An 80922-nucleotide genomic window follows, 5' to 3' on the forward strand; every position below is an offset into this window, starting at 1 on the left:
GCCGTGAAGTCGTGCCCGTCGCGGTGCGGCGCCACGGCCTCACCGTTGACGAATATCTGGAGCAATGCGGCGTCGGTGGTCCCGGACACCTCGATCGTGGTGACGTCACCCGAGATACGTGCGTCCGCGTGCACCGACAGGGCCGGCGTCGGGCCGCCGGTCGATGGGGCGGGCCGACGGAGCCCCGGAAGTTCTGGCGTCGACGACGGTGGCATGCGTCGGCGCGACAGCTGTTCATAGGCCCAGCCGTATGCCAACAGGGCGTTGTCGCTGTACGCCCGACCCGCGAAGGTCAGGTTGACCGGCATGTCGATGTCGGCCATCGTCCCCATCGTGACGTTCACGGTCGGGACGCCGTAGTGCCGAATCATGGTGTTGCCGGTGGATACCCACACGCCGTTGGCCATCGCCCGCGCGTGCGAGTCCGCATTGGTGTCGGCGTCGGCCGCGCCCACATCGAGCGCCGACGGAAACACCAGCGCGTCGAGACCGAGGTCATCGAGCCACTCCTCGAGGTCGATGCGACGCAACTCTTCCAGACCGCGCACACCCTCGGCGAGATCGGGGATCTCCTCGAGTGGGGTGATGCCACGGGCCGCGCGGGCCGGGTACTCGCCGATGTCGAGGTTGTAGCGGGCGTAATAGCCGACGAGTTCGTCGGGGATGGCGCCATCGGGGAGCGGGAAGATCATGTCGCCGTCCACGTCGGCCAGCCGATCGAGGGAATTGTCGCCGGTGGCCTGCAGAAAGTCGTTCCACGACCAGGTGGTCAGATCCCACATCTCCGCGTCGAAGAAGCCGCCCGGCAGAATGCCGCGGGCGTATCCGTCGCGGGCGCTCGGCCGGTCGAGTTCGTAGTTGGTCAGAGCCGGGAAGTCGACCTCGACCACGGTCGCACCGGCTTCCTCCAGATCGGCCCGCGCCCGCTCCCACAGTGCGATGACCGATGGGCGAGGCGTGATCGGCCAACCCGCCTCATCGTCGTCGCCCAGCAGGATACGTGGAACACCGAACCGCCTGCCCCGCAGCGATTCTGGATCGCGGAGGTCGGTATAGGAGGGTGGCCGCACCTCGGACGCGGACGGCAATGCCACCCATGGTTGGGTGCGCCAGAAGTCGCCGCGGGTCTGCGGATCGTCGACCACCAGCACGTCGAGGAGCACCAGGAGGTCGTCCATGGTGCGGGTCTGGGGGACGACGACGTCCATCGTGGGGGTGAGCGGCCAGTTGCCGCGCACCGAGATGACGCCACGTGACGGGGTATAGGCGGCGAGCGCATTGTTCGACGCCGGTGAGCGCCCACTCGACCAGGTTTCCTCACCCAATCCGAATGCCGCCATGCTCGCCGCCGTCGACACCCCGGAACCGTTGGACGAACCGGACAGATACGCGGCCGCGAGAAACCTTGGGTTGTAGGGGCTTTCAGCGCGTCCGTAAACACCCCGTTGCATGCCGCCGTTGGCCATCGGGGGCATGTTGGTCAATCCGATGCAGATCGCGCCGGCACGTCGGAGTTGCTCGACGGCAAAGGCATCCGATCCGGCGAGAAGATGCTCGAATGCGGGAGAGCCGGATGCGACAGGTAGCCCGGCCACCCGGTAGCTGTCCTTGGCGGTGTAGGGAATCCCGTCGAGGGGGCCGCGGGACTCGCCGCGCGCCCGGCGCTCATCGCTCGCGCGTGCCTCGGTGAACATCTCGGGGTTGAGGACGGGTACGGCGTTCAGGGCCGGTCCGTGCCGGTCATACCGTGCGATTCGATTGAGGTACCCGGCGACGAGTTCGACACTGGTCACGGTACCGTCGGCCAGGGCCGCACCCAGTTCGGCGACTGTCGCCTCGACCAGCGGTGGTGTCGAGATGTCGCCGGCGGTCGGGATGGCCGTGCTCATCGGGTGGACCCGGCGGCCGGTTGCTGCTGGGTGATGCAGTGGATGCCACCGCCTCGGGCGAGGATCTCCCGCGCGTCGATGGTGACGACGCGGCGCCCGGGATACGCCGAGGCGAGGATCTCCGCGGCGTGCGCGTCGGCGGCCGGTTCGCCGTAGCCGCAGGCGATCACGCCGTCGTTGACCACGAGGTGATTGATGTAGCTGTAGTCGACGAAGCCATCCGCGTCGCGAATGGTCTCCGGTGCCGGCAGGTCGACGATGGTCCACGGGCGTCCGGCGGCGTCGGTCGTGCCCGCCAGGAACTCACGCAGATCGAGCATCACCTGATGGTCGGGATGCTCGGGGTTGTTCTGCTGGTGCAGAAGCAGCGTGCCGGGGGAGGCGATGGTGGCGACCATGTCGATGTGCCCGCGGGTACCGAACCGTTCGTAGTCGCGGGTCAGTCCCCGCGGCAGCCAGATGACCTTTTGCGCCCCGATGGTGCGTTCGAGTTCGGCCGCGATCGTTTCTTTTGTGGCATAAGGGTTTCGGTGCGGATCGAGCTGTACGGTCTCGGTGACGAGTACGGTGCCCTCACCGTCGACGTGAATGGCGCCGCCCTCCTGGACGAGCATCGAACTGATCACCGGTACGCCTGCTCTTGCGGCCACGAACCGACCGATCCGACGGTCGTTGTCCCACTGCGCCCAGTCCTGCGCGCCCCAGCCGTTGAAGGTCCAGTCCACGGCGGCGAGGTGGCCGGTGGTGTCGTCGATGACGAATGTCGGGCCGATGTCGCGCATCCAGGCATCGTCGAGAGGGGCTTCGATGATCTCGACGGTGTCGGCGAGCATCGCGCGGGCGCGGGTCATCTCGGTGGGGTCGACGACCACGCTCACCGGCTCGAAATCGACAACGGTGTTGGCCACGAGACTCCAAGCCGCATAGGCGGTCTCGGCCTCGGATGCGCTCTCGGTCAGGGTGGTATTGGTTCTGGGGAACGCCATCCACACGCGCTCGTGCCGAGCTGTCTCGGCGGGCATGATCCACGACATCGGTGAAGCCTCTCATTATTGATCGACTGGTCAATAACAATCAGAGTAGGTCTCCGGAGGGGTGGCGTCAAGAGAAACCGGGAAATTATTGGCCAATCGATCAATAGTTGTTGACTCGGCGACCTCGTGCGTCGATGATCGCTGCATGGGACAGGTATCAGGTGATGTGCGTCCTCGGGCCGCGCGCAAGTCGCCGGCCGAACGTGCGGCCGAGATACGCGCGGCTGCAAGCGATCTGGCGAGGGAATCGGGTCTGTCCGCGCTGACGCTGCGGGCGGTGGCGGCGCGAGTCGGCGTCGCACCGGCTCTCGTCGCGCATTACGAGCCGAGCATGGACGAGCTCGTGGCGGCCACCTTCACGACGATCACCACCGCCGAGGTCGACGAGATCGTGGAGATCATCGAGGATGGCCCGACCGCCACCGAGAAGCTGCGGCTGCTCATCGCAACGTTGCTGGAACCCTCGCGTGACGAGGTCACCGCGGTCTGGGCCGACGCCTTCAGTCTCGGGCGGATCAACGAGGCATTGGCGGCGGCGGTGCGCGCGGTGATGGACTCCTGGCAGGCGCTGGTGGTGGGCATCATCGATGACGGAACCGCCGCCGGTGAGTTCACCACCGACGAACCCGGAGACGTCGCGTGGCAGTTCCTCGGAATGATCGACGGCGTCAACGCGCACGCCCTCGTGCACTATGTCGGCGCACCCGACCGGGGCAGACTGGTTCGTCGTGCCATGGAACATGAGCTAGGACTGAGACTCGGCGCTCTGGGCGGCGACGAACCGGCGCACCCCACCGACATCGCGTGACGCGGCACGGATCCGCACCCGCCCGGTGGATAATCGTCGGTGTGGCGGCCTTGGTACGCGCAACGTCGGTATCTGGGGCGTCACGCACCTGAGGAGGTCGATGATGACCCGACGGCGATATCGGGATCGGGAGCAGGCCGGGCGTGTGCTCGCCGATCACTGTGGCGCACTTCGTGTTCGATCGGCCGTGGTCCTGGCGCTACCGCGTGGTGGGGTTCCGGTGGCCGTGCCGGTGGCGAAGTATCTTCATGCTCCGCTGGATGTGTACATCGTGCGGAAGCTCGGGGTGCCCGGTCAGCCGGAACTGGCCGCGGGCGCGATCAGCGGTGATGGGGTGGTGGTCACCAACGACGACGTCATCCGGGCCACCGGCACATCGTCGGAGGATCTGCAGCGCGTCATCGACACCGAACGTGCCGAACTGCAACGGCGTGTCGTCGCCTACCGCGGCAGCCGGCCCGCCGTCGACGTCCGCGGGAAGACCGTGGTAGTGGTCGACGACGGGGTCGCCACCGGAGCGACGGCGCGGGCGGCCGTCGGCGCGCTACGACGATCCGGCGCAGCGGATGTGGTGATCGCAGTGCCCGTGGCCCCACCCGACGCGGTGGCCGGCCTCGCCGAGGTGGCCGAGGTCATCTGCCCGCTGCTGCCGCGGGACTTCCACGGCGTAGGGGGCGCCTACGACCATTTCGAGCAGCTCACCGACCAACAGGTCTGCGCGTCCTTGGCTCAGGCCGTGCAGGCTGAGTGACCGCCCGAGGTGTGGGACTCCGATGACTCACCGGGCGCTCACGAGATTCCGCGGAGATCGATAACGTGGTCGGCAACCTCGTCGTCACAGAGCGCGACGATGTGCTCGGCGTACTTCTCGGCAATGGGCTTGCGCCGCAACTTCATTGTCGGAGTCAGTTCGTCGCTGCCGGGGTCGAGGCCACCAGTGCGGAGATGTAGGGTTTGCCGTCACCGATGGCCACGACCTGTCCGATGAGTGACGACGCCGCTTTCATCGCGTTCTCGACGTTGGTGGGCGACATGTTCTTTCCGGACTCGTTGATGATGAGATCCTTCTTGCGGTCGACGATGGTCAGGAACCCGTCGTCGTCGAGTGTGCCGATGTCGCCGGTGGCCACCCAGCCGTCGGGATCGATCGTCTCGGCGGTCTTCTCGGGGTGATGCCGGTATGCCGGAAATGGTCATTGAATCGTAAAGAATGCAGGTGGATAGTGATTTTGCGAAGAAGGAGATAAGGCGCCGGTGGCCGGATGCGGGTGTGAGGAAACCGAGGATTTCCCGGGCACTGTGGCGAGCGGGCGTGGCCGGGTAGGCTAAGTGGAGTCCACACCTCCGGTAGCTGCGGCGGATGGCCGGCAATCGACGGAATCCGACATGGCACCGAGCCACCTCGACGCAAGCGAGTCGTGAATGTCCTCTCCCACATCGCCGCAGAACCCAGCACCTGAGAACTCGCCATACCAGAACTCCGTGCCCCCGGCCGAACCCGACCCCCGGCGCTGGAAAGCGTTGGTCTTCATCTGCATCGCGCAGTTGATGGTCGTGCTCGACGGCACCGTCGTCCAGATCGCGTTGCCCGATGCCAAGGTCGATCTCGGTATCAGCACGGCCAATCAACAGTGGGTGATCACCGCCTACGCCCTGGCATTCGGAGGTTTGTTGCTCTTCGGTGGTCGCATCGCCGATCTGTGGGGGCGCCGCCGGGCGCTGATGGTCGGCCTGGTCGGATTCGCCGCCGCCTCCGCACTCGGAGGGGCCGCGGTGAACGAGGCCATGCTGTTCGGTGCGCGGGCGTTGCAGGGCGCGTTCGGCGCGCTGCTGGCCCCCGCTGCACTGTCGTTGCTGACGGTGATGTTCACGTCGCCGAAGGAGCGGGCGCGAGCGTTCGGCATTTTCGGCGCCATCGCCGGCGGCGGCGCCGCCATCGGGCTGTTGCTTGGTGGGCTGCTGACCCAGGTCTTCGATTGGCGCTGGACCATGTACATCAACGTGGTGTTCGCCGCGATCGCGCTGTTCGGTGCCATCGTGGAAATCAAGGAACCGGCCCGTGCCCACGACCACGCCCCGGGACTCGACATTCTCGGTGTGATTCTCGGCGGAACCGGTCTCGCACTGGTGGTGTACGGATTCAGCCGAGCCGCCGAAGAGGGCTGGGGCGACACCGGCACGATCATCTGCCTGGTCGCGGCCGTCGTCCTGCTGGTGGCCTTTGTGGCCTGGCAGGCACGCAGTCCGCATCCGCTCCTGCCGTTGCGGGTTGTCGCCGACCGCGCCCGCGGTGGCGCCTACCTCAGCGTTGGACTGGCGACGATCGCGATGTTCGGCTCATTCCTGTTTCTCACGCTCTATATGCAAGTGGTGCACCACTATTCACCACTGAGCGCGGGCGTGGCCTTCCTCCCGATGGTATTCGGGATGCTGCTGGGCTCCACCCAGATCGCGGCCCGCCTGATCACCCGGGTACCCCCACGATTCCTCATCGTCCCCGGTGCCCTCCTCGCCTCCTGCGGCATGCTGCTGCTCAGTCAGATCTCGGCCGACTCGACGCGCTACTGGTCCGTGGTGTTCCCGGCGTTGCTGGTCCTCGGCATGGGGATGGGCACGGTCTTCATGACGTCGATCAACCTCGCCACCTACGGCGTCGAACCGCGTGATGCGGGCGTCGCTTCGGCGATGGTCAACACCTCGCAGCAGGTCGGCGGCGCGATCGGCACCGCACTGTTGAACACCATTGCCGCCACCGCCGCCGCCTCCTACGTGACCGGCCACTTGTCGGTTCACGGTCCCGCGGACATGGCGACCGTGCAAGCCCAGGCACTGGTCCACGGGCAGAGCACCGGCTTCTATGTGGCCGCAGCGATCCTGGCGTCCGTCGCGGTGGTGGCAGGAGTGCTCATCAACGTGCGGCGTCCGATCGGGGAGGCACACGGTCCTGCAGCTGAGGTTGTCCTCGACGGTGCCACGGGTGTGTAGTGCACTGTGGGTGTCGTCCGTCGGGGGTGCCGGATGACGAGACGTGACGAGGCGAGTCCTATCCGGGGTGGACTGAGGGCTGGGGAAGTCGCGCTTGCGTTGAGCGTGGAGATTCGAACGGGAATCACTTCCCTTCCGCGCCGGAAGACGGATGACCGTCCGGGGCGGAACACGACGCACTGCGCACTCGATGAGTGTGCGGAACCGACGAGTGTGCTTGTCGGCAACCAATTCATCACCGGCCGGGGTTCCGTAGTATACGGCTGATCCGCTGTTCGGAGTACGACCTCGCGGGTGAGTGCAGTGTCCCAGGGCGGTCCGGAGGCTATGTCGGCCAACCGGTTTGACGCTTGGTGAGTCGGTCGTGACCGGTGCTGAATCGTCAGCAGCGGTGGATTCGCGCCGACGACGCCGATCTCGCACGGAGCGCATCGATCGTGAGAATTACACGGCGAGAGTCACATCCGTCATTCGGGTTCAACCGCGCCGTGCAGATGACGTGGGACCCGCGACCACCGGCGGCGGATCGTCATCACCGGTGTCGTGTCCATCGTGTCCACGGTCGCCTCGATGATGGCCGGCCGCGGCTTCCCGCTCCGCGGACCCCGTCCACAACCGCAAGGGAGGTGCTCAGGGGGCCCACAGGCAGGTGCCGGCCGCCAAGACGTATGAGCCGTAGGCGCCTGCCGTGAGTGTCGTGGACAGCGCCGCGTAGATACCGATCATCGTGGTGGCGGTGACGCCGCGCCAGGTGAGGCGCGTCGCCGCGACCAGCTGCTCGACCCGGTTGGGTCCGGCTACGTGGAGAGCGCCGATGAGTTCTTGGCCGCGTTGCTGGTCGTCGAGTTTGAGTAGTGCACTTGCCAGCGCGGGTGTGCTCACGGCGCGGCGTGCGGCGTTGTCGGCGGCGATCTCGAGATAGTGGGGGATCGCCGAGAGGGCGGCGTCGACCAGAGGTACCCAACGCACGGGTGCGCTGAGTGCGGTCGCCACTGCCATGATCCCGTGATGACGTTGCCGGAGATGGGCCCGCTCATGAGCGAGGACCGCGTGCAACTCATCCCGGTCGAGTAGTCCCAGCGCCGCATCGCTGATGAAGATGCCGCCATCGCGGTGGGCGAGAGCGAACACCGTCGCTTCGGTGCGGTCGAGTAGGCGTACCGATGCGTTCGCGACATACCGGTGGTGCGACGACGCCCGAAGCGCAGCAGCGGTGACGCGTGCGCGGCGTCGTGCCCGGTAGGCGTGGCGCGCGGTGACGTAGAGCCCGGCGGCCCCGGCGAGGAGAGGGAGGATGAGCAGGACGACGGTGGGCAAGCCGGTATGAATCGTCGGCCCGTCGAACGGGCTCGCGTGTGCCAGGCAACGCCGGCACACGTTGGTGGCGCCCGCGGACAACACTCGCGGACCGGAGAGAACCCAGGCGAACACGGGCCCGATCGCCAGCGCGGCCGCGATCCAGGACGCGATGATCCCGATGAGGGCCACCGCCGCGGCCAGCGGTGTGCGGGCCAGGGCCGGCGCCGCCCATCGGAGTGCACGAGGACCCAGCATCGACCACGCGATGATCAGCGGGGCGACAGTGCAGATCAGGGCGAGTGTCATCGCGCGTCCGGCCTGTCTTCCGAGTGGTCGGCCAGGTATCGGCGTAAGACGTCGACGTCATCGGGCGACAGGGTCTCGACGAAGTGAAGCATCGACGACTCCCGGTTGGTTCCGGGCGCGTTGAGCGCATGCTGCATCAGCTGGGCCGCGTGCTGCTCCCGATCGTGGACTGCCTTGAATCGCACGCCCCGTCGTCGGCGTATCGGGGTCACCATCCGTTTGCGCTCCAGATTCCGCAGGACCGTGGCAATGGTGGTGTAGGCCGGAGATCCGGGCGAGAGGTCGATGATCTCGCGGATGGTCAGCGCGCCGTTCTCCCACACGATGTCCATGACCTGTTGTTCGAGAGTGCCGAGGCGGACCGGCTCGGCGGACGGCGATGGAGGGTGGCGCTCACTCATCGACGTTCATCGCCACTGTCGGTCGACCTGCCCATGGCCCCGAGTATGCCGTAGAGTCGACTATCCCGCATAGTCGATGGCTCGCTGTTGTGTGGGGACACGACGTGCGTGCCGGTCACCTCTGCGCACGGACGCCGTCGATCACGTCGACGTAGGGCTGCAACTCAAAGCCCCCGAGCAGTGGTGTGCCGTTGATCCAGAACGCCGGTACCGGGGGGATGAAGAGGCTTTTGGCCAAGGCCAGGTCGGACTCGATCTGCGCGTCGAATCGGGAGCCGGTCGTGTCGCGGGCGAAGCGTTCGAGATCCCGGACCCCGGCCCGCTGAGCGAGTGTCGTCAACGATTCAGGGGTGAGATCAGCTCGTCCCTGCTGCGGAGCGGCTTCCATCACGGTCTGCACGAACGGCCAGAATCGCCCCTGTTCCGCGGCGGCCCGGCCCGCCCGGGCGGCAGACCACGACTGCGATCCAGCCATCGGCGCGTCACGCCATTCGATCCGCAGTACGCCGGGATCGACGTACCGGTCGACGAGCACCGGCTGGATCACCCGAGTGAAGTGGGCGCAGTACTGGCAGCGAAAGTCCTCGAACACGACCATCGTGACCGGCGCATCGGGCGAGCCGAGCGTCAGCGGGTCGTGGTTCGACCGTCGGGGGACATCGCCTGCCGGCCCCAGGTTGACGATGGTTTCCGACGTCATGGGTGCTGCGGCTGCAGGGGTGCCCGAGTGTTCGGGGGGACGGGTCACTACGAAGGTGACCACCGCCGCTGCGATGACGATGGTCGCGGCGAGTGCTGAGAGTTGTTGGCGTACCGTGCCGATGGTCACTCTCACGAAACGATCCGACCGTGCCGGCAGAGGGTGGTCACCGGGCCGCCGCGGCGCCACGCGCCGGCACCCGGCATGCGCGTTGACCATCCAGTCGTATCGCCAGGGCGATCCACAACAACGCGATACCGGCGACCGCCAGAACCGGCTGAACCGGCGCGAACCATTGGAGGGCGCCGGAGTATCCGAGCGCCACCAAGGCCAGCTTGTTGCACACCGGGCAACCGACGGCGAACCAGGTGATCACGACGCCGACCGGACCCAAGCGGTTCGCGGGATGTGCCGAGCCACTGTGCTCTGCGGGTCGATCGGCGTCGTCGCTGTCGCCGGATCGTACGTAGGTGGCCGCCAGCAGCCCGGACAGGAGCGCGGTCGCCGCCAGCGCCGGGTAATTCCACATCACCGGTGCCACGTCACGCGAGAACACGTCGTTGGGAATCAGCACGGTGGCCAGGCCGATGATGACGCCGACCGCCGCGGCGGTGGCACTCATGACGAGCGCCTGTCGCGCGGTGGCGGTGCGCAGCGCTGAGCCGAGTGCTCGCGGGGAGTTGCGCAGAGCCGCCCACGTGTATGTCGTCGTCCCGATCAGCCGGTCCACGATGCCCCCTCAACTATCGAACATAGTTGATTACTATCATGCATAGTCGAATACTATCGCGGATAGTAATCACGGGAACCGACAGCGGAGGTCGCCAATTGTCCGAGAAGCGTTCGAAGTTGTCATCGTGGTGGATCCCGGGCGTGATCGTCGCGTTGGCGATCGCACTGGTCACCTTCGTCGTTGTCTATGAGTTCGGGGATGACACCTCCGCTCCATCATCCGCCGCCGCAGACACCGCAGCGGGGCCCAACGACTCCCGTTACGACATGGGCCTCGAACGCCGCGATCCGCACGATCCCCTCGCACTGGGCAGGGTGGACGCACCGGTCACACTCATCGTCTTCACCGACTACCAATGCCCGTTCTGTGCGAAGTGGTCGAGAGATACCCTGCCGACCTTGCTCACGCGGGTGGACTCCGGCGACCTGCGGATCGAGATGCGTGATGTGAACGTGTTCGGTGAGGCGTCCCGACGCGCCGCGAAGGCGTCCTACGCCGCCGCGTTGCAGGGTCGCTTCATCGACTATCACCAGGCATTGTTCGCCGACGGGAAACCGAGAACGGGTGCGGGGCTGTCCACCGAGGCGTTGACCGACATCGCTCGCCGGCTCGGTCTCGACATACCTCGGTTTGACGAGCAGATGTCGTCGGCCACCACCGATGCCGCGATACGGCAGAACGAGCAGGTCGGCGCGGTCGCCGGTGCCTATTCCACTCCCAGCTTCATCCTCGGCGGCCAGCCGATCGCCGGCGCGCAGCCGACCGCGGTGTTCGTGGGCATGCTCGACGAGCTCACCGGTCCGAAGGGAAACTGACCCGTGGACATCGGGCTGTTCGCAGCGTTTCTCGGTGGCGCGCTGGCACTGCTGAGCCCATGCGCGGCCTTGCTGCTGCCGGCGTTCTTCGCATCATCGGTCGGCGCGCGCGGACGGTTGATCGTGCACGGAGTGGTGTTCTACCTCGGCCTGATGATCACCCTGGTGCCGATTGGTATCGGCGTGGGCGCGCTGGCATTGACGGTGGCGCACCATCGTTCGGCGATCATCGCCGGTGCGGCACTGCTCATCGTGGTCCTGGGGGTTCTCCAGATCTTCGGTCGAGGATTCGACCTCGGGCGACTCCTGCCCGGGATGTCGCGTCTACAAGATCGATCCATGCAACGATCCGGCTTTGTCAAGACGCTGTTGCTCGGCGCGGTCAGCGGCGTCGCCGGATTTTGCACGGGGCCCATCCTGGGTGCGGTCTTGACAATGGCCGCCACCCGGGGGATGGGTGGGGCGGCGCTGCTTCTGGCCGTCTACGGAATGGGAATGGTGGTGCCGCTCATGCTCATCGCGGCGACGTGGACCCGCCTCGGTGCACTCGGCCAGACCACGCTGCGTGGCCGAGACATCGCGTTCGCGGGACTACATGTGCACACCACCCACCTGAACACCGGGCTCCTGCTCATCGCTGTGGGCGTCGGATTCTGGCTGACCAACGGCTTCATCGGAATCCCCGAACCCGTCAGCACCGACACTCAGCAACGGCTCCAAGACGGCGTGTCGATCCTCGCGAATCCCATGGTGGACGTAGCCGGCGTCCTCCTGCTGACGGCCGTGCTGCTCGGATGGTGGTGGTACCACCGGTCGCGGAACGACCCGGCTGCGAGAAGTAACGCCGCACAGAGCACCGACAAGTGCGCGGCGCGCTTCGACGTCGACCACGACCAGCGGTGAGCTGCACGACCGGGTGAGGGCAGTCCTCGGTGCGTGGTGGTGGCCATCGGTGTGCGTCGCGATATCGTCGGTTGACGCTGACCCGGGCTGATCGGGCTGCCATCAGCTGCGTGGAGGGGAGCAGGTGAGTCGTCATGCCGGTCAATCGCGTAAGCGAGAAGACAACCTCCATCTGACGGCCGCGCGCGCGGTGCTGGGCGGCATCGCCGTGGCAGCGGCGGTGGTCGGCGGGTGCGCTCTGGCCGGGCTGGTCGGGGAACCAGAGTCTGCCGCACACGGCATCAGCTCGCTCGGGCTCACCGCGTGGTCATCATTCTTCTGCGCGGTGTTCGGTATCTTCGCCTATCTGGAAGCCGGACATGACGACGGCCGACCCGCGCCTGAGCCACCACCTGGCTCGACGGTGATCCTGCGAGTGACATCCCGACTGGGACTTGTGTTCTGGCTGTTCAGCGTGCTGACGGCGGCTGCGCTGGCAGTATCGGTGGGGCTGGTGATCGATATCGCGGTCACCGACTCCGGTCGTGCCGCGATGGGTTCTGCGATCGTCATGGGTTTCCCGCTGGCCGGGTTGATTGCCACCCTCGTCTACCTGCCCCGGCGCATCTTCGCCGTACGCGGCCAATGTCACCTCTGGCTCTCGGCCGACGGCATCGGATACCGACCATCGTCGGACGACGACCCCGGCTACCTCGAGTGGAGACACGTGACCGCCGTCGATCACCTCCCTCAGATCATTCACTCGATGGGTGGCGCCATCGGCATCGTCTACCAACAGCGGTGGCGGATCGTGCACGGCCGGTCGGGTCATCCCGTCGCGGTCTATGTGCAGTACCCCGCGGGCGCGACCCCACGACCGTCGGAGATCCGGCGGACCGTCGGGGTGGTGACACCCCAATTGGATAGACGACGTGCCGACGCACAGCCCGGCCCCCGGTCACGGTGAGCGAACTGGCGGATCGGTTGCGCGTCCAGCCGCCTCGTGATGTGCGTCGCCGGGGCCACACGTCGTGACGTCATTGAGGGGCCGACAAGCCTTCCCGAACGTCGATCGACACGGGCACCGCTCCCCGCATTCGCCGGCTCCGGAGGGGAGTTTGTGCGTTGCGTTGCCGACCCGGGATAGTTGTCGAATGCGATTCTCCGTCCACCATGTGGCGATCAGCGTGGCGTCGATCGAGAGGTCGACTCGGTTCTACGCACAGTTCGGCTTCCGGGAGGTGCTGCGGTACGACGCTCCCGACGCATCCATGTCGGTCTCCCACCTGCGCCTCGACGGGGTGATTCTCGAGTTGTTCACCTTCGCCGCATCGCAACCACTGCCGGACGCGGCCCGCGAACTGATCACCGATCTACCCGAGATCGGAGTGAAACACTTTGGTCTGCAAGTGGATTCCGTCGCCGGATGCCTACGTGACTTCACCGAGCGCGGTCTGTGTCCGGCCTCGACCACCATCACCGAGGGGCGCACCGGCGTGCGGTACTTCTTCATCACCGACCCGGACGGGATACTCGTGGAGTTCCTTCAAGACGACCGCGTCTTCGACTGATCTGTGCGTATGGGCGTTCCGCGGAACGCTGTTCGGGGCCCGCAAGTGCCGCGAGGACACATCCGACCACCAGAGAGGTGATGGTCGGATGTGCGCGCCCCGGAGCCGACGCCCGGGGTGCGAAGAACTCAGTGCTTCGCTCGGATCGCCGCCTCGACGTCGTGCGCGGGAATCTCCTTGGTGCAGAAGAACCAGTCCTGACATTCCATCCCGTCGTTGCCTGTCACGCGGTCCTTGGCGGTGCCGCAGGAGCCCGCGGTCGGGACGATGACCTTGTCGCCGGGGCGCCAGTCCGCAGGGGTGGCGACCTCGAAGTGATCGGCCGTCTGCAGTGCCTTGACCATCCGCAGCAGCTCGTCGAAGTTGCGGCCGAGGCTCAATGGGTAATAGAGGAGTGCCCGAACGACTCCCGCAGGGTCGATGACGAACACGGCGCGTACGGCCTTGGTGCTGTCCTCGCCCGGCATGATCATGCCGTACTTGGTGGCGACCTCCATCGTGATGTCCTCGATCAGCGGGAACGTCACTTCTACGTCCTCATGGCCGGTGAAACTGATCTTCTCCCTGATGGTGCGCAGCCAGGCGATGTGACTGTAGAGGCCGTCAACCGAGAGGCCCACCAATTCGGTGTTGTAGGAACGGAACTCGTCCTGCATCGCGGCGAAGGTGATGAACTCCGAGGTGCAGACCGGAGTGAAGTCGGCCGGATGGGAGAACAGGATCACCCACTTGCCGGCATAGTCGCCGGGGAAGTTGATGTCTCCCTGGGTGGTCACCGCCGTGAACTCCGGCGCGGGTTCCCCGATTCGGGGCAGACGGATGGCGGTACTGGGGGCGTCGGGCTCGGTGGTGGTCATGCTGAGGTCCTCTCGGCTTGGCGATCTCTTTCGACACCCGGTGCAACATTAATACCCCCAGGGGTATTTCCGGAGGTGCTGCCGAGCGACGGGTACGCCGAGACCGGCAACGACCACATCGGATGCGGATGTCGAGGCCCGCGTACCGAAAAGTTCCCGGCGGCGACGTATTCGGAGAACGAATGACTCAGTAGGCCAGCCAGTCGTTACCACCGAGGCCGAGTCGCCTGACATCCAGTGTCGGCTCGATCTGGGACTGCGGAGCGAGGTCGCGGCACTCGAGGACCTTACGCACGATCTCCGCGGAATCGATGTTCGGGGGACTCGACACCCACATTGCGTAGGGGAAGTTTGATGAAGCGGTCGCGACCAACTGAACCGATACATCGTCAACACGCCGGCCCGCAAGATTGTCCTCACCTACTCGCGGGGAGCGCAGTTCGCCTCGGAATAGTTGCGGCACTACGGTACTGCCGCTTCCTCGGTCTCTGTGAGCGTGTTTGAAGACTAGAGAAACCGCCCTGAGTTCCGGTGCCGGGATAAGCAGACACCGGTACTTAACACATGTAAAGTTGGCGCTGTGGCGAACGTACCGGGCACGACCGAACTATCCGATGGCTGGCGATTCATCGGTGCCGACGAGATCGATGTGTCCGGTCGGATGTTGTCGCAAAGCGCTGTCGCGGCAGGTGTACTCGTGCCGCGAATGCCGGCCACCAGCCTCAAAGCGCGACGAGATGCCGGGCTCTATGCGGACGACCCCTACGTCGGGGATCATCTGACGCGAATCGATCAGGAACTGTGGAAGCGGGACTGGTATAGCCCGGACCTTCTATTCGAAAGCAACGCCCCCGACCGGGTCCGTCCGGAACCCGACACAGCGAACCGGCAATTCCGCATCATTCTGTCGAACACCTCTGATCACCTGGCATTCTTCACCCGGATACAGATGTGTCGACCGGACACCGCTGCGGAAATCCTGCCGAGTCACCACAGCGATAACTTCGTCACTGTGTATCCGCACGAACCACTCGAGGTCACCGCGCACTTCGAGCGGCAGGTGCTGCCGGCGGGTGACCCGACACTGGCGGTGACGCAGGTCAACGGCGTTCGGGCCGGAGCCCCAGACAGCCATACCGCTGCGATCGCTCCCTGATGGTCGAGGTGAAGAAGTCCGCGGATGCCGGGCCTGCGCTGCTCGTCATCACCCTGATCGTGATGGTTACCGCGGGTGGTATCGGCATGGTGTCGGGACTGGGCCGCGCATCGGTGCTGGCCGCCATAGTCGGTTTGTTCTGCCTGTTGCCCGCATTCGTGGGCGCGTTGCGCCCTGACCTCAGACGAATGGCATGGCTGGGCCCGTGTGCGCTCGTATCGGCAACCGTGCCACGCTTCTTGGCGTCGTGGCACTACGCGGCGGGGGTGGCCGGGCTGGTGGCCGTTCTGTTCGTCATCTCCCTCCTTCCGGCCGCCGGTACGCGTTTTCGCGTTGCTGCGATAGGCATGTCCTTCATCGCCATCGGTGGTTACGGCGTCGCGCTTCCCGTTGGCACCCCCGACCTCGATGTGGTGTGGGCGGTTGCGCTGGGCATTGTTGTCGCGCTGACGATTCGGATCATCGTCGGAATCGCCGATCCGAGCGGACGCACACGCGAACAGATCGTTGCGCCGTTGCGGCCGGGCGGCATCGACACCGTCGAGGTGATCGGGACCTGGGTGAGCGATCGCCCGTCGGTGTGGACCACCGAGGTGTTGGCGCGGTCCTTTGGCTACCGCCGCGTCGTCGCAATGGTCACTCATCTTGCGCACACTGCGCCGGGAGCGGCGAACTGCGCAGTGGACCGCCGATTGTCGGTACTCGGCCTACAGGCGAGCGCCGTCGCCGACATCGTGACTGCTCGGAAGACGACGGATGCCGTCCCGGTGGATCTCGACCTCGACTCGGACGGGATTGCCGCAGTGCCAGAGCAGATGTCGACGCTCCTGGCGCAAGCTCGCACACACCTGATCGCCATCCAGAACTGTGCGTTCCAACGTGACGCTACCCGGGTGGAAGGCTTCGGCGACCTACGCCGCACCCTCATCGGTGGCCGTCTGGCCTCGGTATTGCGGCCGAGCCCAGGGGTGCTTGCGGAGGCGCTGACAAAATCAGTTGGCATCATCGTGGCCGCGGCCACCGGACTGCAACTGGCTCAGCCCGCCTTCGCAAACACCTATCTCAATGCGGTGGTCTCGATGATGCAGCCGACCTGGGCGGCCACTGTCGAGCGTGTGGCGTACCGTCTTCTCGGTTGCATCGTTGCCGTTGTCCTTGTGGTCGCGACCGCGCTCCTGCTTCCGCCGCCGGCGATGTATCTTGTTGCGCTGGTTGGTCTGTTCGCACTCACCTGGTTCATCAGCAGCCATCCCATAGTGTCCAACGCCGGTGGCGTCGCGATGAGCGTCGCGCTGACCACGACAGGCAGACACACCGAGCCACTCGACACGCTTGCACAGTTGGCTGTCATGCTCGGTGTCGCGTCGGCCATCGTCATCGTCGTCAGCGTGCCCGCGGTGATCGCCATGCGCCGTAGGACGCCCGCGAGCGAGGCCGCACGCGCGGTCGGTGCGTTGGTCGAGGCGCTCGCCGATATCGAGGACGCGACTCCGCGGACTCGCCTTCGAGCCTTTGTGGGCGCATCCGTCGCGAGTCGGCGGCTGCGCAACGAAGCCTACGGAATGACGTCCCACGACCGCGATGCACTTCTCGATCTTGCCGGCCTCATCGATGCGGTGGTGCTGCTCATGCTGGTCGGTCCGGTCGCGATGTCAACACCGCCTATCAAAACGGCAGCGTTGCGAGATCTGCTGATACCTGACTCGGCCGGCGCTCTCGGCTCGGACAAAGAACTGGTACCCGGTGCCGCCGACGAATCCGGCGAACTCGGGGCAGTCGTCGAGATATGTGTCCGTCAGATCGTGACGACCGTGACGTCGCTGGCTCCTGCCGAGGCGCCCGGCGACGGTTCGAGCTCCGAGAGTCGATGGGAAAGGCCGACAAATGGTTCGACGCTCTGACGGAGCGCTACTGGTGAATGCCCTGGTGATGATCGCCATCATCACGATCCTCGCGACACGTGCGTACCTGGCGGCCACCGGGTTTCCACAGATCGGCGGTAAGACGCTCCACATTGCGCATGCATTGTGGGGAGGTGCGGCCATGGTGTTTGCAGTGTTGCTGTTGTTGTGGTTCGGCGGACGGCGTGCGCGGACCATCGCCGTAGTGCTCGGTGGCATCGGTCTCGGGCTGTTCCTCGACGAGGTCGGGAAGTTCGTGACGAAGACCAACGACTACTTCTTCGCGCCAGCGGTATCGATCATGTATGTCGTCCTGGTCGTTCTTCTGCTCATCAGTCGTGCGATTCAAGACCTTGGCCGACACAACGCTGGTGATGACCTCACCGAGGCCTATTTTCGGATCGGCGAGGCGGTCAGTGTGGGTGTGTCCGACCGTGAGAGGCAGGAGATCGACGTCTTGCTCGCCTCGGCGCGATCGGAGGGCGTCAGCGCAGAGGTCACCGCGCATGCCTCGGCGGCCCTCGCCGATGTGGCACCACGAACGCCGGGTGCAGGGGAGCGGTTGGTAGCCAAGGTCTTGGTCGGTCAGCACAACTTCGTCGTCGGGGCTCGGGTGACGGCGATCATCGCTGCGCTCTTGACGATCTTCAGTCTCGCGGGGCTGGTGTCGGCAGCTTTGACGATCTCCGACGACACCGCTCGTGGCACCGGGGTCGCTGTTACCTCAATCGGTCAGTTCTGCGGTTCGGCACTCGCTTTCGGCCTGTGTGTCGCTGCCCTTGTCACCCACGTCCTGCGCCGTGGCCGGCTGTGGCCACTGCGGATGCTGAGGGCTGCTGCACTGACCACCATGCTCCTCACCGAGGTATTCGACTTCGTCGACGAGCAATTCGGGGCGCTCATCAACGTGGGGGTCGGATTGGTTGCTCTCGCTGTGTTCAGTTCCCGGCTGTGGCAGCTCAGGAGGGCACAGCTCGTCGACGCGGGGTGACCGAGGCGTCGTGCTAGACATGACTGGTGTCTACTTGGGGTGTTCGGTGACCCAGCGGTTCTCGGCAGCTGAGCGTCGAGCGCAGATCGTCGCGACAACTCGTGCGATGATCGCCGATGAGGGTGCACGGAGCGTGACGCTGCGTGCGGTGGCGCGTCGCTGCGGGATGACAGCACCGGGCATCAAGCACCACTTCTCCACGATGACCGATCTGTACCGCGAGGTCATCGATCAGTTCAATGACGAACAGAACGCGATCGTCGAGCAGATCGCCACCGCTGCAGGCGATGACATCACGCTGATCGGTCTCGCCGATGCCTTGGCCGCGTACTACTCCGAGCACTCTGATGAGACCCGGAACTTCGATCTGCTCGAGGCTGAGGCGATGGCTCCGGACCACCCGGCGCACGGTCTGTATCCGGTGCCTGCTATCCGTCCGCTTGCGGTGACCCGATACTTGGCGGAGCGTGACTACGAGGCCCCCGAGATAGTCGTGATGATCCTGAGCCTCGCCGTGGACGGCCTGCGGTTCCGCTGGCTTCAGAAGCGCGACGGAGTCGACATCTGGGCCGACTGGCTCGAGGTCCGCGACGAACTGTTCTCCTGTTTCGCAAAAAAGCCGTCGGCACCTCCGGATCCGCCGTTGATGACACCGCGCCGGTGAGATTGGCGTCTCCACCTCGGTGGATCTGACGCTGACCGCAGAAACCCGCGGAACCGGGGTTTCGTAGTGCCCTCGGTGAGACTCGAACTCACACTGGACGGGTTTTGAATCCGTTGCCTCTGCCAATTGGGCTACGAGGGCGTGCTGCCTGTTGGGGGCTGCAGCAGTCAAGTCTAGATGATCAGCCGGAGACGGTGACAGCCGGTACGCTTCGGTGCATCGCCCGTCGAGTGCGGGGGGTGCGACCTGGTGTTTTCAGGTTCCGAACTCAATGCGGAGGAGGGGATGGTGACGGTGGTTGACAGTGCGTCGGTGACGCCGGCCGGACAGCAGACAACACATAAGGTGCTTGTCGCAGAAGATGACTCTCTGATCCGGATGGACCTCATCGAGATGCTGCGCGAGGAGGGGTACGACGTCGTCGGCGAGGCCCCCAATGGGCAGGCGGCGGTCGATCTGACGGAGAAGCTGTCCCCGGACCTGGTGATCATGGACATCAAGATGCCGGTGCGCGACGGGATCGATGCGGCCGCCGAGATCGCGAGCAAACGCCTGGCGCCGGTGGTGATGCTGACCGCGTTCAGTCAGCGTGACTTCATCGAGAAGGCCCGCGAGGCCGGGGCGATGGCCTATCTGGTCAAGCCCTTCACCAAAGCCGATCTGGTGCCGGCGATCGAGGTGGCGGTCAGTCGCTACCAGGAGCTGCGGGAGCTGGAGAAGGAAGTCGCGTCGATGGCCGACCGGCTGGAGACCCGCAAACTGGTCGAACGGGCCAAGGGGCTGCTGATGGAAAAGCAGTCGCTCTCGGAACCCGAGGCGTTCAAGTGGATTCAGCGGGCCGCGATGGATCGTCGTACCACGATGAAGGCTGTCGCGCAGGTCGTGGTGGAGACTCTGGGTCCGCAGGAGTAGGACGACACCACTCGTAAATTCTGGGAAAACGTGCAGCGCGTTGTCGTGGGAGTTTGCCGTCAAAGCATCGCACGTACGCATTTGTGGGTCTATGTTTTCCCAAGGTCTGCTCAGTAGATCTCTCGACCGTGGGGTCGGGCTGGCTCTCGGAGAGAGGTAGTAACAATGCACCGTCGCGTGACGACAGTTGCACTGGCGACGACGCTGGCAGCTGTGCTCGCCGTCTCGGCATGTAGTAGCAAATCCACCGACTCAGGGTCCGAATCCAGCGGGGCCGCAGGCTCCGGGCTGACGATCTCGCCTGTCGCCCAGATCAATACGCAGGGCCAGGAACAGCCATCCGTCGAAGAGGCCAACGCGCTCAATCCCGCCGAGCCCGGTGGCCAGACCTGCGAACCCGCGACCATCGCCATGGCGGGAGCTCTCACAGGTGCCGACGCCGCCCTGGGCATCAACATCAAGTACGGTGCCCAGCTCGCGGTCGACCAGCACAACAAGGCCAACCCGAACTGCCAGATCACGTTGAAGACCTTTGATACGGAAGGTGATCCGCAGAAGGCGACGCAGGTCGCCCCGCAGATCACCAACGATGACTCGATTATCGGCCTCATCGGTCCAGCTTTCTCCGGTGAGACCAAGGCGACAGGCGGAATCTTCAACCAGGCCGGACTGGTGTCGGTGACGGCGTCGGCCACCAACCCGAGCCTCACCAACAACGGTTGGAAGACCTTCTTCCGAGGCCTGGCCAATGACGATGTGCAGGGACCCGCGGTCGCGAACTACCTGACCGGCGATCTCGGAAAGCAGAAGGTCTGCGTGATCAAGGACGACACCGACTACGGTACCGGACTCGAGGCCGCCGTCACCAAGGCTCTCGGCTCCAAGGCCGACGCAAGTTGCTCGGGTGACGTCAAGAAGGGTGAACGTGACTTCTCGGCTGTGATCTCGAAGGTCACTGCGGCGCAACCGGATGCGGTGTTCTACGCCGGTTACTACGCCGAGGCTGCGCCGCTCGCGCAACAGTTGAAGACCGCAGCGCCGGACGTGACCTTTGTGTCGGGTGACGGGGCGAATGATCCTCAGTTCACCGCGCAGGCCGGCGACGCCGCCAAGGGTGCGTACCTGTCGTGCCCGTGTGGTCCGGCTCCGTCGCAGTTCGCCCAGGAATACCAGTCGGCGTTCAACCAGGCCCCGGGCGTGTACTCGGTCGAGGCCTACGACATCGCAGCGATCATGATGAAGGGCATCGAAGAGGGCAACAACACCCGCCCGAAGCTCCTTCAGTACATCGGGCAGTACCGCGGAGCCGGTCTCGCGCGCCAGTACTCCTGGCAGGACAACGGCGAGCTCTCGACGTCACTGATCTGGATGTACGAGGTCAAGTAGCACTCCACCGCACGCACTCGGTGCGTCCGCGTCGCCGGCCGGCGTCCGGACGCACCGAGTGCTGTGACTCTGGGCAAAGGAGATGAATGACCACCACATATCTGGTGGCCGAGACGACAACGACGGTCGCATCGACCATCGGCTTCGATGTGCACTCACTGATCGACAGTTTCTGGGTGCTGACCATCGAGGGGCTGACCTATGGTTCGATCTATGCCTTGGTGGCCGTCGGTTACACCCTCGTCTATGGCGTACTGCGGCTGATCAACTTCGCGCACTCCGAGGTGTTCATGCTCGGGATGTTCGGTACCTACATCGGCCTCCTGATACTGGGGTTCAGTCCATCCGGCGACACCTATGCCGAGGGCACCGTGATGACGGTGATCTATCTGGTGCTGGCAGGGCTCTGCGGCATGGTCGTATCCGGCGGTGCCGCAGTGGGCTTGGAGTTCGTTGCGTACCGTCCGCTGCGGCGTCGCAATGCGAAACCGCTGGCGTTTCTCATCACGGCGATCGGCATGTCGTTCGTGCTGCAGGAGTTCGTGCACTATGTCCTGCCCAAGGCGCCGGTCGACCCACCGCTCGGCGGGTCATCGGCTCAGCCAACCATCCGACTGGTCGAACCGGTCAAGGAGTTCACCATCTTCGGTGCTCCGGTCACCAACCTGACCATGGTCATCATCTTGTCGGCGATCGTGCTGGCACTCGGCACGGACTTCATGATCAATCGAACTCGGCTCGGTCGTGGAATCCGTTCGGTCGCACAGGATCCCGACGCGGCCCTGCTCATGGGGGTTTCTCGTGAGCGGATCATCGTCGTCACCTTCCTGATCGGTGGTCTCCTGGCCGGTGCCGCGGCGTTGCTCTACACGCTGCGCGTGCCCAACGGGATCATCTTCAACGGCGGATTCATTCTGGGCATCAAGGCGTTCTGCGCAGCGGTCCTCGGCGGGATCGGCAACGTGCGCGGCGCGCTGCTCGGTGGACTCTTGCTCGGCGTCATGGAGAACTACGGATCAGTACTGTTCGGCAACCAGTGGAAAGACGTCGTTGCCTTCGCTTTGCTCATCCTCGTCCTCATGTTCCGTCCGACGGGCATCCTGGGGGAGAAACTCGGGAAGGCGAGAGTATGACGACGCACTCGGTCGGCAACACAACGCCGAAGAACCCGGATCGCCGCGGCATCGGCGATGCGATCCGAAGCTGGTGGGACTCGCTACCGCGCGTTCAGCAGTGGCTGGTCGGGGTGCCGCTCATCGTCCTGCTGGCCCTGTTGCCGGTCATCAATCCACCATTGATCACCACGACCGCCACCAATTTCGGTGTTGTCATGGCAACCTTCGCGATGACCGCGTTGATTGCCATCGGCCTCAATGTGGTTGTGGGCCAAACGGGACTCCTCGACCTCGGATATGTCGGCTTCTACGCGGTGGGGGCGTACACGGTGGCGCTCATGACGAGCCCGTCCAGCCCCCTGTGGGGAAGTCCGGATCACGGTTTCTTCTCGGGTCCGTGGGCATGGCTGGCGTGTGTCCCTCTTGCCATTGTCGTCACGGGCATCACTGGCCTCATTCTCGGCACGCCGACGCTCCGTGTGCGGGGTGACTACCTCGCCATCGTGACCCTCGGCTTCGGCGAGATCGTGCGTCTGCTGGCCGACAACCTCACCGAGATCACCAACGGCGCGTCGGGTCTGCAGGGTGTGCTCTTCCCCGAGTTGCACCGGACTGCCGAGAGCCCGGACGGTGTCTTCTCCACCGCGAACAACACCTCGACCCTCAATTACGGCGTGTGGTGGTACTGGCTGGGAATTGTGGCGGTGATCATCGTGCTCATCGTCATCGGCAACCTCGAACGCAGTCGGGTCGGCCGATCGTGGGTGGCGATTCGCGAGGATGAGGATGCCGCCGAGATCATGGGCGTCCCGACCTTCAAGTACAAGCTGTGGGCATTCGTGATCGGCGCAGGCATCGGCGGATTGTCGGGCGCGGTGTACGCGGGCCAGGTCCAGTACATCGACCCCAAGGCGTTCACGGTGATCAACTCGATGTTGTTTCTCTGTGCCGTGGTTCTGGGTGGGCAGGGCAACAAACTCGGCGTCATCGCGGGTGCGTTCATCATCGTGTACCTGCCTGCTCGGGTGCAGGGCGTCGAGGTCGGTGGGCAGGCTCTGAGCGAGTTCAAGTACCTGTTCTTCGGGATTGCGCTGGTCGTCCTCATGGTCTTCCGGCCACAGGGACTTTTCCCGGCCCGTGCCCGGCTGATCACCTTCGGCCGGCAGGTCTACTCTGCGGTTCAACGCAACCCAAAGCCCGAACCGTCGGGTAGCGAGGAGGCCCACGCGTGACACACCGATCGCCCGACAACCCGGACCAGCCATTCGATCCGACTCCGGACAATGCGGAGCAACTGGCCGACGTGGAGGCCGACCCGGAAGCCACGACGGTGGTCGATCCCGCCGAGGTGATTCCGCAACTGGCAGACCCGGAGATGGTGGCCGAAGTTGTTGCGCCGCAGCGAGAGATCGCGGCGGAAGAGGGTGAGATCCTCCTGAAGGTAGAAGGGCTGACCGTCGAGTTCGGCGGCCTCGCTGCGCTCGATGACGTCAGCTTCGACATCAAACGCGGTGAGATCCTCGGGCTGATCGGCCCGAATGGCGCCGGAAAGACCACCTGCTTCAACGCGATCACCGGTGTGTACCGACCGACCAGCGGGATTGTCACATTCGACCAAGCACCATTGGGAAAACTCAAGCAGCACAAAATCACTCGACGGGGGATCGCGCGGACCTTCCAGAATGTCCGCCTCTGGGGCGAGATGACGGCGCTGGAGAACGTGTGCGTCGGGACGGATGCCCGTCACAAGACGTCGGTCTTCGGTGGCATCTTCCGGACTCCGCGGCACTACCGCGAGGAGCGGGACGCCGTCGATCGCGGAATGGCGTTGCTCGAGTTCGTCGGGATCGGGCCTCGTGCCGCGGAGAAGGCGTCGAACCTACCCTACGGCGACCAACGACGACTCGAGATCGCGCGGGCACTGGCGACCGAACCCAAGCTCTTGTGCCTGGACGAGCCGGCGGCCGGGTTCAACCCGAGCGAGAAGACGGCGTTGATGGGCCTGATCCAGAAGATCCGCGACGACGGCTACACCATTCTGCTGATCGAACACGACATGCGTTTGGTGATGGGCGTGACCGACAGGATCGTCGTGCTGGAGTTCGGGCGCAAGATCGCCGAGGGCAGTCCACGCGAGGTTCGTGACAATCCCGCGGTCGTCGCGGCTTACCTGGGAGTTCCCGATGACGAAATCGCTTGATCCGCAGGACTCCGAGAAGGGCGACGCCGTCCAGACGTCGACGTCTGCGGCGGCGGTCTTCGAGTTGACCGACGTCGTGGTCCACTACGGTCGGATCCGCGCTCTTCATGGGATCTCCTTGCATGTCAAGGAAGGCGAGCTGGTCACCCTCCTGGGCGCGAACGGCGCCGGGAAGTCCACCACCATGCGGGGAATTTCCGGGCTCAACAAGCTCAGCGCGGGTGACATCAAATTCAACGGTGAATCGATCACCCGCTTGGCGCCGCATGAGCGCGTCGCCCGCGGGATCATCCAAGTTCCCGAGGGGAGACGGATCTTTCCCGGGATGACGGTGCTGGAGAACCTCGACATGGGGTGCTACGGCAGGAGGTTCCCCAGCAAGGCGGCATACAACGATGCGCTGGAGCACGTCTTCGACGTCTTTCCCCGGTTGGGGGAACGTCGCAAGCAATACGGCGGCACGATGTCCGGCGGCGAGCAACAGATGCTCGCGATCGGTCGCGCTCTGATGGCCCGCCCGACGTTGCTACTCCTCGACGAACCGTCGATGGGTCTGGCTCCCATGGTGATTCAGCAGATCTTCCGGATCATCGCCCAGATCAACGAGAGCGGCACCACGATCCTGCTCGTCGAACAGAACGCTCAGCAGGCCCTGAGCCGGTCCGACCGCGGCTACATCCTCGAGACCGGAACGATCACCAAGGAGGGCGCGGGCAAGGACCTCCTGGTCGACGACGCCGTCCGGGAGGCGTACCTGGGTGTTGCCTGAGCGGGGTGATCCCGGGATCGGTGTGGCGAACCGTGCGGAGTGCTGTCAGGGGTCATCACTAGACTCGCAGGGGTGAGTCCAGCGACGAATGTTTCCACCGGCCCGGACAAGAAGAGCGCTCGGGGCAAGGCCGATACACAACCGGTGTTGATGCTGCTCGACGGGCATTCGTTGGCCTACCGTGCCTTCTTCGCGCTGCCCGCGGAGAACTTCCAGACCGAGACCGGCCAGCACACCAACGCGGTGTACGGCTTCACCTCGATGCTGATCAACCTGCTGCGTGACGAGGAACCCACGCATATCGCGGCAGCGTTCGATGTATCCCGCAAGACCTTCCGCTCCGACATGTACCCCGAGTACAAGGCGCAGCGCTCGAAGTCGCCGGACGAGTTCAACGGTCAGGTCGACGTGACCAAGGAGGTCCTCGATGCGCTGGGCATCCAGGTCATGGCCATCGAGGGCTACGAGGCCGACGACATCATCGCCACCCTGGCCACCGAGGCCGAGGCGCAAGGGTTCAAGGTGCTCGTCGTCACCGGTGACCGTGACTCGCTGCAACTCGTCGACGACTCGGTCACCGTGCTCTACCCGAAGAAGGGTGTGTCCGAGCTGACCCGCTTCACTCCCGAAGAGGTGGAGAAGAAGTACGGTCTGACGCCCGCGCAATATCCCGACTACGCGGCACTGCGCGGGGACCCCAGTGACAACCTGCCGGGCATTCCCGGTGTAGGGGAGAAGACCGCCTCCAAGTGGATTCGCCAGTACGGTTCGCTGGCCTCCCTCGTCGATCACGTCGACGAGGTGAAGGGCAAGGTCGGAGACGCGCTGCGGGCCAATCTCGCATCGGTGCAGACCAATCGGCAACTCACCGAACTGATTCGTGACATGCAGCTGCCGGCGGGGCCACAGGACCTGGCGCGGGTCGGCTGGGACCGTGACCGCATCCACCGGCTCTTCGACGATCTGGAATTCCGCGTCCTGCGCGATCGGCTGTTCTCCACCTTGAGCTCGGTGGTGCCCGAGGCCGAGTCGGGCTTCGACCTCGACGGTTCAGTACTCGGCGCCGGCGAGGTCGGCGAATGGCTGGCCGAGCATGCCCGCACCGGACGTGCCGGGCTGACCATCACCGCCCCGCACACCGTCGTCGGTGCCGACGTCAACGGCATCGCGATTGCCGCGGCCGACGGAGTCTCGGCATATGTGGACATCACCCAGCTCGACCCGGCCGACGAGAAGGCCCTCGGTGAGTGGCTCGGCGACACCGAGATCGCCAAGGCGCTACACGAGACCAAATGGGCCATCCACGCCCTGCGGTCGCGCGGATGGACGCTGCGCGGCGTCACCAGCGACACCGCCCTGGCGGCCTATCTCGTCCGTCCCGGGCAGCGCACCTTCAATCTCGACGACCTCGCGTTGCGGTACCTGCGGCGCGAACTACGCGCCGACGACGGCTCCGGGGATGCGCAACTGTCGTTGCTCGATGACGATGGCGGCCTGGGGGAGCAGGCCGAACATCACATGCTCGAGGCCCGAGCCGTCGCCGAACTCGCCGACGTCCTCGACACCGAACTCGACCGCATCGACTCCCGCGCGCTGCTCACCGAGATGGAACTGCCGCTGCTGTTCGTCCTCGCCGACCTCGAGGCTGCCGGGATCGCCGTCGACGTCGAGCATTTCGGTGATCTCGAGGAGGAGTTCGCCGAACGCATCCGCACCGCCGCCGAGGCCGCCTACGAGGTGATCGGGGAGCAGATCAATCTCGGCTCACCCAAGCAGTTGCAGACGGTGCTGTTCGACAAGCTCGACATGCCCAAGACCAAGAAGACCAAGACCGGCTACACCACCGATGCCGACGCCCTGCAAACCCTGTACGAGAAGACCGAGCACCCCTTCCTGGCGCACCTACTCGAACATCGTGATGCGACCCGGTTGAAGGTGACCGTCGACGGGCTGCTGAAGTCGGTGGCCGACGACGGTCGCATTCACACCACGTTCAATCAGACGGTGGCCGCGACCGGACGTCTCTCGTCGACCGAACCGAATCTGCAGAACATCCCGGTCCGCACCGACGCCGGTCGCCAGATCCGGCGTGGATTCATCGTCGGTGAGGGATTCGATGACCTGATGACCGCCGACTACAGCCAGATCGAGATGCGCATCATGGCGCATCTGTCGGAGGATGCCGGCCTCATCGAGGCGTTCAACACCGGTGAGGATCTGCACAACTTCGTCGGGTCCCGTGCGTTTGGGGTTCCCATCGACGAGGTGACCACCGAGATGCGGCATCGGGTCAAGGCGATGTCGTACGGACTTGCCTACGGGCTCAGTGCCTTTGGGCTCGCCGCCCAACTGCGCATCAGTCGTGACGAGGCCAAGGAACAGATGGAGGCCTACTTCGCCCGGTTCGGCGGGGTGCGTGACTACCTCCGCGACGTCGTCGCCGAGGCACGTCGCAACGAATACACCGCGACCCTGTTCGGGCGTCGCCGCTACCTGCCCGACCTCAACAGCGACAATTGGCAGCGACGCCAATCGGCGGAGCGGATGGCCCTCAACGCGCCCATCCAGGGCACCGCCGCCGACATCATCAAGGTGGCGATGATCAACGTGCACAAGCGGCTCGCGGCCGAGGGGTTGCGGTCGCGGATGCTGCTGCAGGTGCATGACGAACTCGTCGTCGAGGTCGTCGACGCCGAACGCGAGCAGGTCGAGACGGCCGTCCGCGAAGAGATGGGTTCGGCGATCACCCTGTCGGTGCCACTGGAGGTGTCGGTCGGTTACGGCCGGTCCTGGGACGACGCCGCGCACTGAGGCTGACTTCTTGAGAATGAACGGCTACGACGAACCACCGCGGCAACGATCACCCTGGGTGATCCCCGTGATCGTGGGACTGGTGGTCGGGGTGATCGTCGTCGGTGCGGTCATTGTCGGAGTGAAATTATCTCGGGGACAATGGAACTCGGTGGGCGCCGACTCGGGTTCGGGATCGACCACGAGTACCGTCGTGATCACCGAGACCGCCCCTGCGACACCCACCAGCACCACCATCGAGACCACCGCACCGTCGCCTACCGACGGCCCGGACAGTTCCGATGACGGCCCAGACGATTCCGGCGGTACGAACGGCGACGGAACCGGCGCACCGGACCTGCCCGTGCCGCCGATCGCCGACACCGAGTGGTACGCACAATTCGGCGCCTTCGATGACTACGGTGGCGCCGAGTCCGTCCGCGACGAACACTACGGTTCGCTGATCCTGCCGGGTGAGATGGTGGGGTCGTCGAGCCGTTACGTGGTGGCCCGGCCGACCCGGTCCCGCAGTGACGCGGAGGACGTGTGCGCGCAGTTCTCCGACGGCGCGTGCATCGTCAAACACCGGAGATGACATTGGGCCTGGTTGACGAGAGGTTCGCCGACGCCGATCAGACCAGTTCGCGTTCCAATCCGGAGATCACCAGGTCGACGGCGAAGGCGAACGACGAGTCGGCGCGTGCGACCCCCGTCGGGGCCGACCGGGCGGCGCGGGCCAGAGTTGAATCATCGGGAAGTTCGGAGACCGCCCAGACCTCTTCCGGCGCCGCGAGGTCGAGGGCGGAACCGAGTGCGACCGTATCGAGCAAGGTGATGATGTCGATGATCCGGTCGAGGTGAAAACCCGATCCGAAGAGTTTGTCGGCGAGCCGGTCGTAGCCCTCGAGTACCTCGGGTGCCCTGACCGTCTGCGCCGTCAGCGCACGCACCAACTCGGGGTGGGCGCCAAAGGCGTTCCGGTAGCTGATGAGCCACTGCCGGACGGTCTCGGTCCACGGAAGTGACCAGTCGACGTGTTCGGCGAGTTCGGCGGCCACCGACCCACGGATGAGTTCCAGAAGGTATTCCCGGCTCGGGATGTGGTGATACAGCGACGACACCGCGACACCGAGATCTTTGGCGATGCCCGGCATGGTGAACGAGCCGCGATCATCGAGAGCCGCGAGTGCGGCCCGCGCAATCGAGCCCGGGTCGAGGAGTGGGGACTTGGGACGTACCACGCCTCCACCCTAGGGCCTGTCCCCGAGGTGCCGTCGTCAGACGGACACCGCCTGGTGGGTCGGCTGCCCGTCGACCATGGTGAGGACGATCGGGGCGTCGGCGACCTCGTCGGCCGGTGCGGTCAGGGGATCGACGGCGAACGCGGTCAGGTCGGCACGCGCACCGACGGAGATTCGGCCGGCGTCGGTGGAGCCCTGTGCGCGCGCCGCGTGGATGGTGTAGCCCTCCAGGGCCATCCGCGCGGTCAACCCCTGGGAGGCGAGAACGGGTGACTCGTCGTGATGCCCGGCTCGCCGCCGGAGCCGAGCATCGGCCATGATCGATCGCGCATCGAACGGTGCCACCGGCCAGTCCGATCCCAGGGCCAGGATGGCCCCGGCATCTCGAATGTCGCGGGTCCGGAACGCCCGACCGGCACGTTCGGCGCCCAGCCGCTGGGACCAGTTGTCGGTGTGATCAGCCCGGGTGTAATGCGTACAGTGCGTGGGCTGCATGCTCGCGACCACCCCGTCACGGGCGAACCGATCCACGAGGTCATCGGGCAACGTCTCGATGTGTTCGATCCGATGGCGGGCACCCGACGGGGTGGGGCCGAGACCGGCCAGACTGTCGAGGGCGTAGCGGATCCCTGCGTCCCCGATGGCATGAGTGACTGTCGGAACTCCGCGCTCGGCGAGATAGCGCACCGCGTGGCGGTACTCGGCCGGATCCGGCCACAAGGGTGCCGTCGACTCGCCGTGGGAGTCCGCGCGATCCAGCCACGCCGTGCCGTTGTCGATGGTGCCGTCGATCATGAACTTCACACCGTCGACCGCCCACCGTCGTCCGCCGGTCCGCTGCAGGTCGATGATGTGGTCGAGTTGGTCGTTCGCGAAACCCGGCATGCAGAACGGTGCGAATCGCAACCGAAGGGGTAGGTCGGCGGCATCCTCCAACGAGCTGACCAGGTTTCCGCTGTCGGCCTCGAAGTCCATTGCATTGCCGGCGGTGATCCCGGCGGCGGCCATCCCGGCGAGCACCTCACGCAGGCGCCGTCGACGATCCGACGCGGTGTCGGACGGCAACACGGCGCCGACCACCTCGATGGCTTCGAGTTCGAGCAGCAGTCCCGTGGGCACATCGTCGCTGCAGACGATCTCGGCGTTGCCCGCGAAGTCGCGTGGCCCGGTGACACCCGCGGCCCGCAGTGCCGCAGGGCCGGCGAGTGCCGAGTGGGCGTCGAAGAGGTACAGCAGGACCGGAACCTGATCCCCGAGGGCGGACACGATCGGGGCGTTGGTCACCGGGCCACCCCGGAAGATATTGGGATCGAGTCCCCAACCGCGAACCCAGCCGTCGACGGGGCGGGCGGCGCGCAGCGCGAGTATCAACTCGTCGATGCTGGTGGTCCCGGACAGGTCGATACCCGCCGTCATGTCGATCCCCAGGACGGGATGGATGTGCCCGTCGATGAGACCCGGTGTCAGCGTGGCATTTCCGAGATCGATGACCTCCGTGGACGGGGAGATGACCGATCTCATTTCGTCGCGGTCGCCGACCGCGCGGATGACGCCGTCGGAGATGGCCACGGCCGAAGCCGGGCGATCGGTGGTCATGGTGTGGACGGTGCCGGCGAAGACGATCGTGTCGGCGTGAGAGGTCATGAGTGCGTTCCTTGTCGGTGGTGTGCTCAGCGTTCGGCCGCGGCGTTCGGATCGTCGTAGAGACCGCCGATCCGCCGATACGTCGCGGGTCGTTTGATCCGGAAGTAGTGGGCCGCAACGGCCCCGCCGATCAAGACGATGCCGACCACACCGACCAGCGTGGTGTTGACGGCCAGGCTGTATCCGGTCAGCAGATCGATCTTGTCGACGAGCACCACCAGTCCGGTGCCCAGCATGATCGTGGCGGCGACACCCGCGCTGACCCCGACCCGTTCGACGCGTACCGCCTTCTTGCGGATGAAATAGCACACGACGGCAACGGACGTGATGACCTGAAGGGCGATGATCCCGACCACGCCGGGGGTGTTCACCAACAGGAGCAACTGGTAGTACGGATCGGCCCCGGCGATCGCGAGTCCGCCGACGACGACGATCGCGAACACGGTCTGCAGGGCGCCCGCGCGGGCCGGGGATTTGAACGTGGGGTGCGTGCGGTCGAGAACGCGGGGCAGGACGCCGTCGCGGGCCAGGGAGTACGTGTAGCGATTGATCGCATTGTGAAAGGCGATCTGTGACGCGAGTGCGCTGGTCACGATGAGCACGGACATGACATCGGTTGCCCATGTGCCGACGTAGGTCGTCATCGCCGAAAAGAACAGTCCGGCAACGTCATCGACTGCTGCCTGCTGGACCTGATCGGAGCCGAATGCCTGCGTGATCGACCAGACGACGAAGCAGTAGAACACCGCCATGAAGGCGACCGCCCAGTAGGTGGCCCGGGGGATGGTGCGGTCGGGGTTCCTGGCCTCGGAGCGGTAGAGCGCGGTCGATTCGAATCCCATGAAGGCGGCGAAGGCGAATGCGAGAACGCCGGCCATACCGGGTGCGAACACGGCTTTCGGTGTGAAGGACACGGCATCGATTCCATGGGCGCCGCCCTGTACCAGGATGGCCACCGCGAGCACGGCGAGGATGCCGCTCTCCAAGGTCAGCAGCACGCCGAGGAACTTGGCGCCGACGTCGATGCCCCGACGTCCGACAAACCAGACGATCGCGATCGCTGCCAACGCCAGCACCGGCCACGCCACGTGAACCCCGAACAACCTCTGCAGCGCGTCCTGGGTCTGAACCGCCATCAGTCCGTACACGCCGATCTGCAGCGCGTTGTAGGCGACGACGGCCAGGAACCCGGCCGCGAGTCCGGTGGATCGTCCCAGGCCGAGGGTGATGTAGGAGTAGAACGCGCCCTTACCGCCGGTGTGCCGGGTCATGGCCATGAAGGCGACGGCGAACACCGCGAAAGCGACCCCGGCGGCCAGGTAGGCCACCGGGGCACCGACGCCGCCGATCGCCAGGCCCAGGGGGGCCACGCCGGCCATGACGGTCAGGGGTGCCGCGGCGGCGACCACCATGAACGCGATGGCCGAGGCCCCCAGAGCGTTCTGTTTGAGGTCGACGCCGGCGGGAGGTGCGGAATCGACACCGATTCCGACCGAACTGGTGGGGGGAATGATGGAAGTCCGTGTCATGAAATAACTTTCGGCGTGGGCTGTGCTGAGTGATTCGGGACCGCTGCGCCGGGGCCGCCGTAACCGAATGATATTCGGTTAGAACAATGTGACCCATGCCCCACAGTGCTGTCAAGACTCTTGGGAAGATTCGGAGATGACGAAATCGCAAGCCGTGAGAATCGGTGTCATGGACGGCGACGGCATCGGGCCGGAGATCGTGCCGGTCGCGGTGGCCGTCGCCGATGCCGCGGCGGCGCATGAGGGATTCGAATTCGATTGGCTGTCCTTGCCTTTGGGGCGAGGGGCGATCGAGTCCCACGGCACGCCGATACCCCAACAGACCCTGGAGGCGCTCGATGCGCTCGACATCTGGGTACTCGGCCCACACGATTCGGCGGGCTACCCCGAACGCTTCGCCGGCGATCTGACACCCGGCGCGGTGATCCGGAAACGCTACGGCCTCTACGCCAACCTGCGCCCGTGCCGCGGCCTTCCGGGCGTGGGCGCGCTCGCACCCGAGATCGACGTCGTCATCGCCCGGGAGAACTCCGAAGGGCTCTACGCCGACCGCAACATGGCGGTCGGGTCGGGGGAATTCATGCCGACCCCGGACATCGCGTTGGCGGTCGGGGTGATCACACGGGCCGCAACCGAACGCATCGCACGGCAGGCGTGTGAGTTGGCCACGGAGAGATCGGGCCGGTTGACGATCGTGCACAAGGCCAACGTGCTGACGATGACCACCGGACTGTTCCGCGACGTGTGCCGGGAGGTCGCCGCCGGATACCCCGACCTGACGGTGACCGACGCGCACGTCGACGCCATGGCCGCCCTGCTGGTGCGCCGGCCCGGCGACTTCGACGTGATCGTCACCGAGAACCTCTTCGGCGACATCCTGTCCGACCTCGCCGGTGAACTCGCCGGGTCGCTCGGCATGGCCGGCTCGATCAACTGCTCGGACACCGTCGTTATGGCGCAGGCATCGCACGGCGCGGCGCCCGACATCGCAGGGCGCGGCGTCGCCAACCCGATCGCGATCATCTCGTCCACCTCGAAGGCGTTGCGGTGGTACGGCAGGCGCACCACCGACGAGAGATTGACACGCGCCGCCGACGCGATCGATGCGGCGGTCACAGCGGCACTTGCCGACGGTGCGCTCACTCCCGATCTGGGTGGTTCGGCGACGACGGTGCAGGTGGGCGAGCGGGTGATCGCTCACCTGGACGGTCAGATCGGCTCAGCCGGTTAATCTTTCGTAACCAACCGGTGAAGTGGCCGTTCAGGCAGTAAGTTCAGACGCCGGGGGACACGGCAGTTTCGATTGGTTCAAACCTGCTCCGATGTCGGGGCGTGAAGGGGATGTGTGATGCGCGAGCGTTCAATCCGATCAGCAGCGATGCGGCTGCCGGGGATTCTCACGTTGTTGCTGGCGGTGATCGCGCTGGTGGTGGCGGGTTGCTCGAACGACGAGTCGACCGAGGGGAGCGGCGGTACCACCGCAATCCAACCCATCACCGTCGACGTCGCGAAGCAAGCCGACATCGCATCGCTGCTGCCCGCCGAGATCGCACAGTCCGGACAGCTGATCGTCGGCGTGAATGTGCCCTACGCCCCGAACGAGTTCAAGGACAGCAGCGGTCAGATCATCGGTTTCGACGTCGACCTGATGAACGCCATCAGCAAGGTCCTCGGCGTCACCCCGGTCTACAAGGAGGCCGACTTCGACAAGATCATTCCGTCGATCCAGGCAGGTACCTTCAACATCGGTATGTCCTCGTTCACCGACAACCTCGAGCGGCAGCAACAGGTCGACTTCGTCACCTACTTCAATGCCGGCACCCAGTGGGCGCAGCAGGCCGGTGGGAACATCGACCCGAACAACGCCTGCGGCAAGAAGGTTGCCGTGCAGGCCACCACGGTGCAGGACACCGATGAGATCCCGGCGAAGAGCAAGGCCTGCACCGACGCGGGTAAGCCGGCCATCGAGAAGGTGAAGTTCACCGATCAGTCCGAGGCGACCAACGCCCTCGTTCTGGGTCGAGTGGACGCCATGTCGGCGGACTCGCCGGTCACCGCGTATGCGATCAAGCAGGCCGGCGGCAAGATCGAAGCGGCCGGAGAAGTGTTCGATTCGGCGCCGTACGGATATCCGATCGCCAAGGGATCGCAGCTGGCGCAGGCCGTCCAGAAGGCCGTTCAGTACCTGATCGACAACGGCCAGTACAAGACCATCACCGAGCATTGGGGCGTGCAGGCCGGAGCCATCCCGACCGCGGTCATCAACGGCGCAACGAGCTGACCGGGTGAGCTCACCGGCAACCGGTCCGATCGGTGTGGGTTCTGACGATTCGTCAGGACCCGCACCGATCAAGGCGGTACCCCTCAAGCATCCGGGGCAGTGGGTAGCCGCGGCGATCGTCCTCGTCCTGCTGTTCTTGTTCGTCTACGGCGCCGCGACCAACAGTGCCTACGGATGGAGCACCTACGCGAAGTACCTCTTCGACACCCGCATCCTCGAAGGTGTCGGATACACCCTCGCGTTGACCGTGCTGTCGATGGTGATCGCCATCGTGCTCGGCGTGTTGCTGGCGGTCATGAGACTGTCGCCGAACCTTGTTCTGCGGTCGGTGTCCTGGGTATATCTCTGGATCTTCCGCGGCACGCCGGTGTACGTGCAGTTGGTGTTCTGGGGGCTCTTCCCGTCGCTGTACAAACAGATCGATCTCGGAATCCCGTTCGTCTATCAGTTCGTTCACTTCGACATCCAGTCACTCAACGCGGCGTTCACCTTCGCGATGATCGGTCTGGCGCTCAACGAATCCGCCTACATGGCAGAGATCGTGCGCGCCGGTATCTCCTCGGTGGGCGAGGGGCAGACCGAGGCCTCGGTGGCGCTGGGGATGTCGTGGACCCAGACGATGCGGCGCACGGTGCTCCCTCAGGCCATGCGGGTCATCATCCCGCCGACCGGCAACGAGGTCATCAGCATGCTGAAGACCACCAGCCTGGTGACCGCCGTTCCGTTCAGCCTCGAGCTCTACGGCGTCGCGCACGATATTTCGGGTGTGAATTTCGAGCCGATTCCACTCCTGCTGGTCGCCTCGAGCTGGTATCTCGCGGTCACCAGCATTTTGATGGTCGGCCAGTTCTATCTCGAGCGTTACTACGCGAGAGGTGCCTCGAGGCAACTCACGGCCCGGCAGTTGAAGGCAATGGCGGCAGCGCAGAACAAGGTCGTCGTCGATGAGGAGAGCGATGAGCGTCGGTGACGTGAAGACGCAGCCCATGGTGCTGGCGGACCGCGTGTGCAAGAGTTTTGGGACTCTCCAGGTGCTCAAGGGCATCACTCTGGAGGTCGCGAAGGGCGAGGTCCTCTGCCTGATCGGCCCGTCCGGTTCGGGCAAGTCGACCTTCCTGCGCTGCGTCAATCACCTCGAGGTGGTCAACGCCGGACGCCTGTACGTCGACGGTGACCTCATCGGCTATCGGGAGCGTGGCGACAAACTCTACGAGATGAGCCCGAAGGATGCGGCCAAGCAACGTCGGGACATCGGGATGGTGTTTCAGCACTTCAACCTGTTCCCGCATCGGACGGCGCTGGAGAACGTGATCGAGGCGCCGACGCAGGTCAAGAAGCAGTCCAAGGACAAGGCCATCGCGAGGGCAAAAGAGCTACTCGACCGGGTGGGGTTGGCGGACAAGGCCGACACCTACCCGGCGCAACTGTCCGGTGGCCAGCAGCAACGTGTGGCGATCGCACGGGCGCTCGCAATGGACCCGAAACTGATGCTCTTCGACGAGCCCACCTCGGCGCTCGATCCCGAACTGGTAGGCGAGGTGCTCGGGGTGATGCGTGAACTCGCGGCATCGGGGATGACGATGGTTGTGGTCACCCACGAGATGGGTTTCGCCCGTGAGGTTGCCGATCAACTCGTCTTCATGGACGGTGGCGTCGTCGTCGAAAAGGGTGTTCCGCGTGAGGTTCTCGGAAATCCACAGCATGAACGGACAAAGGGTTTCCTGTCGAAGCTGTTATAAGAAATGGGTTGATTTCCATAACCGGGGAAGAGTGGCCGGGAAGCCCTGTTCCTTCGTTTGAATAACTATGTGCAGTACATTCTTTGGTGGTAAATGAGGGTGAACCGCCACCATTGTTCATGACTCTTCGCTACCGTGTTGATCGCGCTGATCGTCGCTTTTCTGCGCCTGGCGCGTCCACACGGAGGTAGATCATGCCACTCGAAACGGGTGCTGAATTCGCAGGCTATCGGGTCGTGCGTGCGCTGGGGTCGGGCGGGATGGGGGACGTCTACCTTGTCGAACATCCCCACCTGGGCCGGTTGGAGGCACTGAAACTCATATCTGCGCGTGGCGATGAGTCTTTCCAGCAGCGGTTCACCCGCGAGGCGCAAACGGCAGCATCTCTCAAACATCCCAGCATCGTCACCATCTATCACTACGGGGTTACCGACCAGGTTCCCTGGTTCACCATGGAATATATTGCAGGGGAGGATCTTTCACGTCATCAGCCGCTGCGTCCAGGCGACATCGGCACGATAGTCACGGCCACCGCGTCGGCGTTGGACTACGCGCACCAGCGAGATGTCGTTCACCGCGACGTCAAGCCGGGCAACATCATGATCACCCGCGACGGTCCGGGCACCGCGATCGAGCAGGTGACGCTGCTCGATTTCGGTATCGCCCGCCTCATCACCTCCAGCGCCCACTTGACAGCGACAGCCGCCTTTATCGGCACCCTGCACTACGCCGCACCGGAAATCCTCGACGGGAGTTCAGCCTCCGGCCGCTCTGATCAATACGCGTTGGGATGCACGGTTTTCGAGCTCTTGGCCGGACACCCCCCATTTGCCGGGGAACATCCCGGGGCCATCATGGCTGCGCACTGGAACTCGCCGCCGCCGCGATTGAGCGATGTGATTGCCGATTTTGCGCCTCTCGACGCTGCATTGGCCAGGGCGATGGCGAAGCGGCCGCCAGACCGCTACGCGTCATGTGGTGAATTCGCCGACGACATCCGAACCGGCCTCGCCCGACTGAACCCGAGCGTCCGTGACGCGACGACGGTCGTACGGCAGATCGGAGTCGCCGCGGTTGCGCCGATGGCCTCAGAAGCGACGTCGGCAACTCAGATTGTCTCGCGGCCCGCTCCGAGTAGTCGCCCCGTAACCGCTCCCCGGGTGGCGCCGCCGATCTCGAACCCTGGCATGCCGCCGATCTCGAACCCTGGCATGTCACCACTCTCGAATCCTGGAATGATCGACCCGAGGGGCAATTCCCCGTTCGCCAATTCCCCGTTCGGGCCGCCGAATCCGGCGAGCGGAGCGGTGTCCGGCGAATCGGGTCGCCCCACCGACGCACGTCGGGCGAGGCGTCGGCGAGTCATGATGATCGGCGTCCCGGTACTGGTCCTTCTCGTGGTCGCTGCGGTGGTGGCGGGGCTGGTCCTGTGGCCCGACGGCGAGTCGTCCGCTGACTCGATCGCCGGCGCGAATGCCGCACCCGTCGAACCAACACGTGTGTCCGAGATCATCCAGGTGTCGTTGGACGGGGTGCCGGTGGCGCACAACGCCTCTGACTCCACGCTGGACCCGGCGGGCGATGGGAAGGCGGTCTGCGGCTCATCGACGAAACTGGCGCTCATGGCGCCGTTGAGCGGGGCCCGCGCCGAAACCGCCAGTACCCTGCCGAACAGTGTTCGGATGGCGATCGATGCGCATAACTCGGCGAACCCCGAATGCCAGGTGGGCATCGCCCAGTTCGACACGCAGGCATCGGCCGACACCGCTGCCCGGGTGGCTCAGACCGCCGCCGCCGATCCGTCGATCATCGGCCTGATCGGCCCGTGGTCATCTGCAGAGTCTGCGGCGACGGGCCCTGTACTTGCGCCGGTGGGGCTTGCATTTGCGAGCCCGTCGGCAACGAGAAGCGTGCTCCTCGAGCAGAACTGGGGCAACTTCTTCATGGGCGCCGCGTACGAGGGGGTCCTCAACCGGGCAATCGCCCTCTATCTCCGGGGCGAGGGGTACCGCCGCGTATGTGTGGTCAGTGACGACGACGCGTACACCGCCGCCGCGGCGCGGATGTTCGCATCGAACCTCGGTGCCGCGGCCGACAACTCCTGTGTGATCACCGTGCCGGTGGGTAGTGAACAGTTTCCACAGCAGGTGCAGCAGGTCAAGAGTCAGGCACCAGACGCCGTCTTCTACCTCGGAGTGACCGACGAGGCGGCGCCATTCGTCGATCAACTACGCTCCGCGGGCCTGGCGGCGCCGATCTACGCCGGCGGCGACGGAGTGGTGAACCGATCGTTCTTCGCCATCACCGGACCGCAGGGATCGGGGGTACGCCTCACCTGTGAATGTGGCCCGGCCGCACCCGCATTCGTCAGTGACTACCGGGAGCGATATGGGCGGGAACCGCACTTCTTCGCCGCCGAGAGCTACGATCTGACGGCCATCATGCTCAAGGCGATCGATTCCGGGGTTCGTGACCGCGCGAGGATGGTGAACTTTCTGCGCAACTTTCACGGCGCCGGGATGGCCCGCGATTACGAATGGTTGGGCACCGGTGCGTTATCGCAGCCCACCGCGTGGATTTACCAGATCAGGTGAGGTGTGACCGGGATCAGTCGGGCTTCGTGCAGCAGAAGATCGCTGTACCCGGAAAGTAGCTGCCGCGCAACGGACTCCACTGTCCCCATTCGCGTTCCAGGTCGTCGGGCCACTCGGGTTCCACGATGTCGTCGAGAATCATTCCAGCCGAACGGATCTCGCGGACTCGATCACCGATCGTCCGATGATGCTCGACATAGGTGATCGTGCCGTCTGCGTCGACCTCCGAGTACGGCGTCCGGTTGAAGTAGGGGATGGCCACGGTCAGACCGTCCGGGCCGGGGTCGTCGGGGAACATCCAGCGCATCGGGTGATTGATCGAAAAGACCCACCGCCCACCGGGAATGAGGATGCGGGCGACCTCGGCCATCACGGTCGCGGAGTCGGCGACGAAGGGGACGGCCCCGAACGAGGAGAAGGCGATGTCGAACGAGGTGTCGGCAAAGGGCAGCGATTCGGCGTTGGCCTGAACCAGCGGCACCCGTTGCTCGCCGAATAGTTCCATCGCGGCGATGCCGTAGCCGAGCATGCCGCGGGACAGATCGGTGGCCACGACGTCTGCGCCCTGGGTGGCGAGCCATCGCGAGCACGGCGCCGAACCGCATCCCACCTCCAGGACGGTGCGTCCCCGAACGTCGCCGAGAAGGTGCGCATCGGCCTCGTGCAGATTCTCCGGACACCACACGAAGTCGCCGCCGGCCACGTCGGCACCGAGGAAATCCCCGTGCTCGCGGTGATACTCACGGCTTTCCAGATCCCACCACGAGCGGTTGGCCCGCTCGCTGACCGCCGAACCGATGTCGCCGAGGACCCGCGGTTGGTGCGGTGAATCGGGCGTCGACGGATCAGGAGAGTTCACGCAGCGAGTGTAGAGCGGGCCCGTCCCGGACGGTTATGCAATCAACTCGTAGAAGCGGAACAACGAGAAGTCATCGATCGGCAGGACTGCCATGTCGCCGAATCCGGCCTCCACCGCGTAGGTGCGCAGCGTCTCGGGTCGCATCACCGTGCCGGTGGCCGCCGACGGCGTCGACGACATGCCGTCCGGCAGGCAGATGAACAGCGAGAAGCCGTACATCAGGCGGTCGACCTCGGAGGCCGGCCCGGCGAACGCGGGGGAGACGGCCTCGTCCATGACGATCATCGAACCGCCGGGCGCGAGTGCCTCGCGCACCGCGCGGAGGACATCCACCGGACGCGGCATGTCGTGGACGCACTCGAAGGCAAACGCCAGATCGAACGGCTCGGCGTCGGCGAGGGTCGCGGCGTCGGCGAGTTCGAAGCGAACCCGTGCGGCCACACCGGCCTCGTCGGCATTGCCGCGGGCCGCGTCCACCGATTTCTCGTCGATGTCGAGGCCGACGAGGGTGGCCTCCGGGTAGGCGGTCGCCAGCGCGATCGTCGACCACCCGAAACCGCATCCGATGTCGGCGACGCGGGCACCCGGGCGGCGCAGCCGCCGGTCCACCTCGGGGACCGACGCCAACGCCGGCGCCAGCGCGCGCTCGAACCAGGGACGGTTCAGCGCCGACTGGCACTCCCGTGCGTCGACGCCGAACCGATGCCAGCTGACGCCGCCACCGCCGCGGTAGGCGTCGAGGAGTTCGGGGAGGCGGCCGAAGGCGGCAGCGAAGATCCGGGGCAGTTCCCCGAGATAGGCGAGACTGTGTCGGTCGAGCAGGACCTCCGCAGCGCCCGGTGACAGGGCGAATCGCGGCGGCGTGGTCTCGAGGCCGACGCTCACCAGCGCGTAGGCGGCCTGCATCTCCAGCCACTCGCGGGCGTAACGCGGATCAGTGCCGGTACGTCGTGCCAGATCGTCCGAGGTCGTCGGGCCGTGGTAGGCAAGCTCGGCGTACCAGCCCATCCGTTCCCCGATGTACACGCTCATGAACTCCGAGACGTGCAGGGCATCGGCGAAGAGTCGTTCGGCGACGGAGTCGGCGTCGGCCATCGCGAGGTTGTCAGCGGTGGGCGCATCGAGGGGACTGGGGTCGGTCATGGTCCCAGAGTCCGCTTGCCGCCACCGATAGTCGACCGTTTTGTCCGATCGATATACGACTCAGCAGGAGCAGATCGACTCAGCAGGCCCGACCGCCGACGATGTGCTCGGAGACCGTGTCGGGATCCCAGCGGCGCAGCGCGGTGATCGTGGCCGGTGCGTCCGGCGGCGCCGCGGCCGCGCCGAGAACACGCAGGACCTCCGGTACCGCGTCCACCTCGACGCGACGGGCCAGTGTCACGTGCGGCGTCCAGCGGCCCGGCCGGCAATGCTCGAACAGAGCAGACTCATGCCCGTCCGACGTCGCGTACTCGGCACCGAGCCGAACGATCGCCGAGTGCGCCGACAGCAGTTCCGTCGTCGGCACCACCAGGCGGGCGATGACGCGTCGGTGCCCGTCGCCGAAGACCACGATGCCGCCGAGCGACACCGGAAACGGCAGTCGCATCGCCACCGTGGACAGGGCCGGGTCGATGCCGGACGCGATGTGACCGGCGGCGATGGCGGTGATGTGCGGGCGATTGGTCGACGACCGGATCGAGGCCTGATTGGGTAGTCCGGCGTCGGCCAGGTCGGCCCATTGGTGCCGGATCCGCTGGTCAGAGACGTCGTCGAGGAGGAATTCCACCGAGTGCGCCACCGTTGCACCTCTCGTCGTGTCCGAGGTCTTCGGTGACCGTCGGCGTCGCGGAGGGCATTTGCCCAGCACAACGCCCCTGGAGTACCCTGATCGACGCGCGTGTGCTGAATCTCGCGCGGTTGCGTGTGCCCTCAGACAGGGCACGCCCCCCAGCACGACAAACTGTACCTACTACATACCTGTCCGGAGCAACTCACCAATATGCCGTCCTCCACCATCACCTCGCCGCAAGTAGCCGTCAACGACATCGGCTCGGCTGAGGACTTTCTCGCCGCCATCGACTCCACGATCAAGTACTTCAACGATGGCGACATCGTCGAAGGCACCATCGTCAAGGTCGACCGCGACGAGGTTCTGCTCGACATCGGTTACAAGACCGAAGGCGTGATCCCCTCACGCGAACTCTCGATCAAGCACGACGTCGACCCCAATGAGGTCGTCAACGTCGGCGACGAGGTCGAGGCCCTGGTTCTGACCAAGGAAGACAAAGAGGGTCGGCTGATCCTGTCCAAGAAGCGCGCACAGTACGAGCGCGCCTGGGGCACGATCGAGGAGCTCAAGGAGAAGGACGAGGCCGTCAAGGGCACCGTCATCGAGGTCGTCAAGGGCGGCCTGATCCTCGACATCGGCCTACGTGGCTTCCTCCCGGCATCGCTGGTGGAGATGCGTCGCGTGCGCGATCTGCAGCCGTACATCGGCAAGGAGATCGAGGCCAAGATCATCGAGCTCGACAAGAACCGCAACAACGTGGTGCTCTCGCGTCGTGCGTGGCTCGAGCAGACCCAGTCCGAGGTTCGCAGCGAGTTCCTGCACCAGCTGCAGAAGGGCCAGGTCCGCAAGGGCGTCGTGTCCTCGATCGTCAACTTCGGTGCGTTCGTCGATCTCGGCGGCGTCGACGGTCTGGTGCACGTCTCCGAGCTGTCCTGGAAGCACATCGATCATCCGTCCGAGGTTGTCACCGTCGGTGACGAGGTCACCGTCGAGGTTCTCGACGTCGATCTCGACCGTGAGCGGGTCTCGTTGTCGCTCAAGGCGACTCAGGAAGATCCGTGGCGTCAGTTCGCCCGTACCCACGCGATCGGTCAGATCGTTCCGGGCAAGGTCACCAAGCTGGTGCCGTTCGGTGCATTCGTCCGCGTCGACGAGGGCATCGAGGGCCTGGTGCACATCTCCGAGCTGGCCGAGCGCCACGTCGAGGTCCCGGACCAGGTTGTCGCCGTCGGCGACGACGCGATGGTCAAGGTCATCGACATCGACCTCGAGCGTCGCCGGATCTCGCTGAGCCTCAAGCAGGCCAACGAGGATTACACCGAGGAGTTCGACCCGTCGAAGTACGGCATGGCCGACAGCTACGACGAGCAGGGCAACTACATCTTCCCCGAGGGCTTCGACGCCGAGACCAACGAATGGCTCGAAGGCTTCGAGAAGCAGCGTGAGGCATGGGAGGCCCGGTACGCCGAGGCCGAGCGTCGCCACAAGATGCACACCGCCCAGATCGAGAAGTTCGCCGCTGCTGCGGCCGAGGCCGAGAAGGCCCCGTCGGACTACTCGTCGGCATCGGAGAGCCGTAGCGCGTCGACCTCGTCGTCGTCCTCGTCCTCGTCGTCGGCCGGTGGTTCACTGGCCAGCGACGAGCAGCTCGCCGCGCTTCGCGAGAAGCTGTCGGGCAACGCCTGATCGTGCCCTGACGTAAGTCAACTGAACTCCCCGGCCCGGTATGGGCCGGGGAGTTCTGTCTTCCCGGGACATCGGACACATTGTCTTTTGACCATAATTTTCATTAACGGGTTGACTGTCCGTTGTGTATGCAAAACTGACAAATCCGACCAAGATCATCGCCCTGGCATCGGTCGCCTCGTTCGCGCTGGCCGCCTGCGGAACGGACTCCTCCTCCGGGGGTGCCTCGTCCGCGGCGCCAGTGGCCACTGAACAGGAAAGTGCGACACCGCGACTCGCGCTGTCGTATGACGGGGGTGTGTTGATCCTCGACGCGAACTCGCTCGACCAGGTCGCCGACATCCCGGTCGAGGGCTTCACCCGACTCAACTCGGCCGGCAACGGCCGCAACGTGTTCGTGTCCACGAGCGACGGATTCCAGGTGCTGGACATGGGTACCTGGACGGAATCCCATGGCGACCACGGACACTCCTACACAGCAACGCCGGTCATGACGGACATGCGATTCGGCGGCACAAAGCCAGGCCACGTGGTGCCGCACGCCGGGCGAATCACGTTGTTCTCCGACGGCACCGGCGAAGTCGACATCGTCGATCCCGATGCGCTCGCCGAGGGGAGAGCCGAATCGACGAGCCATACCGTGCCCGAACCCCACCACGGTGTTGCGGTGGCGCGTGCAGACGACACGCTCGTCGTGTCGGTCGGCAACGAGGACGAGCGCAGCGGGATCGCCATTCTGGATGGTGATCGTCGGGAGATCGCCCGTAACGACCAATGCCCCGGCATCCACGGCGAATCCGGAGCCGCCGACGGAGTACTGACCTTCGGCTGCGAGGACGGCATCCTGATCGTGCGCGGCAACGAGATTCAGAAGGTACAGAGCCCCGATGGGTACGGCCGCATCGGCAACCAGGCCGGTGACGAATCGTCGCCGATCTCGTTCGGCGACTACAAGAAGGAGCAAGACGCCGAACTCGAGCGCCCACAACAGTTCTCGCTGACCGACACCCGCAACGGCACGATCCGGATCGTGCCGATCAGCACCAGCTATAGCTTCCGGTCGCTGGAACGGGGCCCCAACGGAGAGGCGGTTCTCCTCGGCACCGACGGCGCGATCCACGTCTTCGACGTGAACACCGGTGCCGAGATCAGGTCCGTTCCGGCGATCGGTGCATGGACTGAACCCGATGAATGGCAGTCACCGATGCCGAATATGGTTGTGCAGAACGGGGTGGCGTATGTCAGCGACCCGAGCGCGAAGACGATCACCGCGTTCGATCTCGCCGACGGGAAGCGGAAGGATCAGGCACAGTTGCCGCAGACGACCATCGAGTTGACCGGCGTCACCGGCTGAGGCGGCAGGACGGATCGCGATTCTCACGGCCGGGTGGAGCCGAGAGTGGCGCCGGGTTCCGGAGGCGGTCGGTCACATGACCGGGCGGACGTGCACGTCGGTGAGGTTCCGCAGATCCACATCGAGCAATGCCGTGGCGTCCGCGCGCGAGGACATCGGGATCGATAGTCGTCGGGTCCGCTCCGCGATGCCGTCGGTGCGAACCGCCGTCGTCGCGTCCCTCGGTTCATGTGGCATGAACCGAGGGACGCGACGCCGAGCAGTACGGCAACCACGATGCAGCACGACATGGTCTCGCTCCTCCTTCGCCCGTCGGCCCCGTGTCGTGGCACCCCCTCGAAGAGACGCTGGTCCGAGTATGTCTCAACGTGTGACGATCTTCACCCGCGGGTCGCGTGACCGGTACTTCGTGGCCGTTTGCCACACTGGGAGTCGTGATCCGAGTAGGGCTGACCGGCGGCATCGGCGCCGGCAAATCGACCGTCGCCACCACCCTGATCGAGCGGGGTGGCTACCACATCGACGCGGACAAGATCGCCCGAGAGGTCGTCGAGCCGGGGACTCCCGGCCTCGCGGCCCTCGTCGAGGCGTTCGGCGAGGGCATTCTCGCCGACGACGGCACCCTTGACCGAGCCGCGTTGGCGGCCAAGGCATTCGTCGACGATGAGAGCCGCACCACGCTCAACTCCATCACGCACCCGCTCATCGGGGCGCGCACCCAGGAACTGCTCGAGGCCGCCCCCGACGACGCCATCGTCATCCAGGACATCCCGCTACTGGTGGAGAACCATGGGGCGCCGTTCTTTCATCTGGTCATCATCGTCGGCGCCGACGAAGAGCTGCGGATTCACCGGCTGACCACCCAGCGAGGCCTTCCCGAGGCCGATGCCCGCGCACGCATCGCCGCGCAGGCAACCGACGAGCAGCGTCGCGCGGTGGCCGATGTCTGGTTGGACAACTCCGGCACCCCCGGCGACCTGGCGGGCGCGTCGGCGGCGTTGTGGGATCAGCGTCTGGTTCCGTTCGAGGCCAATGTGCGCCACCGGCGTGCTGCCGAGCCGGATCCGAGACTGATTGCGGCCGAACCGAATCCCGATTCGCTCGGCGCTCGCATCACCAACCGGTTGTGGGCGATCTGTGGGGACAAGGCGACGGCCGTCGTGGTGAGCGCCCCGGCAACCGACGATGCACCCACGGAACTCACCATCTCCGCACGTGACGCCGCGGCGGCGGCGGAACTCGAGTCCCTCCTCCCGCCGGGGGGATTTGCCCGCACCGCACCGGATACATATGCGTCGTCGGACCCCGGCAGGCCCGCACGGGTGCTGGTCGCCGAGGGATAGCGGATCCCGAGGTCGCCGAACGCGTCAGGCGAAGTGTGCGGACAGACGCGCGTGCCGGTGCCGGAACAGATGGCCGACGAACCACCGCAACACCGGCGACAGCGGACGCAGTGGCAGGCGCGGAAGAAACGCGACCTCGTCGAGTACCTCCGTGGCCTCCGGTGAGTCGGGAGAGGACGGTGAGATCGGCGTGAGTGTGCGATCGTGCCGCCACGACGTCATCGTGAGCATCGATGAGCGTTCCCGAAATCCGATCCCCGGCCGGAGTTCGGCGATGGTCAGGTCGTCGTAGTCCAGGGGTAAGAAACCACCGTAGAGAAGCCAGACCTTTCCGATCCGCACACCGGGTTCGACGTCGGCGATCGTCTTCCCGCGGTGCCGCCGCGGCAGGACCATCCGCAGGTAGGGCATCAGTTCGGCGTTGATGCCGTCCATACTCGCGACACGTTCCCACACGCGGTCGGGCGCAGCGGCGATCACCGTGCGTCGGGTCACCCGCTGTGGCGCCGTCATGGCCGATCCCGCCACGTCATCCGCGTCCCGGTCACATCGTCGAGCCACGCCTGGACGTCGTGTCCGTGGTCGGCGGCGCCCACCAGTGCGCGCGTCGCAATGTCGACCGCGGTAACGGCATCGGCGAGTGGGAGCAATCCGGCGTCGTGCGCGGCGAACACCTCGTCGACGTCGACGAGGTGCAACGGTGTGCCCGGCACGTCGACGAGATCGAGATACCAGTCCTCGGCGTGCCAGCAACCGGCGTCGTCCGGGCCGCCGAACCGGCCGACGTCGAGGTAGAGGCGTTGGCCATCACGAAACCCCTCGTCGAAATGGAAGATGTTTGCGCGCAGGCCCAGAGTCGGAAGCAGCCAGGATTCGAGGTAGGAGAATCGGGGATGGCCGGGGGTGGGACGGGCCATGTACAGACCCACGTCGGTGGGCCGGTACGCGTCGACCCGTCGGACGAACCCCTTGTTGTCGGTGTTCGTCATCGCTGCGACATCGAAGATCTCGCGTTTCGGTGGGTGCACGTCGACCTCTGTGGGCATGTCTGAGACCTTACGGCCCGCCTGCGCCGACAGCGCGGAACATCGATGTCATAGGTCGCGTTTACCCTGGTGTCATGGCCTTTGCAGCAGAACGTCCGGTGATCGCGCACTCGGAGTACCGCCCGATCGGTGAGGTCGAGCGGACCGAGGGCCACTTCACGGTGGTCAGTGAGTACGAGCCTGCGGGTGACCAGCCAGCGGCCATCGATGACCTGGAGAAACGCATCACGGCAGGGGAGAAGGACATCGTCCTGCTCGGCGCCACCGGAACCGGCAAATCGGCGACCACGGCGTGGCTCATCGAGCGGGTGCAGCGACCCACCCTGGTGATGGCGCCCAACAAGACCCTCGCCGCGCAACTGGCCAACGAACTGCGGGAGATGCTACCGAACAACGCGGTCGAGTATTTCGTCTCGTACTACGACTACTACCAACCCGAGGCATACATCGCGCAGACCGACACCTACATCGAGAAGGACTCGTCGATCAACGACGACGTGGAGCGGCTTCGTCACTCGGCGACGTCCAATCTGCTGTCCCGGCGGGACGTCGTCGTGGTCGCATCGGTGTCGTGCATCTACGGTCTGGGCACCCCGCAGTCCTACCTCGACCGTTCCGTCGAGGTGAACGTCGGCGACGAGGTCGACCGCGACGCACTGCTGCGGCTGCTCGTCGACGTGCAGTACGCCCGCAACGACGTCGCCTTCAGTCGCGGCACCTTCCGCGTCCGCGGTGACACGGTCGAAATCATTCCCTCCTACGAGGAGCTCGCCGTGCGCATCGAGTTCTTCGGCGACGAGGTCGAGGCGCTGTACTACCTGCATCCGTTGACCGGAGACGTTGTGCGACAGGTTGATTCGCTGCGGATCTTTCCCGCGACGCACTACGTCGCCGGCCCGGACCGGATGGAGAAGGCGATGACGAGTATCGAAGAGGAACTCGAGTCACGCCTGTCCGACCTGGAGGGCAAGGGCAAGCTGCTCGAGGCGCAACGGCTGCGTATGCGCACCACCTACGACCTGGAGATGATGCGTCAGGTCGGTTTCTGCTCGGGGATCGAGAACTACTCGCGCCACATCGACGGCCGACCGGCCGGCAGCGCGCCGGCGACGCTGATCGACTACTTCCCGGAGGACTTCCTGCTGGTCATCGACGAGTCGCACGTGACCGTCCCGCAGATCGGCGGTATGTACGAGGGCGACATGTCGCGCAAACGCAACCTCGTCGAATACGGCTTCCGGCTGCCGTCGGCGGTCGACAACCGCCCGCTCACCTGGGATGAGTTCGTCGACCGTATCGGTCAAACCGTCTACCTGTCGGCGACGCCCGGACCGTACGAACTCGGGCAGTCCAACGGCGAGTTCGTCGAGCAGGTGATCCGCCCGACCGGCCTGGTCGATCCGGAGATCGTCGTGAAACCCACCAAGGGGCAGATCGACGACCTCGTCCACGAGATCCGCGAACGGACCGAACGCGACGAGCGGGTACTGGTGACCACCCTGACCAAGAAGATGGCCGAGGATCTCACCGATTACCTCCTCGAACTCGGCATCCGCGTTCGATACCTGCACTCCGAGGTCGACACATTGCGGCGTGTCGAATTGCTTCGGCAGCTACGATCCGGTGATTTCGACGTGCTCGTCGGTATCAATCTGCTGCGAGAGGGGCTCGATCTGCCCGAGGTGTCGCTGGTGGCGATCCTCGACGCGGACAAGGAAGGCTTCCTGCGGTCGACGACGTCGCTGATCCAGACCATCGGCCGCGCCGCGCGCAATGTGTCCGGTGAGGTGCACATGTACGCCGACAAGATCACCGACTCGATGCGCAATGCCATCGACGAGACCGAACGTCGCCGCGAAAAGCAGGTCGCCTACAACACCGAGCACGGAATCGATCCGAAACCGTTGCGCAAGAAGATCGCCGACATCCTCGATCAGGTGTACCGGGAGGCCGAGGACACCTCGGCGGGCGTGGTCGGATCGGGGCGCAGTGCCAGCCGCGGACGACGTGCCCAGGGTGAGGTGTCCAAGGCGGCGAGCGCCGGGGTGATCGAGAAGCGCGACGTCTCGTCGATGCCACGTGCCGAACTGGCCGATCTGGTGGCGCAGCTGACCGAGCAGATGATGTCCGCCGCCCGCGATTTGCAGTTCGAGCTCGCGGGTCGACTGCGCGACGAGATCGCGGACCTGAAAAAGGAGCTCCGCGGAATGGATGCGGCCGGGATCTCGTGACTGCTGCCGCGATCGCGGGACAAAACACCGGGCGTCACACTAGCCTGCTGATCCAGGGCTCCCTAGAGTGTGGGGGATGCATGTGCTCGCCCATACGGGCGGTGCCGAACACGAGGTGGAGGTAGGGATGAGCGCGTATACCACGGTTGTCGTCGGAACCGATGGCTCTGAGTCGTCGATGGCCGCGGTCGATCGTGCGGGGGCCATTGCAGGTGCGAACGCCAAGCTGGTGATCGCATGCGCGTATTTCCCGAACGAGCGGTCCGCGGGTGAAGTCGCCGACGTCCTCAAGGATGAGGCGTACCAGGTGACCGGATCGTCGCCGACCGAGGAGATCTTGCGCCGCGCCAAGGAGCGCGCCACCTCTGCCGGTGCCACGCAGGTCATCCAGCGTGCGGTCAAGGGAGCACCGGTAGACGCATTGCTTCAGCTGGTCACCGATGTCCAGGCCGATCTACTGGTGGTCGGGAACCGCGGACTGAACTCCATCGCCGGTCGACTGCTGGGATCGGTCCCGGCCGACGCCGCCCGTAAGTCCACCTCCGACGTCCTGATCGTTCACACCACATAGGGCGCGCGGACGATCTGCCCGCCGAGAACTCACTCGGTGGGCAGATCCGACAGTTCCTCGGGTAGCTCACCGGCATGCACCACGATGAGCCGTTGCGTGCTGCGGGTGAGCGCCACATAGAGGTCACTGTGCCCCCGGGGGGACTGAGCGATCAGCTCGCCGGGCTCGACGACCACGGTGGTGTCGAACTCGAGGCCTTTGCAGGTGGTGACGGTGTGCACTCGAGGCCTGTCCGCCTCGGGACGATCGGCGAGAGCGTCGGCGACAGCGACGCTGAGGGTATCGGGTACGACGATGCCGGTCAGGCCGGTCAGGTCGGCCCGCGTGGCCGTCGCCACAACGGCCGCGACCAGATGATCGGCGTCGATGGGCACGGCGGTCGGCGCAATTCCGTTGGAGCGCAGTGATGTCGGCGCCGACATCTCCGGGTTCACGTGCCGCAGTACCCGGGCGGCATAGGTCATGATCTCGGCCGGGGTCCGGTAGTTGACGGTGAGTTCGCGCAACTGCCAACGCTTTGCGACATAGGGTGTCAACACCTCGTCCCACGAGGTGGTACCGGCGAGATCGCCGGTCTGGGCGGTATCGCCGATGATGGTCATCCACCGATTCGGGATGCGGCGCATCACCATTCGCCACGCCATCGCCGAGAGTTCCTGCGCCTCGTCGACGATCACGTGACCGAAGGTCCAGGTGCGGTCGCCGTATGCGCGTTCGGCGGTGGTCGCCCGGTTGGTCTGGGTCTGACGGGCGGCGAGCTGCTCGGCGTCGATGAGGTCGTAGGCCATCAGGATCTCGGGATCGAGTTCATCCTCGAGGTCCTGTGGGGCCGAACCGGTCAGGATGTCGAGCGCGTCCTGCGCCTCGGCGAGTTGCCGACGCCAGTGGGCGCGCTCCTCCGCCTCGGCCTCCGCGGTTCCGTAGCCGATCAGTTCGGCGAGTTCGTCGAGCAGCGGCACGTCGGCGGGTGTGAGCGTCGAGTCGTCGGCGGCAGCCGCCCGATACAGCGTCGCGCGGTCGGCGTCCGACCATCCCGGAGTGCACTTTCGCAGAGAATTCGTGTCGGCGAACAGGTCTCGCAGCACATCCTGGGGCGTCAGCGTCGGCCAGAATTCGAGCAACACGGCGCGGATGTCGGGATCTCGGGACATGTCGGTGCGGATGTCGGCGATGTCGCCGGCGCTGAGGAGTTGCGATCCGTCGAGCAGACTCGAACCGATGGCCCGGGCATGTCGTTCGGCGAGTCCGTTGAGCGCGGTGCGCAGGAACACCGACTGCGCTTGATTGTGTGCGCGGCGCGACGACCTCGCCTTGCCGCGTGCGGCCTTGATGAGGTCGGCGTCGACCTCGATCCGATAGCCGTCGAAGAACACGGGAATCGGTGTGCGGGGCAACGACTCCCGAGCTCGAACCGCCCGTTTCAGGACGTCGATCATGCCGAGTCTGCCCTTGACCTCACGCGTTGTGCGGGGTTCGTCGGCGGTGGCGTGCACGCCGGGGAACAGCTCGCCGATGGTGGCCAGCAGGACACCCGATTCACCGAGCGACGGCAGCACCTGTCCGATGTAGTCGAGGAAGTCGTTGTTCGGGCCGACGATGAGAATGCCGCTGCGGGAGAGGATCTCACGGTGGGTGTAGAGCAGGTAGGCGGCTCGGTGCAGCGCGACGGCGGTCTTGCCGGTACCCGGCCCGCCCTGGATCACGGTCACGCCGCGATGCGTGGACCGGATGATCAGATCCTGTTCACGTTGGATCGTCTCCACGATGTCGGTCATCTCGCCGGTCCGGGCGGTGTTCATGGCTGCGACGAGCGCCGACTCGTTGACCACATCGCCGTGTCCGAAGTCGTCGGCGATCGCCTCACCTGCGGTCAGCACCTCGTCGTTGACCGCGCGGACCCGGCGATTGCGCGTGCGAATGTGCCTGCGGCGGGCCACATCCTCGGGTGCCGCGGGTGTCGCGAGATAGAACGGTCGGGACAGTGGGGCGCGCCAGTCCAACAGCAGGGTGGTGTCGGCGGCGTCGTCGTCGAGGACGCCGATCCGACCGATCCGGCGGGTCTCCCCATCGTCGAGATCCAATCTGCCGAAGTACAGATTGTGTTCGGCCGCATCGAATTTGGCCAGGTCGTCGACGTACATGCGCTCGTAGGATTCGCGTTCGGACGCAGCCTGCGGTGTGCCGTCGGACTCGCGCAACGTTGCCGAGAGGCGACGCTCGGTGTTGGCCCGCATGCGGTCGAGGCGGGCGTAGACGAGGTCGAGATGTGCCTGCTCCTCCACGGTGTGCGCGTCGTCGCCGGTCTGGATGGAAGACGACGTACTCACCGCGACGGCACTCCGTGGCCGCTCACGCCCGCGGGGAAACGGAGTCCGCGCGTGCGCATCTGGTCCGTGATACTCGCTGCCCGCGTCGGATTGCCGAGCACGTCGCACACGTCGGCGGCAGGGCCGGCCAACCATGGCGCACCGAGTCGGTCGGACAACCAGGCCAGCACGCTGCGCTGGGGCCCGAACGGAATCGGGGTGTCGGGCGAGGAGCCGAGAACGCCGTGCCGGGACACGTAGATGTGGAACGAAAGCGTCAGCGGTTCCGACGCGACGTAGAGGGGAAAGCTGTGGGAATTCACTGTCATTCGTTGATAGTTGGGTTCGGTCTGGTCGAGGGCGGCCAGTTCGGATGCGGTCAGCCAGGCCGCCGAGGTATCGACGCCGCCGCCGGCACTGCGATAGGGCGTCGCGGGAATATACCCGCCCCGGGCGACATGCGCCGAATGAGAGACCGTCATTCCCTCGATCCGCACCGGGAGAATGCGACGACTCAGACCGGTCGGGTCGAGGCCGGCCCGAGCGAACTTCCGGGACAGTACTGCGGGTGACGCGTTCGACCCGACGGCCACGACCATCGCTGTCCCCGGGATCGGCGATCGACGATCACCGACCCCGGAGACGGCACCGTCCTCGCACCACGGATACAGGTGGGGGGCGAAGTCGGACGGGGTGACCGGGGCGGGCCGGGTGTCGTGCAGCGTCAGGACGCGGCCTTCCGCCAGCGCCGACGACCGGCGTCGGCCGTCTCCTGAGCCTTCTCCTGAGCGGTGGCGGCCAGGGACCGCGCCGATTCGGCCAACTCCGGTGCCTTCTCGCCGAGCCGATCGGCAACCTCGGCGGAGCGTTCGCTGATGAGCTCGGCCCACTCGGTCGATCGGTCGCGGGCGGCTTCGGCCAGTTCGGGTGCGCGTTCGCTGATCAGCTCCGCCCACTCGGTCGATCGCTCGCGCGCCAGCTCGGCCAGCTCCGGTGCGCGGTCACGGAGCAGGTCGGCGAACTCCACCGATCGCTCGCGGGCGACCTCGGCGAGTTCCGGCGCGCGATCACGCACCTTCTCGGCCACGTCCTCGGACTTCTCACCGAGAGCGGTGGCGCCGTCGTGTGTGCGTTCGACGAACGAATCCCAGGCCGAGGTACCGGCTTTGGCGCCGAACGGCAGAGCTGCGCTCACGGCGGCGCCGGCCGCATTGGCCTTGCGCTTGCCGCGCCAGGCCAGCGACGGCTTGCCCTCGGTGTCGGCGGCGGCGATCAGCAGGCCACCGGTCAGGCTGATGTTCTTGAAGAACTGGGTGCGTTGCGCGGCCCGCTTGGCGGGATCGGTTTCCTGCCAGAACGGGTGACCCGCGAACGTCGTCGGTACCAGCGAACCTGCGAGCGCGATGGCGGCCACACGAGGGAACTTTCCGGTGGCCAGCAGTGCGGCGCCACCCACCTGGATGGCGCCGTTGATCCGGACGAGCGTCGCCGGATCACTGGGGAGAGTGGCGGAGACGTTGGGCGGCAGTGCGTTGAGCGAACTCTCGATGAAGTCGCCGGCCATCTCGGCGCGTCCGGCCGGTTTGCGCACGGCGTCGATACCCGAGGCGAAGAAGACGGTGGCGAGCATGGGACGTGCGATACGGCGAAGAATCATCGGTGATACTGCCCTTCGTTCGGTCTGCTGGTGGAACCGGAACCGCGGCACTCGGACACCCGGCTGTTGGAGTGGACGATGTCGATCCGGCGCCTTATCGAGGCTACCCGTCGGTGCGCGGTCCGGTGGTTCGTGTGGTCGCCCCGCCGCGTCCGCGCCGCCGACGGCCGAGCATGTCAGCGGTTCCGTCCGCGCGGGTGGCCGGGCCGGCTCGAGCCCGGGGGCGAGTGCCGTGCCGATGCTCCACCCCTGTTGGGGGAACCGGGTCTCACCAGCCGCGCTCGCGCCACTCCGGCAGCGCGGGGCGTTCGGTACCCAGGGTGGTGTCCTTGCCGTGCCCCGGATAGACCACGGTGGAGTCGGGGAAACGATCGAAGATCTTCGTCGAGACATCGTCGATGAGGCGATCGAAATCACCTGGCTCCCAAGTTTTTCCGACGCCACCGGGAAAGAGTGAGTCGCCGGTGAAGAGATGGACGACACCATCGGCGGGATCGGTGAGTGCCAACGCGATAGAGCCCGGGGTATGACCCACCAGATGGATTGCGGTGAAGGTGAGGTCGCCGACCGTGAGAACGTCGCCGTCGTCGACGAGGAGATCGGGGGTGATGGGTAACTCGTCGGCATCGAAGCGTCCGGCCGCGGTCGGTGCACCGGTGGCGGCGGCGACCTGTTCGAGTGCCTGCCAGTGGTCGAAGTGTCGATGGGTGGTGACGATGAGCTTCGGCGTACCACCCAACTGGGCGAGGACCGCCAGGATGGTGTCGGCGTCGTTGGCGGCGTCGATGATGAGCTGGTCGCCGGTGGCGGTTGAGGTGACGATGTAGGCGTTGTTGTCCATCGGACCGACCGACACCTTGACGATCGTGGCGTTGGACAGGGTTCGTCGCTGTGGACCCGATTCGGACAGGTCGCCGGTGTAGTTGTCGGTGATGGTGATCTCGGCTGAGGACATGAAAACCAAGCGTAGCCCCGACGGCTGCGTGATCCGGCGGCGTCGCAGGGATCGACATCGGAGCAGGTCGACGATGCCGCGTATCGTGGGATGCCGGTGCGCTGATGGGTTCGGCGCCGCAGAAGCTTGTTTCTCACCGGATTGTCGGTGGCCCTCGCTACGGTGATCCGCGCGGGGTGCCGCAAGCCCCGACAGCCGAGTTCGTAGATAGGAATGTAGTGGTTGATCGCCTGATCGTCCGCGGAGCGCGTGAGCACAATTTGCGCGGAGTCGACGTGGACCTCCCGCGTGACAGTCTGATCGTTTTCACCGGTCTGTCCGGGTCGGGGAAGTCGTCCCTCGCGTTCGACACGATCTTCGCCGAGGGACAGCGTCGGTACGTCGAGTCGCTCTCGGCCTACGCCCGCCAGTTCCTGGGCCAGATGGACAAGCCCGACGTCGACTTCATCGAGGGACTCTCACCCGCGGTGTCGATCGATCAGAAGTCCACCAACCGCAACCCACGCTCGACGGTCGGCACCATCACCGAGGTGTACGACTATCTGCGTCTGCTCTACGCGCGCGCAGGGAAGGCGCACTGCCCGGTGTGTGGTGCCGAGATCGCCAAGCAGACGCCGCAGCAGATCGTCGATCAGGTCCTCGAGATGTCGGAGGGCACCCGATTCCAGGTGCTCGCGCCGGTCGTCCGCACCCGCAAGGGGGAATTCGTCGATCTGTTCGCCGAACTGCAAACGCAGGGCTTCTCCCGTGCGCGTGTGGACGGCGTGGTGCATCAACTGTCCGATCCGCCGAAGCTGAAGAAGCAGGAGAAGCACGACATCGAGGTGGTCGTCGACCGCCTGGCGGTCAAGCCGAGTGCCAAGCAGCGACTGACGGACTCGGTGGAGACCGCATTGCGGCTCGCCGACGGGATCATCGTGCTCGACTTCGTCGATCTGGAAGAGGACGACCCGCATCGTGAACGGCGGTTCTCCGAGCGGATGGCGTGCCCCAACGGGCACCCGATCGCCATCGACGACCTCGAGCCGCGGTCGTTCTCCTTCAACTCGCCCTATGGCGCCTGCCCGGAATGCGATGGCCTCGGCATTCGCAAGGAGATCGACGAGGATCTCGTCGTCCCCGATCCGGACCTGTCGCTGACCGACGGTGCGATCGCCCCGTGGTCGTCGGGTCACAACGCCGACTACTTCGTGCGTCTGATCAGTGGTCTTGCCGATCAGATGAACTTCGACATGGACACGCCGTGGAAGAAGTTGCCCGCGAAGGCGCGCAACGCGCTGCTCAACGGCAGCGACCATCAGGTGCACGTGAAGTTCCGTAACCGCTACGGCCGGACGCGCTCGTACTACACCGAGTTCGAAGGCGTGATGGCCTTCCTCAACCGCCGGATGGACCAGACCGAGTCCGAGCAGATGAAGGAACGCTATGAGGGGTACATGCGGGACGTGCCCTGTCCGGTCTGCGAGGGAGCCCGACTGCGCCCGGAGATCCTCTCGGTGACTCTCGACCACCCGACCGCGGGTGAGATGTCGATCGCCCAGGTGTGCGCGCTGTCGGTGGCCGACTGCGCGGTGTACCTCGACGGTCTGGCCCTCGATGAACGCCAGAAGGCGATCGCCGGCCGGGTGCTGAAGGAGGTGCAGGCCCGCATCCGTTTCCTGCTCGACGTCGGACTTGACTACCTGTCGCTGGCCCGGGCCGCGGGCTCGCTGTCGGGCGGTGAGGCACAACGCATCCGGCTGGCCACGCAGATCGGCTCCGGCCTTGCCGGCGTCCTCTACGTGCTCGACGAACCGTCGATCGGTCTGCATCAGCGCGACAACCGCCGACTCATCGACACCCTGACCCGGCTGCGCGATCTGGGGAACACCCTCATCGTCGTCGAGCACGACGAGGACACGATCCGCTCGGCCGACTGGATTGTCGACATCGGCCCACGGGCCGGTGAACATGGCGGTCAGGTGGTGCACTCCGGCAGTTACAAGGACCTGCTCAAGAACCGCAAGTCGCTGACCGGTAACTACCTGGCCGGGCGGGACACCCTGCCGGTGCCGGCCATTCGACGGCCGATCACCAAGAATCGGCAGCTCACCGTTGTCGGTGCGCGTGAGCACAACCTCCGCGGCATCGACGTGTCATTCCCGCTCGGTGTGCTGACCGCGGTCACCGGGGTGTCCGGCTCGGGCAAGTCGACGCTGGTCAACGACATCCTCGCCACGGTGCTGGCCAACAAGCTCAACGGCGCACGTCAGGTTCCGGGCCGTCACACGCGGGTGAACGGGCTCGGGAATCTGGACAAGCTGGTCCAGGTCGACCAGTCGCCGATCGGACGGACACCGCGTTCCAATCCGGCCACCTACACCGGGGTGTTCGACAAGATCCGCACGCTGTTCGCCGCCACGACCGAGGCCAAGGTGCGTGGTTACCAGCCCGGCCGATTCTCGTTCAACGTCAAGGGCGGTCGGTGTGAGGCGTGCACCGGTGAGGGCACCATCAAGATCGAGATGAACTTCCTGCCGGACGTGTACGTGCCGTGCGAGGTGTGCCACGGTGCCCGCTACAACCGAGAAACCCTCGAGGTGCACTACAAGGGCAAGACGATCTCCGAGGTCCTCGACATGCCAATCGAGGAGGCCTGCGAGTTCTTCGAACCCGTCACCTCGATTCACCGCTACCTCAGGACACTCGTCGACGTCGGACTCGGTTATGTCCGGCTCGGGCAGCCTGCGCCGACGTTGTCCGGCGGTGAGGCGCAGCGCGTCAAACTGTCGGCCGAACTGCAGAAACGATCCTCTGGCCGGACGGTGTACATCCTTGACGAGCCGACGACCGGTCTGCATTTCGAGGACATCAAGAAGCTTCTCGATGTGATCAACGGACTCGTCGACAAGGGCAACACGGTCATCGTCATCGAGCACAACCTCGACGTCATCAAGACCGCGGACTGGGTCATCGACATGGGTCCCGAAGGCGGCGTCGGTGGTGGCACGGTGGTCGCCGAGGGAACGCCCGAGGACATCGCGGACACCCCGGAGAGCCACACCGGCAAGTTCCTTGCCGAGATCCTCGACGACGAGCGGGTCGCCTCGGCGGGATGACAGGCGCACAAGATCGTCGTAGGCGTGTGGTTCTCTGACGGGTACAGGCGACCGAGGAGGTGCACCATGGAGAGCGTGACGACCACTCGTGACGGTTTCCCGATCCCCGGTTCGCGTCCGTTGACGGTGCGCGATCTGGAGGGGATGCCCGATGACGGTCACCGGTACGAACTCATCGATGGAGCACCCGTGCTCGTGGTCGAGGTGGCATCACCGAGCACCGCGCTACACGACCTCAACACCAAGAAGGCGGCGTACCAACGACTCGGGGTCCCGAGTTACTGGGTCATCGACCCCGAACGGGTGGCGCAGACCGTCTATGAACTCCGTGAGGACCGTTACCACGAGTCGGCAACGGTGGTCGGTGACCAGGTCTTCGAGACAGCCCGTCCGTACCCCGTGCAGGTGATACCGGCCCGACTCCTGGGTCAGTTCGCCTGACGGCCCGCTGCGCGTGGTTCAGCTACCGGAGCTCCCCATCGACCTGCGGATCTCCTCCAGGCGTTTCTTGGCGGCCTCGTCGCGCTTGTGCATCATCTCGTCGACCTGCTGACCCTCAGGTGTGGATTCGGCCAGCTCCTGCGATCCGATCGCCGTGGCGATGCGATTCTCGATCTTGTCGCGTACGAAGTCGAACGACGGAACTCCGGCTTCGGAGTAGTCCGGATCGGGGAGCGGCGGAGCCGGCGGACCGGTCGGCGCGCTCACGATCTCCGCGTCGATCACGTCATCGACCGGAGATGCGGGCTCGGTCGGAGTGGGGTCCTCGGGTGCGGTCATGCGACCAGGGTAGGTGTCCTCGTCGCGCGGCGGACGTACCTGCACGAATGACGACCCGAGTGTCACCCCCGCCGATCGCGCACCGGGCCGGTGTACTTCTCACCGGGACCCTCACCCGGCTCATCCGGGTAGGCGCTCGCATCGCGAAAGGCGAGCTGCAGTTGCTTGAGGGCTTCCCGGACCGGTGCTGCATGGATGCCGAGGTCCGGCTTCGCCGCGTCGACGAGCCCGGCGAGCGCGGTGATCAGGCGCCGCGCCTCGTCGAGGTCGACGTCGGCCTCACCGGCGCCCAACTTCTCCGCGGCCGCGCTCATCAGCATGAATGCGGCCTTGGTGATCACCTCGATCGCCGGAATATCGGCCAGGTCGCGGACGTTGTCGTCGACGGAATTGGAAGTGTTCTCTGCGGTCCGGCCGTCACCTGGATTCCCGTCGTCAGCCCCGCTACCAGCGGCGTCGTCGGAGGGCGAATAGGTATTCCCGGTCATGACTGTTAGACTTCCATAGCACGACCGCCCCGGTCCGCCGGGGTAGCAAGTGGAGTTCGGCTCCCACCGCTACGACGCGATCCCGCAGAAGCGATTCTGACAGACGCAGTTGTACGGTCCGGTCCAGCGGTTTCACCGCGCGTGAGCGTGGATGGATCCGTCCGATGCTGTCATCGGTGGACCGGTCGGTGATGGAGCCCTGCCGACGATCCGTGAGGATCGCGAGCGGGGCTTTTTGCTGAGGCGAATTCCTCCTGCGCCCGACACACCCGCGGCGGCCGACCTATTCGGAATTATCAAGGAGGCCCCATCAGCACTGAGACCCGCATCAACGAGCGCATCCGCGTCCCGGAGGTCCGACTCGTCGGACCGAATTCGGAGCAGGTGGGCATCGTGCGTGTTGAAGATGCGCTCCGCCTGGCCTACGAGGCTGATCTGGATCTGGTCGAGGTCGCACCCGACGCCCGTCCGCCGGTGTGCAAGATCATGGACTACGGCAAGTTCAAGTACGAAGCCGCTCAGAAACAGCGCGAGGCGCGTCGCAATCAGCAGATGACCGTCATCAAGGAGCAGAAGCTCCGCCCGAAGATCGACGACCACGATTACGAGACCAAGAAGGGTCACGTCATCCGGTTCTTGAAGGACGGGTCCAAGGTGAAGGTCACCATCATGTTCCGCGGTCGTGAGCAGTCACGCCCCGAACTCGGATTCCGGCTCCTGCAGCGACTCGGCAACGACGTCGCCGACTACGGGTTCATCGAGACCTCGGCCAAGCAGGACGGACGGAACATGACCATGGTCCTCGCCCCCCACAAGGGTGCGAAGACCCGCGTCAAGGCACAGCAGCAGTCCCAGCGTCCCGCCCGGGAAGCCAAGGACGCCGCCGCACCCGACGCCGCGAGCTAGTCGATACCGATCGCCGGCCGCGTCCGCAGGCCGGCGACGGCCAGACCACTGCGAACGTGAGCACACCCGCCGACGCGGGTAGCTCCCGCTCGCTCGAATGAAGGAAAGACATGCCAAAGAGCAAGACCCACAAGGGCACCGCGAAGCGTTTCAAGGTGACCGGCAGCGGCAAGATCGTGCGCCAGAAGGCCAACCGTCGCCACCTGCTGGAGCACAAGTCCTCGCGTCGTACCCGTCGCCTCGACGGCACCACCGTCGTGAGCGAGAACGATGCGCCGCGCATCAAGCGCCTGCTGAACCGCTGACGGCTGCGCCCAGACCACTACCGAAGAAGAGGATTGACCAATGGCACGCGTGAAAAGGGCCGTCAACGCCCAGAAGAAGCGTCGTTCAACCCTGGAGGCATCCAAGGGTTACCGCGGACAGCGTTCGCGTCTGTACCGCAAGGCCAAGGAGCAGCAGCTCCACTCGCTGACCTACGCCTACCGGGACCGTCGCGCCCGCAAGGGTGAGTTCCGCAAGCTGTGGATCGCGCGTATCAACGCCGCGGCCCGCGCCAACGACATCACCTACAACCGCTTCATCCAGGGCCTCAAGGCCGCTGGTGTCGAGGTGGACCGCAAGGTGCTCGCCGACATCGCCGTGACCGACCCGGAGGCCTTCACCGGTCTCGTCGAGGTTGCTCGCAAGGCGCTGCCCGCCGACGTCAACGCGCCGGCTGCCTGATCAGCCACCGCACGGCCGACACCGACCCGCGAGAGATCGACGGACGACTCTGATGGAGATCCTGTCCGAACGATCCTCGCGGGTCGTGTCGTATGCCAAGCTGCATCGTTCCGCGGTGCGTCGCGCCGAGCAGCGGTTCCTCGTGGAGGGCGCGAATGCGGTTGTCGCCGCGCTCGACACCGATCGTGCCGATCAGATCCTGGTGCGCGATTCCGACGAGAACCGATTCTCCGACATCCTGATTCGCGCTCACGCCGCCGGGATCCCGACCTCCGGGCTGACCGAACGCGCTGCACAGAAGCTGTCGGAAACCACCACGCCGCCAGGCATCTTCGCCGTGTCCAGGCTCCTTGACGCCGACCTCGACGACGTGCTCGCCGGCGCGCCCCGATTGCTCGCGGTCGCCGTCGAACCCCGTGAGCCGGGCAACGCCGGGACGTTGATCCGCACCGCCGATGCCATGGGTGCCGACGCCGTGCTCCTGCTCGGCGACGCCGTCGACCCACACAACGGCAAGTGTGTCCGCGCCAGCGCCGGAAGCGTCTTCCACCTACCCGTCGTGCGGCAGCGCGACATCGCCGGAACACTGAAAGCATTGCAGGACAAGGAGATTGCCCTGCTCGCCACGGCCGCCTACGGTGAACTCGTCCTCGACGACGCGGCTGAGGTGCTGCGTGGTGCGGTGGCCTGGCTGTTCGGCAACGAGGCGCACGGCCTGCCCGCCGATGTCACCGCGCTCGCCGACCACCGGGTCTCCATCCCGATCCGGGGCCGCGCGGAGAGTCTGAATCTTGCTGCGGCCGCATCGATCTGCCTCTACGAGAGCGCACGGGTCCAGGCGCGTCACCCGTCCTGACCGCACTCGCGGGCGCGGCCACTCAGCCCGACTGCGTGTAATCACTCATGCCGTGCGGCTGTGGTGTCCCGAGAATCGACCGGGTGAACATCGTGAACATCTCCCGGCAGATGCCCGACGCTAGTGACCTCGACCGTCTCTCGGCTGGCCGTGACCGCGTCGTCGATCTGGTCCGGATCGTCTCCCTCGTGGTCGTGATCGTCGGGCATTCGTTGATGCTGACCGTCGTCACCGACGACGGGCGGATCTCGTTGGGCAACACCCTCGCGGCGGTGCCGGTCCTGCAGGCACTCACCTGGGTATTGCAGATCATGCCGCTGTTCTTCTTCGCCGGTGCCGCGGCGGCGACATACGGGTGGCGGTCCGGTACGACGCCGGGACAGTGGCTGCTCGGCCGCGCACAACGGCTGCTGCGCCCGCTCGTCTGGTATCTGGCGTTCGCGGGCTCGGCGGTGGGGGCCCTGAAGCTGACCGGACTCGACACCGCCGCCGGGGTGACCGCCGGATTGTCGGTCCAACTCCTGTGGTTCCTCGGCGCCTATCTGCTCGTGCTCGCCGTGGTGCCATTGCTGCAACACATCGCGACCACTTGTCATCTGATCGTGGCGGTGGTCTGCTGCCTGGCAGCGGCCGGGACCGTCGACGCCGTGCGGCTCACCGTCGGTCCCGCGTGGCTGGGGTACCTGAACTTCTTGATCGTGTGGATGCTGCCGGCCATCTTCGGCATCGCCTACGCCAAGCGATTGGTGACGCGCCGCTGGGCCGCGGTGGTCGCGGCCGTCGCGCTCATCACCGACATCGTGCTCGTCGCGGTCGGACCGTACGAGCTGTCGATGGTGACGGTGCCCGGTCAGCAACTGTCGAATATGAGCCCGCCGACGCTGCTGCTCGCCGGTCATGCGGTCACGCTGTGCGCTCTGGTCATCGCACTTCGCGGACCACTGACGCGGCTGACCATGCGACCGCGCCTGTGGTGGTGGGTCGCCATGGGCAATCGGGGTGCGATGACGCTGTACCTCTGGCACCTTCCGGTGCTGGCCGCGATCATCGCCGCGGGGACGGTGCTGGGCCTCGAGCGTGATCCGTCGAACCCGACCTTCGTGCCGGCGATCATCGCCGAGACCCTGATGTTGGTGACGCTCATGATCGTCGTCACCGCCGTGCTCAGCCCGCTGGAGAACCGTCGGCTGCGGTGGTGGGACGCAACCCTGGAATGCTCGGCGCCGGCCGGTCGGGACTTCGCGATGCTGCTGTGCCTCGTGATCGTCGCCGCGTCACTGTTGCTGCTCGCCCACGACGGCATTCTCACCGGTTGGTACTGGATCGTGGTCACGGTGGCCGCGGCGATCGGTGCGCGCTCGCTTGCGGTCACCCGTTCCCCTCGCGAGGTCGCGCCGATCTCCTGAGCGGGATCCCTGCAGGTCGTCACGATTGGCGGGTCGACTACCCTCGAAGGGAATCATCGCAGCCGCTGACGGTGTGTTTCGCCCGTACGCAAGCGATCGATGAGTCTGTCCGACACGCGATACGAGGAGTCCGCCAGCCGTGGCACCTTCCGGCAAAGAGCAGGGAAAGTCCGAGCAACCGACCACCGATCTCCGTTTTCCCGAGCAGCACGAGCTCGATGACGCGGCCGCATCAGCGATCGCTGCGTTTGATGCGGCCGCCGACCTCGATGCGATCGCGGCGGCCAAGACCGCGCATCTCGGCGACCGGTCGGCGATCGCACTCGCCCGGCGCGCGCTCGGCAGCCTTCCCAAGGATCAGCGGTCGGCCGCCGGCAAGCTCGTCAACGAGGTGCGCGGTCGCGTGAGCGCCGCACTCGACGCCCGGATCGTCGTCCTGGAGGCCGAGCGTGACACCGCGGTCCTCGTCGCCGAGTCGGTGGATGTCACCCTGCCGTCGCGGCGTCGTCCCGCCGGTGCCCGCCACCCGATCACGGTGATCGCCGAGCAGGTGGCCGACGTGTTCGTCGGGATGGGTTGGGAGATCGCCGAAGGCCCGGAGGTCGAGACCGAGCATCACAATTTCGACGCCCTCAACTTCCTTCCGGATCATCCGGCCCGGTCGATGCAGGACACCTTCTACATCGCACCCGAGGGATCCCGTCAGGTGCTGCGCACCCACACCTCGCCGGTCCAGGTGCGCTCGATGCTCAACCGCGAGGTGCCGATCTACGTGGCGTGCCCGGGACGCACCTTCCGCACCGACGAACTCGACGCCACCCACACGCCGGTGTTCCACCAGATCGAGGGGCTCGCCGTCGACAAAGGCCTCACCCTCGCCAATCTGCGCGGCACCCTGGAGGTGTTCGCGCGGGCCCTGTTCGGCCCCGAAACCACCACCCGCATGCGCGCGAGCTACTTCCCGTTCACCGAGCCGTCGGCCGAGGTCGACGTGTGGTTCCCCGGCAAGAAGGGCGGGCCCGGCTGGGTCGAATGGGGTGGCTGCGGCATGGTGAACCCGAATGTGTTGCGCGCCAGCGGAATCGACCCTGACGTCTACTCCGGCTTCGCGTTCGGCATGGGCCTCGAACGCACCCTGCAGTTCCGTAACGACATCTCCGACATGCGGGACATGGTCGAGGGGGACATCCGTTTCTCCCTCCCGTTCGGCCCTGCGGCCTGAGCCGCTTCTCCCACCGCCCAACGATCGATGAAAGCAGCTGACTGACGTGCGTGCCCCACAGTCCTGGTACACCGAGGTGCTTCGCGCCGGCGACCCGACCTGGTCGGCGACCACCGAGCAGATCGACGCAGGCTTCGTCCGCGTCGGATTCGAGATCGAGGACATCGATCCGTTCCCGGAGATCACCGGACCGCTGGTGATCGGCCGGGTACAGACGATCACTGAACTGACCGAGTTCAAGAAACCCATCCGCTACTGCATGGTCGAGGTCGGTGAGGCCGAGCCACGCGGGATCATCTGTGGTGCACGGAATTTCGCCGAAGGTGACCTGATCGTCGCGGCATTGCCCGGAACCGTGCTGCCGGGTCCGTTCGAGATCACCGCGCGCAAGACCTACGGACACACCTCCGACGGGATGATCTGTTCGGTTTCCGAGATGGGTATCGGCACCGACCATGCGGGCATCCTCGTCCTCGCCCCCGGCACCGCCGAGCCCGGTGCCGACGCGCGTGAGGTCCTCGGCCTCGACGACGCCGCCATCGACGTCAACGTCACCCCCGACCGCGGCTACGCCTTCTCCATCCGTGGACTCGGTCGCGAACTCGCCGGCGCCTTCTCGGTGCCGTTCGTCGACGTCGGACTCCCCGGCGAGCCGCTCGCGGCCGGCGACGACGAGCCCTGGCCGGTGGCGATCGATGCGGCGTCGCAGGCCACCCGCTACACCGCGCGCCTGCTCACCGGCGTGGACGCCCGCTCGGTGTCACCGTGGTGGGTACAGAAACGACTCATGGTCGCCGGTGTGCGACCGATCTCGGCAATCGTCGACGTCACCAACTACGTGATGCTCGAACTCGGACAACCGCTGCACGCGTTCGACGCCGACAAACTCACCGGCACGATCACGGTGCGCAACGCGGTCGCGGGGGAGAAGCTGACCACCCTCGACGGCGTCGTGCGTGAGCTCGATCCGGAGGATGTCGTCATCGCCGACGAGAGCGGTCCCATCGCGCTGGCCGGAATCATGGGTGGGGCGGCCACCGAGGTGGGTCCCGACACCACCCGGGTGCTGCTGGAATCGGCCACCTTCGATCCGGTGCGGGTGTTCCGTACCGGCAAGCGCCACAAGCTGACCTCGGAGGCCACCAAACGGTTCGAGCGGACGGTCGATCCGGAGATCACCGTCGTCGCCTCCGACCGCGGTGCATCGCTCATCGTCGACCTTGCCGGCGGGCAGGTCGCCGGACCGTTGTCGGAGGCCCGCGTGGACACCCCGACGCCCGCGCCGATCGAGATCGCCGTCGACGAACCCGACCGCACCGCGGGCATCCCGTATCCGGCCGGCACCACCGCGGCCCGGCTGACCGAGGTCGGCTGCATCGTCGCCGGCACCGATCGGCTCTCGGTGACGCCGCCTTCCTGGCGACCGGACCTGCGTCAGCGCGCGGATCTCGTGGAGGAGGTGCTGCGCCTCGAGGGTCTGGAGGACATTCCGGCGATCCCGCCGCGCGCGCCGGCGGCCGGGACCGGACTGACGCCGCAACAGCAGCGTCGTCGCAGTATCGGTCGCGCCCTGGCCCTCGACGGCTACGTCGAGGTGTTGCCGTATCCGTTCATGCCGGCCGGTGTGTTCGATGTGTGGGATCTGCCCGCCGACGACGAGCGTCGCAAGACGGTGAAGGTGCTCAACCCGCTCGAGGCCGACCGGCCCGAACTGAACACCACCTTGCTGCCGGGATTGCTGGAGATGGCCGGACGCAACATCGCCCGCGGGCAGCGGGATCTGGCATTGTTCACCGTGGGTCAGGTCGTCATCGCCGGTGACCATGTCGCCCCGGTCGGCGCGCTCGATGTCACGCGACGCCCGACCGAGGAGGAGATCGCCGCGCTCGACGCCTCGCTCCCGCATCAGCCGTTGCACGTCGCCGCGGTGCTCGTCGGTCAGCGCGATCCGGCGGGACCCTGGGGTCCGGGACGTGCGGCCGACTACCTCGACGCGTTCGAGGCCGCCCGGGCCGTCGGCCGTGCCGCGGGCGTGACCGTGGACCTGTCCGCAGCCGATGAGCGCCCGTGGCATCCCGGCCGGTGTGCGCGACTGACCGTCGACGGCGTGACCGTCGGCTTCGCCGGTGAACTCCATCCGGCCGTACTCGAACGCTCCGGACTGCCCAAGCGGACCTGTGCGGTCGAGGTCGACGTCGACGCACTGCCGCTCACCGCAGTGCTTCCGGCGCCACGCGTCAGCGTGTTCCCGGCGGTCCTCCAGGACGTCGCGGTGGTCGTGGCCGCCGACGTTCCGGCTGCCGCGGTCGCCGAGGCACTCCGGGCGGGTGCCGGTGATCTGCTCGAGTCCATCGACCTCTTCGATGTCTTCACCGGTAGCCAGGTCGGTGAGGGTCACAAGTCGCTGACCTTCGCCCTGCGATTCCGTGCGCAGGACCGTACGCTCACCGAGGACGAGGCCAACGCGGCCAAGCTCGCCGCGGTGGAGAACGCGGGCAGCGAGGTGGGCGCGCGTCTGCGCTGACCACCACCGACCCCCGGTGAATTGATTTGCAGCGTCATGCATAATGATTGCATGACGATCAAGGTGGCGGTCGCCGGTGCGAGCGGCTACGCGGGCGGGGAGATCCTGCGCCTGCTGTGCGGACATCCCCGACTGCGGTCCGGGGACCTCGAGATCGGCGCGTTGACCGCCGGCGGCAACGCGGGCAGCACGCTCGGATCCCAGCATCCGCACCTGCTTCCGCTTGCCGATCGGGTGCTCGAGGAGACCACGCCGGAGATCCTCGCCGGACACGACGTGGTATTTCTCGGGTTGCCGCACGGCACCTCCGCGGCCATCGCCGACGCATTGCCGCCGACCACCCTGGTCATCGACTGTGGTGCCGATTTCCGGTTGCGTGACCCGGCCGACTGGACGACGTACTACGGCGGTGATCACGCCGGCACCTGGCCGTACGGTCTGCCGGAGCTCCCGGGCAACCGGGAGGTGCTGCGGGACGCGAGTCGTATCGCGGTGCCCGGCTGCTATCCGACGATCTCGATCCTGTCGTTGCTGCCCGCCGTGGCCGCGGGACTGATCGAACCGGCCGTGATCGTCGTCGCGGTGAGCGGAACCTCGGGCGCCGGCCGTGCGCCGAAGGTCGACCTGCTGGCCTCCGAGGTCATCGGGTCGGCCCGGGCCTACGGCGTCGGCGGAGTCCATCGGCACACCCCGGAGATCGCGCAGGCCTTGTCGGCGGCCGCCGACATCCCGGTCAGCGTGTCCTTCACCCCCGTCCTCGTACCGATGTCCCGCGGCATCCTCGCCACCTGCACCGCCCGCACGGGCGCGAGCGCCGACGAGGTCCGTGCCGCGTACGACAAGGCTTACGCCGACGAGCATTTCATCCACGTCCTGCCCGCCGGATCGTTACCGACGACCGGCTCGGTGATCGGCTCCAATGCGGTTCAACTGGCAGTGACGGTCGACGAACGGGCGGGCACGCTCGTCGCCGTGGGCGCGGTGGACAACCTGACCAAGGGCACCGGCGGCGCCGCCGTGCAATCGATGAACCTGGCACTGGGCTGGGATGAGGCAGAAGGGCTGAGCACCGTGGGGGTGGCACCGTGACCACATCGGATGACCGGATCGTCGGGGGAGCACCGATCGAAGGCCCGCGGTTGCTGCGTGAACAGGGCGTCACCGCGCCGCTCGGCTTCCGTGCCGCCGGTATCGCGGCCGGGATCAAGGCGTCGGGCAAGGCCGATCTCGCGCTCGTGTTCAACGAGGGCCCCGACTACTCCGCCGCGGGAGTGTTCACCCGCAATCAGGTGAAGGCCGCGCCGGTGTTGTGGTCGCAGCAGGTGCTGACCACCGGACGTCTGCGCGCGGTGATCCTCAATTCCGGTGGCGCGAACGCATGTACGGGTCCGGGCGGTTTCCAGGACACCCATGCCACGGCCGAGGCCGTCGCCGACGCCCTGAGCAACTGGGGTACCGACACCGGTGCGGTGGAGGTCGCGGTCTGCTCGACCGGCCTCATCGGTGATCGCCTGCCCATGGACAAGGTCCTCGCCGGGGTCACCGAGATCGTCCACGAGATGGGTGGTGGGCTCTCCGGTGGAACCGACGCCGCCTACGCCATCATGACCACCGACACGGTGCCCAAACAGGCTGCGCTGCATCATCCGCAGGGGTGGAACGTCGGTGGGATGGCCAAGGGTGCCGGCATGATGGCGCCGTCGCTGGCGACGATGCTGTGCGTGCTCACCACCGATGCCCGCGCCACCGCCGAACAACTCGACACCGCACTGCGGCGCGCCACCGCGGCAACGTTCGACCGGCTCGACATCGATGGTTCGACCTCGACGAATGACACTGTGCTACTGCTCAGTTCGGGTGCCAGCCAGATCCCGGTCGAGCAGGACGACCTCGACGACGCCGTCCTCGCCGTCTGCGACGATCTCGCGGCGCAACTCATGGCCGACGCCGAGGGTGTCACCAAGCGGATCCTGATCACCGTCGCCGGGGCGCGCACCGAGGACGACGCGATCACCATTGCCCGTGTCGTCGCCCGGGATTCGCTGGTGAAGACCGCACTGTTCGGTTCTGATCCCAACTGGGGCCGGGTGCTGGCGGCCGTCGGCATCGCGCCGGTCCCGATCGAGCCGGACCGTATCTCGGTGTCGTTCAACGGACATGCGGTGTGTGTCGACGGAACCGGTGCCGAGGGTGCCCGCGACGTCGATCTGTCGGCTGTCGACGTCATCGTCCGGATCGAGCTGGGGCTCGGTGAGGCGAGTGCCACCATCCGCACCACCGACCTCTCGCACGCCTACGTCGAAGAGAACTCGGCGTACTCCTCATGAGCGACAACGGGATCGATCAGTCCGACCTGCCGGCCATCGACAAGGCGACCGTGTTGGCAGAGGCGCTTCCGGCCCTGCAGGCGCTGGCCGGCGCGACCGTCGTCGTCAAGTACGGCGGCAACGCGATGATCGACGAGGATCTCAAACGCGCCTTCGCCGCCGACATGGTGTTCCTCCGCGCGTGCGGTATGCATCCGGTGGTCGTTCACGGTGGGGGGCCGCAGATCTCGGCGATGCTCTCCAGATTGGGCCTGTCCGGCGAATTCCGGGGCGGCTTCCGCGTCACCACACCCGAGGTGATGGATGTCGCCCGGATGGTGCTCTTCGGTCAGGTCGGGCGTGAACTGGTCGGACTGATCAACGCACACGGTCCGTATGCGGTGGGGTTGACCGGTGAGGACGCGCACCTGTTCACCGCGACCCGCCGCACCGTCCTCGTCGAGGGTGTGGCCACCGACATCGGTCTGGTCGGTGACATCACCTCGGTGAACACCTCGGCGGTGCTCGATCTCGTTGCGGCCGGCCGGATTCCCGTCGTCTCCACGATCGCACCCGACCGCGACGGCGTGGTCCACAACATCAACGCCGACACCGCCGCCGGGGCCCTCGCCGAGGCTCTCGGCGCGTCGCGACTGGTGATGCTCACCGACGTCGAGGGTCTCTACACCGACTGGCCGGACCGTTCGTCGCTGGTCTCGCAGATCGGCACCGACGCCCTGACGCAACTCCTGCCGCGCCTGGATTCGGGCATGGTTCCCAAGATGGAGGCCTGCCTGCGCGCGGTCACCGGTGGGGTGAGCCGCGCCCACGTCATCGACGGGCGGGTACCCCACGCGGTCCTCGCGGAACTGCTCACATCGAGCTCCGCGGGCACCACCGTCGTGCCCGGCGACGTCGACTCCGATTCTCCCACAGCAACTCTCACCCAACCCGGAACGAAGGCCGAGCACTCATGACCACCCCATGGCAGCAGCGCTGGTCGTCGGCGTTGATGAACAACTACGGCACCCCGCCGATCACACTCGAACGCGGTGAGGGCGCCTACGTGTGGGACGCCGACGGCCGGCGCTACCTCGACCTGCTGGGCGGTATCGCGGTCAACGCGCTCGGCCACGCCCACCCGGCCATCGTCGACGCGGTGTCGACGCAGTTGCAGACGCTCGGGCATGTCTCCAACCTCTACGTGAACGAGCGGGTCGTCGAACTCGCCGAAGCCCTGCTCGACCGGTTCGGGCATCCGGGCCGGGTGTTCTTCTGCAACTCGGGCACCGAGGCCAACGAGGCCGCGTTCAAGCTCGCGCGCCGCACCGGCCGTCCGCAGATCATCGCCGCCGAGAAGGCATTTCACGGCCGGACCATGGGCGCCCTGGCGATGACCGGGCAACCCGCCAAACGGGCACCGTTCGAGCCGATGCCCCCCGGGGTCGATTTCGTGCCCTACGGCGACGTCGCGGCACTCGAGTCGGCCGTCGGCGAACAGACCGCGGCGGTCATTCTCGAGCCGATCCTGGGGGAGGCGGGCGTGGTGGTTCCCCCCGCCGATTACCTCGCGCACGCCCGCCGGATCACCGCGGAACACGGGGCCTTGCTGATCCTCGACGAGGTGCAGACCGGGATCGCCCGCACCGGAACCTTTTTCGCGCATCAGCAGGTGGGTGTGGTGCCCGACGTGATGACCTTGGCGAAAGGGCTCGGCGGTGGGTTGCCGATCGGTGCGTGCGTGGCCACCGGTCCGGCAGCCGAGCTGTTCACTCCCGGCCAACACGGCACCACGTTCGGAGGCAATCCCGTCTCGGCCGCCGCCGCGCTCGCGGTCCTGGGTGAGATCGAGAAGCAGGGTCTCGTCGATCACGTTGCGGCCGTGGGGAAATCGATCGCCACCGGCATCGAGGATCTGGGCCATCCGCAGATCTCACACGTGCGGGGTGCGGGACTGCTGCTCGGGATCGTGCTCAACGCGCCGCTGGCCGCCGGCACCGAGGCGGCGGCCCGGGACGGTGGATACCTCATCAACGCGCCGGCACCCGACGTGCTGCGACTGGCCCCGCCGCTGATTCTCACCGAAGAGCAGGGCGCCGATTTCGTCGCCGCGCTGCCCGGTTTCCTGGACACCGCGGCGGCCGCCGCCGACCGGAAGGAGAAGTCGTGACCCGGCACTTCCTGCGCGATGACGACGTGACACCCGACGAGCAGACGCAGATCTTGGCGATCGCCGCCGAGGTGAAGGCCAACCCGTACGCCTTCCGGCCGCTGGAAGGACCGCGCGGGGTCGGCGTCATCTTCGACAAGAACTCCACCCGCACCCGGTTCTCCTTCGAGATGGGTGTCGCGCAGCTCGGCGGGCACGCCGTCGTCGTCGACGGCCGGACCACCCAACTCGGCCGAGACGAGTCCCTCGCGGACACCGGTCGGGTGTTGTCCCGGTTCGTCGAGGCCGTCGTGTGGCGGACCTTCGGACACGAACGTCTCGAGGAGATGGCCGCGACCGCGACCGTCCCGGTGATCAACGCACTGTCGGACACCTTCCACCCCTGCCAGGTGCTGGCCGACCTGCAGACCATCATCGAGCGCAAGGGCCGCACCGCCGGGCTGAAGATGACCTACCTCGGTGACGGCGCCAACAACATGGCGCACTCGCTGGCTCTGGGCGGCGTCACCGCCGGAATGCACGTCACGATCAGTTCGCCGCTCGGCTTCGAACCCGACCCGCAGGTGATCGCCGACACCGAGAAGCGTGCCAACGTCACCGGCGGTTCCATCAGCGTGATCGGTGATCCGCAGCGGGCGTCCACCGGAGCCGACGTGCTCGTCACCGACACCTGGGTCTCGATGGGGCAGGAGGACGACGGTAAGGACCGCAAGGCGCCCTTCCTGCCGTATCAGATCAACTCCGAACTCCTCGCCGTCGCCGACCCCGAGGCGATCGTGCTGCACTGCCTGCCCGCGCACCGCGGTGACGAGATCACCGACGAGGTCATCGACGGCCCGGCCAGCGTCGTCCTCGACGAGGCGGAGAATCGGTTGCACGCCCAGAAGGCGCTGCTCATCTGGCTGCTGGAGCGATCGTGACGGCCTCCAGCGAGCACCATCACCCGGTGACCCGGCTGGCGTCCACCCGGGCGGGCCGGCACGCGCTGATCGTCGAGATCCTCGCGAAGAATCAGGTGCGCAGTCAGTCCGAACTGCAGCAGCTGCTCTCCGCGCAGGGTATCGACGCCACCCAGGCAACGATCTCCCGCGACCTCGACGAGCTCGGCGCGGTCAAGCTCCGCGCGGCCGACGGCGGCGTCGGCGTGTACGTGGTGCCCGAGGACGGATCGCCGTTGCGCGGGGTGTTCGGCGGCACCGACCGTCTCGCGCGGCTCCTGTCGGAGTTGCTCGTCTCGACCGACAGCAGCGGCAACCTGGCGGTGCTGCGGACCCCACCGGGCGCCGCGCACTACCTCGCCAGCGCGATCGACCGCGCCAGCCTGCCCGACGTCGTCGGCACGATCGCCGGCGACGACACGATCTTCGTCTGCGCCCGCGACCCCATCGACGGCGCCGAACTCGCCCGACGAATCGAGGGTCTCGTGTGATCGGCTGACCAACCTCCGAAAGCCACGACGACCCCACCCCCGCAGACCCGACTCACCTCGCGTCCCCACGGACGCACACACCACGAAACAGGAGCTCACATCACCATGGCCGATCGCGTCGTACTCGCATACTCAGGCGGACTGGATACCTCGGTCGCCATCAGCTGGATCGCCAAGGAGACCGGCAAGGAGGTCGTCGCCGTCGCGCTCGATCTCGGGCAGGGCGGCGAGGACATGGAGGTCGTGCGCCAGCGTGCCATCGATTGTGGCGCCGTCGAGGCGGTGCTCGTCGACGCCCGAAACGAGTTCGCCGACGACTACTGCCTGCCCGCGATCACCTCCAACGCCCTCTACATGGACCGGTACCCGCTGGTCTCGGCCCTGTCGCGGCCGCTGATCGCCAAGCACCTGGTGACCGCCGCGCGTGACCACGGCGGCACCGTCGTCGCCCACGGCTGCACCGGCAAGGGCAACGACCAGGTGCGCTTCGAGGTCGGATTCGCCTCGCTGGCACCCGAACTCGAGGTCATCGCGCCGGTCCGCGACTACGCGTGGACCCGTGAGAAGGCGATCGCCTTCGCCGAGGAGAACGCGATCCCGATCAACGTGACCAAGAAGTCCCCGTTCTCGATCGACCAGAACGTGTGGGGCCGCGCGGTCGAGACCGGATTCCTCGAGGACCTCTGGAATGCGCCGACCAAGGACGTCTACTCCTACACCGACGACCCGACCATCAACTGGCAGTCGCCCGACGAGGTGATCATCTCCTTCGACAAGGGACGCCCGATCGCCATCGACGGCCGCCCGGTGAGCGTGCTCGAGGCCATCGAGGAACTCAATCGCCGCGCCGGCGCCCAGGGTGTGGGGCGCCTCGACGTCGTCGAGGACCGGCTCGTCGGCATCAAGAGCCGTGAGGTCTACGAGGCACCCGGCGCGATGGTGCTCATCACCGCGCACGAGGAGCTCGAGCACGTCACCCTCGAACGCGAACTCGGCCGCTACAAGCGGCGGACCGATCAGAAGTGGGCCGAACTCGTCTACGACGGTTTGTGGTTCTCGCCGCTGAAGCGCTCCCTCGACGCCTTCGTCGACTCCACCCAGGAGCATGTCACCGGCGACATCCGGCTCACCCTGCACGGTGGTCACATCGCCGTCAACGGACGTCGTAGCCCCGAATCGCTCTACGACTTCAACCTCGCCACCTACGACGAGGGTGACAGCTTCGACCAGTCCAACGCCCGCGGGTTCGTCGAACTGCACGGACTGTCGTCCAAGATCGCGGCCCGACGGGACCTGATCGGTGAGTGACACCGGAACCGGCGGCACCAACGAGGGGTCGCTCTGGGGCGGTCGCTTCGCCGACGGCCCGGCCGCGGCGATGGCGGCACTGAGCAAGTCCACCCACTTCGACTGGGTGCTGGCGCCGTTCGACATCCGGGCATCCAAGGCGCACGCCCGGGTGCTGAACACTGCCGGACTGCTCGGCGACGACGATCTGGCCGCGATGCTCGACGGCCTCGATCGTCTGGCCGCCGACGTCGCCGACGGTTCCTTCGGTCCGGCGCCCACCGACGAGGATGTGCATGGAGCACTGGAACGCGGACTGATCGAACGCGTGGGGGCCGAGCTCGGCGGTCGGTTGCGGGCCGGACGGTCGCGAAATGATCAGGTGGCGACGCTGTTTCGGATGTGGGTCCGCGACGCCATGACGCGCGTGGCAACCGGCGTGCTCGATGTGGTGGAAGCACTGATGGGACAGGCGATCGCGCATCCGGATGCGGTGATGCCCGGTAAGACACACCTGCAGGCCGCGCAGCCGGTGTTGCTGGCCCACCATCTGCTGGCCCATGCCCAGCCGCTGATCCGCGACGTCGACCGACTTGCCGACGCCGATCGTCGAACTGCGGTGTCCCCGTACGGTTCCGGCGCATTGGCCGGGTCGTCGCTGGGATTGGATCCGGGTGCCATCGCCACCGAGTTGGGATTCGACGCCCCAGCCGAGAACTCGATCGACGCCACCTCCTCACGTGACTTCGCCGCCGAGGCGGCCTTCGTCTTCGCGATGATCGCCGTCGACCTCTCCCGCTTGTCCGAAGAGGTGATCCTCTGGAGCACACCGGAATTCGGGTATGTCACGCTGGCGGATGCCTGGTCGACCGGTAGCTCGATCATGCCGCAGAAGAAGAACCCGGACGTCGCCGAACTCGCCCGCGGCAAGGCCGGGCGCCTCATCGGGGACCTGGCCGGACTGATGGCCACACTCAAGGCGCAGCCGCTGGCCTACAACCGTGACCTCCAGGAGGACAAGGAACCGGTCTTCGACGCGGTCGCGCAGCTCGAACTCCTGTTACCCGCCATCACCGGGCTCGTCGCCACCCTCGAGTTCCACGAAGACCGCATGGCCGAGCTCGCGCCCGCCGGGTTCACCCTGGCCACCGACATCGCCGAGTGGCTGGTGCGACAAGGCGTGCCGTTCCGTGTCGCCCACGAGCTGGCCGGGGCGTGCGTGCGAGAGGCGGAGAGTCGGGGAGTGGGCCTCGATGGACTCGACGACGCGACGTTCGCCGCCATCGATCCGGCGTTGACGCCTGAGGTCCGCGACGTGTTGTCGGTGCGGGGCTCCATCGAATCGCGCGACGCGCACGGCGGCACGGCGCCCGGCCAGGTCCGTCGCCAGTTGGGGGTGCTGCGTGACGTGGTGGCCCGGCAGCGCGCCGACTGGGCGGGGCGCATACTGCAGTGATAATCCGCGTTTGTCCACACGCGGTTGAGTAGAGTGAGGGCCCACACTGGTGGGCGGTGTCTGTGATGGTGCCCGGGTGTGGCGTGATCGGGGACACGACACACCAGACGCACGTGCGGGTACCTCCGGATGAGGGGAGGTCGAGGAGATGGTCGGTATCGGCGGACTGCCGGATGTCGGCGCGATGGTCGGAAGGGTGGTCGCGACAGCGCAGAACGGACTCGAGGTCCTGCGGTTGGGCGGACTGGAGACGGGCACGCTGCCGGCACCGTTCGCGGTCGTGGAGACCGAGAAGATGTTCCGACTCCGCAAGTACTTCCCCGACGACGACACCGGCGGCCCCAACGTGGTGTTGATTCCACCGATGATGGTGTCCGCCAACGTTTATGACGTCACCGAGCACAATGGTGCGGTATCCATTCTGCATCGCCACGGCATCACCCCCTGGGTCATCGACTTCGGCTCGCCCGACTCCGAAGAGGGCGGGATGGAGCGCAATCTCGCCGACCACGTGGTGGCCGTCAGCCGCGCGATCGATCAGATCATCGAGTCGACCGGTAAGGATGTCCACCTCGCCGGCTACTCGCAGGGCGGGATGTTCGCCTACCAGACGGCCGCGTTTCGGCGATCGCGTGGCCTGGCCAGTCTGATCACCTTCGGGAGCCCGGTCGACGTGCTGGCCGCCCTGCCGTTGGGCCTGCCGGCCGGGCTGGTGGTCCCCGGAGCCGAGATCCTCGCCGATCGCGTGGTCGGCAACCTCTGGGTGCCGGGATGGTTGGCGCGCCTGGGATTTCAGATGCTCGATCCGGTCAAGACGGCACGAAGCCGCATCGACTTCCTCCGCCAACTGCACGACCGGGATGCGTTGCTGCCCAGGGAGGACCAGCGCCGATTCCTCGAGTCCGATGGATGGGTGGCGTGGTCCGGGCCGGCGATCGCGGAGCTGCTGCGCCAGTTCGTGGTGCACAACCGGATGGTCTCGGGTGGCTTCGTGATCAACGGAGAGGTGGTCACGCTGTCTGAGATCACCTGTCCCACTCTGGCATTCGTCGGGGAAGCCGACGACATCGGGCAGCCGGCCGCGGTCCGGGGCATCGTGCGGGCCGCTCCGGACTCGCAGGTCTATGAATCCCGGGTTCCGGTAGGACATTTCGGGCTCGTCGTCGGTAGCACGGCTGGGGCGCAGACGTGGCCGATCACCGCGGAATGGATCGAATGGCAGTCCGGTCTGCGTGAACAACCCGATCGCATCGAGCCGATGGTGCTCGGCGAACCAGGTCATGGCAGCGGCGTGAGCCTGGCGTCGCGACTCACGCACGGGCTCGGTGCGGTCGCCGACGCCGGGGCAGGTCTGTCGCGCGAGATCGTCGAATTGGCGACGACGTTCCAGCGCTCGTCGCTCGCGGTGGCGCAGGAGTCCGTGCGGACGGTGCCACGCCTGTTCCGTCTCGGGCAGATCCAGCCGGGCACCCAGATCTCGCTCGGGAAGTTGATGTCGGAGAACACCAAACGAGGTGCCGACAAGGAACTGTTCCTCTTCGAGAACCGCGTGCTGACCCACGCGCAGGTCAACACCCGCATCGACAACGTGGTCGCCGGACTCATCTCATGCGGTATCCGTCCGGGCCAACACGTCGGCGTCCTGATGGCCACACGCCCCAGTGCCCTGGTCGTGGTCGCGGCACTGTCGCGGCTGGGCGCGGTGGCGGTGCTGTTGTCGGCCGACGGTGACATCCCCGAGATGCTGCGCCTGACCGACTGCACCGTGGTGATCGCCGATCCGCACCACGTCGACGTCGTCGCCGACCATGCCGAGCGTGTCCTGGTGCTCGGTGGCGGTAGCGGCGACTCACGAGTCATCGACGGTGCCGACGGTCGACAGGTGATCGACATGGAGCAGATCGATCCGGAATCGGTGCCGGTACCCGCCTGGTACCGCCCCGATCCCGGACTGGCCGGCGATCTCGCATTCATTCTGTTCACCCGCGCCCAGGGCAATCTGGCGGTGTGGCCGATCACCAACCACCGGTTCGCGATGTCGGCATTCGGCGCCGCGTCGGCGGCCGGATTGACCGACCGCGACACCGTCTACTGCCTACCGCCACTGCACCATGCGTCCGGCCTGCTGACCACCCTCGGCGCGACCGTCGTCGGCCGCTCACGCATCGCGCTGTCCAATGGCATCGATGCGGAGACGTTCAGCACCGAGGTCCGCCGGTACGGCGTCACGGTGGTGTCCTACACCTGGACGATGATGCGCGAAATCGTGCGATCACCGGACTTCCACATCAACGAACACAACCCGATACGCCTGCTCATGGGTTCGGGAATGCCCACCGGACTCTGGAAGGACGTGCTCTCGAGTTTCCCGCGAGCCCGCGTTCTCGAGTTCTTCGCGACGGCGGACGGATCGGCGATCCTGGCCAATGTGTCCGGCGACAAGATCGGATCGATGGGCCGCGCACTCCCCGAGACCAACCCGGTGCAGATCGCCGCGATCGACCTCGACCATCGTCGCCTCGCGGTTGGCGGGAACGGCTTCGTCCGGCGCGCGGAGGTCGGCGAGGTGGGACTTCTGTTGGCGCGCACCCCATCCCGCCTGGACACCTCGGCAACCGTGTTGCGGGACGTCTTCGCATCGCGGGACCGCTGGGAGGTGTCGGGTCACCTGTTCTACCGCGACGCCGACGACGACATGTGGTTCATGGGGTCGACCGACGCCAGGGTGCGCAGCTCCGACGGTGTCGTCTACCTGCCGCCCATCGAGCAGGCACTGTCTCGGATGGAGGCCGTCGACCAGGTTGTCGCCTACGGGGTCGGCGAAGTGGAGAACGGCCTCGCAGTGGCTGCGGTCACCTTGCGAGACGATGCCCGGGCCGACTCGCTCACCGTGACGCAGTTGCGCGTGGCATTGGGCGCTCTGCCTGCGGAGAGTCGGCCGCACCTGATCCACGTCGTGGACGACATTCCCGTGTCCGATTCGTATCGTCCGCTGAGCAACGAGCTTCGACGCGCGGGGGTTCCGCGGCCGGGACCCAAGGTCTGGTATCGCGACGATGATGGCCGGTACCGCAGATACACGAGGTCGGCGGCCGCCAAGGTTCCCTGGGAACACCGGGGCGATGATCGTGCCGCTGACGAGGTGTCGGCGACCGCGGGGGCATGATTGAGGGTGACCGATCATGCCGCCTGCCCAGCGGCGCCGAGAAGAGGACGAGAGGAATCAGACACGATGTCGCGTGCGGAGGCGATCAACCCGATCGTTCGGGAACGGCTGGTCTGCCCACAGGATCACGGACCGTTGCTCGACGCGGGAGACGATCTCTACAACCCTCGCCTACGGGTCGCCTATCACATCGATGCGGATGGCATCCCGGTCATGCTGGCCGATGAGGCACGGTCCGTCGACGACGCCGAGCACAACCGACTCACCGCCGGGTCGTGACATCGTCGATGCCCGATGCGGTCGGCCTCGGCACGGGTGACAAGATCGACGTCGTGAGTGCTGAGAAGTCGCAGACGCCCGCGGTGACCACCGACATCATCGATGAATTGCAGTGGCGCGGGCTCATCGCGCAGTCCACCGATCTCGATGAACTCCGGTCGACCTTGTCGGCCGGACCGGTGACGCTGTATGCGGGCTTCGATCCGACCGCGTCGAGCCTGCATGCCGGGCATCTGGTGCCGCTGCTGACGTTGCGGCGTTTTCAGCTCGCCGGGCACCGTCCACTGGTCCTCGCCGGCGGCGCGACCGGGATGATCGGCGACCCACGGGACGTCGGCGAGCGGACGATGAACTCCGTCGACGTCGTGCGCGGATGGGCGGATCGGATCGGTGGCCAGCTGCGGCGTTTCGTCACCATCGACGATTCGGCCAACAGTGCCGTGCTGGTGAACAATCTCGACTGGACCGGGGAGATGACGGTCATCGACTTCCTCCGGGACCTCGGCAAGCACTTCTCGGTCAACGTGATGCTCGCGCGCGAGACCGTGAAGCGGCGGCTGGAGAGCGACGGCATCAGCTACGCCGAGTTCAGCTACATCCTGTTGCAGTCCAACGACTTTCTCGAGTTGCATCGCCGTTACGGTTGCCTCCTGCAGGTGGGCGGGTCGGATCAGTGGGGCAACATCATCGGTGGCGTCGACCTCGTCCGCCGAGTGGACGGTGATTCGGTCCATGCCATGACGGTGCCGTTGGTGACGTCGTCGGACGGCAAGAAATTCGGGAAGTCCACCGGTGGCGGCAGCCTGTGGCTCGATCCGGAGCTGACCAGCCCTTACGCCTGGTACCAGTACTTCGTGAATACCGCGGATGCCGATGTGGTGCGGTATCTCAGGTGGTTCACCTTCCTCACCCGGGACGAGGTCGCCGAGCTCGAGCAGGCGACCGTCGACACGCCGCATCTACGCCTCGCGCAGAAGCGGCTTGCCGCCGAGATGACCACGCTCATCCATGGTTCGGCCAACACCGCCGCCGTTGAGCTTGCGAGTCAGGCATTGTTCGGACGCGGCGACCTCCACGAACTGGACGAGGCAACGCTGGCCGCCGCTCTCGGAGAGACCACGATCGCGGAGTACACGGATTCGGCGCCGACGATGGTCGAGCTCCTGGTGGACACCGGTCTTTGCGACAGCAACAAGGCTGCCCGTCGTGCCATCGGCGAGGGTGGCGCGTACGTGAACAACGCGAAGATCACCGATGCCGATTGGCGCCCCGGTGCCGGCGACGTGCTGCATGGCCGGTGGTTGGTGATCCGGCGCGGTAAGAAGAGCTTCGCCGGTGCGACAATCTCGCTCTGACCAGGGGATTTGACGTGCTGTTCGCGTCTGTGTAACTTTCTTGTTGCACCGCAGAGAGCAACTCCCCCGGGGCCGACAAGGATTCGGGGGTTGCTGAGTGTCTTCCCTCCGCTGGAGGGGCGTCGTACTCTGGGATGTAGTCGGAAGCCGGAGGGCGCAACTTGCACCCGCGGAACACGGCTGGTAACCTGGAAAAGTTGCCCGAGCAAGGGTCAACGATCTGGGAAACAGAACAAGCTCATCGGAGTTCGCCCTGTGTGGGTGGTGTTGGTGGGTGTGTGTTCTTTGAGAACTCGATAGTGTGTTGGTGGATTGTTTGATGCCATTTTTTTGAATGGCATGTGAACGAATCTTATTTGTGATGCTGCCCTGCGTGTTGTGGGGTGGTGTTTGTGAGTTTGTTTTTTTGCCAGTTTTTTGGATTGTTTTTTGGTCAGGTTCTTTTTGTCTCTCTGGCTGAGATTGTGTTGAAACTTTGGTTTCAGTGTTTTTTC

At 66.0% G+C, this 80922-nt stretch carries 72 protein-coding genes, 1 tRNA gene and 3 pseudogenes; 50 read left to right on the top strand and 26 right to left on the bottom strand.

Annotated elements, in window-relative coordinates; translation table 11 throughout:
* Both ABLE94_RS22540 and ABLE94_RS22545 read right to left on the bottom strand, forming a co-directional pair.
* The coding region (locus ABLE94_RS22540) for an amidase (protein ID WP_348809957.1) at positions 1-1889 on the bottom strand (1889 nt) is incomplete at its 3' end.
* The gene (locus ABLE94_RS22545; protein ID WP_348809959.1) at positions 1886-2923 is read right to left on the bottom strand and encodes an agmatine deiminase family protein; all 1038 of its coding nucleotides are present in this window, start codon (positions 2921-2923) and stop codon (positions 1886-1888) included. The genes ABLE94_RS22540 and ABLE94_RS22545, both read right to left, overlap by 4 nt.
* 145 nt (positions 2924-3068) lie before the next feature.
* Between ABLE94_RS22545 and ABLE94_RS22550 the strand changes: the two genes are divergently transcribed.
* The gene (locus ABLE94_RS22550) at positions 3069-3731 is read left to right on the top strand and encodes a TetR/AcrR family transcriptional regulator (RefSeq protein ID WP_348809960.1); all 663 of its coding nucleotides are present in this window, start codon (positions 3069-3071) and stop codon (positions 3729-3731) included.
* Positions 3732-3831: 100 nt separating this feature from the next.
* Positions 3832-4482 (top strand): phosphoribosyltransferase, encoded by a 651-nt coding sequence (locus ABLE94_RS22555; protein ID WP_348809961.1) that lies wholly within the window; start codon positions 3832-3834, stop codon positions 4480-4482.
* A 38-nt stretch (positions 4483-4520) separates the two neighbouring features.
* On the opposite strand, the pseudogene ABLE94_RS22560 reads toward ABLE94_RS22555, so the two are convergent.
* A pseudogene (locus tag ABLE94_RS22560) lies at positions 4521-4912 on the bottom strand (long-chain fatty acid--CoA ligase); the annotation flags it as partial.
* A gap of 241 nt (positions 4913-5153) precedes the next feature.
* On the opposite strand from ABLE94_RS22560, the gene ABLE94_RS22565 reads away from it, so the two are divergent.
* Entirely contained in the window at positions 5154-6716 is a 1563-nt protein-coding gene (locus ABLE94_RS22565; RefSeq protein WP_348809962.1) for an MFS transporter, read from the top strand.
* A 630-nt stretch (positions 6717-7346) separates the two neighbouring features.
* Here the strand turns inward: ABLE94_RS22565 and ABLE94_RS22570 are convergent.
* The 4 genes from ABLE94_RS22570 to ABLE94_RS22585 all read right to left on the bottom strand — a co-directional run bounded on the left by ABLE94_RS22570 (position 7347) and on the right by ABLE94_RS22585 (position 10152).
* A complete protein-coding gene (locus tag ABLE94_RS22570) occupies positions 7347-8321 on the bottom strand; it encodes a M56 family metallopeptidase (RefSeq protein WP_348809963.1) in 975 nt (324 codons plus the stop codon).
* The gene (locus ABLE94_RS22575) at positions 8318-8722 is read right to left on the bottom strand and encodes a BlaI/MecI/CopY family transcriptional regulator (RefSeq protein WP_348809964.1); all 405 of its coding nucleotides are present in this window, start codon (positions 8720-8722) and stop codon (positions 8318-8320) included. The genes ABLE94_RS22570 and ABLE94_RS22575 overlap by 4 nt, the downstream gene beginning before the upstream one ends.
* 115 nt (positions 8723-8837) lie before the next feature.
* Positions 8838-9557 carry a DsbA family protein gene (locus tag ABLE94_RS22580; protein WP_348809965.1) on the bottom strand — a complete coding sequence of 240 codons (720 nt, stop codon included), beginning with the start codon at positions 9555-9557 and terminating at the stop codon, positions 8838-8840.
* Positions 9558-9588: 31 nt separating this feature from the next.
* Positions 9589-10152 (bottom strand): hypothetical protein, encoded by a 564-nt coding sequence (locus ABLE94_RS22585; protein WP_348809966.1) that lies wholly within the window; start codon positions 10150-10152, stop codon positions 9589-9591.
* 98 nt (positions 10153-10250) lie between these two features.
* Here ABLE94_RS22585 and ABLE94_RS22590 point away from each other — a divergent pair, with 98 nt between their 5' ends.
* The 4 genes from ABLE94_RS22590 to ABLE94_RS22605 all read left to right on the top strand — a co-directional run bounded on the left by ABLE94_RS22590 (position 10251) and on the right by ABLE94_RS22605 (position 13423).
* On the top strand, positions 10251-10970 hold the full coding sequence (locus tag ABLE94_RS22590) for a DsbA family protein (RefSeq protein WP_348809967.1): 720 nt from the start codon (positions 10251-10253) through the stop codon (positions 10968-10970).
* Positions 10971-10973: 3 nt separating this feature from the next.
* Positions 10974-11873 carry a cytochrome c biogenesis CcdA family protein gene (locus tag ABLE94_RS22595; RefSeq protein ID WP_348809968.1) on the top strand — a complete coding sequence of 300 codons (900 nt, stop codon included), beginning with the start codon at positions 10974-10976 and terminating at the stop codon, positions 11871-11873.
* 124 nt (positions 11874-11997) lie between these two features.
* Positions 11998-12819: a hypothetical protein gene (locus ABLE94_RS22600; RefSeq protein ID WP_348809969.1), complete on the top strand. Its 822-nt coding sequence runs from the start codon at positions 11998-12000 to the stop codon at positions 12817-12819.
* A gap of 187 nt (positions 12820-13006) precedes the next feature.
* Positions 13007-13423, top strand: coding sequence for a VOC family protein (locus ABLE94_RS22605; RefSeq protein WP_348809970.1), 417 nt, complete (start codon positions 13007-13009; stop codon positions 13421-13423).
* 128 nt (positions 13424-13551) lie between these two features.
* Here the strand turns inward: ABLE94_RS22605 and ABLE94_RS22610 are convergent, their stop codons facing one another.
* Together ABLE94_RS22610 and ABLE94_RS22615 are read right to left on the bottom strand one after the other, a co-directional pair.
* Positions 13552-14280, bottom strand: a complete 729-nt coding sequence (locus ABLE94_RS22610; protein ID WP_348809971.1) for a peroxiredoxin — start codon at positions 14278-14280, stop codon at positions 13552-13554.
* 187 nt (positions 14281-14467) lie between these two features.
* A pseudogene (locus ABLE94_RS22615) lies at positions 14468-14632 on the bottom strand (ABC transporter substrate-binding protein); the annotation flags it as partial.
* Positions 14633-14986: 354 nt separating this feature from the next.
* Between ABLE94_RS22615 and ABLE94_RS22620 the strand changes: the two are divergent.
* Genes ABLE94_RS22620 through ABLE94_RS22635 form a run of 4 tightly spaced genes read left to right on the top strand, consistent with a single transcriptional unit; the run spans position 14987 to position 18992 of the window.
* Positions 14987-15436: a hypothetical protein gene (locus ABLE94_RS22620; protein ID WP_348809972.1), complete on the top strand. Its 450-nt coding sequence runs from the start codon at positions 14987-14989 to the stop codon at positions 15434-15436.
* Positions 15436-17337 (top strand): hypothetical protein, encoded by a 1902-nt coding sequence (locus tag ABLE94_RS22625; RefSeq protein ID WP_348809973.1) that lies wholly within the window; start codon positions 15436-15438, stop codon positions 17335-17337. Before ABLE94_RS22620 ends, ABLE94_RS22625 begins: the two co-directional genes overlap by 1 nt.
* A 13-nt stretch (positions 17338-17350) precedes the next feature.
* Entirely contained in the window at positions 17351-18328 is a 978-nt protein-coding gene (locus ABLE94_RS22630) for a hypothetical protein (protein WP_348809974.1), read from the top strand.
* Between the two features lie 19 nt (positions 18329-18347).
* The gene (locus ABLE94_RS22635) at positions 18348-18992 is read left to right on the top strand and encodes a TetR/AcrR family transcriptional regulator (protein WP_348809975.1); all 645 of its coding nucleotides are present in this window, start codon (positions 18348-18350) and stop codon (positions 18990-18992) included.
* A gap of 67 nt (positions 18993-19059) precedes the next feature.
* On the opposite strand, the gene ABLE94_RS22640 is transcribed toward ABLE94_RS22635, so the two are convergent.
* Positions 19060-19133 (bottom strand) — tRNA-Leu (locus ABLE94_RS22640).
* 144 nt (positions 19134-19277) lie between these two features.
* Between ABLE94_RS22640 and ABLE94_RS22645 the strand changes: the two genes are divergently transcribed.
* The 8 genes from ABLE94_RS22645 (at position 19278) to ABLE94_RS22680 (ending at position 28759) form a co-directional block, all read left to right on the top strand.
* Positions 19278-19904 (top strand): ANTAR domain-containing response regulator, encoded by a 627-nt coding sequence (locus tag ABLE94_RS22645; RefSeq protein WP_348810010.1) that lies wholly within the window; start codon positions 19278-19280, stop codon positions 19902-19904.
* A 165-nt stretch (positions 19905-20069) separates the two neighbouring features.
* Positions 20070-21290 (top strand): branched-chain amino acid ABC transporter substrate-binding protein, encoded by a 1221-nt coding sequence (locus tag ABLE94_RS22650; RefSeq protein ID WP_348809976.1) that lies wholly within the window; start codon positions 20070-20072, stop codon positions 21288-21290.
* A gap of 86 nt (positions 21291-21376) precedes the next feature.
* Complete coding sequence (locus ABLE94_RS22655; protein ID WP_348809977.1) at positions 21377-22423, top strand: branched-chain amino acid ABC transporter permease; 1047 nt, start codon at positions 21377-21379, stop codon at positions 22421-22423.
* The gene (locus tag ABLE94_RS22660; protein WP_348809978.1) at positions 22420-23637 is read left to right on the top strand and encodes a branched-chain amino acid ABC transporter permease; all 1218 of its coding nucleotides are present in this window, start codon (positions 22420-22422) and stop codon (positions 23635-23637) included. Before ABLE94_RS22655 ends, ABLE94_RS22660 begins: the two co-directional genes overlap by 4 nt.
* The gene (locus ABLE94_RS22665) at positions 23634-24605 is read left to right on the top strand and encodes an ABC transporter ATP-binding protein (protein WP_348809979.1); all 972 of its coding nucleotides are present in this window, start codon (positions 23634-23636) and stop codon (positions 24603-24605) included. Before ABLE94_RS22660 ends, ABLE94_RS22665 begins: the two co-directional genes overlap by 4 nt.
* The gene (locus ABLE94_RS22670; RefSeq protein ID WP_348809980.1) at positions 24589-25374 is read left to right on the top strand and encodes an ABC transporter ATP-binding protein; all 786 of its coding nucleotides are present in this window, start codon (positions 24589-24591) and stop codon (positions 25372-25374) included. The genes ABLE94_RS22665 and ABLE94_RS22670 overlap by 17 nt, the downstream gene beginning before the upstream one ends.
* Positions 25375-25524: 150 nt before the next feature.
* Entirely contained in the window at positions 25525-28185 is a 2661-nt protein-coding gene (gene polA, locus ABLE94_RS22675; RefSeq protein ID WP_348810011.1) for a DNA polymerase I, read from the top strand.
* A gap of 58 nt (positions 28186-28243) precedes the next feature.
* Positions 28244-28759: a hypothetical protein gene (locus ABLE94_RS22680; RefSeq protein ID WP_348809981.1), complete on the top strand. Its 516-nt coding sequence runs from the start codon at positions 28244-28246 to the stop codon at positions 28757-28759.
* A 37-nt stretch (positions 28760-28796) separates the two neighbouring features.
* Here ABLE94_RS22680 and ABLE94_RS22685 read toward each other — a convergent pair whose 3' ends face one another.
* From ABLE94_RS22685 to ABLE94_RS22695, 3 genes are read right to left on the bottom strand one after another with little or no spacing between them, the layout of a single operon-like run.
* Entirely contained in the window at positions 28797-29405 is a 609-nt protein-coding gene (locus ABLE94_RS22685; protein WP_348809982.1) for a TetR/AcrR family transcriptional regulator, read from the bottom strand.
* A 36-nt stretch (positions 29406-29441) separates the two neighbouring features.
* Positions 29442-31049 (bottom strand): amidohydrolase, encoded by a 1608-nt coding sequence (locus tag ABLE94_RS22690; RefSeq protein WP_348809983.1) that lies wholly within the window; start codon positions 31047-31049, stop codon positions 29442-29444.
* 26 nt (positions 31050-31075) lie between these two features.
* Positions 31076-32578, bottom strand: coding sequence for an APC family permease (locus ABLE94_RS22695; RefSeq protein WP_348809984.1), 1503 nt, complete (start codon positions 32576-32578; stop codon positions 31076-31078).
* 169 nt (positions 32579-32747) lie between these two features.
* Between ABLE94_RS22695 and ABLE94_RS22700 the strand changes: the two genes are divergently transcribed.
* From ABLE94_RS22700 to ABLE94_RS22725, 6 genes and pseudogenes are all read left to right on the top strand, one after another.
* Positions 32748-33809, top strand: coding sequence for an isocitrate/isopropylmalate dehydrogenase family protein (locus tag ABLE94_RS22700; RefSeq protein ID WP_348809985.1), 1062 nt, complete (start codon positions 32748-32750; stop codon positions 33807-33809).
* 117 nt (positions 33810-33926) lie between these two features.
* Positions 33927-34859 (top strand): ABC transporter substrate-binding protein, encoded by a 933-nt coding sequence (locus tag ABLE94_RS22705; protein ID WP_348809986.1) that lies wholly within the window; start codon positions 33927-33929, stop codon positions 34857-34859.
* Positions 34860-34863: 4 nt separating this feature from the next.
* Complete coding sequence (locus tag ABLE94_RS22710) at positions 34864-35829, top strand: amino acid ABC transporter permease (protein ID WP_348807514.1); 966 nt, start codon at positions 34864-34866, stop codon at positions 35827-35829.
* The gene (locus ABLE94_RS22715) at positions 35816-36598 is read left to right on the top strand and encodes an amino acid ABC transporter ATP-binding protein (protein ID WP_348809987.1); all 783 of its coding nucleotides are present in this window, start codon (positions 35816-35818) and stop codon (positions 36596-36598) included. The genes ABLE94_RS22710 and ABLE94_RS22715 overlap by 14 nt, the downstream gene beginning before the upstream one ends.
* Before the next feature lie 260 nt (positions 36599-36858).
* Positions 36859-37389: pseudogene (locus ABLE94_RS26495) on the top strand (serine/threonine-protein kinase); the annotation flags it as partial.
* A gap of 444 nt (positions 37390-37833) precedes the next feature.
* On the top strand, positions 37834-39192 hold the full coding sequence (locus ABLE94_RS22725; protein WP_348807511.1) for a branched-chain amino acid ABC transporter substrate-binding protein: 1359 nt from the start codon (positions 37834-37836) through the stop codon (positions 39190-39192).
* Between the two features lie 13 nt (positions 39193-39205).
* On the opposite strand, the gene ABLE94_RS22730 is transcribed toward ABLE94_RS22725, so the two are convergent.
* The 3 genes from ABLE94_RS22730 to ABLE94_RS22740 all read right to left on the bottom strand — a co-directional run bounded on the left by ABLE94_RS22730 (position 39206) and on the right by ABLE94_RS22740 (position 41834).
* A complete protein-coding gene (locus ABLE94_RS22730) occupies positions 39206-40051 on the bottom strand; it encodes a class I SAM-dependent methyltransferase (RefSeq protein WP_348809988.1) in 846 nt (281 codons plus the stop codon).
* A gap of 33 nt (positions 40052-40084) precedes the next feature.
* Positions 40085-41194, bottom strand: a complete 1110-nt coding sequence (locus ABLE94_RS22735; RefSeq protein WP_348809989.1) for a class I SAM-dependent methyltransferase — start codon at positions 41192-41194, stop codon at positions 40085-40087.
* Between the two features lie 79 nt (positions 41195-41273).
* Positions 41274-41834 carry a 2'-5' RNA ligase family protein gene (locus tag ABLE94_RS22740; protein WP_348809990.1) on the bottom strand — a complete coding sequence of 187 codons (561 nt, stop codon included), beginning with the start codon at positions 41832-41834 and terminating at the stop codon, positions 41274-41276.
* Between the two features lie 201 nt (positions 41835-42035).
* On the opposite strand from ABLE94_RS22740, the gene rpsA reads away from it, so the two are divergent.
* Entirely contained in the window at positions 42036-43511 is a 1476-nt protein-coding gene (gene rpsA, locus ABLE94_RS22745; RefSeq protein WP_348807507.1) for a 30S ribosomal protein S1, read from the top strand.
* A gap of 124 nt (positions 43512-43635) precedes the next feature.
* Positions 43636-44865, top strand: a complete 1230-nt coding sequence (gene aztD / locus ABLE94_RS22750; RefSeq protein ID WP_348809991.1) for a zinc metallochaperone AztD — start codon at positions 43636-43638, stop codon at positions 44863-44865.
* 72 nt (positions 44866-44937) lie between these two features.
* On the opposite strand, the gene ABLE94_RS22755 is transcribed toward aztD, so the two are convergent.
* Entirely contained in the window at positions 44938-45102 is a 165-nt protein-coding gene (locus ABLE94_RS22755; RefSeq protein WP_348807505.1) for a hypothetical protein, read from the bottom strand.
* Positions 45103-45299: 197 nt separating this feature from the next.
* Between ABLE94_RS22755 and coaE the strand changes: the two genes are divergently transcribed.
* Positions 45300-46208, top strand: a complete 909-nt coding sequence (gene coaE / locus ABLE94_RS22760; protein ID WP_348807504.1) for a dephospho-CoA kinase — start codon at positions 45300-45302, stop codon at positions 46206-46208.
* A 24-nt stretch (positions 46209-46232) separates the two neighbouring features.
* On the opposite strand, the gene ABLE94_RS22765 is transcribed toward coaE, so the two are convergent.
* The gene (locus ABLE94_RS22765) at positions 46233-46721 is read right to left on the bottom strand and encodes an Rv1443c family protein (protein WP_348807503.1); all 489 of its coding nucleotides are present in this window, start codon (positions 46719-46721) and stop codon (positions 46233-46235) included.
* On the bottom strand, positions 46718-47254 hold the full coding sequence (locus ABLE94_RS22770) for a ribonuclease FAU-1 family protein (protein ID WP_348807502.1): 537 nt from the start codon (positions 47252-47254) through the stop codon (positions 46718-46720). Before ABLE94_RS22770 ends, ABLE94_RS22765 begins: the two co-directional genes overlap by 4 nt.
* Before the next feature lie 74 nt (positions 47255-47328).
* Between ABLE94_RS22770 and uvrB the strand changes: the two genes are divergently transcribed.
* Complete coding sequence (gene uvrB, locus ABLE94_RS22775; RefSeq protein WP_348807501.1) at positions 47329-49485, top strand: excinuclease ABC subunit UvrB; 2157 nt, start codon at positions 47329-47331, stop codon at positions 49483-49485.
* Positions 49486-49612: 127 nt separating this feature from the next.
* Positions 49613-50056 (top strand): universal stress protein, encoded by a 444-nt coding sequence (locus tag ABLE94_RS22780; RefSeq protein ID WP_348807500.1) that lies wholly within the window; start codon positions 49613-49615, stop codon positions 50054-50056.
* Between the two features lie 29 nt (positions 50057-50085).
* On the opposite strand, the gene ABLE94_RS22785 is transcribed toward ABLE94_RS22780, so the two are convergent.
* The 4 genes from ABLE94_RS22785 to ABLE94_RS22800 form a co-directional block, all read right to left on the bottom strand.
* Positions 50086-52383 carry a HelD family protein gene (locus ABLE94_RS22785; protein WP_348807499.1) on the bottom strand — a complete coding sequence of 766 codons (2298 nt, stop codon included), beginning with the start codon at positions 52381-52383 and terminating at the stop codon, positions 50086-50088.
* Positions 52380-52844, bottom strand: a complete 465-nt coding sequence (locus ABLE94_RS22790; RefSeq protein ID WP_348807498.1) for a hypothetical protein — start codon at positions 52842-52844, stop codon at positions 52380-52382. The genes ABLE94_RS22785 and ABLE94_RS22790 overlap by 4 nt, the downstream gene beginning before the upstream one ends.
* 242 nt (positions 52845-53086) lie before the next feature.
* Positions 53087-54019, bottom strand: coding sequence for a DoxX family membrane protein (locus ABLE94_RS22795; protein ID WP_348809993.1), 933 nt, complete (start codon positions 54017-54019; stop codon positions 53087-53089).
* A 268-nt stretch (positions 54020-54287) separates the two neighbouring features.
* Positions 54288-54974, bottom strand: coding sequence for an MBL fold metallo-hydrolase (locus ABLE94_RS22800; RefSeq protein WP_348807496.1), 687 nt, complete (start codon positions 54972-54974; stop codon positions 54288-54290).
* Between the two features lie 218 nt (positions 54975-55192).
* Between ABLE94_RS22800 and uvrA the strand changes: the two genes are divergently transcribed.
* On the top strand, positions 55193-58072 hold the full coding sequence (gene uvrA / locus ABLE94_RS22805; protein ID WP_348807495.1) for an excinuclease ABC subunit UvrA: 2880 nt from the start codon (positions 55193-55195) through the stop codon (positions 58070-58072).
* Positions 58073-58138: 66 nt separating this feature from the next.
* Positions 58139-58513 carry a Uma2 family endonuclease gene (locus tag ABLE94_RS22810; RefSeq protein WP_348809994.1) on the top strand — a complete coding sequence of 125 codons (375 nt, stop codon included), beginning with the start codon at positions 58139-58141 and terminating at the stop codon, positions 58511-58513.
* 18 nt (positions 58514-58531) lie between these two features.
* Here the strand turns inward: ABLE94_RS22810 and ABLE94_RS22815 are convergent, their stop codons facing one another.
* On the bottom strand, positions 58532-58852 hold the full coding sequence (locus tag ABLE94_RS22815; protein WP_348809995.1) for a PspA domain-containing protein: 321 nt from the start codon (positions 58850-58852) through the stop codon (positions 58532-58534).
* Positions 58853-58914: 62 nt separating this feature from the next.
* Positions 58915-59340, bottom strand: a complete 426-nt coding sequence (locus ABLE94_RS22820) for a DUF1844 domain-containing protein (RefSeq protein ID WP_348809996.1) — start codon at positions 59338-59340, stop codon at positions 58915-58917.
* 285 nt (positions 59341-59625) lie between these two features.
* Between ABLE94_RS22820 and infC the strand changes: the two genes are divergently transcribed.
* The 18 genes from infC (at position 59626) to tyrS (ending at position 80428) form a co-directional block, all read left to right on the top strand.
* Complete coding sequence (infC, locus tag ABLE94_RS22825; protein ID WP_348810013.1) at positions 59626-60246, top strand: translation initiation factor IF-3; 621 nt, start codon at positions 59626-59628, stop codon at positions 60244-60246.
* A 110-nt stretch (positions 60247-60356) separates the two neighbouring features.
* Positions 60357-60551: a 50S ribosomal protein L35 gene (rpmI, locus tag ABLE94_RS22830; protein WP_012834577.1), complete on the top strand. Its 195-nt coding sequence runs from the start codon at positions 60357-60359 to the stop codon at positions 60549-60551.
* Positions 60552-60591: 40 nt separating this feature from the next.
* Complete coding sequence (gene rplT / locus ABLE94_RS22835; RefSeq protein ID WP_238423314.1) at positions 60592-60972, top strand: 50S ribosomal protein L20; 381 nt, start codon at positions 60592-60594, stop codon at positions 60970-60972.
* Between the two features lie 49 nt (positions 60973-61021).
* Positions 61022-61828, top strand: coding sequence for a TrmH family RNA methyltransferase (locus ABLE94_RS22840; protein WP_425476264.1), 807 nt, complete (start codon positions 61022-61024; stop codon positions 61826-61828).
* 83 nt (positions 61829-61911) lie between these two features.
* A complete protein-coding gene (locus ABLE94_RS22845; protein WP_348809998.1) occupies positions 61912-63234 on the top strand; it encodes an acyltransferase family protein in 1323 nt (440 codons plus the stop codon).
* Positions 63235-63373: 139 nt separating this feature from the next.
* Positions 63374-64456, top strand: a complete 1083-nt coding sequence (gene pheS, locus ABLE94_RS22850) for a phenylalanine--tRNA ligase subunit alpha (protein ID WP_348809999.1) — start codon at positions 63374-63376, stop codon at positions 64454-64456.
* Positions 64457-64502: 46 nt separating this feature from the next.
* Complete coding sequence (gene pheT / locus ABLE94_RS22855) at positions 64503-66980, top strand: phenylalanine--tRNA ligase subunit beta (RefSeq protein WP_348810000.1); 2478 nt, start codon at positions 64503-64505, stop codon at positions 66978-66980.
* Positions 66981-67031: 51 nt separating this feature from the next.
* The gene (argC, locus tag ABLE94_RS22860; protein ID WP_348810001.1) at positions 67032-68069 is read left to right on the top strand and encodes an N-acetyl-gamma-glutamyl-phosphate reductase; all 1038 of its coding nucleotides are present in this window, start codon (positions 67032-67034) and stop codon (positions 68067-68069) included.
* Positions 68066-69307: a bifunctional glutamate N-acetyltransferase/amino-acid acetyltransferase ArgJ gene (argJ, locus tag ABLE94_RS22865; RefSeq protein ID WP_348810002.1), complete on the top strand. Its 1242-nt coding sequence runs from the start codon at positions 68066-68068 to the stop codon at positions 69305-69307. Before argC ends, argJ begins: the two co-directional genes overlap by 4 nt.
* Positions 69304-70263 (top strand): acetylglutamate kinase, encoded by a 960-nt coding sequence (gene argB / locus ABLE94_RS22870; RefSeq protein WP_348810003.1) that lies wholly within the window; start codon positions 69304-69306, stop codon positions 70261-70263. Before argJ ends, argB begins: the two co-directional genes overlap by 4 nt.
* Positions 70260-71456, top strand: coding sequence for an acetylornithine transaminase (locus ABLE94_RS22875; protein WP_348810004.1), 1197 nt, complete (start codon positions 70260-70262; stop codon positions 71454-71456). The genes argB and ABLE94_RS22875 overlap by 4 nt, the downstream gene beginning before the upstream one ends.
* Positions 71453-72376 carry an ornithine carbamoyltransferase gene (gene argF, locus ABLE94_RS22880; RefSeq protein WP_348810005.1) on the top strand — a complete coding sequence of 308 codons (924 nt, stop codon included), beginning with the start codon at positions 71453-71455 and terminating at the stop codon, positions 72374-72376. The genes ABLE94_RS22875 and argF overlap by 4 nt, the downstream gene beginning before the upstream one ends.
* Positions 72373-72885, top strand: a complete 513-nt coding sequence (locus tag ABLE94_RS22885; protein ID WP_348810006.1) for an arginine repressor — start codon at positions 72373-72375, stop codon at positions 72883-72885. Before argF ends, ABLE94_RS22885 begins: the two co-directional genes overlap by 4 nt.
* Positions 72886-72990: 105 nt before the next feature.
* Positions 72991-74193 carry an argininosuccinate synthase gene (locus tag ABLE94_RS22890; RefSeq protein ID WP_348807481.1) on the top strand — a complete coding sequence of 401 codons (1203 nt, stop codon included), beginning with the start codon at positions 72991-72993 and terminating at the stop codon, positions 74191-74193.
* Entirely contained in the window at positions 74186-75628 is a 1443-nt protein-coding gene (argH, locus tag ABLE94_RS22895) for an argininosuccinate lyase (RefSeq protein WP_348810007.1), read from the top strand. The genes ABLE94_RS22890 and argH overlap by 8 nt, the downstream gene beginning before the upstream one ends.
* A 148-nt stretch (positions 75629-75776) precedes the next feature.
* Positions 75777-78794: an AMP-binding protein gene (locus ABLE94_RS22900; protein WP_348810008.1), complete on the top strand. Its 3018-nt coding sequence runs from the start codon at positions 75777-75779 to the stop codon at positions 78792-78794.
* A gap of 66 nt (positions 78795-78860) precedes the next feature.
* Positions 78861-79073 (top strand): Trm112 family protein, encoded by a 213-nt coding sequence (locus ABLE94_RS22905; protein ID WP_348807477.1) that lies wholly within the window; start codon positions 78861-78863, stop codon positions 79071-79073.
* A complete protein-coding gene (gene tyrS, locus ABLE94_RS22910) occupies positions 79070-80428 on the top strand; it encodes a tyrosine--tRNA ligase (RefSeq protein ID WP_425476263.1) in 1359 nt (452 codons plus the stop codon). The genes ABLE94_RS22905 and tyrS overlap by 4 nt, the downstream gene beginning before the upstream one ends.
* Positions 80429-80640: 212 nt before the next feature.
* On the opposite strand, the gene ABLE94_RS22915 is transcribed toward tyrS, so the two are convergent.
* The coding region (locus ABLE94_RS22915) for a hypothetical protein (RefSeq protein ID WP_348810009.1) at positions 80641-80922 on the bottom strand (282 nt) is incomplete at its 5' end.

The sequence above is a fragment of the Gordonia sp. VNK1 genome (assembly GCF_040049135.1).
Lineage (GTDB): Bacteria > Actinomycetota > Actinomycetes > Mycobacteriales > Mycobacteriaceae > Gordonia > Gordonia oleivorans.

Excerpts from the sequence above, each read along its gene's own strand:
- ABLE94_RS22545 (WP_348809959.1), bottom strand. The coding sequence starts at position 2,923 with ATGTCGTGGATCATGCCCGCCGAGACAGCTCGGCACGAGCGCGTGTGG.
- argB (WP_348810003.1), top strand. The coding sequence starts at position 69,304 with ATGAGCGACAACGGGATCGATCAGTCCGACCTGCCGGCCATCGACAAG.
- ABLE94_RS22555 (WP_348809961.1), top strand. The coding sequence starts at position 3,832 with ATGATGACCCGACGGCGATATCGGGATCGGGAGCAGGCCGGGCGTGTG.
- ABLE94_RS22570 (WP_348809963.1), bottom strand. The coding sequence starts at position 8,321 with ATGACACTCGCCCTGATCTGCACTGTCGCCCCGCTGATCATCGCGTGG.
- rpmI (WP_012834577.1), top strand. The coding sequence starts at position 60,357 with ATGCCAAAGAGCAAGACCCACAAGGGCACCGCGAAGCGTTTCAAGGTG.
- ABLE94_RS22905 (WP_348807477.1), top strand. The coding sequence starts at position 78,861 with ATGTCGCGTGCGGAGGCGATCAACCCGATCGTTCGGGAACGGCTGGTC.
- ABLE94_RS22620 (WP_348809972.1), top strand. The coding sequence starts at position 14,987 with ATGCCGGCCACCAGCCTCAAAGCGCGACGAGATGCCGGGCTCTATGCG.
- ABLE94_RS22565 (WP_348809962.1), top strand. The coding sequence starts at position 5,154 with ATGTCCTCTCCCACATCGCCGCAGAACCCAGCACCTGAGAACTCGCCA.
- ABLE94_RS22795 (WP_348809993.1), bottom strand. The coding sequence starts at position 54,019 with ATGATTCTTCGCCGTATCGCACGTCCCATGCTCGCCACCGTCTTCTTC.
- ABLE94_RS22810 (WP_348809994.1), top strand. The coding sequence starts at position 58,139 with ATGGAGAGCGTGACGACCACTCGTGACGGTTTCCCGATCCCCGGTTCG.
- ABLE94_RS22755 (WP_348807505.1), bottom strand. The coding sequence starts at position 45,102 with ATGCCACATGAACCGAGGGACGCGACGACGGCGGTTCGCACCGACGGC.
- argC (WP_348810001.1), top strand. The coding sequence starts at position 67,032 with ATGACGATCAAGGTGGCGGTCGCCGGTGCGAGCGGCTACGCGGGCGGG.
- ABLE94_RS22875 (WP_348810004.1), top strand. The coding sequence starts at position 70,260 with ATGACCACCCCATGGCAGCAGCGCTGGTCGTCGGCGTTGATGAACAAC.
- ABLE94_RS22605 (WP_348809970.1), top strand. The coding sequence starts at position 13,007 with ATGCGATTCTCCGTCCACCATGTGGCGATCAGCGTGGCGTCGATCGAG.
- ABLE94_RS22790 (WP_348807498.1), bottom strand. The coding sequence starts at position 52,844 with ATGACGGTCTCTCATTCGGCGCATGTCGCCCGGGGCGGGTATATTCCC.
- ABLE94_RS22650 (WP_348809976.1), top strand. The coding sequence starts at position 20,070 with ATGCACCGTCGCGTGACGACAGTTGCACTGGCGACGACGCTGGCAGCT.
- ABLE94_RS22610 (WP_348809971.1), bottom strand. The coding sequence starts at position 14,280 with ATGACCACCACCGAGCCCGACGCCCCCAGTACCGCCATCCGTCTGCCC.
- ABLE94_RS22670 (WP_348809980.1), top strand. The coding sequence starts at position 24,589 with ATGACGAAATCGCTTGATCCGCAGGACTCCGAGAAGGGCGACGCCGTC.
- ABLE94_RS22815 (WP_348809995.1), bottom strand. The coding sequence starts at position 58,852 with ATGACCGCACCCGAGGACCCCACTCCGACCGAGCCCGCATCTCCGGTC.
- ABLE94_RS22700 (WP_348809985.1), top strand. The coding sequence starts at position 32,748 with ATGGACGGCGACGGCATCGGGCCGGAGATCGTGCCGGTCGCGGTGGCC.
- ABLE94_RS22800 (WP_348807496.1), bottom strand. The coding sequence starts at position 54,974 with ATGTCCTCAGCCGAGATCACCATCACCGACAACTACACCGGCGACCTG.
- ABLE94_RS22705 (WP_348809986.1), top strand. The coding sequence starts at position 33,927 with ATGCGCGAGCGTTCAATCCGATCAGCAGCGATGCGGCTGCCGGGGATT.
- ABLE94_RS22890 (WP_348807481.1), top strand. The coding sequence starts at position 72,991 with ATGGCCGATCGCGTCGTACTCGCATACTCAGGCGGACTGGATACCTCG.
- rpsA (WP_348807507.1), top strand. The coding sequence starts at position 42,036 with ATGCCGTCCTCCACCATCACCTCGCCGCAAGTAGCCGTCAACGACATC.
- uvrB (WP_348807501.1), top strand. The coding sequence starts at position 47,329 with ATGGCCTTTGCAGCAGAACGTCCGGTGATCGCGCACTCGGAGTACCGC.
- ABLE94_RS22635 (WP_348809975.1), top strand. The coding sequence starts at position 18,348 with ATGACTGGTGTCTACTTGGGGTGTTCGGTGACCCAGCGGTTCTCGGCA.
- ABLE94_RS22900 (WP_348810008.1), top strand. The coding sequence starts at position 75,777 with ATGGTCGGTATCGGCGGACTGCCGGATGTCGGCGCGATGGTCGGAAGG.
- ABLE94_RS22780 (WP_348807500.1), top strand. The coding sequence starts at position 49,613 with ATGAGCGCGTATACCACGGTTGTCGTCGGAACCGATGGCTCTGAGTCG.
- ABLE94_RS22820 (WP_348809996.1), bottom strand. The coding sequence starts at position 59,340 with ATGACCGGGAATACCTATTCGCCCTCCGACGACGCCGCTGGTAGCGGG.
- ABLE94_RS22625 (WP_348809973.1), top strand. The coding sequence starts at position 15,436 with ATGGTCGAGGTGAAGAAGTCCGCGGATGCCGGGCCTGCGCTGCTCGTC.
- ABLE94_RS22645 (WP_348810010.1), top strand. The coding sequence starts at position 19,278 with ATGGTGACGGTGGTTGACAGTGCGTCGGTGACGCCGGCCGGACAGCAG.
- ABLE94_RS22770 (WP_348807502.1), bottom strand. The coding sequence starts at position 47,254 with ATGCCCACAGAGGTCGACGTGCACCCACCGAAACGCGAGATCTTCGAT.
- rplT (WP_238423314.1), top strand. The coding sequence starts at position 60,592 with ATGGCACGCGTGAAAAGGGCCGTCAACGCCCAGAAGAAGCGTCGTTCA.
- ABLE94_RS22660 (WP_348809978.1), top strand. The coding sequence starts at position 22,420 with ATGACGACGCACTCGGTCGGCAACACAACGCCGAAGAACCCGGATCGC.
- ABLE94_RS22550 (WP_348809960.1), top strand. The coding sequence starts at position 3,069 with ATGGGACAGGTATCAGGTGATGTGCGTCCTCGGGCCGCGCGCAAGTCG.
- ABLE94_RS22690 (WP_348809983.1), bottom strand. The coding sequence starts at position 31,049 with ATGACCTCTCACGCCGACACGATCGTCTTCGCCGGCACCGTCCACACC.
- ABLE94_RS22715 (WP_348809987.1), top strand. The coding sequence starts at position 35,816 with ATGAGCGTCGGTGACGTGAAGACGCAGCCCATGGTGCTGGCGGACCGC.
- polA (WP_348810011.1), top strand. The coding sequence starts at position 25,525 with ATGCTGCTCGACGGGCATTCGTTGGCCTACCGTGCCTTCTTCGCGCTG.
- ABLE94_RS22655 (WP_348809977.1), top strand. The coding sequence starts at position 21,377 with ATGACCACCACATATCTGGTGGCCGAGACGACAACGACGGTCGCATCG.
- ABLE94_RS22725 (WP_348807511.1), top strand. The coding sequence starts at position 37,834 with ATGATCGACCCGAGGGGCAATTCCCCGTTCGCCAATTCCCCGTTCGGG.
- ABLE94_RS22695 (WP_348809984.1), bottom strand. The coding sequence starts at position 32,578 with ATGACACGGACTTCCATCATTCCCCCCACCAGTTCGGTCGGAATCGGT.
- ABLE94_RS22765 (WP_348807503.1), bottom strand. The coding sequence starts at position 46,721 with ATGACGGCGCCACAGCGGGTGACCCGACGCACGGTGATCGCCGCTGCG.
- ABLE94_RS22575 (WP_348809964.1), bottom strand. The coding sequence starts at position 8,722 with ATGAGTGAGCGCCACCCTCCATCGCCGTCCGCCGAGCCGGTCCGCCTC.
- ABLE94_RS22735 (WP_348809989.1), bottom strand. The coding sequence starts at position 41,194 with ATGACCGACCCCAGTCCCCTCGATGCGCCCACCGCTGACAACCTCGCG.